Below are 111,038 nucleotides of genomic sequence, written 5' to 3' on the forward strand. Positions count from 1 at the left end.
GAAAACACCGGCCGAAGCCCTCAACCAACTACTGTCCAACCCACCAGCTGTTGCATCGACCGCTTGAAACCGCCGGGAGATAATGCGACATGGCAAACGGACGACCGAAGGTACTCATCATCGGTGGAGGATTCGGCGGTCTGTTCTGCGCCCGTCGCTTCAAACACGTGGACGTGGACGTCACGCTGCTCGACCGAGCCGCATGTCACGTCTTCCAACCGCTGCTCTACCAGTGCGCGACCGGCACATTGAGCATCGGCCAGATCAGCCGCTCGCTGCGCGAGGAGCTGGCTGAACACCGCAACGTCACCACCTTGCTCGGTGAAGCCGTGCGGCTCGACGCCGACGCCCGCCGCGTCACCGCGCGCCGGCCCGACGAGTCGACGTTCGACCTCGAGTACGACTACCTGGTGCTCGCGGCGGGTATGCGCCAGTCCTACTTCGGGAAGGAACATTTCGCCGCGTGGGCGCCCGGGATGAAGACGCTCGACGATGCGCTCAGCATCCGCCGCCGTGTCTTCGCCGCGTTCGAGATCGCCGAGACTCTGCCGCCCGGTCCCGAACGCGACCAGTGGCTGACGTTCGCCGTCACCGGCGCGGGTCCCACCGGTGTCGAGTTGGCCGGACAGATCCGCGAACTGGCAACAAGGGCGCTGGCCAACGAGTTTCACAGTATCGAACCGGAGGAGGCGCGGGTGCTGCTGTTCGACGGCGGCGACCGGGTGCTCAAGAGCTTCGCGCCCGGGCTCTCCCAACGGGCGTGTCGGACGCTGGAAGACCTGGGAGTGGAGCTGCACTTCGGTGTTCACGTCACCGACGTCCGGCGCGAGGGGATCACTGTGAGCGCCAAAAATGATGGCACACAGGTGGATTACGCCACCCGCACCGTGCTGTGGACCGCAGGCGTCGAGGCGGTGCCCTTCGCGCGGCATGCAGCGGAGGTGCTCGGCGCCGAGACCGACCGTTCGGGCCGCATCTCGGTGCATGCCGACCTCTCGGTGCCCGGCCATCCCGAGGTGTTCGTGATCGGTGACCTGGCGGGCCGTGACGGCCTCCCGGGGGTGGCGGAGAACGCCATGCAGGGCGGTCTGCACGCCGCGGCCTGCATCCGCCGCGACGTCGCCGGCAATCGCCGCAAGGACTTCCGGTACCGGGATCTCGGATCCGCGGCGTACATCAGCCGTGGGCATGCCCTGCTGCAGGCGGGGCCGGTGAAACTCACCGGCCTCGTCGGCTGGCTCGGTTGGGGTTTCATCCACATCGCGTTCCTCACCGGCGTGCGTAACCGCTTCAGCACGGTGGGAACGTGGTTGGCGACCATCGCCCGCGCCAATCGCAGCGACCGCACATTCATCCTCGGCGGTTCCGGTCATCCAGAAGAGCCCTACACCTGGGAATCGCCGGTGCATCAGAGCAACAACTCGGCGCGCGATGACGCACGGGACGATCAGACCGCGTGACTGCGTGACCGCGTCACCGGTCCACGGCTCAGAACAGTTCCGGCGTCACCGGCGCCACGTCGTCGAGGAACGCGCTCACCATCGGTACCAGCGTGTCACTCGCTCCTGAGACCCCGATGTGCGACATCGCCGGCAGCACCACCAATCGCGCGGACGGGACGTCCTGCAGGACACCCGTCGCCGCCGCCTGCTCGTCTCCCCCACCGCGCAGCTTGAACATCTGCACCGCGTGTTGGAGCGTCACTCCGTCCGCGTCCCCGACGATGACCATCGTCTTCGCCGGAATCGAGCGCATCTCCTCGTCGGTGATGTCCTGGTCGTCGATGTTCAACGCCTTCATCTTCTCCAGGTAGGCCTCGAACTTCGCGGAGTCCGGAGTGTGTTCCAAGAACATCCTCTCGACGGACGTACCGGCGAACGCGTCCGCGCCCAGTCCTGCGATGGATTCACCGACCACGGGATACCAACCGTCCCTGCGGAATGTCGCCGACATGGAGACCAACTTGTTCACAAGCGATCCGTGTCGGACGGCGAGTTGCAGCGCGACTCCCCCACCTTGCGAATAGCCCATCACGTCCGCGCGCTCGATCTGCAGGGCGCGTAACAACGCCGCCGCGTCGTCGCCGAACTGCTCGTAGGACATCCGGCGCGACGTGTCGGGGGTGCGGCCGTGTCCCTGTTGGTCGAACACGATCACGGCGCGCTCTCGGGCGAACGCCTCCGCCCACACCTTCATCGAGTCGGTGGCCATGAAGGCGCCGGGGATCAACAGCAGGGGTACCTTCCCGGCGCGAATCTCGCCGTACACCTCGTAATAGAGGTTCAGCCCGTTGATCGGAAGGTATGCACCGCGCGCAGACGTCGTCGCCATCACCACTCCATTCTCGTAGCCCACCTGATTTCGATGAACAGACTCGGTGGGCTGGGGAAAATCATCACCCGCCCCACAGGTGTTCGTGTCGCGGGAACGCCGAGCATCGACATCAGGCGTGGAGCGACACAGCGTCCTCCGTCCGAGACATCAGACGGTGCCGATGAACGGCCCCAGCGTGCACAGCGCCGCGGCCGCGTCGAGGTTGATTCGTTGACGGATGCGGGTCAACGCATCGTTGAGCAGCCGGGAGATCTGCACTTGCGAGACGTCGAGCCGACGGGCCACTTCGCGCTGGGTGAGGCAGTCGAAGAAGATCATTCCCACGATCGCCCGTCGGCGGGGGTCCAGGTCGGTGATGGCGTCTCGAAGCAGGATGATGTCTTCGACCTTGTCGTATCCGGGGTCGTCGGTTCCTTGTGTCGCGCCCACCGTCTCGCTGTCGGATTCCAGCGCACCTGGCAGGGGGGCGTCGAGCGACACGGGCCTGTAGGCGGTCGTGGCGGCTTCGGAGTCGCAGAGGCCACTGCGGTCGACTTCGAGCTCCTCGGCCAACTCGGCGGATGTCGGAGCGCGACTGAGTCGTTGCGAGAGCGAGCCGACCGCCTCGCGCACGCGCATCTGCGTTTCCTGAACTCGCCGGGGCACACGAACCGTCCACGTGTTGTCCCGGAAATGGCGTCGGATCTCTCCTCGTATCGTCGGAACGGCGAACGCGAGAAAGTGCCCCTTGTCCGGGTCATAACGATCCACGGTCTTGATCAAGCCGATTCGGGCCACCTGGATCACATCCTCCGACGGCTCGCCACGACCCATGAAACGGTGAGCGAGGTGATCGGCGACCGGTAGGCAGGCGGTGATGATGCGTCGCCGCCACCTTTCGCGCTCGCGGTCGTCGGCGCTGAGCGCGAGCCGATCGAAGAGGTCGTCGACATCGAGGACGTCGTCGTGCGGTGACGTGTCGGCCGTCGGGTCCCCGCTCGTGGGCGATGACACCGTTGACTTGGTGACCGGGGTGCTCGGTCGGCCGGTCGGCCGCTGCCAGTCGGTGGTGGCGGTCACGACTCCTCCTCGGTGAGCTCGTACGGTTTTGTGGACCGCCTACCCTCGGCTGCTCAACCGCACACGTTCTATGGCAATCGTTGCCAAAACGCAATTTATGCGAAGCAGACAGTGTTGCGCCGGGAGACGATTGCTGCGTAAGGGGGTTCAAGACGTCGCGACGGGGAACAGGCGGTGGTGATGAGTCTTCGACCCCACAGCCCTGGGTTTGGCGGTGCCGAACCTGGTCGGCGGCGACGGCTGACGCCGATGCTCAACAGTGGCGGCACGCCGTTGAGCCCGGGCGAACTCCGGGTCCGGCAGACGGGTGTCAGATCACCGGGTCGGTGGCCACAGAGCTGCTACCACGGGACCCTCGTCATCGGACTCCCCTGCTACTGCGGCGAACTCCGCCAACGCGCCCACCAGTCCCTCCCGCGTGGTGGCAGGCATACGACGCAGAACTTTCTCGATGGCCACCCGACGCTGACGAGTCACCTTCTGCACGAGCCGCCGCCCCGCCGGGGTCAAAGTCAAAACGATGTTGCGCCGGTCGACTTCGGACTCACGACGATCAAGCAGACCGGCCTTGGTCAGCCGGTCGCAGGTCCGACTGGCGTTCGACGGATTGACGGCCAACTCGGCCGCGACCGACGCCAGATTCAGCGGCCCCCGGGTGTAGACCAGGACGAGTACCCGCCACTGCGGCACGGTCACCACATCCTCGACGGCAGCCAACGAGGTCGCGGCGATACCCACCAAGGCGCGCGACGCGCGCAACACCGCGTCGATCTGTTCCGCGCTGGGGCGGTCGTCCACGGGGCGTGCCCTCGGCGGCGCGTTCATGTCTGCATCTTCACCGCCGCTCCGGTCCAAAGCAACTCACCGCTCCGGCGCCAATCTGATCAGTAGCGCACATGACCACACAGGAGGAGAGAACCATGCACTTGACATCGATCCACCGTCTCGGCAGCTACTTCGGATTGGTCGCCGCAGTGACCTTAGCCGGCACCGCCTGCGGCGGGGAGCCGGAAACAGGCTCGTCGAACCGCGGTTCAGGGTCGGACACCGAGAGCACCACCGTCGAGAATGCGTTCATCGTGCCGGCGTTTCTGCCTGGACGCTGCGCGATACAGGTGGACACCGGGGCGAAGATGCGCTTCACCGTCACCAACAACCACCCATCGGAGGATGAGCGGCTCGTCGGTCTGTCGACCAACGCAACGGTGAACGGCGAGATCGTCTCTGGAGTGGACATCCCACGCGAATCCAGCGTCGGGTTCGGGCAGCCCAGCGCACCGGCGGTGGACGCCGGCGGCGAGGTGCCGGCGGTGGAACTCGGCGAACTCGCGCCGACGGTTCGGCCGGGCATGTCGGCCAGCGTGACGTTCCGATTCGACCGAGCCGGGGACATCGAGATGCCCGTCCCAGTCGAGGCGTGCCCGACGCAGGACCGCTGAACGACGGAGAGGCGCAGCGCACTGACGATGCGTGACTGCGTCATCGCCGCTGGACGGGATCAGCGCTCAGGAGTGCACCGATCGCCAGTACGCCCAGCAGCATCGCCGGAACGGTCCACGCGGGGTAGTAGATCGTCCAGATCAGCATCAAGGTAGTCGTCGCCGTGGTCAGCGCCAGCGCGGTGGTCCGTGCCCACCTCGCGCCCGTCATCGCGGCGAACCCGATCAGCATCATCGCGGCGCCGAGGATGACATGGATCAGACCCCACCACGGTTCGTTCAGCTTGAAGACCCATCGAGGCCCATATCGCAGGAACTGGTCGTAGAAGAGCGTCGCGAGTCCCAGCGAGAGACTGAAAAGCCCTGACGCGACGACGAACAGGCCGCCCGCGAAAGACGCCCCCGCGCGCTTGCTTCCGACACGCTCCGTGTCATCGGGTGAACTGTCGTCCATGGTGGCCACTCCCCTCTTTGTTCAACAGTCGGTGCGAATCGCGAAGCGTGCGGTGGCGTCTTCCTTCGGCGCGTCGCTGTAATGGCCCTCTGCGGTACCGGTCAGCATCAGAGTCCCTTCGACGATCGACGCCGCGGCAGCGCCGACAGTGCCGTCCCAATAGCTGCCGGTGAAGCCCCCCAGGTCGTCGATCCGGACCGCGCGCGGTTCGACGGTGTCACCAGTGCGCACCTGCGCGCTGAAACCCGGTGCATCACGCAATGTCTGCACGTACCACACCCACTGGACCTGTTCGCAGCTGATGCGCGGTCGCTCCCCGATGTCAACGCCGTTGATGAGGATCTGGGCAGTGTGGGTACCGAGCGCGGAGTAGCCGCCTGAACACCCAGACGTGGCCAGGGCCACAGCCGACACCACGCCCCCGATGACGGTCAGCCGATGCCGCGTTGCCGCAGCAATACGGTTGTGCGCACTCATGCCGCTTGGTACCCGACACAAGGGCACTGATACCTGCACCGCCGCCGATTTCCGGGCGTATCAGGTTTCGGCCATGGGGTACGTCATGGTATGCGGTGGCCACGGTTTCCCTCAGGAATCATCACACCGGCGCTCGTCGCGGTTTCCGTCGTGCTCGCGACGGCAGCGTGTAGTTCGACGCCGTATCCGACCGGCGAGAACTTTACGACCACGGTGCAGTCACCACCCGACGGTGCCGCGAAGACGTCATCAGCGCCGACCCCGTCCGCGGTCCTGATCGACATCGACATCTCGAACGGCGCCGTCGAGCCGAGGAATGCCACTCTGACCGCCGCTGTCGGACAACGCGTCGAACTGCGTGTGGACAGCGATGCGGAAGGACGAATTCACATAGGGACGAATCCAGCTCAGACCTTCAACGTGGCGGCCCGGGACGATCAGGTGTTCGGCTTCACCGCCGACGAGCCCGGCGCCGTCACCGTCGTGCTGATCGAACCTGATCGGACGGTCGCGACCGTACAGGTGGGCCGGTGACATCCAGACGGAACCAACAGTCGGAAACCCGAAGGGACCGGTACGACGGGGCCTGAAGGTTTACTTCAGTTGCGCTGCGGCAACTATTTGAGTGATGCACGCATCAACATCTCGAGGATTGGTTTCTTCATGTTGACCACCACGGCCTCACAGGTCGAGATACTCGCCGACCATCCGATCTGGATCGCGGTCCCCGCGTTCGCCCCCGCGATCGTGGTCGCCGGTGTCGTCGTTTACATCGTGACCAAGAACCGCCGAAAGCGCCAAGACGACCAGTCCGCACACGGTGGGGCGTCGTGAGCGCGCCTGAACGTCGGCGCAGGCGAAAGTGACTGCGCTTCAGCCGGCGAGGGCTTGCAGTGACAACTCTTTGAGCATCGCGTTGGCCCAGCGCATCTGGCGCAACGCCTGAGGGTGGCAGCGTTGCGCCACGGCGAGCAGATCGGGATCCTTGACTGCCTGGCACCCTGAACGAGCAACTCCCAGCCCAGCGACACCCCGGCCGCCAGGCGGTGGATGCGACGCAGATCGGCGAGAAGCAGCAGCGCTGGTTCGGGGCGTGGCCCCAGACGGTCGCTCATCCAACGTTGCGCGAGTGCGGTGGGTGCCTTTGTGCGTGGATGCGCGCGCAGCTCGCCTCCATACCGATCGCGCCGGTGCGCGTGATCAGGTCGACGTGCTCACGCGACCACGTCGCCAGGTCGTTGGCGATGTGAAAGATGCCGTGGTCGTCGAGCCGGCGTACTGCAGACTCCATCGCAGGGCGGGCATCGGAAGCGCGTCCGTGCGGCTGTACCGTGACCACGGTGAACTCACTTCGTATGCCCTCTTCGGTTGCGGTCGTCGCGTGCGCCGCGTCGCTGGTCATGACGCTCGCAGCGTGCGGTTCCGACACGGAGACGTCGTCGACGAGTTCGTCGGCGAGCACATCCGCGATGGCTGACCTGCTTCCGCCTTCCGCGCCGGTCACTTCGGCGGCGGCCAGCACCTGCCCCACCGCGGCGCCCGCGGTCGGCGGCGCACCCGAGTGGACGTTCCCGGGCGCCACCGGCAGCGTCTCGGTCACTGGATCCACCGATGCGGCGGCCCCGTCGGTCGAGGTGCAACCCCCGTTCGGCGTGACCGAGACCCAGGTGCAGACACTGAAGGCCGGCGACGGTCCGGTCGTGGCGGACACGGCGGCGGTCACCGTCTGCTACATGGGAGTCAACGGACGCGACGGCTCGGTCTTCGACAACAGCTACGAGCGCGGGGAACCGGTGGACTTCCCGCTCGACGGTGTCGTTCCGGGCTTCCAGAAGGCCATCGCCGGACAGAAGGTGGGCTCCACCGTCGCGGTCGCCATGACGTCCGCCGACGGCTATCCCGAGGGCCAGCCCGCCGCGGGCATCCAGCCCGGCGACTCGCTGGTCTTCGCGATCAAGATCCTCGACGCCTCGGGATAGCCTGCGCTATTCCGCGTAGTCCATGCTCAACCAACGCGCCGGACGCATCCGGATGGCGATCGAGGTGGACGTGAGGTTCTCGTCGGTGAAGGTGTCACCGGCCTCCGCGCCCAGGTAGCGCACCGCGAGCCCGCGGACGTCCGCGTCCTCGGCGGGCCCGATGCTCGTGACGTCACCCTCGGCGGTGACGTACCGGTACGGCGGGTTCTCGTCCTGCACCGTGATCGCGAAGCGGCCGGCATCACGAATAAGCCTGTGCTTCAGCGACTCCGACTCCGTCCACAACAGCACCTCGCCGCCGGGCCGATAGTCGTACCAGATCGGCACCGCCAACGGCGCCCGGTCGGGCCGCTCGACGGCGATGACGCCGACATGGACATCGGCCAGGAACTTCTCACGGTCGTCGCTGCTCATCTTCGCCATGACTGGGCCAACCCGGATGGCCGCCGTCACATTCCCGCCGGGCGAAGGCGGCGTCAACCCACCTCGAGCGGTACGGCCATCTCCCGGCCACCGCCGCGGGCGGCGCCGATCCCGGCGGCGACCACCGCGGCGATGCCGAGAATGCCCGCGCCCCCCGGCTCCTGGTCGAGGAGAAGGAAGCCGACGACCATCGCGAACGCCGGCTCCAGACTCATCAATGTGCCGAACGCGGCCGTTGTCAATCTGCGCAGCGCCAACAACTCCAGGACGTAGGGCACCACCGGCAGCAACACCGCCATGCCGAGCCCGATCAGCAGCAGTTGCGGGGTCATCCGCTCGAAGACCGCGGTGCTCACGAACAGGCTCGACACCACCCCGGCAACGGGCATCGACACCGCGAGCCCGTTGACCCCGGCCACCTCGTCTCCGACCCGCTGGGTCAGCAGAATGTAGATCGCCCAGCAGATTCCGGCGGCGATCGCCAGCAGCGCACCCTTGGGATCGATACCGCCGTCGAACGGCTGGCACAGCAGCACCACCCCGACCGCGGCGAGACCGGGCCACACCACCCGATGGCGGCCTCTGCCGTGCATGACGGCGACGGCGAGCGGGCCGAGGAACTCCAGGGCCGTCGCCGTGCCGAGCGAGATGCGGTCCAGCGACGCCATGAACAACAGCGTGATCGCCGCGGTCACACACCCCAGCACGATGCACATGCCGAACGTCCGCCAGGTGAACGCCGAGGGTCGCGGGCGAACAACCACGAGGAGCAGCACGCCGGCCCACGCCAGCCGCAGCCATGCGGTGCCGTCCGAGCCGATCCGATCGATGAGACCGACGGCCACGGCCATTCCCATCTGGACCGAGACCTGTGCGGTGATGGCCATCAGGACGCCGCTGCGGGCCTGGTCTGCGGTCACCACTGCATCTAACTGATCATGGGGGACGCTGTCTGCCAGTTAACGATAGCGGGACAATCTGTAGCAGATTGCTACACTTGTAGCATCCTGCTACGAAAGGTGCGCCATGGCTGACGTCGCCGACCGGGTGACCCGCGTCGCCGCAGATCTGATCGACAGTGCGGCGGCCGAAGGCGCGCGCCAGAGCCGTTCGGCCAAACAACAACTCGACCACTGGGCCCGCGTCGGCCGGGCCGTCTCCAGCCACCACACCGCCGCGCGCCGCCGCGTCGAAGCGGCGCTGGCCGGAGAGGCCGATCTCAACACGCTCAATTACGAAGAGGGCGTGGTCTTCAACGCCGAGATCTCCGCGGCGATCGAGGAGCAACTCGCCGGCGCCGACTACGGCGGTCTGCTGGCCGCCCGCGGGATCACCACGGTCGCTCTCGACGACGCCGGCCGGATCGTCCAGTACCGTCCCGACGGCACGTCCGTTGTCCTCCCCGACACCTCGGCCTGACCCGGCCGGCCCAGGATGCGCCGACTCGACCTCGTGATCGGGCCGAACGGGGCCGGCAAGTCCACCTTCGTCGCGTTCACCCTGGCCCCGCTGCTGCCGGGCAGTCCGTTCGTCAACGCCGACGAGATCGCCAGACAGCGCTGGCCCGATGACGCGGAACGCCACTCCTACGAGGCCGCGCGGATCGCCGCCGCCACCCGAACGGCGCTGATCGATGCCGGGCGCTCATTCATCGCCGAGACGGTGTTCTCCCATCCCTCCAAACTGGAGCTCATCGCACAAGCGCACGACCGCGATTTCACGGTCGTCCTGCACGTCCTGCTGATCCCGGAGGATCTGGCGGTCGAACGCGTCAGACACCGGGTGCTCGCCGGCGGTCACCGCGTCGCCGAGGAGAAGATCCGCGAACGGCACCGCCGACTCTGGGATCACGCGGTGCAGGCCATCAGCTCCTGCGACAGCGCAACCGTCTACGACAACAGCCGCCGCAGAGGCCCGCGGATCGTCGCGCAGTTCGCCGGTGGCGAGTCGATCGGGTCTCCGGCGTGGCCGCAGTGGGCACCGGCGGTGCTGAAGCGAATCCGGTGAAGAGGTGGCCGGTCATTACGATTGCCGACATGGCCGACGACTTGCTCATCGGTGACGTGCCCTTCACCCACGACCCCTGGGTGGCGAAGCGGAACCGGTACGACACGATGCCCTACCGGCGGGTGGGTACCTCCGGGCTGCTACTGCCGGCGATCTCACTGGGCCTCTGGTACAACTTCGGCGACAACCGGCCCTTCGCCGTGCAGCGCGACGTGTTGCGGTACGCATTCGACCGCGGCATCACTCATTTCGACCTCGCCAACAACTACGGGCCGCCCTACGGTTCGGCCGAAGAGAACTTCGGTCGCATGCTGCGCCGGGACTTCAAGCCGTACCGCAACGAGCTCATCATCTCGACCAAGGCAGGCTGGGACATGTGGCCGGGACCGTACGGTCAGCTGGGCGGACGGGCCTATCTGCTCGCCAGCCTCGACGAATCGCTCGATCGCCTCGGCCTCGACCACGTCGACATCTTCTACTCCCACCGCATCGATCCGACGACACCGCTCGAAGAGACCGTCGGCGCACTCGACACCGCGGTGCGCGCCGGGAAGGCCCGCTATGTCGGCATCTCGTCGTACTCGGCCGCCAAGACCGCCGAGGCGGCCGCGATCGCGCAACGTCTCGGCACTCCCCTGGTGATCCACCAGCCGTCGTACTCGCTGCTGAACCGCTGGATCGAGGGTGGTCTGACCATCGAACTCCGGGAAGCCGGGATGGGGGCGATCGCGTTCACCGCGCTGGCGCAGGGTCTGCTCACCGACCGCTACCTGCAGGCGCCGCCCGCCGACATCGACCGCGCCACGAGCCGACCCTCCTTCGACGACGCGTTGGTCACCGACCAGGTGCGCGAGCAGTTGCGCGGCCTCGCCGCCATCGCCGAGCGCCGTGGACAGACCCTCGCCCAACTCGCGCTGGCGTGGGTGCTGCGCGAACCCACCGTCGCGTCGACACTCGTCGGCGCGTCGAGCGTCGCACAGTTGGAGGAGAACCTCGGCGCACTCGACAACCTCGACTTCACCGCGGACGAACTGTCCGAGATCGACCGCTACGCCACCGAATCCGGAATCGACCTGTGGCGTGAGAGCTCCGATGTCTAGAAATCTGCCATGGATTCCACCCGCATAGATCGCTGGCTCTGGGCGGTCCGGCTGACCAAGACGCGGCCGGACGCCGCAGCGGCGTGCCGGGGCGGGCACGTTCGGGTCAACGACCGGCCCGCGAAACCGTCGACGACGGTCGCCCCCGGCGACCAGGTGCGTGCGCTGGTCGGCGACCGGACGCGCATCGTCGAAGTCGTGCGGGTGATCCAGAAGCGGGTGGGAGCGGCCGATGCGGTGACCTGCTACCTCGACCGGACCCCGCCGACTCCGCGGACCACTGAGGTCCCCCTCGCGGTTCGCGACCGCGGCGCGGGACGGCCGACCAAACGGGACCGCCGCAGACTCGACAGGTGGCTCTCCGGACAGTGAGCGCGCGCCCGGCGAAACTAGGGTGCAGGCATGACCCTCGTCACCTATGACGTCGCCGACCACGTCGCCACCATCACTCTGAACCGGCCCGAGGCCCGCAACGCCATCAACGGAGCGCTGCGCGAAGACCTCAACGCCGCCTGGAACCGGTTCCGGGAGGACGAGGACGCCTGGGTCGGCATCCTCACCGCGAACGGGGACGTCTTCTGCGCCGGAGGTGACCTCAAGGACGGGGAGGGGTCAGTGGGCACCTTCGCCGGGACGTTCTGGGAGAAGCCGACCATCAACTCCTTCGAGAGCGGTATGGAGTTGTTCAAGCCGACGATCGCGGCCGTGCACGGGCCGTGCGTCGGCTACGGCGTGACCGGAGTGTTGTTCTGCGACTTCGTGATTGCGAGCACCGCCGCCACGTTCTCGTTTCCCGAGGTGTCGCTCGGAGTGCCCACCATCGTCGGTGCGATCCGGCTGCCCGAGCGGGTGCGCTGGGCCGATGCGATGGAGCTACTCCTCACCGGCAAGCCGATGACCGCCGAGCGGGCCAAGGAGGTCGGCCTGGTCTGGCGGCTGGTCGAGCCGGAGGACCTGCAGTCAGAGGCGCAGGCCTGGGCCCGCACCCTGACCGAGGCCGCGCCGCTGGCTCAGCGGGCGACCAAGGAGGTGGCGTGGCGCACCGCGAACATGGGTTGGATCGAAGCCGTCCGGTTCGGCGAGACCATGCGCAAGGTCGCCGCGGCCACCGAGGACGTCGGCGAAGGCATCCAGGCGTGGCGCGACAAGCGCAAGCCCCGGTGGAAGGCTCGCTGACGCCCCGGCTCAGAACGCGTAGCGGATCCGGCAGTCCGGCAGTCTGTCGCCGATCAGATCGGTGAGCTGCTGGACCCACTTGCCCTTCCACGGGCTCTTGTAGCGGACGTTCCACTGGCCGCTCTGGCTGCGTTTGAGCTGCTGGAGGTCGGGCCGCCACAGCAGCTCCTCCCCCTTCGGGTGCCAGCCGAGGTTGACGTCGTGCAATCCCTCGTTGTGCGTCAGGAAGATGATCTCGGCCGCCAACTGCCGTTTGGTGCGATCGTTGGTCTGATCGGCGATCTGGTCGAGCAGATCCGCCCAGTCGGCCAGCCAGTTCTCGTGCACGATCACCGGGCTGAAGTTGAGGTGCACCTCGTAGCCGGCCTCGACGAAGTCGTCGATCGCGGCGATGCGGTCGGCGATCTTCGAGGTGCGGACGTCGACCTGTCGTGACGTCTCGGCCGGCATCAGGCTGAAGCGCACCCGGGTTCCGCCGCGCGGCTCGTACGTCAGCAGGTCGCGGTTGACAAGTTTGGTCGCAAAACTGGCCTTGGCGTTGGGATTTCGTCCGAACAGGTCGACGAGGTCGCGCACGTTCTCGGACACCAGAGCGTCGGCAGAACAGTCGCTGTTCTCGCCGATGTCGTACACCCAGTCGAGCGGATCGCACTGGTTGGGTTCGGGTTTGACGCCCTGGCGGGCGGCGTGCCGCTCGAGGTAACCGGTGATCTTCTCGATGTTGGCGAACACGGTGATCGGGTTCGCGTAACCCTTGCGGCGCGGGACGTAGCAGTAGGAGCACGCCATCGCACAACCGTTGGCGGTCGACGGCGCGATCCAGTCGCTGGACCGTTCGTTGCGGCGGGCGCTGAGGCTCTTCTTCTCACCGAGGACCAGCACTTCGCGTTTGTTGCGGACCCAGTCCTCGACGTTGCCTTCGTTGCCGTACAGACCCGGGATCGCCTGATGGGAGAGCACCTCGATGCGCTCGGCGTCGGGGTAGCGGTCCAGCACGGCGCGCGCCCGAGGGAACCGCTCGATGTCGGGCTCGTGATAGATCCGCTTGATGTCGAGGAGCCGGTCGGACAGGTCCACCGGCGTCCGGTGGGCAGGCTCGCCGCTGCCCAAGAGGGACGTCATAGCCCCTTCAACGTGTGTGTCTCAGCAGCTGTTCCGATGCCGGGAGTGAGCTGGATCAACCCCCGACACGACCCCGCGGGATCCGCGGTGATCACGTCGGAGAAGATCGGCAGATGATCCCGCCGCGTCCCACGATTCCGGCTCTCCTGGCGCAGAGCGTCCGCGATTTCGGCGATCAGACCTACGTGGTCAGCCCGACCGGGCGACTCACGTACCGCGACGCCGACCAGCGCTCTGCGGAGATCGCCCGCTGGTTGCTCGGCCAGGGCATCGGCAAGGGCGCGCGGGTGGGCCTGTTCTTCCCGAACGGGGTGGACTGGATCGTCTGGTGGCTGGCGGTCTCGCGCATCGGGGCGCTGGCCGTGCCGCTGAGCACGATGTACACCCCGGCCGAACTGGCCAAGGTGGTGCGGTTGGCCGACGTCGCGCTCCTGGCTGGCCCGTCGGAGGTTCTCGGCATCGACGTCGCCGAACGCTTCGAGGCCGCGTTCCCGGCGCTGGCCGGTCAGCCGGCCGGCCGGCTCGCGCTGACCGAGGCGCCCTATCTGCGCACGGTCGTACTGACCGGTGGGGCCGACCGCCCGTGGGTGACCGCTGCGGGCGGCGCGCCGGAGGCGCTCGTCCCTCGTGATGTGCTGGCGGCCGTCGAGGACGAGGTATCCCCGGCGGACCTGGCGGTGATGGTGCACACCTCCGGATCGACGGCCGACCCGAAAGGTGTGCTGCACACCCACGGCACCCTGATCCGGCAGACGTCCGGGTGGCCGGCCGCGGTGCGCGCGGTCACCGGATCCACGGGTGCCGTGCGCATCCTGTGCGCCATGCCGTTCTTCTGGATCGGCGGCCTGCTGGCGGCGACGGGTGCGCTGCACGAACCGGTCACCGTGCTGGTGTTGCCGCGTCTCGACGCGGAGACCGCGCTCGATTTGATCGAGCGCGAACGGGCGACCGGACTGGTCGGCTGGCCGGCGTTCACGCAGCGGTTGCGCGACCACCCCACCTTCGCCGCCCGCGACCTCGGCAGCGCACCGATGCTGCGGGACGGCCCCCTCGACATCGCGATGATCGATGTCCCGGACGGCTACCCCGTCCACCGGACGATGTCGGAGACCGCAGGCGGTTTCGCGTTCACGGAAATGGCGATCGTCGACGACGAGGGACGGCCGGTCGCCGACGGCGCCGTCGGCGAACTCCTCGTCCGGGGCGTCGGCGTGATGGCCGGCTACAACAAACGCGAACGCGCGGAGACCTTCGACGCCGACGGTTGGTATCACACCGGCGACCGGGTCTACCGCAGACACGGAGACCCGCGCCTGTTCTACGTCGGCCGGACCAGTGAACTGATCAAGGCCGCGGGCGCGAACGTCTCACCCCTCGAAGTGGAGGCGGTCGTCGAGCAGTTCCCGGATGTGGCGCAGTGCGTCGTCGTCGGCGTCGAGGACCCCGAGCGGGGGGAACAGGTGTGCGCCGCCGTCGTCCCCGCGCGAGGTGACATCGATATCGCCGACCTGTCGGCGCGGGTGCGCGCCGAACTCTCGTCGTACAAGGTGCCCACCCGGTGGGCTGTCGTCACGGCCGACCAATTGCCTGTGCTGGCGAGCGGCAAACTCAACCGCAGGGCGGTCAAGGAGATGCTCACCGACGGCGTCCTGGCGTCGGTGACCCGGGGACCCGCCTAGCGCTCGTGCGAGGAGGGCGGAGCCGCTCCCCCGTCTTCGGGCTGGAACTCGGCGGACCCGTCGTCTTCGGCGGCGTCGACGTGATCTCCGGATTCGTGCATGTCAGGTGCGGTCACGGTGGCTGGCTACCCCATGCCCGGAGAGGTCAATCGCCCGCGGGTCCCGGCTTCGGTTCGGCGTGCGAACCGGCCCCGGACTCGGCGTGCGAGTCGGCGTGAGAATCTTTGCGGCCGAACGGCAGTACGTGGACGACGGCAACCACGACGGCGCCGACGATCAGGCCGATCACCGCCGACGCCGCGGTGTTGACCAGCCAGGCGAGCACACCGCCCACCGCACCGGTGGCATGGTGCACGGACTCCTCGGCGTGGTGCACCAGCCCGTACAGGGTGTGCCAGCCCAACTCGTCGGTGCCGACCAGCAGAATGTGGCCGCCGACCCACAGCATCGCGACCGTGCCGATCAGCGACAGCGCGGCGAGCAGTTTGGGCATCCCGACCACCAGACCGCGACCGACGCGCTGGGAGAACCGCGATGAGCGTTCCGTCAGCCGCAGGCCGATGTCGTCCATCTTCACGATGCCCGCCACCACGCCGTACACCGCGACGGTGATCACCAGAGCGACGACCACCAGGATGAGCAGCCGGGGCAGGAACGACTGGTCGGCAACCTCGTTGAGTGCGATCACCATGATCTCCGCCGACAGGATGAAGTCGGTGCGGATCGCGCCGGTGACCATGTACTTCTCGGCGTCCGGGCCCGCCTCGGCAGCCGGGACGGCATGGCTGTCATGGCCGCGGATGCGGCCCCACACCTTCTCGGCTCCCTCGAAGCACAGGTAGGTGGCGCCCAACATCAAGATCGGGGTGAGTAGCCACGGCAGGAATTGGCTGAGCAGCAGGGCCGCGGGCAGGATGAATACCAGCTTGTTGCGCAGCGAGCCGATCGCGATGCGCTTGATGATCGGCAGTTCCCGCTCGGCGGCGATGCCGTGCACGTACTGCGGGGTGACCGCGGTGTCGTCGATGACGACGCCGGCGGCCTTGGCGGTGGCCCGGCCGGCGGCGGCTCCGATGTCATCCACCGATGCCGCGGCCATCCGCGCGAGCACCGCGACGTCGTCGAGAAGTCCGAACAGACCCGCGCTCATCGCATCTCCTTCATGGCGCGAGGGTACCCGCAGAGGGTCTTTCGACTCCTGCGTGCTGTCACGTCATCCGGCGACGAAACGCCGGTGGTAATCGCTGAGCCGGGCGGAAACCTGATCGACGTCGAGCCCGAGGTCGGCCGGGCGGTGGAGGACGCCCCCGTACATGCCGCGTGGATGATCGGCTCGGAACCGGGCCATCGCGGCCCGGGCCCGATCGTCGAACGGCTGGCCGGCGCGTTCGTAGATCGCCGCCAGCGTGGCCTCCTCGTCGGCCATGAAGTCGTCGAACCTGATGTCGACGGACTGCTCGGCGGGCCGTGCGTCGCGGTCGCGCACACAGGCGGTGAGCAGGTCCGCCGACCGCTCGACCCAGTAGCGGGTGAGCGCCACCGGGTCCGGGTGCTCGCACGACATCCTGGCGGCGTAGCAGATCATGGTCGCCATCGACTGGATGACCTCGGCCGGATCACGATGTGTCAGAACGAAAGTCGCGTCGGGGAACGTCGCCGCCAACGTCGGGAACTGCTCGAGGTGTTGCGGGGACTTGAGCACCCACCGCCTCCCTCCGCCCTGCCACTGCAGGGCCTGCAGAGTGCGCTTGAGATAGGCGTAGGACAGCGACTGGTCGTGCGCCTTGTAGTGGTCGGCGAAGCGCGGGACGTGGAAGGTCGTCTCGAACAACATGCCGCCGATGTCGTTGGCGAGCAGTTGGATCTCTTCGTGGGCGTGGTCGACGGTCATATCGTGCATTCGTCTGAATTCCGGCATCACGGTGTGGACCAGGTCGAGGCCGGCCGCGCACCGCTCACGCCTGCCCTGCGAGCCCTCCTCCCCCGGCGGGGGCACGGGTTCGAGGCTCTCCCAGTAGGGCAGGTACCGCAGTGCCGGGTCGGCCGCGATCATGTTGTGCAGGTGGGTGGTCCCGGTGCGGGGCAACCCGCAGATGATGATCGGGCGCTCGATGCGGACGTCCAGGATGTCGGGGTTCCGCGTGATCAGATCCTGCAGCCGCAACCGGTTCACCAGGTGCTGCGTCAACTGTTCGAAGGCCACCGCCCGGCCGACGTCCGACAGCGACGCCTCGGAGTTCAGCGACGCGCACAGCACATCTAGTCGATCGCGGAAGCCTTGCGCCGACGACACGTCACCGAAGTCGGTCAGACCCGAGCGGTCGACGGCCGTCGCCTGCAAGGCCTCCGGAGAGAGGTCGAGGGTGGCGCCGTAGGCGGCCAGCCCCTCGCGCATCGGGCGCGCCGCCTCCGGGTAGACCGGGGCGGCGAGGTCGTCCAGGGCGATCGGCGCCGGACGAGCGACCCGCGCGGTCACCGCGAGATCTCCGCGAGGTCGACGACCCGGCACCGCGGCCGCGCCGGTGTCTCCTCGGGCAGGAACCAGCGCAGCCAGATCAGCCCTGTGCGCCGCCCCGCGGTCGACACCCAGTTCGGGTGTCCCGGATCGCGGTCGGCGATGACGATCTGCCACGATCCGTCCGGTTCGTAGGTCACCTGCGCGCCGTTGAGGGTGACCCGTTCGTAGGTGTAGTCGTAGGTGTGCAGAAACGGGTTCCACAGGCACAGATTCCAGAACACGCACTGCGGTGACGTGCCCTCCACGACGAGCGCCTGATCGGGTTGCAGCTCGTAGGCCCCCATCGCGTACGCCGCGTCGGCCGCCGACCAGCCGTAGGCGTTCTGCGGCACCGGGAACGGCTCGAGGATCTCGTTCGGCGGCTCGATCCGGGTGGGCAGGAACGAACACTGTTCCCGAATCCAGGTGCGGGCGGCGCGCATTCGGCGCGCCAGGTCTTCGGCGTCGTCATGGCGCCGGGCGGGCGGATCGACGCTCTGGATCGTCCACTGGGTGCGCCGACCGGTCTCCGGCGCGGTGAGATAGTCGCGGGTCAGCGCGATCACCGCGTCGTCGTCGAGTTTGAGCCAGGCGCCCGGCTGCGGCTCCGGGCCCATCGTGAACTCGAAGTCGCCGTCGGCGTCGAATTCCAGGTCGCGGTCGTTGAGCGTCCCGACGATCCGGTTGCTGTACCGACCGTCGTCCGGGCCGCCGTAGACGGTGATCGACAGGTACACGGCGTCACCGCGGTTGCCGCGCACCCGGTAGGTGCGGCGGGGGTCGAGGGGCGCGATCTGGTAGAACGCGTCGGAGTTGTCGCCGCCCCACTTGAGGTACGGCCCGATCACGTCGACGAAGCGGGGATTGTCCTTGTCGCCCCAGACGTAGGCGTCGACCGCCACCCGCAGGAGGCTGAAGGTGAGGCGGTACCCGTCGAGCAGGTCGGCGTCGTCGAGTGGTGGGTCCGCGGTGAGCAGCTTGTCCTCGACCAGACGCAGTTCGTCGAGCAGTTCGCCGAACGCCTTCGACAGTTCGGGATGGCGTCGATCAGCCTGGGTCATCTCGGTTCTCTTCTCTGTCGGCTGCTCCCCGTGTGACCAGGAAGCAGAGGTGGGCGACGAAAGCCTCGATGTCGGCGGGACCGGTGAGGTCCCGGACGTATACGGCGTAGAAGGTGCTGCCGATCACGGTGTCGTACAACGACTCTGCGTCCATGTCCGCGGCCACGACCCCCTGCCGGACCCCGTCACCGATCAGCGCGGTGAACCGGTCCTGGGTCTCTTCGTCGAGCAGCTGTTGGGCCCGGATGCGCAACTCGGGAGACCGGTGGCGCTCCGCGAGGATCCCCAGGGTGGCGGCGTACACCACCGGTTCGCGCCAGAACTCGATCACCGCCCGCAGGAATCGGCTGAGGTCGGCGGCGAAATCGCCGGTGCGGCCGAAGATGTCGTCCGACGCGTTGGCCTGGAACGCGGCATCGAAGACGATATGGGCTTTCGACGGCCAACGGCGGTAGACGGTGGGCCGGCTGACACCGGCTTCCCGCGCCACGGCGTCGACGGTCACCTGGTCGTAGCCGTCTCGCGCCAGGATCCGCCGGGTGGCCGAGAGGATGTCCTGCCGGGTACGCGGGTCACGGCGGCGCCCGCGCGACGAGGCGGCCGACGGAACGGCGCCGGCGTCGACGCCCCTGGGGACTCCCACGGCGCAAAGCGTTACACGCTGTCACGTATATGTGTCCGGAATGCCGAGACCGGTGCCCAAAAACTTTGATAAGTGAAACACTCCGGCGCGCGGCGGCGATGATCAGTCGATATCGAGGTCGCCGACGACAAGGGGAAATGGTCGATGAGATCCAAGACGAGCGCTGCCGCACACGTGGGCCGGATCGGCGCTCTCGCCGTGGCTCTGGGCGTCGGCGCCGCCGTGACCCTGGGCAACGGAGTCGCCGCGGCGGAGACGGGCGGGTCGTCCTCGTCGTCGGAATCCTCATCCTCCCCGGCGTCGGATTCTCCGTCCCCGGCGTCCGAGAGCGACCAGGAGACGGCCGCCCCCGACGACGAGGGCGAGGCGGCCGACGAGTCGGATGACGAGCCGGCACTCGACGAGGACGAGGTCGACGAGGACCTCGACAAGGACACGGCCGAGGACGAGCTCGATGCCGAGCCCACCGTCGACGACGAGCCCGTGACGCCCGCCGAGGAGGTCGAACTCGGTGACGTCGAACCCGTTGAGACCGAGGCCGAGACCGCAACCGGCACGCCGCAACAATCCCCACCGTCGGACGACGACGAGCGGACCGACGACACCACCGCCGAAGCCACCGTGGAGACCGAGATCGACGTCGTGGTCGAGGAGCCCCGGAGCGCCGAGACCCCGGTCGAACCGGCCGCGGAACCCGCGGAGATCGCGCCGCTCGACGGCGGTCGGGCCGACGACGCCGTGCGCACGGACTCGCCGATGCCCGCCGCCGCGCCGGTGTTGGCAAGGGCCGCCGCGCCGTCGACGCGGTCGCTGCCGTCGGTACCGCCGGAGCTTCCCAAGGCGTTCTCCGCGCTGCTCGCGGCCGTCGGTCTGGCACCCCTGATCGCCAACCTCCCGGCCGCGCCCGCGCCCCCGCCGGCGTTGTGGGCACTGCTGGCCTCGGCGCGCCGGGAGTTCGAGCACGCGTTCACCCGACCGGTCACCACCGCGCCCGCGCAGTCGAACATCGTCGCCGCCGCGGCGGTCACCCCCTACCCCACCACGCTGCCGTCCGTGAACAAGGGCTGGGTGACGGGCAAGGTGCCCAACAACTTCGGGATCGGCGGCACCGACCTCGGCATCATGTGGGACGGCGGTGTCCGCCTGGGTGAGCGCTTCGTGCACGTCGCCTTCGGTGACACCTTCGCCAACTCGAACATGACCGGTGACTGGCGGTCCAACGTCCTGCTGATCAGCACCGACCACAACCTGAGCAACGGCCTGCAACTGGTCCAGACCGGATACGCCGGACGGTTCATCGGCCCCTTCAAAGGCCGGCTCGGGCTCTTCGGCTCGGAGGTCACCCAGATCCCGACCTCCGGCATCCAGATCGACGGCAGGCAGTTCGTGAACTTCATGTCCGTGAAGTCCTGGGACACCCCGGGCCGCTGGACCACCAACTACTCGGCGATCTCGGTGTATGACCCGGCCACGGACAAGTGGGTGCTGGCGCCGTCGACGATCCGCTCCGCGGGATGGTTCCGGTCGACCACGCGGTACGTCCCGGGGAGTCAGAACTTCCAGCAGGCGGCCTACGTCCTGCAGCCCGAGGACCAGGTCGGCGAAGACGGCGTCCGCTACCTCTACGCGTTCGGCACTCCGTCGGGCCGGGCCGGCTCGGCCTACATCTCCCGCGTGGCCGAGGGTTCGGTGACCGATCTGTCGAAGTACGAGTACTGGGACGGTTCGACGTGGGTCCGCAACCGGCCGGCGGTCGCCGCGCCGATCATCGGTGACTCGAAGCGGTCGACGGGACTGTTCGGCTTCGTCGTCGACTGGGCCAACGATCCCAATGTGTTCGGCGGCTACCTCGGCGGGCTGTTCGGCGCCAAGACCGGCGGCAACGTCAGCGAGATGTCGGTCCAGTACAACGAATACCTCGGCAAGTACGTCGTGCTCTACGGCGACGGCAACAACAACATCCGCCTGCGGACCGCCGACACTCCGGAGGGTCCGTGGTCGGCGCCGGTCACCGTCGCGACCTCCAAGCAGTACCCGGGTCTGTACGCGCCGATGATCCATCCCTGGTCGGGGACCGGCGATCTCAAGGACGGGAACAACGAGCCGGACCTGAACAACCTGTACTGGAACATGTCGCTGTGGGGTGACTACAACGTGGTGCTCATGCAGACCGACCTGTCGCCGCTCAAGGCGGTGTACGTCTGAGCTCGCGAACGCTCAGTCGATGTAGCGCACCAGATACGGCGCCATGTTATTGGTGCGCACCGGCGAGACCTGCACGACGGGGCTGGTCGCCTCGACCATCTGCCCGCCGCCGATGAACATGGCGACGCTCTGGGTTCCGTTGGGGCCGTAGAAGATCAGATCGCCGGGCAGCGCCTGCGACGGCAGCACCTTGCGGCCGACCAGGTACTGGTCGCCGGAGGTCCGCGGGATCTTGAGTCCGGCGCCGGCGAAGGCGTACACCATCAGACCCGAGGCGTCGAAACCGGCGACCTGGGGCTTCGGCGGCTCGGGCAGCGTGAGGGCCGGCGCCGCACCGGGCAGGCCGGCGACCGGGATGGCGCCGGTGGTCCCGTCGACCGGGATCAGTCCCGGCGGCGGCGCGGCCGGCGCGGGAGCGCTGGGGCCTGCCGGGTTGCCCAGTGTCGGACCCGCGGTGTTGCCGCCGCCGTAGGCGAAGGGGACGCCACGCTGCGACAGCGCACGGGCGATCACCAGGTCGACGGCCTGTTGGTTACGCGTCGGAAGTGGGAAGAGCTCCGCGTTCGCGGTGCCCGCTGTCGCCAACGACAGCGCCAGACAGATGACGACGGCGTAGATGCGCCTCATCTCATTTCACCTCTCGACTGATCCGACCCGACGGTGGGCAATTCCCACCAGCATCACTTGTACCTCCAGTAACACGCCTCTTTCCATCTGCGAAGGCCTGCCGGGGCGAAGAGATGCAGGAGTGAGACACAACGGTGACCGAGCGGGGTGATGCGTGTGAGCCGGTGGGGACGGGGTACGCGGTGGCCGACACGAACCCGATGACCCGACACGAACCCGATGACGGAGGCCGACGCACCGATGACAGCAATACCGCCAGACCCAGATCCGGCGCAGACGCCGGACCTCGAACCCGGTGGCGGGGTGACGCCGGGAGCGACGCCGCCCGACTCGGATCAGGTGTCGGGCGTCGGGAAGGTCGAAGAGAATCCCCGGCACCGCATCACCGCGGGGTCCGTCACCACGATCGTGGCCGTCGCGGTGTTCGCGCTGATCTTCCTCGCCATCGCGGTCGTGATGGTGCTGAGGATGACCGGCGTCCTCGACTGATCCGAGCGGAATCGCAGCCCATCCGCAGGTGTTGCACCACAGACGATGACGTTGACCACCACTGACGCGAGCGCCCCGACCCCGACTCTGTGGACACCGGCCCGCGTGCTGGTCACCCGGTCGGCGGCAGACCTACCCCACGGCGCGGAGATCATCGCACGGTGCGAGGCCGCCGGCGTCGGGGACATCGCCGTGCTGCCGGGTGACCGCCTGCCCTCCCTCGGGGCCGACACCGACCGCGCCGCCTATGCGCTGGCCAAGCGGACTCTCGCGGTGGTGGTCGCCCCGCCGAGCAAGCGCCGCCTTCAGCCGATTCCGCCGAGCGCCGACTGGCGCATCGATCTGGCGCAGGGGTGTCCCGGGCACTGCCAGTACTGCTACCTCGCCGGTTCGCTGGCCGGTCCACCCATCACCCGGGTGTATGCGAACCTGCCCGACATCCTCGCCGAGATGGACGACCACGTCGGGCGCGGCACCATCACGTCGTCGTCGGCGGAACGGTCCGGCGAGGGCACCACGTTCGAGGCGTCCTGCTACACCGACCCGTTGGCGCTCGAACACCTGACCGGTTCGCTGTCCGCGACGATCGCGCATGTCGGCACCCACGAGTGGTCAGGGCCGGTCGGACTGCGCTTCACCACGAAGTACGACAACGTCGGTCCGGTACTCGACCTGCCGCACGCCCGCCGCACCCGGGTCCGGGCGTCGGTGAACGCCGACGAGATCGCCGGCCGCTTCGAGGGCGGGACGGCGCGACTGCCGCGACGGCTCGCCGCACTGCGGGCGCTGGCTCAGGCCGGATACCGCATCGGCCTCACGATCGCGCCGATCATGCCGATCCCGCAGTGGCGCGAGCAGTACGGCGCGCTGCTGCGCGACGTGGCGGACGCCGTCGGCGACGTCGACGATCTCGACCTCACCGTCGAGTGCATCACCCACCGGTTCACCGCGGGCAGCAAAGAGGTGCTGACCAGGTGGTATCCGCGCACCAAGCTCGACATGGACGAGGCGGCGCGGACCCGCAAGTTCGGCAAGTACGGTTCGGCGAAGTACGTCTACCCGAAGGACGTCATGGCCGAGCTGCGGTCCTGGTTCGAATCCGAGCTCGCCGAGACGCTGCCCGGCGCGCGGACGCTGTACTGGACCTGACCGGTTGGCTCGGCGGAACTGCCTGCCGCTCAACTCTTTTCATCGACCATCACGGTCGGCTCCCCGACCTTGACGAGCATCTTGCCGATGTTGGCCCCGGCGAACAGCCCGTTGAGCGCGTCCACGCATGAGCCGATCCCGTCGAGGATGTGCTCACGGTGGACGAGCAGCCCCTGCTCGTCCCACCTGTGCAGCGCGGCGAACGCCTCTTCGAACCGGCCCCACTGGTCGAGTGCGTTGAACCCCTGCATCAGCGCGGTCCGCGACAGCAGGTTGACGTAGTTGGCCGGACCGGGGTGCTCCCCGCTGAGGTAGCTCGAGATCACCCCGCACAGCACCACGCGGGCGTTCTGGGCGAGCCGGCCGAGCACCGCGTCGAGGACGGACCCGCCGACGTTGTCGAAGTACACGTCGACACCCTTGGGGCAGTGCTCCCGCAGCGCCGCCGCCAGGTCCTCGGACCGGTAGTCGATGCACGCGTCGAATCCGAAGTCCTCGACCACCGCGCGGCACTTCTGCGGACCCCCGGCGATGCCCACCACGCGCGCACCGGCGATCTTCGCGATCTGACCCGCCACCGAACCGGTCGCTCCGGCCGCCGCCGACACGACGACGGTCTCCCCCTGCCGCGGCCGCCCGATGTCGGTCATCCCGAAGTAGGCGGTCGCGCCGGTCGGCCCGTACACCGACATCACCGCCGGCTGGTCGACCTTCTCCCGCCCCGGGATCGGCGTACTGAAGAGATCGTCGCGGATGATCACGTACTCCTGGAATCCGGACAGCGTGGTGACGACGTCGCCGACGGTGAAGGCGTCACACCGGGACTTCACGACCTCCCCGATCCCCGCCGCACGGATGACCTCACCGAGCCCCACCGGGGGGAGGTAGCCGCGCTGGTCGTTGAGCCAGGTGCGGATCGCCGCGTCGATGCCCACGTACGTGGTGCGCAGCAGCGCCTCTCCGTCGGCGGGCTCCGGCGCCGGTGACTCGACGAGCTCCGTGTCCCCCGGCTCGACCAGGCCCACCGGGCGGCGGCGCAACACGATCTGGCGGTTCATCAGGTCCGGCACGTGCCCGAACCTACGGCACCGCAGCGGGTTTCGGGCCGAGACTCCGTACAATCGCGTCGGTGAACGTGGTCGCCCTGCACATCGCCAAAGGCCGTCGGCTGCCCGTCCGGCCGGTCGACGAGGTCGTCGCGGAGGCGGGCAAGGGACTGGTCGGTGACCGCTACCACGGCACCCGGCACCGGCATGTCTCACTCCAGTCCGCGGAACTCCTCGACCTCGCCGCCCGCGACCTCGGTCGCGACTTCGACTACGGGGCGACCCGGCGGAACATCACCGTCGACGCCGGCGACATCCCCACCCGGCCCGGTACCCGGGTGACCATCGGCGCGGTCGAACTCGAAGTGGTGCGCATCCTCGCGCCGTGCCGGCTGCTCGACGACGACATCGGGGCCGGCGCGGCCGCGGCGCTGCGCAGGCGCGCGGGTTCGGCGTGCCGGATCCTGCGCTCGGGCACGATCCGCATCGGCGATCCGGTGGTCATCGCCGACCCGCCTGCCGCGGACTGACGCCCGTTCAGCGGCGCCGTTCGCGCACCCGATAGGTCGCGGGCCACGACTGCCGGGACTCGTCACCAACCAGCGGGGTGCCCTTACCGCCGACGCGCACGTCGTAGGCCTCGTGTCCGGGCCCGACCTCGCGGTTGACGTGTTCCTGGGCCAGGTAATACAACTCGTCGATCGCCGCCTCGCTGTAGGCGACGAAGGTCGTCTTCCTCGTGATGTCGCCCGCGCCGGCCGTCATCCGCTCCGGCAGTACGCGCGAGGCGAGCGCGCCCGCGGCGACGAGGAGGAACGGGATGAGCCAGTAGAAGACGAACGTCACCGGGGTGTCGGTGTCGAGGATCGACGCGTCGCTGCGGATCAGCGGCGGAACGGCCGACGACACCGCCATCGCCGCGAACACGCCCACCCAGATCCAGGTGAGCCGGACGGTGATCTGTTCGAACAGGTCGGTGTCAACGATCTCCTTGGGCTGCCCCGCCGCGGCGAACTCGCGCACGAAGGGACGTTTGATCAGCACGCCGACGAGCGCGGTGACGAAGATCCCGGCGAAGCTCAGCGGCGCGAACCAGCGCTCGGCGAACGAATCGCTCGACACGAGCGTGAGCACGGTCAGGACGGCGAAGGTGGCCACCGCACCGATGTCGAGCGCTCGGCCGGGGGCGTGCCGCGCGGGGCCGAGCGTCAACGCGGCGACGGCGACCACCGATGCCGCCACGGCCGCGACGAGGAAGGGCACGTTGCCCATCAGGATCCAGTACACAACCCACGGCGCGAAACCCAAGACGATGCCCACGGGCGGTCAGTCTAGGGGCTTACCGTGAGACCGACGGCAACTCGTGGGGGCGAGTTGTCCTCGGCGGTGGTACAACGGCGGGTGATGAGGTATCTGCTCATCGCCCTCTACTTGGGCGGATGGTTGCTGACCACCGTGGTGCTGCTGCGGCGGCAATTCGGCGACGACGACCGGGGCCGGCGCGACCGCCTCGTCTTCAACACGGTGAGCGTGCTGTGCGCGGTCGCGCTCGCCGCGGTGTGGCCGCTGTCCGGGTGGTTCCTGCCGATGATCCGCGCGGCGCTCGGCCGACACGACGAGGAGTGACCCGGCACCCCGGTCAGGGTGTCGTGGCGGTCCCGTCGGAGGTTCCGGTATCTCCCGACGTGGTCCCCGACGTGGTCCCCGACGTGTCGCCGGTGGTGGTGTCGCCGACGGATGTGTCCGAGGTGGATTCCTCGGCCGTCGACGGTGCGCTGCTCGGCGACTCCGCCGCAGTGGTGGGCGCCGCCGAACTCGCCGTCGCCGACTGCGTCGCGGTCGGGCTCTGCACCGCCGTGGCCGCCGTCGAGGGTGCCGGTGCCGATGTGGTCCCGGACGTCGTCGGCGCGACCGCGGACGTCGTCGGGGCGACGGTCGTGGACGTCGCGACGCTCGTGCTCGTGGTCGGCGGCGTGGATGTGCTCGAGGTCGTCGGAATCGTTCCCGGCTGATCCTTCTCGACGATCGCCATGATGCGGGTCGTGTAGCCGTCGAGGCGCGCCTCGATCTGATCGGGAGGCACCTTGCCGGCCTCGATGTCCTTCTCGAACTGGGCCAGCTCCGCCCACACCGCGTCGAGTTCCTTCGTGGCCTTCTCCGACAGCGGTTCGTCGAGCGTGATGAACACCTGCCGGGCCAGGGCGTAGGTCAGACAGTTCGCGCACTCGTAGTTCAGCGCGCCGGCCAGGTTCTGGGGCGCCACCACGTTGTCGTCGCCAGCGTCGCTGTCGATGACGAACACGACCTGATAGGCCACCGCGACCGCGGCGCACGAATCGCACGAGGCGTACGCCTGCGCCTCGTTGACGTTCATCGCATCGCTGTTGTCGGTGACGTAGACCATCGCGAAAGCCGCTTCGTAGACGGCGGTTCCGTCCGTCGTGTTGACGGCGAGCGCCTGGTTGTCCCCCGGCTCCGGGGCGAGCGGCCGGTCGACCGGGAAGACCCAGCCGTCGTCGGGAGCCGTGGCGCTCCCCGCAGGCACGGTCCCGGCGCCCGAGACGCCCGCGCTGCCGCTGCTGCCGGTGAAGTCGGTCTCCTGGCGGGGCACCATGATCAGTGCCAGCTGCGGTGACTGCTGCGTCGGCATCGCGAAGTCGGTGTCCCAGACGGCCTGCAGCACACCCTGCTGGCCCGTGACGAACGTCGGCGCGGAGACGAGTTGCGGGTCGGCCTCGCGCCGGACGGGCCCGGACCCGGACAGGTCGTTGGACTTCAGCGCGTAGACGATGTCGCCGATCGTCCCGCGCTCCCACGGCTGGATCGGTCGGTAGGTCGCCTCGTCCGGCCACCACGCGTACGCGACACCGGCGCAGATCGCCGCACCGGCGACCGTCGCGAGCATCCGCATGAGCGGTTTACCGGCGGTGCCCTTCCACACGCCCGCCGCGGTGCGGCGCACGAAGCGCACCAGCATGTAGACCACGCCCGCGACCGGGATGACGATCGCGATCATCGCCAGCACCCGGGCGACGGCCTGGATCATGTCGCCGTCGGCCCACGCGGTGAGCAGCACGTCCTGTTGTTTGTTCAGGCTCGCCCACGCGGTGCCCACCAGGCGTGGCAGCGTCCACACCGCGAGCACCAGGGTGGCGAGCAGAAGCGGAACCACCAGGACCACCCAGAGGGTCACGACGATGCGTGCCCACGGCTTCAGGAGGCGGGCGTGCGGATCACCCCACCGCCACGGCAGCGCGCCCAGCAGGGTCGGCTTGATGCGGGAGTAGAGATCGGGCACCCCGGTCACGTCGGCGAGTACGTGGTAACCGTCGAAGCGCACCAGCGGCGCGAGCTGGCGCAGCATCTGCAGGATCTGCGTGGCCACGATGAGAAGCAGTGCGTCGTAACCGATCCACAGCCACAGCCCGGTGATCGCGACCGCGACGAGCGCGTTGAAGTACAGGCCGCCGAGGTCGGTGCGGATGCGGCCGGCGCGGCCCAGCCGGTAGGAATCGGTGACGTCGGTGTAGAACGCCGGCCAGACGAGGTAGACGCCGAAACCCATGACGCCCGGTGTCGCTCCGCCGTAGCGCGCGGCGGCGGCGTGACCGAATTCGTGGAAGCCCGCCGACACGATCGTGACGACGAAGACCAGGATCAGCAGACCCGGCCGCTCGAAGGCGTCGTGCGCCGCCGACGCGAGGCCCTTCTCGAAGAACACCCACCAGCACACGGCCGCGAACGCCGCGAGCGCCGGGACGACCACCCACGGTCTGAAGAGCGACCGGAACGGGTCCGTCACCCGGCGGGTGCGGTCGGGGTCGGTCACCGCATACCGAAATCGCAACCCCAGCAACGGATCTCGCTTCTTCAGCTCGGGCTGCGCGCCGTCCGCCCGCACCAGCAGACCGAGCGGCCGAAGCTGTTTGTCGACGAAGTGGTCGACGTTGTCCGCACTGACGGCTCGGCCGGTCGAGGACGAGACCTCCTGTGCCACCTCGGCCGCGGTCCGGTGGCCGTCGACGGCCCGCAGCACGGCGTAGAGCAGCGGCGTCAGCTGGACCGTCTGGCCGTCGGCGCGGCGGACCAGGGAGGGTGGGACCCGGTAGCCGGATCCCACCATCTCCCCGATCAGCTCGACACCGTCGGCGCGCTGCAGTCCAGCCTGTGTCGGCTCGGCGCCCATCGTGGTCACAGGAGTGCTTCCCCTCGCGTCTCAGGCGGCTCAGGCCGCGGTCGAACCCCCGCTGTCACCGCCGGATCCGCTGTCTCCGCCGGAGCCGGAGGTGCCCGAATCGCTCGAGCCGCCGGAGTCGGTGCCGGAGGTGCCGGCCGTGCCACTGGTGCTCGACTCGGTGCCGCTGTCGGCCGTACCGGTGTCGGTGCCGGTGTCGGTACCGTCGTCACCCTGCGAGATGGTCGAATCCTGGTTCGACGTCGCGGTCGCCTCTCCGACGAGCGTCTGATTGATGATTGCGTCCTGCTCCGCGATCGAGATCGCATCGGAGTCGATGGACCCGATGTTGGCGGCCACACCGGCGTTGATCGGCGCCGCGACGTTCGCGTTGGCGGCGACGGCGCCACTGATTGGAGCAGCCAGGTCCGCATCGAGGTCGACGTTGACATTGACGTTGAGCAGGTTGCCGTCGAGCAGGGCCGCCGGGCTGGTGTCCACCGTGGTGCCCGTGCCGCCGGTGCCGGTGCCGGTGTCGGTCCCCGTCCCGTCGGTCGGCACCTCGTCTCCGTCGGTGTCCATGCCGCCCTGGTCGATGCCGCTGACCTGGTTGGAGGTGGCGGTTGCGTCGGCGTCGAGATACTGGTTGAGCATCGCGCCCTGGTCGACGACGGCCTGCGCGCCCGAACCGTAGGAGAGCACGTTGGCGCCGGCGGCGGCATCGATCGGCGCGGCGACGTTGAGGTTCGCGGCCGCGGCGAGGTCGATCGGCGAGGCCGCGTCGATGGCGACGTCCACATCGGCGTTCAGGTCGAGAATCGACACCACTTCCTTGTCGGGCAGTGCGATGGCGCTCTCCGCGGAGAGCTCCTCGGGGGTCAGTCCTTCGGTGGTCATGTCGTTCACCTTCCGTCCGCTCGATTCGTCAGCATTGCTACCGAGCCGCAAACGCCCGGCTGTGGTGTCGAGCCGGGTACCCCGCCGACGCCATGATCAACACATAATTTTTCGCGGTACCGGCTTTGATCAGCGGAAACAGCCGAGGACTAATTAACTCCCACGTCGAATTATGGGCTGGATCACGCAGGTCAGCGGGGTTATGCCGGTCCGTGCCTACTCAAGCGACTTTGCTGTCTGGGTCCGCCGAAAATGAAGAAACGCGGGCTTATTCCGAGGGCGCGGGTGACCAGTGCACCACCTTCATCGCCGTCATCTCGTCGAGGAGTTCGGGTCCGAAGCCGAACCCGCTGCCGCTGGCGCGACGAGGCTCCGACGCACCGCCGGGCGCCCCACCGAAGGCGGCGTTGATCTTCACCGTGCCGACCGGCAGCGATCGCCAGGCGTGCTGGGCGTGCGCCATGTCGTTGGTCAGCACGGTCGCCGCCAGCCCGTACCGATCCGTGCCGGCCTCGTCGAGCGCGGTGTCGAAGTCGGGGACGACCCGCACCGGCGCCACCGGACCGAACGTCTCCTCCCGCATCACCAGCATGTCGGGGGTGCAGTCGGTGAGCACGGTCGGCGGGTAGAACGACCCGGGACCCGGCGCCGGTTCACCGCCGGTGCGGACCTGCGCGCCGGCTCCGACGGCGTCGGTGACGTGCTGGTGCACGGTGTCGCGCTGCCGCTCGTCGACGAGGGGGCCGATGCGGTCGGCCCAGTCGCGGGCCTCCTCGACCAGGGCGTCGACGAAGGCGTCCGCGACCGCGTCGACGACATAGATGCGCTCCACCGATACGCAGATCTGTCCGGCGTTGGCGAAGGCGCCCATCGCGGCCTGGTGCGCGGCCCACCGCGGCGGCACGTCGGCGTCGACGATCAGCGCGTCGTTGCCGCCGTTCTCGAGGATCACCTTCGCACCGCGGTCCGCGCAGGCCCGCGCGATGGCACGGCCCGTGGCACTGCTGCCCACGTGCGCGACGACGTCGACGTCTTCGGCCCCCGCCAGCAGGGCGCCGACTGATCCGTCGCCGTCGACGATCTCCAGGACGCCGTCGGGCAGGTGGGCGGTGAGCAGTTCGGCGAATCGCCTGCCGGTCCCGGGGCAGCGCTCACTGGGCTTGTGCACCACGGTGTTCCCGCTCACCAGCGCGGCGCCCAGCAGTCCGGCGGCGACCGCCACCGGATCGTTCCACGGGGTGAGGACCGCGACGACGCCGCGCGGTTCGGGGACCATCAGGTCGGTCGCCGTCCACTGGCCGTGCAGGCTGCGCCCGCGGTGTAGAGGTCCGAGTTCGGCGTACTGCACCAGCGTGCCCGCACCCGCCTCGACACCGCCGAGCGAATCGTCGCGCAGCTTCCCCGTTTCGCGTTCGTTGAGCCCGGCGAGTTCGTCGGCGGCCTCGCGAACGGCGGCGGCGGCCGCCGTCAGCGCCGCGGCCCGCTCCGCGGCGGGTGTGCGGGCCCAGGCGCCCCCTGCCGCCCGCGCCCGTTTGACGGCCTCGGCGCAGGCCGGGGCCTCGGTGACGGGCACCCGGCTGACGGTCTCGCCGGTGCGGGGATCGGTGACGATCAATTCGGTGGTCTGTGACACGGCGTTGGAGTTACCCCGCGCGGTGCCGGTCAACCACGATCGATCACCAGGTGTCGACGAACCGCCTCGGGAGCCGCTCGCGCGGCGCGGCCGACGCGGCGGCCAGCGTCCCGGCGATGACGCTGCGGGTCTGCGCCGGGTCGATCACGTCGTCGATCTCGAACACGGCGGCCGCGTTGAGCGCCTTCGCGTTGTCCTGTGCCGCGGCGGTGGCCCGACGCACCGCCTCCTCGCGTTCGGCCTCGTCGGCGATCGCCTCGAGTTCCTTGCGCAGACCAAGGCGCACAGCGCCTTCCAGCCCCATCGGACCCAGATGGGCGCCGGGCCACGCGACCGTCAGCAGCGGTTCGTGCAGCCCGCCGCCCGTCATCGCCTGCGCGCCCAGGCCGTATCCGCGGCGCAGTATCACCGCGATCAACGGCACCCGCAGCGCCGCACCGGCGACGAGGAGTCGAGAACCCCTGCGTACCAAGGCTTCTGCCTCGGCCGCCGGACCCACCATGTAACCCGGGCAGTCGACCAGTGAGAGCACCGGGATGTCGAAGGCGTCGCAGAGTTGCAGGAAGCGCGCCGCCTTGTCCGACGCCGCCGCGGTGATGGCGCCGGCCATGTGGCGGGTGTCGTTGGCCAGCACACCGACGGGCCGGCCCTCGATGCGGATCAGCGCAGTCACCATCTCCCTGGCGAAGCGTTCACGAAGGAACGTGGCCGAACCGTCGTCGGCCAGCGTCCGGATGATCGGCGCGACGTCGTAGGCCCGTCGCGCGCGCTCGGGCACCGCTGTGCGCAGGACACTCTGGTCGGGCGCTTCACCCGCTGCGGCCGGCCCCCGGAAGTAGCCGATCAGCGTCCTGGCCACGGCAACGGCCTGCGCCTCGTCGTCCACCACCACGTCGACCACGCCGTTGGGCGCCTGCGTGGAGATGGGGCCGACCGCGTCGGGAGGCACGTCCCCGAGCCCGCCGCCGGCGATCATGGCCGGACCACCCATGCCGATGGAGGTGTCCGACGTCGCGACGATCAGATCGGCGCAGCCCGCGATCACCGCGTTGCCCGCGAAGCACCGCCCCTTGACCACCGCGATCCGCGGGACGAGCCCCGACAGGCCCGCCCACAGCTTGAACGCGCGGACGTCGAGCGAGGACACCACGGGATGGTCGGTGTCTCCGGGGCGGCCGCCGCCGCCTTCGGCGAAGAACACCGTGGGCAGGCGCATCCGCTCGATCAGGTCGAAGAGCCGGTCCTTCTTGCGGTGCCCCAGCGCACCCTGGGTCCCGGCCAGCACGGTGTAGTCGTACGACAGGACCGCACAGGCGGCGCCGTCGATCCGCGCCGTCCCGGCGACCAGACCGTCTGCGGGCGTGCGGGCGATCAGGTCGTCGAGGTCGCGGCGCGCGCGCTGGGCGGCGATCGCGAACCGGCCGTACTCGATGAAGGAGCCCTCGTCGACCAGGTCGGCGATGTTCTCGCGCGCCGTGCGCCCACCCGCCTCGTGCCTGCGGGCGACCGCCTCCGGGCGCGCGGCGTCCTCGGTCAGCGCGCGGCGGCGCAACAGCTCGGCGTGGTCCGCCCGCGGCAGCGCGGACGGACCCTCAGACGTAGAGCTCCTCGAAGCGGCGGATGGACCGATCGATGTCGCCCTTGACCGCGCGAGCGGCCGCGGCGCCGATCGGGCCGAACAGCGGCGCCCCGCCGAGTTCGAGCGTGACGGTGAACGCGCAGCCCGACGATGTGGGGCGCACCGCCATCCTCATGCCGTACCTGGTGCCGCCGACGCCCTTGCCGTCGACCTCGAGCAGCCTGGGCGGATCGACATGCTTGATCGTCCAGGTCACCCGGTTGCGCATACCCTTGGCGCCGGCCACGCCGACGATGGTGGTGCCCACCACGAGATCGTCGGGCAGCTCGCTTCGCCAGCCCTCGTGCATGACGAGCCAGTCCCCCAGTTCTGTGAGGTTGGACGCGTGCGCCCAGGCGTCGTCCGGGTCGAGAGACAGCTCGCGGGTCAGCTCGAGTTTGGCCACCCCGCGATAGTAGTGGCGACCCGCCGCGGCCATCTGCCGAATGGAGTGAGGGATCGAACCGCGCAGCCCGTCCCCACGGATGTGCTTGGCGCAGTGACGAATCGGTGTACGTGCGCGAAACACCCGTGACCAACTCTTGACTTAATCCAAAAAAGGGGGTGATATGGCTGTCGTGCCGTCGCCGTCCGAGTACGTAGACCAGTTGCGGGGCGCCGATCTGCGCGTGACCCGGCCTCGGGTCGCTGTGCTCGAAGCGGTCCACGCCCACCCGCACGCAGACACCGAGACCATCTTCGCCACCGTCCGGTCCAGCCTGCCGGACGTCTCGCGGCAGGCGGTCTATGACGTCCTGCATGCCCTGACCGGCGCGCGCCTGATCCGGCGGATCCAACCGTCGGGCTCGGTCGCCCGCTACGAAACCCGCGTCGGAGACAACCACCACCACGTGGTGTGCCGCTCGTGCGGGACGATCACCGACGTGGACTGCGCGGTCGGCGAGGCGCCCTGCCTGACGCCGGCCGACCACGACGCTCTCGACGGTTTCGTCCTCGACGAGGCCGAAGTCATCTACTGGGGGCGGTGCCCCGACTGCGCTCCCGAGAGTTCGACCGCCAACAGTTCCTGATCACACCCGTGATCACAGCCCCATCACCCACATGATGTACGGAATATGAAGGGAAACACCGTGTCGTCAGATACCTCCGATGCCCGCCCCCCGCATTCAGACACCAAGACCGACAGCCACAGTGAGTCCGAGAACCCGATCATCGACTCACCCGAGCCGAAGGTTCACGCACCGCTGACCAACAAGGACTGGTGGCCCGAACAGGTCGACGTGTCCGTGCTGCACAAGCAGAACGAGAAGGGCAACCCCCTCGGCGAGGACTTCAACTACGCCGACGCGTTCGCGCAACTCGACGTCGAGGCCTTCAAGCGCGACGTCATCGCGCTCATCCAGAGCTCACAGGACTGGTGGCCCGCTGACTACGGCAACTACGCCGGTCTGTTCATCCGGATGAGCTGGCACGCGGCCGGCACCTACCGCATCTTCGACGGCCGCGGCGGCGCCGGGCAGGGCTCCCAGCGCTTCGCCCCGCTCAACAGCTGGCCCGACAACGCCAACCTGGACAAGGCCCGCCGGCTGCTGTGGCCCATCAAGCAGAAGTACGGCAACAAGATTTCCTGGGCCGACCTGATCGCCTTCGCCGGCAACGCCGCGCTCGAGCAGTCCGGGTTCAAGACCGCCGGCTTCGCGTTCGGCCGCGAGGACATCTGGGAGCCCGAGGAGATGCTCTGGGGCCAGGAGGACACCTGGCTGGGCACCGACAAGCGCTACGGCGGCACCAACGAGGACAAGCGTGAGCTCGCCGAACCGTTCGGCGCCACCACGATGGGCCTGATCTACGTCAATCCCGAAGGGCCCGAAGGCAAGCCGGATCCGCTGGCCGCCGCGCACGACATCCGCGAGACCTTCGGCCGGATGGCGATGAACGACGAGGAGACCGCGGCGCTGATCGTCGGTGGCCACACTCTGGGCAAGACCCACGGCGCCGCCGACGTGAACGTCGGACCCGAGCCGGAGGGTGCGCCGGTCGAGGATCAGGGGCTGGGCTGGAAGTGCCCGTTCGGCTCCGGCAACGGCAACGACACCGTCACCAGCGGTCTGGAGGTCATCTGGACCGGCTCGAACTCGAGGTGGAGCAACCGCTACTTGGAGATCCTGTACGGCAACGAGTGGGAGCTGACCAAGAGCCCCGCCGGCGCCTGGCAGTTCGAGGCCAAGGACGCCGAGGCGACCATCCCCGATCCGTTCGGCGGTCCGCCGCGCAAGCCCACGATGCTCGTCACCGACGTCTCGATGCGGGTCGACCCCATCTACGGCAAGATCACCCGCCGCTGGCTCGACCACCCCGAAGAGATGGACGCGGCGTTCGCCAAGGCCTGGTACAAGCTGATGCACCGCGACATGGGGCCGATCAGCCGGTACCTGGGTCCGTGGGTCGCCGAGCCCGAGATCTGGCAGGACCCCGTGCCGGCCGTCGACCACGAACTGGTCGACGATGCCGACATCGAGAACCTCAAGGCCAAGGTGCTCGATTCGGGTCTGTCCACCCAGCAGCTGATCAAGACGGCATGGGCTTCGGCGTCCAGTTTCCGCGGCACGGACAAGCGCGGCGGCGCCAACGGTGCCCGGGTGCGCCTCGAGCCGCAGCGCAACTGGGAGGCCAACGAGCCGGCCGAGCTGGCCAAGGTGCTGCCGGTGCTCGAGCAGATCCAGCAGGACTTCAACGCGTCGGCCTCCGGCGGCAAGAAGATCTCGCTGGCCGACCTGATCGTGCTCGCCGGGTCTGCCGCGGTCGAAAAGGCCGCCAGGGACGCCGGATACGAGATCGACGTGCACTTCGCGCCGGGTCGCACCGACGCCTCGCAGGAGCAGACCGACGTCGAGTCGTTCGCGGTGCTGGAGACCAAGGCCGACGGCTTCCGCAACTACTTCCGGACCGGTGAGAAGGGTCAGGTCGAGAAGCTGCTGGTGGAGAAGGCCTACCTCCTGGACCTCACGGCACCGGAGATGACCGCACTCCTCGGCGGTCTGCGGGTGCTCAACGTCAACCACGGCGGCACCAAGCACGGTGTGTTCACCGACTCGCCGGGTGTGCTGACGAACGACTTCTTCGTCAACCTGCTGGACATGAACACCGCGTGGAAGCCGTCGGAGAACACCGAGAACGTCTACGAGGGCCGCGACCGCGCCACCGGTGAGATCAAGTGGACCGCAACTGCGAACGATTTGGTCTTCGGCTCGAACTCGGTGCTGCGCGCCGTGGCCGAGGTGTACGCCCAGGACGACAGCAAGGGCAAGTTCGTCGAGGACTTCGTGGCGGCCTGGGTCAAGGTCATGAACAACGACCGGTTCGACCTCGAGAAGGCCTGACCGGCGGTCATCGCCTCACTTCGACAGGGACACCCCGCGAACCGCACCCCGGTTCGCGGGGTGTCCCGCGTCTGGTGACGTGATCGACCTGCCCGCCGCGGTACTGGCGATGGCGGACCGCGGACCGGAGTGGACGCACTGGGTCGAGACGCTGCCCGGTCAGGCGCAGACCCAGCTGCGGGAGTGGGAACTGCGCGTCGACGGTGCGCCGACGCACGGCACGACATCGCTTGTCCTGCCGGTCCGTACGCCGCGTGGGCGGCCCGCGGTGCTCAAGATGGGGTTCCCCGACGACGAGTCCGAACACGAGCACCTCGCGCTGCGCCGATGGGCCGGTCACGGCGCGGTGCGCCTGCTCAGCGCCCAGCCGCACCGCCGTGCGCTCCTGCTCGAACGGCTCGACGACCGAGACCTGGGCACCGTCTCCGACGTCGAGGCCTGCGCCGTCGTCTGCGACCTGTACCGCCGCATCCACGTCCCGGCCCTCCCCCAACTGCGAACGCTCACAACGTGGTTGGAGTCACGCACCGCTGAACTCGCGGTGCTGCCCCGCAACACCCCGCTGCCGCGCCGACTGGTCGAGCAGGCACTCACCCTGGGCCGGGACCTGATGATCGACCCCGCCAGTCGCGGCATCCTCGTCCACACCGATCTGCACTACGGGAACGTGCTGGCCGGCGGTGCGGATTCGTGGGTGGTCATCGACCCGAAACCGCTCGACGGCGACCCGCACTTCGAGGTCGCGCCGATGCTGTGGAACCGCTGGGACGAACTGGCCGGCGACGTCCGCGACGGGGTGCGCCGCCGCTTCCACGCCATCGTCGACGCCGCCGGTTTCGACGAGGACCGGGCGCGCGCCTGGATCGTCGTGCGGATGGTGCACAACGCGGTGTGGGAACTGCAGCGGGCGGCGCGTCCCGACCCCGCGTGGCTCACCGTGTGCGTCGCGGTGGCCAAGGCGGTGCAGGACTGAACGCCGGGCTCACACCCGTCGGGTCAACTGGGTGGCGATCAACGGCGCGATCTTGTCGGCCATGTACACGTGCCCCGCGTCGGTCGGGTGGACGCCGTCGGCGCCGATGAGCCCGGGGTCGTCGACGAACCACCGCTCCGCGATCGGGTCGACGAACGTCGCGTCGGCCAGGCCCGACTGGTACCGCAGGGTGTCGCGGATGCGAAGGATGGCCGGCGGCGGATCGGCGGTCGGCCAGGGCGGTCCGATCACCAGGAACCGGGCCTCGGGTGCGGTGCGGCGGGCGAGTTGGAAGACCCCGTAGACCATGATGGACAGCAGTGTGGGCTCGACGTTCTGGTCGTTGCGCGACCCGTAGAACACCACGAGGTGATCGTCGGCCTTGACCGCGCGGGCGGTGAGATCCTCGAAGACGCTGCCCCGGTTGCCGCGCGCCCCGTACCCGGCGCCCCCTTCGGCCGCCACGTCGGCGCGCACCGGCAGCCCCTGACCCGCCAGCAGCTGCCACGCCCGCGTCGTCCAGCCCCTCGGCCCCTCGCCGCCCTCGGTGCTGCCTGTGGTGTACGAGTCCCCGACGACCGCGACGCGGCTGCCGGCGAACTGCAACGTCACCATCTCGTCGCTGCGCTGCGGCAGCGGCCGGGCGACCACCAGTCCCACCAGCAGCGCAACGGACACCACCAGCGTGACCAGGCGACTCACCGTTTACCTCCACAGTCGACGGCACCGAGACGCCGCACCTCACGATGACTGAAAGGGTAAGTGTGGGCGAAGCCGCCGGCGTTCCGCGACGCGCTCGCCCGATTGTCACGAAATCGCGTCATCCGACCCGCACAGGCACGTGGTCGGCGCGCTCCTCGCGCTCGAGTTCCGGTGACGGCGCGGCCCGGCCGCCGACGGTGCTGCGTGTCGAGTCCCTGACGTCGACCATCCTGCGCATCCACAGCCGGGCCGGCTCCTCGACGCCGTGGTAGAGCGCGGCCGCGCCGAGGACCGCGACGCCGATGAGGCCCGCGACCACCGCACCGCCGGACCACCCCGGCGTGAGGGTGATCTCGAACTGGACCACCGCCCAGTTCCATGCGGTGTGCACCAACTCGTGGACCATGTACAACCCGAACGAGATGTGGCCGCAGTAGACCATGACGCGGGTGGACAGCAGCCGCGGCAGCGTCCCCGCCCCCACCGCCAGCGCCACCACCAGCGGGACGAACAGGACGTCCACCAGGCCGCCGGCGTCCCGGACGGACGCCGGTGGATGGGCGTCGAGGTAGTACAGGCCGGCGACGATCGCGGTCCCGATCAGCGCGGACAGCCAGCCGAACGCGCGACGCGTCCGGGCGGTGGGTCGCAGCTTGCGGACCGCGGCACAGGCGAGGGCGCCCGCGGCGAACTGCATCAGGATGCGCGGCAACCAACTCCAGGGTGTGTAGAACTCGCCGGTCGCGAGCAACAGCAGGGTCGGCGGCAGCGGCACCGCGATCGCCAGCCACACCAGGACGCGCGCCCGCGACACCCGTGCGACCCGGAAGATCACCAGGATCAGCACGCCGAACAGCAGATATGCCAACCACTCCGCGCTGATCGACCAGGCCGGACCGTCCCAGCTGGTGCCGTCGAAGTAGGGCTCGGACCACAACTGCACGAGCAGCAGCTGACGCAGATAGCTGGTGGCGGTGAGCTGGTCGACCGCAGGCGACGGAACGTGGCCGACGTTGCGGGTGAAGATGATCCACGCCGCGGCCAGGTGCATGGTGACCAGGTAGACCGGCCACACCCGGGCCAGCCGCAACCAGAGGAACCGCAAAGTGGTTCGGGTGGACCAGGACTGGCCCATGCGGTCGAGGTAGTTCCACGTCAGCACGAAACCGCTGAGGATGAAGAACAGGTCGACGCCCTGCGCGCCGGAGTCCAGCAGCGGCGACAGTGCGGCGGTGAAATCCGGTGCGGCCTGCGCCAACAGCGGCCGGAAGTGGAACAGGACGACCCATACCGCGGCGACGATGCGCAGACCCGAAAGGGCCCTGATCTCTCCGCTTCGCACAACACTCTTTTCGTGAGGGAGTCTGCTGTTTCGTCCTGGCTGGTTTCGTACGCCGCCCGTGCGTTCACCGGGCGGCGTTAGGCAGGGTAGCAGCGAGCCGGAGCGCTGTGCGCGTCCGAAACCCATGGCGCTGATGCCAACTCAGCGGACGGGATCCTTCACCGCTGTTCGAAGTGCTGGTAGTCCTTCGGCGTCTGCCAGTGCCCGCCCCAGCGCCAACCGCGGTCGGTGAAGGCGAGAACCGCCGGGTCACCGGCGTGCAGAATGCCCGGATCGGTCCGGTTGCGGTCGACGTAGGGCCCGGCGTTGGCGGGTTCCACCGCACCGCTGCGACCGATGTAGGGGTTGAGCAACGGGTTGAGGTCGATTGCCCGGCCGTAGGCGTGGTACGACCAGCTCTGCGACCCCGGTATGCCACGGCAGTTGAACGCCGAAGTGTTGTTGTCGGCCATCGACAACTCGTCGTCGGCGCCCGGGTACGCGTCGACGGTGCGCATCTTGTCGATCGGATAACCCATGCGGTACAGGACGTCGAAGACCTCGATGACCTGCGGCACCAGTTCGTCGTGGACGACGAGCGCGCCGCGGTGGGTGCGACCGTCGAAGCCGAGGTGGTTGAGCTCGACCCGCCGGAGCCGTTCCGGGCCCAGGGGGCAGCCCGGACGCCACGTCGTACCCAGATCGGCGGCGGTGACGGTGGTGACGGCCGGAGGGGGCGGCAGCGCGGACGTGGTCGTCGTCGTCGTGGAGGGCGTCGTCCTGGTCGTCATCGTGGTCGGGGGCGCGGCTGTGGGCGTCGAGGACGGTGGTGCGGGTTCGTCCTGCGTGGACGGGCCTGCGCCGCACCCGACGAGCGTCGCGGCGACAGCGGCGACGGCCAGCGACCTCGCCCGGCGCCGGCCGGCGCCGGGCCGGATTCGCAGGAATGACACCACCATCTCCGCGCCGACGCTACCCCGGTGTGAGCGCTCGCCCGGTTGTCGGAGGGCCGGGATGGACGCCGTCGACGGCGACCTTGGGTATTGTCAGGGGGCTATCACTGAAGAAGAGGTCAGCGCGGCCGCGGTGATGAATGTGAAGGACTTATTTGTCGATGCTCGCGCCGCATGACTCAGAACTGAGGCCTGTGCCTGATTCAGCCGTTGCTCCCATGACGCAGTTCGACACGTTGACGGTGCTCCTCGTGGAGGACGACCGTGGTGACGCGTTGCTCGTCGAGGAGTTGATCGTCGACGCGGTCGCCGACATCCGGCTGCGATGGGCCGAATCCATGGCGCACGCCGCCCGCGAGATCCGGGCCTCCCGCCCGGATTGTGTGCTGCTGGATCTCAACCTGCCCGACGCCAACGGCACCGACGCCGTGGACAGGATCTGCGACCTCGATCCCACCCTCCCGATCGTGGTCCTCACCGGCAACGTCGACGACCGCTACGGCGTGTCGGCGGTCGCGTCCGGCGCACAGGACTACCTCGTCAAGGGGCGTGTCGAATCGGAGATGCTGCGGCGTTCGCTGCTGTACGCGATCGAGCGGAAACGCTCCGAGCTCACCGCTGTCGACCTGCACGCCAGCCATCTGCGTGCGCAGGAGAACGCCCGGCTGGAACGCGGGCTGCTGCCGTCGCCGCTGCTGCTGGAGAATCCGGGTGTCGACATCGTCGCCAAGTACCGGCCGAGCCGGCCCAACGCGCTGCTCGGTGGCGACTTCTACGACTTCGTCCAGACCCCCGACCGGACCGTGCACGTCATGGTCGGCGACGTGTCCGGCCACGGACCCGATGAAGCCGCGCTCGGGGTGGCGCTGAGGATCGGATGGCGCGCGCTGACCTTCGCGGGCCTGCGCGGCAACCAGCGCATGCAGCAGCTCGAGCGGATCCTGCGTGCCGAGCGGCCGGGGCCCGGCATCTTCGCCACCGTGATGAGCCTGGCCTTCTCTCCCAGCGACCGCAGCTTCACCGCCGTCCGCGCCGGGCACCCGGGGATGCTCCTGCACGACCGCGCCGGCAACAGCGTGAACTGGCTGGAACCGCCCGCGGGACCCGCGCTCGGACTCGGCGGGTCGGCGTGGCCGCTGACCGAACTGGAACTGCCCGCCGGCCACGGCCTGCTGCTGCTCACCGACGGGCTGTTCGAGGGGCACTCCGGTGAGGGCAACGAGCGCCTCGGCGAGGAGGGGCTGCTGCGGCTGGCCCAGACGATGGCGGGGCTGGCTGGCCCCGACTTCGTCGAGACCCTGATCGACCGCGCCGAGGACCGCGCCCGGCCGCACGGCGGATTGACCGACGACATCGCGGTAGTCCGCGTGGAGCGCACCACGTGACGGCTCCCGCCCGCCGGCGGGGACGCCAGTTGACGGTGCAGGGCTGGTTGAACGTCGTGCTGGCCGTCATGGGCATGCTCGTGCTGGTCGGCGCGTTCGCCGGTGCGATCCTGATGAACCGCACCGACGCGGTGTCGCGCGAGCTGATCGAATCGATCCAGCCGTCACGGGTGGCGGCCTACCGGCTGCAGGCCGCCCTGCGCGATCAGGAGACCGCCGTGCGGGGTTTCGCGATCGCCGCCGACAAGCAGTTCCTCGAGCCCTACTTCGAGGGTCAGCAGACCGAACGCGAAGCGGCCGAGGAGATCCGCCGGCACGTCGGCGACCATCCCAATTTGATCGCCGATCTGGACGCGGTCGAGCAGGCCACCGCCGAATGGCGCGCGGAGTACGCCGAGCCGTTCATCCGCAGCGTCACCCCGGGCAGCCCCGGCGTGGTCGGCGAGGACCTCGTCCAGCGCGGCAAAGAGGGTTTCGACAACATCCGCGCGCTCTTCCACGTGCAGAACGTCGACCTCGCCGCCGCGCGCACCGCCGGGGTGAAGGAACTCGAGCAGGTGCGCGGGTGGCGCGACCGGGTGCTCGCCGGCATCATCATCACCTTCTTCGTGACCGCGCTGCTGCTGGCGATCCTGGCGCGCAGTGCTCTGGTTCGCCCGCTGTCGGCGCTGGCCGCCTCCTGCCGCCGCATCACCGAAGGTCACTTCGAGGAACGGATCGTCGCCGGCGGCCCCCGCGATATGCGGAGCATGGCCTCGGACGTCGAGGACATGCGACAGCGCATCGTGGAGGAACTCGAGGCGTCGCGGGCCGCGCGCGAACAACTCGACGAGCAGACCGTCGAGTTGCGGCGGTCGAACGCCGAACTCGAGCAGTTCGCCTACGTCGCGTCGCACGATCTGCAGGAGCCGCTGCGCAAGGTCGCCTCGTTCTGTCAGCTGCTCGAGAAGCGTTACGGCGACCAGCTCGACGAACGCGGCGTCGAGTACATCAAGTACGCCGTCGACGGCGCGAAACGCATGCAGGTGCTCATCAACGACCTGTTGACCTTCTCGCGTGTCGGACGCCTCAGCGCCGCGCACACCGACGTCGAACTCGACGAGGCGCTCGACACTGCGCTGTCGAACCTCGACACCGCGATCGAGGAGTCCGGCGCCGTGATCGTGCGCCCCGAGGAGCCGTTGCCCGAGGTGCTGGGCGATCCGACACTGCTGGCGATGCTCTGGCAGAACCTGATCGGTAACGCGGTGAAGTTCCGCAAACCCGACACCACACCCCGGATCGTGATCGAATGTGAGCGCGGGACCGACGACCGGGACGGACAGTGGCTGTTCACCGTGTCGGACAACGGCATCGGCATCGCCGAGGAGTTCTCCCAGAAGGTGTTCGTCATCTTCCAGCGACTGCACGGTCGCGACGCCTACAGCGGCACCGGCATCGGGCTGGCGTTGTGCAAGAAGATCGTCGAGTATCACGGCGGCACCATCTGGATCGACAACAGCTACACCGAAGGCACCCGGTTCCGCATGACCCTTCCGGTCGCCGTCCACGAACAACCCGAAGTGGTTCTGGAAGGAGCCCAATGATGACACCCTCCACGAGGCCGATCGACGTCCTGCTGATCGAGGACGACCCGGGCGACGAACTGATCACCCGCGAGGCGTTCGAACACAACAAGATCAGCAACACGCTGCACGTCGCCCACGACGGGCAGGAGGGTCTCGACTTCCTCTACCGCCGCAGCGGGTACGAGAACGCCCCGCGGCCCGATCTGATCCTGCTGGACCTGAACCTGCCGAAGTACGACGGCCGTCAGCTCCTCGAGACGGTGAAATCCGATCCCGACCTCAGTCACATCCCGGTCGTCGTGCTCACCACCTCCTCGGCCGAGGAGGACATCCTGCGCAGCTACAAGCTGCACGCCAACGCCTATGTCACCAAACCGGTGGACCTCGACCAGTTCATGAACGCGGTCCGGCAGATCGACGAGTTCTTCGTCCAGGTCGTCCGGTTGCCGCAGGGCTGAGGCGGTCCGTGGAGACCCTCGAATACGCCCCCGGCCGATCGCTCGACCTGTACGGCGAGGAGGACGCCCCGGTGGTGTTGCTCTGGCACGGTATGCAGACCGATTCCCGGGCGGCGGTGCGGCCGCTGGGTGAACGCGTCGCCGAGCTCGGCCTCGCGGTGGTGGCACCCGACTGGAATTCGCACGCCGACGACAGCGGCCGCTCGGATCTGCTCAACTCGGCCCGGTTCGCCGCGGGCCGGAGTGGCGCGGCGGACGGTCTGGTGGTCGTCGGCTGGTCACTGGGCGGCGCGGCCGCCGTCGGTCTCACGTTCCGGGCCGCCGAGTACGGGCTGCGCATCACGCGTACGGTCTGCCTGGCCGGCGCGTTCATGGCGCCCGATCCCCTGTCCGGCGAACCGTTGACCCCCCGTCCGGCAGCCGGCGCACGCGTGCCCGTCACCCTGGTCCACGGCGGCGCCGATGACGTCGTCCCGGCGAGCGTGAGCCGGGACTTCACCGCCGAGATGGGCGTCGCCGGTTGGCGCGTGCAGTACATCGAGCTGGCGGCCGACCACGCGAACATCGTGGGTGCCCGCTACGACGCCGGCGCCGACCGCTATGAGCCCTCCGACGATCCCGCGAGTCTGGCGGTCGCCGCGGAAGTCGCCAGGATCGTCGCCGAACCGGCCGCCTGAGCGCCTAGCGGTGCTCCAGCCCGCTCTTGAGATCGGCCAGCTTCCGTGGCCAGCTTCGGGAAATGTGCTGTCGCACAATGCTGTTCGGGAGGAAACCGTCGTGGACGACGGTGAGCTCCACCTGGTCGTCGATCGGGCGGATGTCGAACGCCACCCGTGAGTGGGGCTCGGACGCGACCGTTTCGGCCGGCGCGTCGGTCATCGACGGGACGGCGGCGGGAAACGTGAAGGCCAGCCGCTGGTAGGGGTCCGCCTCGAGGATCACCTGACCGGGGTCGTCGAGTTCGCGATCGCCGTCGACCCACGTGTAGATCGCACCCTTCTGCCAGGTCGACACCATGGCATGGCCCATGTAGTGCCCCGAGAACGACGGCCCCGTGATCGCCTGCCACAACCGCTCCGGTGTGGTCCGGATATAGGTGGTGTAGACGAACGCCTGGCCGTCGGGCGTCGGCGGGGCCTGCGGCGCCGTGTCGAACCTCGTCGGCGCCACGCGCGTGCGGTCGTACTGACGGATCCAGCGGTCGAAGAGCGCGTTGATCGGTTGGGCGTCGAGGTGGTGGAGTTTTTCCCGGCCCCGTCGCACCGCCGTGACGAGGCCGGCCGCCTCGAGGACGGCGAGATGCTTGGTCACCGACTGGCGCGTCATGTCCAGTCCCGCGGACAACTCCCGCAGCGTCTGCCCGTCGCGCAGGTTCAGGGCGTCGAGCAGACGGCGACGGCTCGGATCGGCGAGCGCCTTGAACACCTCGTCCATCGCCACGTCTCCGTCAGGCAACCGGGCGGTTGCATCAGCCACCATATGCAACCGGATGGTTGCCCGTCAACGGAATGAGTCGCGTTGCCTCGGTGACGCCTCGGTTGCTTGGCCGCGTGTTTTGCCGAAAGTGACGGCCTGTGCTGCGTTCGCCGAGTTCGGCGCAGGTATCGCCATGCCCTTCGGAGTTCGACGGTCACCGCCTCCGGCCCGCCTTCGCGCGCAAACGTGCACGTCGCGGTGCTGAGAATTTAGTGTCCTGGGCCATAGAAACCGTCAAACGTGAACGCGCCCACAGGTTTTGGGCGGCCCGAAGGGCTCTGCTACCGTCCGTCGGCATGTTTGCTCTAGTCACGTTGATGTCACTGGTCAACTCGGTTTCGGGCACGCCCTACGTCTCGGGCGGCGACAGCCCCGCGGGGACCGACTGCTCCGGTCTGGCCTCCTGGGTCAGCAATGCGGCGACCGGGCGACCCGTGTACGGCGATCGGTTCACCACCTCGAACATGGAAAGCGAACTGCTCGCCCGCGGCTTCCAGCACGGGTCGGAACCAGGCGCGCTGGTGATCGGCTGGAACAGCGGTCACGCGGCGGTCACGCTGCCCGACGGCACGCCGGTGTCCTCCGGTGAGGGTGGTGGCGTCAAGGTCGGGGGCGGCGGCGCGCACCAAGCGCAGTTCACCAACCGGATGTTCCTGCCCGCTCCGCCGGAGGCTCCGGTCCCGGCGCAGCCGCCGATCAACGTGCCGTTGCCTCCCCCGCCGCCCGGTGCTCCGCTGCCTCCGCCGCCGCCCGGCGCTTTGCTGCCTCCGCCGCCCGGTGCTCCGTTGCCTCCTCCGCCGCCGGGCGCTCCGCTGCCTCCTCCGCCGCCGGGCGCTCCGCCGATGGCCGTGTGACCGATCCCGGGGTGTGACACGCTGCAGGAATGCAGCTCCCACGGTCGGACCCGGACCTGCCTCACCTCGCCGACGTGGTCCCCTCGGTGCTCGCGGCGATGGAGGTGCCGGGCTTCGACGCGCGGATCGACCTGCCGACCGGGATCGGCTCGGCGTGCGTCCTGTTGATCGACGGACTCGGCGCGGAACTGCTCGACCGGCACGCCGACGATGCGCCGGTCCTCAGCGGTCTGCGCGGCGAGACCCTGCAGGTCGGGTTCCCGTCCACCACGGTCGCCAGCCTGGCCTCGGTCGGGACGGGGTGCCGCTCCGGGGCGCACGGAATGGTGGGCTACACGTTCCGCATACCCGGCGCAGGCGTCGTGAACCCGTTGCGGTGGCGTCCCCACCCCTGGGGTGAGGATCTGCGGGAGTCCATGCCGCCCGAGACGGTGCAGCCGATGCCGACGGCCTTCGAACGCGCGGCATCGGCCGGTGTCGCCGTGCACGTCGTGTCCAACGCCGAGTTCGCCGGCTCGGGGCTGACCCGCGCGGTGCTGCGCGGTGGGCGCTTCATCGGGGTACACGGCCTCGGTGACCTGGCCGCCTCGGTGCGCGGGGTGCTGGCCGACGGCGGATTCTGCTACGGCTACCACGGCGACCTCGACCTACTCGGGCACCTGTACGGGCCGGGGTCCACGGCCTGGCGCATGCAGTTGCGCCAGGTCGACCGGCTGGTCGAATCGGTGGTGACCGGTCTGCCGCCGGGCGCCTTGCTCGCCGTGGTCGCCGACCACGGCATGGTCGAGGTCGACGCGGAGCGCATCCTCGACCTCGACGAGTGCGCCCCGCTCTTCGACGGGGTCGAGGCGGTCGCCGGCGAGGCCCGCGCCCGCTACGTCTACGCCGCCGAGGGGGCGACGGCCGCGGTGCTGGCGGCCTGGCGGGAGACGCTGGGCGACCGGGCCTGGGTCACCACCCGCGACGAGGCCATCGAGGCCGGCTGGTTCGGCGCCCGTGTCGCCGACGACATGCGGCGCCGGATCGGCGATATCGTCGTCGCCGCGAAGGACTCCGCCGCGCTGGTGCGCCGCACCGTGGAGCCGATGGAGTCGGCGTTGCGCGGACAGCACGGCTCGCTCACCGATGCCGAACAGCGGATCCCCCTTCTGCTCGCGTACGGCTGAGTGCGGCCCGGGTGTGATCTCCACGCCCCGCGGGTACGTCCGCACCGATGCAGACCTTCCTGCCCTGCGAGGATTTCGACGCCAGCGCCGAGGTGCTCGACATGCGTCGCCTCGGTAAGCAGCGGGTGGAGGTGATCCAGGTCCTGCGGGCCCTGACGGTGCCCGGCTACGGGTGGCGTCACCACCCCGCCGCGGCGATGTGGGCGGGGTACGAGGAAGCGCTGGTGCGCTACGGGCTGCAGATCTGTGCGCACTGGTGTCGCAGCGGCCGGGCCGACACCTGTGCCACCACCCTGGTGACCGATCTCGGCGTGACGGTCGGGATCTCCGCGGTGCGTCCCCAGGCCGAACTCGGCGCCGCGGGCGAGCTGCCGCCGTGGCTGGGCGACGAGGCGTTTCACCGCAGCCATCAGGCGGCACTGGTGAAGAAGGACCCGGACCACTACCGGCCGCTGTTCCCGGACGTGCCCGACGACCTGCCGTACGTGTGGCCCGCTTCGGACCGCGACCGCCGAATACCGCTCTGAGCGCCCACGGCGATAACGTCTTCGCCGTGCTCGTGCTGCTTCCGCCATCGGAGACCAAACGCGACGGGGGCGACGGACCGCCGCTGCGCCTCGACCGGCTCTCCTTCCCCGACCTGGAACCCGTGCGCAAGGCGCTCCTCGACGAGATCGTCGAGCTGTCGGCCGACCGGGAAGCGAGCCGCAAGGCGCTCGGGCTCTCGCCGACACAGGATGCCGAGATCGCACGCAACGCGGTGCTGCACACGGCTCCGACGCTGCCCGCGATCGACCGGTACACCGGTGTGCTCTACGACGCCCTGGACATCGAATCCCTGCGCGGTGCGGCCGCGGCACGCGCGCGGCAGCGGCTGGCGGTCGGTTCGGCCCTGTTCGGGCTGCTGCGGGCCGGCGATCCGGTGCCGGCCTACCGGCTCTCGGCGACCGCGAAGCTACCCGGCAGCGCGCCGCTGACCGGCCGCTGGCGCCCGGTGCTCGAACCGGTGCTCGCCGACGTCGCCGCACAGGAGCTCGTCATCGACCTGCGGTCCGGCTCCTACGCGGCGCTCGGGCGCCTGCCGGCCGCGGTGCGTGTCGGCGTGCTGGCCGAGCACGCCGACGGCCGGCGCACCGTCGTCAGCCACTTCAACAAGGCGCACAAGGGACGGCTCGCCCGCGCGCTGGCCACCACCCGCTCCGAGCCGTCCGACGCCGCGGCGGTGGCGACGGTGGCGCGGCGCGCCGGGATGCGCGTCGAACGCAGCGGGGACCACCTGGTCGTCGTCGTCCCCGCCTGATCAGGCTGCCGTACGAGAGCGCTTCGGCGACAGCGATTTATCGCAGGACCGATTCGACCGCCGCGGCGGTGAGGGGGTCCACGATGCACGTGAAGTGATTGCTGTCGGGGGTGTCGACGACGCGGACCGCCGGGTTGGTGGCGCGCAGAGCGGCGACGGCGTCGTCGCCGATCAGCACGGCGCCGCCGAGCGGCCGCATCGCGCGGACCACCACGGTCGGCATGGTCAGGGCCCGCCAGTGGTCGGTCCAGTCGGTGGGCCAGCGCTGGTACAGATCCTCTTCGGCGGCCGCACGCGAGGTGCTCGGACGCCAGGTCCCGTCGGGCTGTTCGGCCAGTTCGTAGGTGTGGTGCTCATCCCAGAACGGGGTCCACGGATCGACGATGCCGGCGGCGCGGACGCTGTCGAGGTAGGCGCCCGGGCCGGAGACCACCGCGTCGAGCCGGGCGAACCCCTCGCGCACCGGCGCGAGCGCGGCACGCTGCGCCGGGCCGATGTGGTCGATCAGCGACAGGCTGCGCACCCGGGCGCCGTCGTCACGGGCGACGCGCATCGCGATCAGCGCACCCAGCGACCAGCCGGCGAGGTCGACCGCGTCGGCGCCGAGCGCGTCGGCCACCGCGAGCACGTCGCCGGCGTGGCTGTCCAGGCCGTAGCTGCCCGGCGGGGTGATCTCGCTGCGACCGCGACCGCGCAGGTCGAACGCGACGACTCGGCGGTCATGACCGGCCAGCCGTTCGGCGAGGTACGAGAACGCCGTCAGGTTGGCCGAGATGCCGTGTACGCACAACAGGATCGGCGCATCGTCGGCGCCCCAGGACCGGGTCCGCACCCGGCCGGAGGGGAGGTCGAGGTCGAAGTCCACCGGCCGGACTCTACGCGACCGCCGAACGTGCGCCGGTTGCGAGATTTCGGCCGCCGGTTTCTCGCAGTGAGCGCACGTTCGGCGGCTGTGGCGTCAGGCCTTGGCGAGTTGCTTCTGCTCGTAGAGGCGTGCCCATTCCTTGCGCGGCCGGATCGACACGTCGACGTCGGCGCCCTGGGCCCGCAGCGCTCGCACCGTCGCCTGATCCTTCGGCGTGTGCGCGAACGGATCCCATCCGAAGAACCGGCAGGAGTTCTCCCACGTGATCTTGTTGATGTCGGAGTCCGAGGCGCCCGCCGCGTTCAGCTCGGCCAGCACCTGCTCTGGCGCGTCCGGCCAGAAGCAGTCCGAGTGCGGGTAGTCGCACTCCCAGGCGATGATGTCGATGCCGATCTCGTGGCGCAGCTTGAGCGACGTCTTGTCGGTGACGTAGCAGGCCAGTGAGTGCTCGCGGAACACGTCGCTGGGCAGTTTGTCGCCGAAGTCGCGGCGCAGCCACTTCTGGTTCGTGTAGTGGCGGTCGCTGCGGTCGAGGTAGAACGGGATCCACCCGATCCCGCCCTCGGAGAACGCGAACTTCAGGTCGGGGTAGTTGCGCATCGCCGGGCCCCACAGGAGGTCCTGGGCGCACATCGCCGACACCTGGGTGGCCAGGATGATGAGGTTGTCGATCGGCGCGTTGGGCGCCATGCTGATCGCGCCGAAGCCGGTGCCGATGTGCAGGCACATCACCACGTTCTCCTCGGACAGCGTCCGGAACACCGGGCCCCAGTAGTCGTCGTCGTGGTAGCTGGGCAGCCCTTCGAGGTGCGGCAGTTCCGGCATGGTCACCGCGCGGCAGCCCTTGGCCGCCACACGGCGGATCTCGTCGCACATCGCCTCGGGATTCCAGGTCGGCATGATCGCGATCGGGATGAAGCGGCCCGGATAGGAGCCCGCCCACTCGTCGATGTGCCAGTCGTTGTAGGCCGAGACCATCACCAGCGTGGTCTCTTCGCGGTGCATGTTGAGGTGCCGCGCGGAGAACCCGGTGAACGTCGGGAAGCACATCGAGGCCAGGATGCCGTTGCGGTTCATGTCGCGGACGCGTTCGTGGACGTCGTAGACGCCGGGCCGCATCTCGGCGAAGCCGGCGGGGTCACGCCCCCACTCCTCGGCCGGCCAGGAGACGACGGCGTTGAGGCCGCTGACCCCCTGCGGACGGCCCTGGTACATCCATTGGTCGACGCCCTTGTCGTCGGTGACGACGATCGGCGCCTCCTCCTTGTACTTGGCCGGCACGTGCCGCAGGAACATGTCGGGTGGTTCCACCACGTGGTCGTCGATGCTCACCAGGATCAGGTCGTCGACATTCATAGGCGCTCCTCGTCGCGGTGCCGGCGTGGCCGGGGTCACAATTGGACTGGTTCCAGTTGTACCCTCCATAGGTGTGACCGTCTCTGCGCTATCGGCCAAGGGTTTAGCCCAACCGGCCAACCTCTCCGAGCGGGTGATCGATCTGCGCCGCGGCGGCCGCGCGCTGGCCGGCAGCTACCTGTACCAGGGCGACGGGCTGATCACCGGATGGCATTCGCACGACGTCCACCAGATCGAGTACGCGATCGGCGGGGTGGTCGAGGTCGAGACCGCCTCGGGGCACTACCTCGTCCCGCCCCAGCAGGCCGCGTGGCTGCCCAAGGGGCTCGAGCACCAGGCGACGATGAACGCCGACGTGCGCACGGTCGCGGTGATGTTCGACAGTGCCCTGATCCCCGACGGGGGCAACCGTGCCCGGATCCTGGCCGTGTCGCCACTGATCCGGGAGATGATGATCTACGCGCTGCGCTGGCCGATCGACCGTGCGGCCAGCGATCCGGTTTCGGACGCGTTCTTCCAGACCCTGGGCAACATCGTGATCGAGGCGCTCGATCACGAGGCGCCGCTGAACTTGCCGAGTTCCGAACATTCCATCGTGGCCGCGGCGCTGGCGTACACGAAGGAGCACCTGCAGGCCGTGACCGCCGACGACGTCAGCCGCGCGGTGTCGGTGTCCGAGCGCACGTTGCGGCGACTGTTCGCCGAAGAACTGGGGCTGTCGTGGCGGACCTACCTGCTGCATGCCCGGATGTTGCGCGCGATGGCCCTGCTCGCGGCCCCGGGACAGTCGGTGCAGGAGACGGCGGCGGCGGTCGGTTTCGACAGCCTCAGTTCGTTTACCCGCGCCTTCACCCAGTTCTGCGGGGAGACGCCGTCGGCGTACCGGCGCAAGGCGGCGGCCGACGCGGTGTGAGGCCCGTCCTCAGAAGGGAAAGCCCAACCGCGCGGGAACGGCGGTCGCGAAAGCCCTGTCGATCAGTGCGACGAGATCGGAGTCGTTGCCCCGCAATCGATTCGCCGCGGCGAATGCGGTCGCCCGATGGCCGCCGAGGTACAGCGACCCGAGGACGTCGATGTCGAGCACCACGTCGGGCGCGGCCTCCGTCGGCGCGCACACGGCACGGCCGTCGCGGACGTCCAGCGCGAATCGGCCTCCGTCGCAACGGAACCCGTCGTGGACCTCGAGAACGACCGAGAGGTCGCAGTCGTAGGTGCGGGCCTGCAGCGCGGCCGGGATGTCCATCAACCGCAACCACAGATCGTCGGCGACGGCGGTGGTGCGCACGCGGCGGGCGTCGGTGAGCAGATAGGGCAACGGGTCGGCCGGGTGGGTGGCGACCTCGATGCGTTCCATCAGATCCAGCCCGCACAGTGCCCGCCACAGCGCGGCGTGCGCCGCCGCGGTCACGGCCGTCAACTCAACCACGCGGATGTGCCGGGGTCCCGGACCGTGCACCCGGTAGAGCACGTAGCCGTCGGCGTGCAGGAACGCGAACAGGGCGCTGCCACCGGCGCGGTCGTCGTCGCGGTCGGCCAGCAGGTCGTCCCACAACGCTCGTGGGCGGACGAGTCCGCCGGGGGTGCCGACCCGCCAGCGGTCGTAGACGGCAACTAAGTCGTCGAGGTGCTCACTCGGCGTCACGATCCGGACGCCGCCGGGATCCGATGCGTCAGAACGGAACTGCGCCGTGCGCCGGTCGACGGACCACTCGTTCACCGTCGTCGCCGGGCCGTAACCGAACCGACCGTAGATGCCACCCTCACTGGCCGTCAGCCCGGCGATCGGATGTCCCGCCGCGGCGATCCGGTCGTGAAGTTCGGTGAACATCGACCGCAGCACACCGCGACGGCGGTGCGTCGGCGCCACCGAGACCCACGTGATGCCGGCGACGGGCAGCACGGCGCCACCGGGCACCGTCAATTGCAGATCGACGTACAAGGCCTGGCCCACCACGTCGGCGCCGTCGGCCACGACCAGTGCCGCATTCTCGGGTATCAGCGATCGCCAGACCGTCACCGCCGACTCGTCTACGACGTGGCCGAAGTTGGTGGCGTCCAGGCGCACCATGCGCGGCCAGTCGCGCTCGGTGACCGGCCGCAGGTGCAGTCCTTCCACAGGGTGCGACAGTGCCACACCGGGACCGCGAAGCGCATCCGAATTACCGCCGCACGGGAGTCCTAGGCTCGATGCATGTCTGATCGCACCGCCGGCCTGCACGCCGCCGTCCGGCATGCCGAGAGCTACCTCGCCGGGCTCGACGACCGACCGGTCGCCGCCCCGGCCACGGCCGCCGAGATCCGCGAACGGCTGGGCGGTCCGCTGCCCGAACACCCGACCGATCCGGCGGAGGTGATCGAGGCGCTGGCGACCGGCGCCGAGCCCGGCCTGGTCGCCAGCGCCGGACCCCGCCACTTCGGCTTCGTCGTCGGCGGCGCGCTGCCCGCGGCGCTCGCGGCCGACTGGCTGGTGTCGGCGTGGGACCAGTGCGCGGCCTTCCATGCCCTGTCCCCCGCCGGGTCGGCGATCGAGGAGGTCGCCGCCGGATGGGTGCTGGACCTGCTCGGGCTGCCCGCGACCGCCAGCGTCGGGTTCGTCACCGGCGGTCAGGGCGCCAACACGACCTGCCTGGCCGCAGCGCGCCACGCCGTCCTCGCCGCCGCCGGATGGGACGTCGAACGCGATGGGCTCATCGGGGCTCCGCCGCTGCGGGTGCTCTGCGGTGAGCAGGCCCACGCCACGATCCACACCGCGCTGCGGTTGCTCGGCCTCGGCGCGGACACCGCGGTCCGCATCCCCGCCGACGCGCAGGGCCGGATGGACCCCGGGGCGCTGCGCCACGCCCTCGGCGAGGCCACCGGACCCGCCATCGTGTGCGCCCAGGCCGGCAACGTGGCCACCGGGGCGTTCGACGCGTTCGAGCCGGTCGCCGACGCGTGCGCGGCGCACGGCGCGTGGCTGCACGTCGACGGCGCCTTCGGGCTCTGGGCCGCCGCCGCGCCCGCGACCCGGCACCTCACGCGGGCCGTCGAACGCGCCGACTCGTGGGCGGTCGACGCGCACAAGTGGCTCAACGTTCCCTACGACTGCGCAGCGGCGATCGTCGCCCATCCCACCGCTCACCGGGCGGCCATGAGCCTGTCGGGTCCCTACCTCGTCGCCGACCCCGGACAGCGCGACAACACCACCTACGTGCCCGAGAGTTCACGGCGGGCCAGGTCGGTGCCGGTGTACGCCGCGATCCGCTCACTCGGCCGGACCGGCATCGCCGAGTTGGTCGAACGCAACTGCGCCCACGCGCGCCGGATGGCCGACCACCTCAGCGCCATCCCCGGCGCCACCGTGCTCAACGACGTGGTGCTCAACCAGGTGCTCGTCGCGCTCCCGGGCGGTGACGAGGCCAACCGCGCCGCGGTGGCCGCCGTCCAGCGCGACGGCACCTGCTGGCTGGGCGGCACGACGTGGCGGGGCGCCCACGTCCTGCGGGTCAGCGTGTCGAACTGGGCGACCACCGACGACGACATCGACCGCTCGGCGGCCGCGATCGCCGCGGCGGCCGCCGCAGTTAGATCGCGACGATGAAATCGGTGGTGTAGAACTCCGCGGGCAACTGCGAATGCGGTTGCGGGCGTTCGATGGCCAGCCAAGAGCCGGTCGCGCCGGACATCAACGGACTCGACAACGTGACCGCACCCGCGCCGACCCCGTCGGTGTGCAGCGCGCCGACCGCGGTGCCGGGCGCACCGGCGTGACAGCCGGCCGACGACTCCCTCGGCACCTGGATCAGCCGCACCTCGTAGTACGAGTTGGGCTTGGCCAGAAGCAACTGCACGTCCGCGCTGACTTGCGAGCCGGCGGTGCGCACCGTTGCGGTGGCCCTGCCGTTGCCTGCCGAGTCGTAGTAGGAGCGGGCGCTGTAGTCGCACCGTCGCAGAGTCGGGCTGAACGGCAGGAAGGTCCCGCCGGACTCCGCGGCGGCGAGCGGTGCGGACACGACGCCCACGCCGACCGGGGCGAGAGGTGCGGCGATCAGCGCCATCGCGGCGACCGAGGCGAACGGGGTCAGAGCGGACATGGAGCTCCCTTTGAGCCGTGGTGAGCGGGCGCCGGCGGGTACGGACCGGCGTCCTTCTAGCCAAGCACGGCACCTGCCGGAACGGGCGCATAAGCGCCGAATATCCTCACAGGGGAACCGGGCTCGGCGGGCCGACCTCGAATCCGTCAGCGACAACCGTCTTCAAAGGAGTGGACTGCACCGATGGCGAACCAACAGCAAACGGACAAGCTGGCGGCGGGCAAGGGCTTCATCGCCGCGCTCGACCAGAGTGGCGGCTCGACGCCGAAAGCGTTGCGCCTCTACGGCGTCGAGGAGAACGAGTACTCGACCGAGACCGAGATGTTCGACCTGATCCACAAGATGCGGTCGCGGATCATCACCTCTCCGGTGTTCACCGGTGACCGGGTGCTCGGTGCGATCCTGTTCGAGCAGACCATGGACCGCCAGATCGAGGGCAAGTCGTCGGCGGCGTACCTGTGGGAGGACAAGGGCGTCGTCCCGTTCCTCAAGATCGACAAGGGTCTGGCCGACGCGTCCGACGACGTCCAGCTGATGAAGCCGATGCCGCAGCTCGACGACCTGCTCAAGCGGGGTGTCGACAACGGCATCTTCGGCACCAAGGAGCGGTCGGTGATCGGCGGCGCCAACGCCAAGGGCATCGCGGCGGTGGTGGCCCAGCAGTTCGAGGTGGCCCAGCAGGTGCTCTCGCACGGCCTGGTCCCGATCATCGAGCCCGAGGTCACGATCTCGATCGAGGACAAGGCGGCAGCCGAGGACATCCTGCGCGACGAGATCGCCAAGAACCTCGACGCCATCGGAAGCGGCCAGCAGGTGATGCTCAAGCTCACGCTGCCGTCGACGGCGAATCACTACAAGCCTCTGGTGAACCACGACAAGGTGCTGCGCGTGGTGGCCCTGTCGGGCGGCTACCCCCGCGACGAGGCCAACAAGCTGCTCGCCCAGAACAGCGGTGTCATCGCCAGCTTCAGCCGCGCCCTCACCGAGGGGCTCTCGGCGCAGCAGTCCGACGACGAGTTCAACGCCACACTCGACGCCGCGATCCAGGGCATCTATGAGGCGTCCATCGCCGGCTGATGACGAGCTGCGGTGCGTCGGGTTGCCAGCCGGCCCGGCGCACTGCAGGATCGCCGGGCTATGGATGCAATGGACACCGACTCGGCTTTCGACCTGGCCGGCCTCGACGCGATCGGACAGGCGCGGCTGGTCGCCTCCGGTGAACTGACGGCCACCGAACTCCTCGACGCCGCGCTCATCCGCCTGGAGGCCGCGCGGGGACTCAACGCCGTCGTCCACGAACTGTTCGACCGCGGCCGCGAGCAGGCCGCCGCACTCGACGCCTCGGGACGGCTGCGCGGCGGCGGCGCCGGACCGCTCGCGGGCGTCCCGTTCCTACTCAAGGACCTCGGCGCGTCGGTGGGCGGGGCGCCGGAGTCCATGGGGTCCCGCGCACTGCGCACCCGCATCGCTCCGCAGAACGCGTGGATCGTCGACCGCTACCTGTCCAACGGTCTGGTCGTGTTCGGCAAGACCAACACCCCGGAGTGGGGCAACCACTGCACGACCGAACCGTCGCTGTCCGGCCCGACAGTGAACCCGTGGTCCCCGGACGTGACGCCGGGCGGGTCCAGCGGTGGCTCGGCCGCCGCGGTCGCCGCCGGGGTGGTGCCCGCGGCGTCGGGTGGTGACGGCACCGGGTCGATCCGGGTGCCCGCCTCGTGCTGCGGCCTGGTCGGTCTCAAACCGCGACGGGCCCGCACGTCGTTCGCGCCGGCCGGGCACCTGCTCGAGGGTCTGGCGGTCGAGCACGCGCTGACCCGGACGGTGCGCGACAGCGCGGCGCTGCTGGACGCCGTCACCGGACCCGATCCGGGTGACCCGTACAGCGCGGCGCCGCCGCCGACGCCGTACCTGCAGGCGATAGCGCAGCCCCCGGCGCCGCAGCGCATCGCGCTGTCCACCGGCTCACCGTTCCCCGGCCCCGCCACCGACCCCGAGGTCGTCGCCGCGGTCGAGGCCGCCGCCCGCCTCCTCGCCGATCTCGGCCACCGGGTCGAACCCGCCGTCACCTCGGTGGACGCCGGCGCCATCGCCGACGCGATCGCCGTCCTGCACAACGTCAGCAACGCCCAGCTGCACGAGCTCGCCACCGCGCACCTCGGGCGGCCGCCCGCCGAGGACGAGTTCGAGGCCAGCACCTGGGTGATGGTGCGCGAAGGTTTCACCACCACCGGGGTGCAGTACGCCGGCGCGATCGAGACCGTGCACGCCGAGACCCGCCGCTTCGTCGCGGGCATGGCGGAGCACGACGTGCTGCTGGTGCCGACCCTGCTGACTGCCCCACCGCCGTACGCCCTGCTCGATCAATCGCGCGGCACCACCCGGGCGTTCTTCGACGTCGAGTTCGCGACCACGGGGTGGACGCCGCTCGCCAACGTCACCGGCTGGGCGGCGATCTCCCTGCCGCTGGGCATGACCTCGACCGGACTGCCGATCGGCGTGCAGCTGATAGCGCCCGAGGAGACGGTGCTGCTGCAGTTGGCCGCGCAACTGGAGGTGGCCTCGCCGTGGGCGGACCGCCGCCCGGCCCGGTGGGTCGCGCGCCCGGCACGGTGATCGGGACCCGTCGGGCCCTCGTCGGTGACATGCGACACTGCTGGGCATGACGCCGCCCATCGCCCGCCCGAAACTCGAAGGCAACATCGCCGTCGCCGCCGACCGGCAGATCGGCTTCGCGGAGTTCGGCCACCCGCAGGGCCGGGCGGTGTTCTGGTTGCACGGGACGCCGGGGGCGCGCAGGCAGATCCCCGCCGAGGCGCGCGCGTTCGCCGAGGAGCAGAAGATCCGGCTGATCGGCATCGATCGTCCCGGCATCGGCTCGTCCACCCCTCACCAGTACGACAACGTGCTGGCCTTCGCCGACGACCTCGCCGTCATCGCCGAGACACTGGGCATCGACCGCATGGCGGTGGTGGGCCTGTCCGGCGGTGGCCCCTATGCGCTCGCCTGCGCGGCCAAGATGCCCGAGCGGGTGGTCGGCACCGGGGTGCTGGGCGGGGTGGCGCCGACGGTCGGTCCGGATGCGATCAGGGGCGGGCTGATGACGCTGGGAACCCGCGTCGCCCCGTTGCTCGAGATCGCGGGCGGCCCGATCCGGCTGGCGGCCGGCACGCTCATCCGGTTCGTGCGCCCGGTGGCCGATCCCGCGCTGTACCTGTACGCGGCGGTCTCCCCCGCGCCCGACCGCCGGATGCTGGTGCGCCCGGAGTTCCGGGCGATGTTCCTCGACGACCTGCTCAACGGCAGCCGTAAACAACTCGCCGCGCCGTTCGCCGACGTGGTCGTCTTCGCCCGTGACTGGGGGTTCCGCCTCGAGGACGTGAAGGTGACGGTGCGCTGGTGGCACGGCGACGTCGACCACATCATCCCGTTCGCGCACGGACAGCACTGCGTGTCACGGCTGCCCGACGCGCACCTGTACCACCTGCCCGGCGAGAGTCACCTCGGCGGACTGGGTCAGGCGCAGGCCATCCTGACGTCCATGCTCGAACTCTGGGAGCGCGCCGACCGCACCTGACTCAGTCCTGCAGCGCGCGGCGCAGCAGGTGCATGGCGACGGTGGTCGACCGCTCGCGCACATCGCTGCGGTCGCCGGGAAGCCGGGTCGTGCGGGTCAGCGTGTGGCCGTCGGCGCGGCGCACGCAGAAGCACACCGTGCCGACGGGTTTGAGCTCGGTGCCGCCGCCGGGTCCGGCGATCCCGGTGACCGCGACGGCGATGTCGGCGCCGAACCGGCGGAGCGCACCGTCGGACATGGCTTCGGCCACCGGCTCGGATACCGCGCCGTGGGCGGCGATCAGGTCCGCGGACACGCCGAGCAGATCGACCTTGGCGTCGTTCGAGTAGCACACCGCCCCGCCCGCCACGTACGCCGACGATCCGGCACGGTCGGTCAGGCGTGCGGAAAGCATTCCGCCGGTGCAGGATTCGGCTGTGGCGATGGTGCGTCCAGCGAGTAGCACAGCGACCTGATCGTCGACGAGGGAACCGTCCTCGGAGAAGATGGCCGAACCGTGCCGCTCCCGCAGCAGCGTGAGCAGTTTGCCGTACACCGGTGCCGCGTCGGGTTCGTAGCGGGTGACGATCTCCAGCTCACCGCGGCGAAGGCAGGTGGTGATCTCGAGGCGGTCGAAGCCGGTGAGGTCGCGCTCGGCGTCGCGCAGGGTCTCGGCAAGTCCGGATTCGGGCAGGCCGAACATGCGCACCATGTCCTGCCGGTACTCGGTGCGCCCCGCGATGGCCTGCTGGACGGCGGTGGTCTGCACAGCCGTGCGCCACATCGGCTGCAGTTCGCGCGGCGGCCCGGGCAGCACCAACACCAGCGGAGAGCCGGGGACGACCACCCCGGGCGCGGTGCCGACCGGTTCCAGCACCGTCGCGCCTTCGGGCACCATCGCCTGTTTGCGGTTCGCGGCCCGCACCGATTCGAAGTCGACGTCGGTGCGGCGCCCCATCAGCCGGCGCAGGATGTCGGCGATGCGCTCCTCGAGACCGGCGTCCAGGACCAGCTCACGACCACAGAACCGGGCGACCGTGGCGACGGTCAGGTCGTCGGCGGTCGGTCCGAGCCCCCCGCTGGTGACGACGAGGTCGACGCCCTCGTCGGCGAGGAAGCGCAGCTGCGCCTCGATGTCGGCGGGGCGGTCACCGCAGATCGTGATGTGGGCCAACTCCACGCCCAGTTCCAGCAGCCGGTCGGCGATCCACGGGCCGTTGCGGTCCTGGACCCGGCCGGTCAGCACCTCGGTTCCGGTGACGACGATGCCTGCGCGTGCGCTCACGGAGTCAAACCTACGCGGTGCCGTCGTCGGGTCTTGACCTGAACTATGGTTGAGGTCCGACACTGAATCCCATGACCACCACACTCACCCGGATACGACCCGATCTGTTCCAGACCCGTACCGACTCGCCCTTCCCCGGGCTGACCACACACGCGTTCCTGTGGACCGGCGGGGCGAACGGCAACGTGCTGTTCTACAGCCTCGCAAGCGATTCCGACTTCGACGCGATCGCCGACCTCGGCGGTGTGGCCGACCAGTACCTGTCGCACCTCGACGAGGCCGGACCGATGCTGGGCGCGATCGCCAGGCGGTTCGGATCGCGTCTGCATGCGCCGGCGGCCGACGCAGCCCACATCACCCGCCACGCCACCATCGACGTCCTCCTGTCCGCGCGCGGGGTGGACCGCAACGGCGTCGAGGTGATCCCCACACCCGGGCACTCACCGGGAAGCATGTGCTACCTGGTACGCGGCGCCGCGGGCGAGACCTACCTGTTCACCGGCGACACGATCTTCCCCACCGGACAGGGCAGCTGGTCGACGTTCCTGCCGCCCGGCCGCGGTGACGCCGAGGCGTTGCGGGCGAGTATCGGTCTGCTCGGGACTCTCGAGCCCGATCTGGTGATCGCGAGCGCCTTCGGCGGACCGGCGGCGTTGCAGGAGGTCGACCGTGACTCGTGGTCGCGGATCGTGGCTCAGGCGCTGGACAGCGTCCCGCCGGTCAGCGCTTCAACCAACCGTTGACGGTCGGCAGCTCGCGCGTGTAGGTCATCATGACGTCGTCCTGCATCAGCGTCGCGCCGCTGATGGCGTCGGTGCCCCGCCAGATGACCCGCACGCGGGTGTCGCCCCGCAGGTACAGGTCGGTCCGGCCGAGATCGTTGCGCCGCCATCCGGCCTGTTCGGCGAGCTGCTGCAGCTCGCGACGCTCATCGACTGAGGTCATGGCTCGCTCCTTGTCCGCTGGTGGGCGTACGCGTTGACGCGACGAGCCTACGGGACCGGTCAGGGCGCGAATGTCACCACCAGCACGTCCCGGTGCGCGGGCCGGGCAGGGTCCACGGGGTGGATCGGGCTGACCCCATGGCGGGTCCGACGGTCGTCGCCGACCAGCAGCGTCCCGGGCTCGGCCAGCGTGGTCGCGAGTACACGGGCGCCCCCGCTGTCGTAGACCGAACTCTCCCCGCCGGAGGCGTTGCACCGGTGGATCATCAGCGACGACACCAGCGTCACGCCGTCCCGATGCACCCCTTCGGGGGTCGGGTCGCCGTGGGCGCCCGGGCGGGCGATCACCCGGAACGGCGTCACCTTGACGTGCCATCGCGGTACTTCGTCGAGGGCCTGCGCCAGCCCGCCGAGCAGGCCGATCACGCCCCGCAGCACCGGGTCGGCGGCGAACGATTCGGTGAGCGGTGCGAAGCGCCTTCCGCGGTCGAGGTAGAGCCGGTTCGACTGCGCCGGCTGCACGAACTCGCCGTGGGGCAGCCGTTCGAGCGCGCCGTCGGCGCTGCGGAAGCGGAAGTGGCCGTAGCGGCGCTGCCGTTCGGTGCCCAACTCGGCGGCGTAGTCGTCACGCCGCAGGTCGTCCCAGTGCCCGCCGAACGCGGCCCACGCCTCGGCCGTGACGCCGAGGGCACGGATCAGGTCCGCCGCGGGGACGACGCAGGCGCCGAGGACGGCCAGTGCGCGCGCGACATCGTCGAGCGGGGTGGTGGCGCGGCGGCTCACACCGTGGTGATTGCCCCCTCAGGGCGCCTCAATCGCGCCGAGATCGACGAAAAGGCGACATTCACTCGCACTTTTGCGCCCGTGTGTTCGTTTGGGCGACTACATCTTGTGCGGGACGTCGTTGACCAGGCCGCCGTCCATGACGAACTCCGCACCGGTGGCGTAGCGCGACTCGTCGCTGGCCAGGAACACCACGAAGGTGGCCACCTCGTCGGACTGCCCCGGCCGGCCGAGCGGGATGGTCAGCATGTTGTCGGGGAAATGTTTGGTCATCGGGGTGCGGATGAACCCGGGATGGATCGAGTTCACCCGGATCTGATGCGATCCCAGTTCCAGCGCCGCCGATTTCGTCAGGCCGCGCACCGCCCACTTCGACGCCACGTACGGGTGCACCATCACGGCCCCGCGCATCCCCTCGATCGAGGAGACGTTGATGATCGATCCGCCGCCGGCGGCCTTCATCGCCTCGACGCTGGCCTGCATTCCCAGGAACGTGCCGGTGAGGTTGACGTCGATGACCTTCTGCCACTTGGCCATGTCGAACTTGCCGATCTGGCCGAGCGCGACGATGCCCGCGTTGTTCACCAGGACGTTGAGCAGGCCGAAGTCGTCGACGGCGGTCGCCACGGCCGCATCCCACTGATCGGCCTGCGTGACGTCGAGCGTGACGTAGCGCGCCGCCTCGCCGAGCTCGTCGGCGAGTGCCTTGCCCTCGTCGTCGAGGATGTCGCCGATCACCACCTTGGCGCCTTCGGCGACCAGAGCGCGTGCGTGTTCGGCGCCCATACCTCGGGCCCCACCGCTGATCAGTGCAACTTTTCCGTCTACCCGTCCCATGACGGGCCAGGCTACCTTAGGCTGTCGCGAACTAGAACCTGTTCCAGTTTGACCTCGGTGCGGAGGAGTCGGCAATGGTGATTCGCGTGGCCCACGTCGGGACCGGCAACGTCGGACGGCTGGCCCTGGCGGCGCTGCTGGGCAACCCGGCGTACGAACTCACCGCCGTGGGCGTCTCCACGGACGCCAAGGTCGGCCGTGACGCCGGTGAACTGGCCGGGCTCGACGTGGTCACGGGGATCACCGCCACCAAAGGGCTCGACGAGGTGCTCGCGACCGCGCCGGACTGCCTCGTGTACTGCGCGATGGGCGACACCCGGCTGCCCGAGGCGATGGCCGACTGCCGGCGCATCCTCGAGGCGGGCGTGAACGTGGTCGGTTCGGCGCCGGGGGTGCTGCAGTACCCGTGGGGCGTGATCCCCGACAAGTACATCGAGCGGGTTGAGGATTCCGCGCGCCAGGGCGGCGTGAGCATCTTCATCAACGGCGTGGATCCCGGCTTCGCCAACGATCTGATCCCGTTCGCGTTCGCGAGCACGTGCAGCAGCATCGAGCAGGTGCGGTGCATGGAGATCGCCGATTACGCCACCTACGACGGCGCCGAGGTCATGTTCGACGTGATGGGGTTCGGCAAGGAGATCGGTGACCTGCCGATCCTGTTCCAGCCCGGCGTCCTGAGCATCGCGTGGGGAACCGCGATCCGTCAGCTGGCGGCCGGCCTGGGCGTCGAGGTGAGTGAGATCCGGGATTCGGTGGAGCAGGAACCGGCCCCGGAGGATTTCGAGGTGGCGGTGGGGCGGATCGGCAAGGGCACCGTCGCGGCGCTGCGGTTCCTGATCGAGGGCTTCGTCGAGGGCGGCGACCGGCCCGCGATCGTGATCGAACACATCACCCGGCTGCGCGACGATCTGCGCCCCGACTGGGCGCGACCCGCGCAGCCCGGCGGGTCCTACCGGGTGGAGATCACCGGCGAGCCGTCCTACACCGTCGACATCTGCCCCACCAGCCGCAAGGGCGACCACAACCACGCGGCGATCGTGGCCGCGGCCGGACGCATCGTGAACGCGATCCCCGCGGTGGTGAACGCCGAGCCGGGCATCCGGACACCGCTCGACCTGCCCCTGATCACCGGCAGCGGACTGTTCGCCGAGCGCGGGTGAGGTCGCCGCGCGGCGGGATCACTCCGCGGCGGTGTGCGACCGTGCGCGGCGCCCGGCGATACCGGTCCACTGCAGCAGGACGCGGGTGCCGTTCTGAGAACGGTCGATCGACGTCGAGTCGGTGAGCGCTTCCATCAGCGGTATGCCTCGGCCGCGTGCCTTGTTGGGCGGGACGGTGGCGCGGTCACGCCAGGTGCCCTGGTCGGCGATGGTGACACTGAGGACACCGGCCCCCGCGTCGAACTGGGCTTCGACGTCCATGGTGCCGGGCCGGTCGGCGTTGACGTAGGCGAACTCCGCCGCGTTGGCCAGCGCCTCGTTGGTCGCCAGGATCAGGTCGCTCGAGCGGACGGGGTCAAGGGCGAAGTGTGTGTCAAGCCAGCGACCGAACTCTTCGCGCACCCGCGAGGCGGCCTCCCCGTCGGCGGCGATGCCGATGCGCGTGAAACGCTCGGCATCGGAAACGTGTGCCGCAGAGACGGAATCGATCATGGCTGGACGTGGATACCCGTTAACCCCTCAACTAAGCACTCAGTGCTGCGAGCGCCTCGTCGACCGATGCATAGAGCGGAATGATGTCCGCGATTCCGAGAAGCTTCAAGGGACGGCTGGTAGCGGGACCCTCCGCGACGACGCAGAACTTCACGCCGGACGGGATCTCGTCGTGGATGGCGACCAGAATGCCCATGCCCGCCGATGCGAGGAATTCCACGGCGGAGAAGTCCACGACCAGCCCGGCCGGCTCCTTCGCCAGACCCGCTCGGATGGCCTGCTCCAGCTGCGGTGCCGTGAGCATGTCGACGACGCCGGCCACCGAGACCACGACGGTGCGATCAACCCAGCGTTCGTTGATCTCGCAGTTCGTCGAGTCCGCGGCGGAGGTCGCCCCTGCTGCGGCTTCGCGCTGTTCCTCCAATGGTCCACCTCCCGCGTGGTCGCTCGTCGAGCGGAGCGCGCCACGCCATTCATGCTCCCCAGGCTGCGGACTGAACCTGGCAAGACATCCAGCGACACCGGAATGATCCGATGTCGGGTGCGCTCCCGATCGGCGAGCGCGACCGGAATCAGATTAAACCAGGTCTGAGCGGCTCAGTGGTCAGCGGTCAGGGCGAGCAGTGGCGATGTCCTCGTCCGGGCGAAGCGTGGGCACCAGTGCGGCCGGGCCGTCGACCAGCCCTGACGCGGGCTTCCCGACCCGTGGGTTCAGGTATCGGCGCAGGCAGCCTGGCCGTAGCGCCGAATACCCGTCGGCCTCGCCTCGACGATGCCGTCGGTGCACAGCAACAGACTCTCGCCCGGATGTCACGTCAGCGAGCTCATCGAAGGCCGTGTCCGGGACCGCGCCGACGAACACGCCGCGGCGCGGCCAGACCATGTACCCGGCCGGCCGGCGGGGTCGCTGCGGTGCGGTGTCGACCAGACGGCTCAGACGGCGCGGCCACGCCGGACGCCGACGACCGCCGCGCCCACCGCGATGAGCGCGCCGATGACCGCCACCGGGATGGCCCAGGCCCGCCTGCTGCCCACCGCCGAGTCGCACAGGGCGACGTAGTCGGTGTGCGGAACGATCTGGTTCAGCACGGGGACGTTCGCGACGCCTTGGTTGTTGGCCGCTTCTGCGCCGGACGTGTCCGACACCAGGGCGTTGCCGCATCCCACGCTCTTGCCGTCGTCCCCGGACACCGAGACCGGGACGAGCAATCCGGCGATCCCCACCACGAGGATGATCGCGCCCACCACCATGGCCAACCGTCGCGCCGTCACACAACACTCCCCTCGTCCGGGTTCGTCCTGAACCAGGCGGAGGTCTACCCGCCGGCCGTTCGATTTAAACCGGGCCGAAATCCATTGCCGGACAACGTGTTATCGCTCATTGTCGGCGACGCGTTCTGGCGATCTGCAGGGTCGGCCAGTCACGCGCCGCCGCGGTGGCCGCCAGTCGGGGGCGCGGATTGACCGGCCGCGGCGAACCCACCAGCTCCATCAGCGAGACGTCCTCGTCGCCGTCGGCGTAGAACCAACTGCCGCTCAGCGGGATGTCGTTGGCGCCACAGAACTGTCCGACCGCGACGGCCTTCTGCGGCCCCCAGATGACCGGCCGCACGATGTCCCCCGTCAGCCGGCCCGCGTCGTCCACCGCGAAGTGGTTGCACAGGACGTGGTCGATGCCGAGGAAGCGGGCGACGGGTTCGGCGTGGATGGTCAGCGCCGACGAACTGAGGACGACGGTGTGCCCCCGGCCCTGGTGCGCTTCGACGATCCGCCGCATATGGGGGTAGACGCGCGCGGCGACCCGCTCGGTGAACAACCGCTCCCCGAGTTCGTCGAGTTCGGCGAGCGACTCACCGCGCAGATATCCGGCCGCTCGCCGGACCAGCCGCTCGAACTGCATACGGCCGAGCCGGTACCGCACCGAGGCCTCGAGGACGCCGAGCACCTCGCCGAGGCTGGCCTGGCGGCGCCTGATCCGGTCGCCGGCGTGTGCGGTGGCGGTGAACCCGTCGACCAGCGTGCCGTCGAGGTCGAAAAAGGCGCCGACCCGCCGCCCGCCGGGGCCTCCGGCGATCTCGTCGACCGACTCGGCGAGCGTGAGCGACCGGGGCACCGATCCATCATCGCGTCCGGGGCGGACCCGCCGCGAGCCGGGGCGGGCCGGCCTCGGAGACCCCGTCGTACCCGGCGGGACCCGCCGCGGGCACGTCCCCTCCCGCGACGGGGCATCGTCGTACTAAACTAGAACACGTTTCAATTCGCCGACCGCCTCATTCAAGGAGCGCGCATGCACACCGCCATCTGTGACGAGCTCGGCATCGAGTTCCCGATCTTCGCCTTCACGCACTGCCGCGACGTCGTGGTCGCGGTGAGCAAGGCCGGCGGCTTCGGCGTGCTCGGCGCGGTCGGCTTCACCCCGGAGCAGCTCGAGATCGAACTCAACTGGATCGACGAGCACATCGGCGACCACCCCTACGGCGTCGACATCGTCATCCCGAACAAGTACGAGGGCATGGACGCGAACATGTCCGCCGACGAGCTCAAGGGCATGCTGCAGTCGCTCGTTCCGCAGGAGCACCTGGACTTCGCCAAGCGCATCCTCAAGGACCACGGTGTGCCGACCGATGACAGCGACGACAATGCGCTGCAGCTGCTGGGCTGGACCGAGGCGACCGCCACCCCCCAGGTGGAGATCGCGCTGCGGCACCCGAAGATGACGCTGATCGCCAACGCGCTCGGCACGCCGCCCGCCGACATGATCAAGAACATCCACGAGGCCGGCCGCAAGGTCGCGGCCTTGTGCGGATCGCCCTCGCAGGCGCGCAAACACGCCGATGCCGGCGTGGACATCATCATCGCCCAGGGCGGGGAAGCCGGCGGTCACAGCGGCGAGGTCGGCTCCATCGTCCTGTGGCCGCAGGTCGTCAAGGAGGTCGCGCCGGTGCCGGTGCTGGCCGCCGGCGGTATCGGCAGCGGTCAGCAGATCGCGGCCGCCCTGGCGCTGGGCGCCGCGGGGGCGTGGACGGGTTCGCAGTGGCTGATGGTGGAGGAAGCCGAGAACACCCCCGTGCAGCAGGCCGCGTACGCGAAGGCGAGCAGCCGCGACACCGTCCGCAGCCGCTCGTTCACCGGGAAGCCGGCACGCATGCTGCGCAATGACTGGACCGAGGCGTGGGAACAGCCGGAGAACCCCAAGCCGCTCGGAATGCCGTTGCAGTACATGGTGTCCGGGATGGCGGTCGCCGCCACGCACAAGTACCCCAACGAGACCGTCGACGTGGCGTTCAACCCCGTCGGTCAGGTCGTCGGCCAGTTCGACAAGGTCGAGAAGACCTCCGCGGTGATCGAGCGGTGGGTGCAGGAGTATCTGGACGCGACGACCACGCTCAACACCCTCAACGAAGCCGCGGGCGTCTGATTCCGCGCGACACGACACCGATGTACCCGCCGCGGCGCCGTGCGCGGGTTAGCGTTCGGCATGGCCGTTTCGCCGACGTCAGCACGGGTTCGGCGGCGTAGTTCCATGGCCCGGGCGGCGGTCGCATCCGCCGCCCTCGCCGGAGCGCTCACCGGCGCACCGGTCGCGGCGGCGGATCCGTCGGCGGACTTCCCGACCGACGACCGCGGGTACGTCGGCACCGCGGCCTACTGCCAGGGCGCCGCGGTGGCAACGGCATTCGGCCGGACGCAGGATGCGCTGGTGGCGATCTGCTCGAGTCCGGACGGCCAACTGCAGTATCGCGGCGTTCGGCTCAGCAATGACGCGGCGTTGATGCTGACCGCAGAGGCCGGCGCAGCGGGTGGGTTCACCGCCGAGAACGACGGCGTGGTCTACACCGTCACGCCGACGGATCTTGTTGTCTCGTCCGGTGATACGACGCTGCACCGGCAGGCGATGGTCGAGTACCGCCGGCCGTAGTCAGCTCTCGCGCGGCAGGTTCGCCACGAGCGGGGTGTCCACTCCCAGGCGGCCGAGGACGGCCGCTCCCCCGGGTGTGCCGAGCGGTGTGTCGCGGCCCGGCAGCACCTCGGTGAAGAACGCGGCGTTGTCGGCGAGGTGGCGCTGTTGGTCCTCGGGCAGATCGGTCTCGTAGAAGATCGCGTCCATCTTGCAGATCACGCGGCACGCGCCGCAGTCCACGCACTCCTCCGGGTTGATGTACATCACCCGGTCCCCCTCGTAGATGCAGTCGACGGGGCATTCGGGCACGCACGACTTGTCGACGACATCCACACACGCACTACCGATCACATGCGTCATACGGCGAGCCTAGGGAGCCCGGGCGGCCGGGCGCTGGGGCCGAAAGTCCTCAGTTCTTGCGTCCGCACACACGCCCGGATCGGAGCGCTACCACCGCTCGGCCTTCCGCTAGCCAGCTCTTCTATGTAAGGTGACATACATAATCGGCGGAAGGACGACCGGTATGGCCACCCCTCGCGAACGCATGGTGCGGTCCGCCGCGGTACTCATCCGGGAACGCGGCGCCCATTCGACCGCGATCGCCGACGTCTTGAAACACAGCGGCGCGCCACGTGGGTCGGCCTATCACCACTTTCCGGGCGGTCGCACCCAATTACTCTGTGAAGCAGTCGATTACGCGGGTGAGCGGGTGGCCGAGCAGATCAGGCAGGCGCCCGATTCGCTGACCCTGCTCGACGGTCTGTTCGCCGGCTACCGAGATCTGATGACCCGCACCGACCACCGGGCGGGCTGCCCCGTCGTCGCCGTCGCCGTCGAGGCGGGCGATCCCGACAAGCCGGAGCAGTCCGCCCCCGTCATCGAGCGGGCGGCAGCCGCATTCGCCGGCTGGACCGAACTGATCGCCGACCGCATGACGGCCGACGGGATCGGCGCCGAACGGGCCGCGGAACTCGCCATGTTGCTGCTGACCAGCTTCGAGGGAGCGATCGTCGTGGCACGCGCCGCCCGCGACGTCGGTCCACTCGACACCGTCCACCGCCAACTGCGCGCTCTGCTGCGGGAAGCCCTCGGAAAGGACCGCTCATGACGACCACACCGCTGGAGAAGACATGGCAGCCGACCGCGTGCATCCTGTGCGAGTGCAACTGCGGCATCGTCGTCCAGGTCGCCGACCGGTCGCTGGCCCGCATCCGCGGGGACAAGGACCATCCGGCCTCGCAGGGCTACACCTGTAACAAGGCGCTGCGCCTCGACCACTACCAGAACAACCGCGGCCGTCTGACCTCCCCGATGCGCCGCCGCTCCGACGGCGGCTACGAGGAGATCGACTGGGACACCGCGATCTCCGAGATCGCGGCGGGATTGCGCCGCATCGCCGACACCCACGGCGGCGACAAGATCTTCTACTACGGTGGCGGCGGGCAGGGCAATCACCTCGGCGGCGCGTACAGCGGCGCATTCCTCAAAGCGCTCGGCTCCTACTACCGGTCCAATGCCCTGGCGCAGGAGAAGACCGGTGAGCACTGGGTGGACGCCCATCTCTACGGCGGCCACACCCGCGGCGAGTTCGAGCACGCCGAGGTGTCGGTGTTCGTCGGGAAGAACCCGTGGATGTCGCAGAGCTTCCCCCGCGCCCGCGTCGTGCTCAACGAGATCGCCAAGGACCCGTCGCGGTCGATGATCGTCATCGACCCGGTCATCACCGACACCGCCGAGATGGCCGACTTCCACCTGCGGGTCCGCCCGGGCACCGATGCGTGGTGCCTGGCGGCGATGGCCGCCGTGCTCGTGCAGGAGGGTCTCTGCGACGAGGCGTTCCTGGCCGACCACGTCAACGGGGCCGACGCCGTGCGCGAGGTGCTGCGCGACGTGCCGGTGACCGAGTTCGCGCGCCGCTGTGGCGTCGCCGAAGACCTGCTGCGCTCCGCCGTGCGGCGCATCGCGTCCGCGGCGAGCGTCTCGGTGTTCGAGGACCTCGGCATCCAGCAGTCACCCAACAGCACCGTGTGCTCGTATCTGAACAAGCTGCTGTGGATCCTCACCGGCAACTTCGCCAAACGCGGTACCCAGCATCTTCATTCGTCGTTTGCGCCACTTCTGCGCGCCGGCGGGGTCGGCCGCACCCCCGTGACGGGCGCCCCGGTGATCGGGGGCCTGGTGCCCAGCAACGTGGTGCCGCAGGAGATCCTGACCGACCACCCGGACCGGTTCCGGGCCATGGTCGTGGAGAGCAGCAATCCGGCCCACTCCCTCGCCGACTCGGCCGCGTGTCGCGAAGCGTTCTCGGCGCTCGACCTGCTGGTGGTCGTCGATGTCGCGATGACCGAGACCGCACGGCTGGCACACTACGTGCTGCCCGCGGCGACCCAGTTCGAGAAGGCCGAGGCGACGTTCTTCAATCTCGAGTTCCCGCACAACACCTTTCACCTGCGGCACCGGCTGTTCGAGCCGCTCGAGGGCACACTGCCCGAGCCCGAGATCTGGGCCCGCCTCACCCGTGCGCTCGGCGTGGTCGATGACGCCGAACTCGCGCCGCTGCGCGCGGCCGCCCGCGACGGTCTGGCCGCCTACACCACGGCGTTCCTCACCGCCATGGGTGCCAATCCCGGCTTGAACAAGGTGCTTCCCTACGTGTTGTACGAAACGCTCGGTCCGGCCCTGCCGGAGGGCCTGTCCGGGGCCGCGGCACTGTGGGGCCTGGCGCAGAAGACCGCGATGGCGTATCCGGACGCGGTGCGACGGGCCGGGCACGCCGACGGCAACGCGCTGTTCGAGGCGATCCTCGACCATCGCTCGGGGGTCACGTTCACCGTCCACGAATATCCGGACGACTTCGCCCTGATCACCCATGACGACCACCGCATCGCGCTCCAGATGCCCGACATGCTCCGGGAGATCCGGTCACTCACCGCCGACCGGCCTGCCTTCACGTCGGCCGAGTTCCCGATCGTGTTGTCGGCCGGCGAGCGCCGCGCGTACACGGCCAACGACATCCTGCGGGATCCGGAATGGCGCAAACGCGACGTCGACGGCGCGCTGCGGATCAGTGTCGAGGACGCCGGCGCGCTGAACCTGCGGTCCGGTGACCGGGCCCGCGTCACCACCGCGGCGGGTAGCGCGGAGGCCACCGTGGAGGTCAGCGGCGCGATGCTGCCGGGTCACGCCTCGCTGCCCAACGGCTTCGGGCTGGACCACGTCGGCGCCGACGGCATCACCCGCGTTCCCGGTGTGGCACCGAATTCGCTCACGTCCAGCGACTGGCGTGACGCCTACGCGGGCACGCCGTGGCACAAGCACGTGCCTGCGCGCATCGAGGCGGTGACGTCCGCCGGTACCGAGTGACCGCCGCTACGGCGCCGGTGCGGGTGCCGGAGCCGGTTCGGGTGCCGGAGCGGGAGCGGGTGCCGGGGCCGGTTCGGGCGCCGGTGCGGGTGCCAACGGTGGCTGCGGTCCGGCCGGCAGTCCCGGCGGCGGAGTGGCGGCCGGGTCGAGCGGACGCTGCGTCAGCAGGAAGATCGCGTCGCTGCCGCTGACCTCCTGTGTCTGCACGGCATGCCACAGGTCACGCAGGTAGGACAGCCCGCGGCTGCCCGTGGGCGCGGTCGGGGTGGTCGTGGTTCCGGGCGGCGGGTTGTCCGGGCTGTACAGATGTGGGACACCCTCGTCGGCAGGGGCGGGCGCGGCGAGCGGCGCGACATCGGCCGGTGCCGCCGAGGCGGCCGCGACGGGCGCGGGCCCGGGAGCGGGAGGCGCGGGAGCCGGAGCGGGCAGCGGGCCGGGAGCCGGGGCGGGAACGGGCTCCGCACCTGCGACAGGCGCCGCCATGAACATGCCGAGACCGATGCCGAGCCCCAGTGCTGCACAGGCGACGGTGCGCCGTATATCGATCGCCACTGCGGTCTCCCTCCACGTCGCGTGACCTGGCTACACGGGATTGTTCTCCGTCGGCGCGCGCTTTGTTACAGAAGTGGCCAACGTTTCTGCGGCGATCTGGTCGCGTCCGCGCGATAACACGTTCCACTTCGGACTTTCCGCAACCCCGCCCGGCCGCCCCAACAGTGGTGTAGCAATGCGGTTAGGCACGAGAAGACGTCGTCTTAGGAGATGCCCGTGGTCATGAGCAGCGATCGGCTCCGCCCCAACCTGCCGCCTGGGTTCGACTTCACCGATCCGGACATCTACGCCGAGCGGCTTCCCGTCGAGGAACTGGCCGAGATGCGCCGGGTGGCCCCGATCTGGTGGAACGAACAACCCGTCGGCGCGGGCGGCTTCGACGACGGCGGGTTCTGGGTCGTCACCAAACACCGCGACGTCAAAGAGGTTTCCCGGCGCAGCGACGTGTTCTCCAGCCTCGAGAAGACCGCGCTCCCGCGCTACCGGGACGGCACCGTCGGCGAACAGATCGAACGCGGGAAGTACGTTCTGCTCAATCAGGACGCCCCGCACCACACCCACCTTCGCCAGATCGTGTCCCGGGCGTTCACCCCGCGGGCGGTCGAGCGGCTGCGGGCCGAACTCGACGCCCGCGCACAGCACATCGCGCGCACGGCGCTGGAGCAGGGCGCAGGTGACTTCGTCGAACAGGTGTCGTGTGAGCTGCCACTGCAGGCGATCGCCGGGCTCATGGGCGTGCCGCAGGAGGACCGCAGAAAGCTCTTCGACTGGTCGAACCAGATGGTCGGCGATCAGGACCCGGAATTCGCGGGCAACGACGCGATCGGCGCCTCGGTCGAACTGATCATGTACGGCATGCAGATGGCCGCCGACCGGGTCGCCAACCCCGGCGACGATCTGGTCACCAAACTCGTCCAGGCCGACGTCGAGGGACACAAACTCTCCGACGACGAGTTCGGGTTCTTCGTCATCCTGCTGGCGGTGGCGGGCAACGAGACGACCCGTAACTCGATCACCCAAGGGATGATGGCGTTCACCGAGTTCCCCGATCAGTGGGAGTTGTTCAAGCGGGAACGGCCCGCGACCGCCGCCGACGAGATCGTGCGCTGGGCGACCCCGGTCACGTCGTTCCAGCGCACCGCGCTGTGGGACACCGAACTGTCCGGTGTGACCATCAAGAAGGGCCAGCGCGTGGTGATGTTCTACCGCTCGGCCAACTTCGACGAGGACGTCTTCGAGGATCCGTATTCGTTCGACATCCTGCGCGACCCCAACCCGCATGTCGGGTTCGGCGGCACCGGCGCCCACTACTGCATCGGTGCGAACCTGGCGCGCATGACGATCGACCTGATGTTCAACGCCATCGCCGACCACATGCCCGACCTCACCCCGCTGGGCAAGCCGGAGCGGTTACGGTCGGGCTGGCTCAACGGCATCAAACACTGGCCGGTCGACTACACCGGCGCTGGCGCGAAACCCCCTGCTGCGCAGTAGGTGTCGCCGGGTAGTCGATGATCGAGCGCCAATAGTCCTCGGGGATCTCGGTGTTCGAGCGAAGCACGATCGCGAGTCCGGTCGCCATCGCGATGCCGAGGAGGCCGAGCCACAGGCCGGCCAGGCCGATCACCACCCACAGCGCCGTGGTCAGGGTCGGCCAGGGCGACGCGAAGGCCAGCGCGGGCGCGAAGAAGAACCCCGCACCGATGTACCAGGCCGAACCGGCGCGGTCCGACGCCATGACGAAACGCAGCCAACGCGGGATCTTCTGCTCGGACGTCTCCATCGGGTTCTCCCTCTCGCGGTGGACGACTCCACCGTCGCGCGGGCGCGTCATCGGATCAATTACCTCCGAAGTAATGGCGGCGCCACCCCGGACGGGCGAGACTGAACCCGTGACCGCCACCCACACCGCCGCGACGTTCGGGGACGTGTTGCGGACCTGGCGGCAGCGCCGCAGGCTCAGCCAGCTGGATCTGGCGATCGAGGCCGACGTCTCGGCCCGGCACCTGAGCTTCATGGAGACGGGCCGCTCCGCCCCGAGCCGGGCGATGGTGCTGCGGTTGGCCGAAGTGCTCGACGTACCGTTGCGCGAACGTAACCACCTGCTGACGGCGGCCGGGCTCGCGCCGGTCTACCCGGAACGCGGCCTCGACCATCCGGAGATGGCCGCTGTGCGTGAGGGTGTGCAGCGCGTGTTGGCGGCCTACGACCCCTACCCGTGTGTGGCGGTCGACCGGCACTGGAACATCCTGAGCGCCAACGCCGCAACCGCCGTGCTGCTCGACGGGGTCGCGGCCTCGTTGCTGGAGCGGCCCAACGCCCTGCGTCTGACACTGCACCCTGACGGGCTCGCGCCGCGGATCAAGAACCTCGGCCAGTGGCGCCACCATCTGATCGACCGGCTGCGCCGGGAAGTCGCGGCGAGCGGATCCGGTGAGCTCGCCGCACTGCTGGCCGAACTCGAGACGTACCCCGGGCCGTCGGCGACCTCGCCCGATCCGGCGGCGGTGGCCGTGCCGCTCGAATTAGGAACCGACAGTGGCGATATGCTGACGTTCATCAGTACCGTGACGACGTTCGGCACCGCACTCGATCTCACCGCGGCCGAGCTGAGCATCGAGGCGTTCCTGCCCGCCGACGCGGCGACGGCCGCAGCGCTGGTTTGCCGGTCCGCATCGCAGGGAAGTCCGCAGTGAGCGAGGTCGGGACACCGAGTCAACGAAAACAGAGGTGGCGCGTGAACAACCGAATCGTCATGGTGCTGAGTGCGGCTTCGGTCGTCGTGCTCTCCGCGTGCGGCGGGTCGGAGCCCGCACTGGGCACCCGGACCGCGCAGGTGTCGGTCAACGGTGCGGAGACGGCCAAGATCCCGGTGGAGTGCAGTCAAGCCGGCTGGACATGGCTCATCTCCGACTTCGGCGAGGAGACGCCCGGCTTCTCCGCCTCCGTCTCCACCGGTGAGAAAGTCGCCGCGCACTCCGTCGAGATCCGTGACCTCGAGGGGTTCACGGGAGCGTACTGGGAGGGCACCGTGGGTGACGGGAAGGCCACCATCGACAACTCCGTCATCACGATCACCGGAACCGCCAAGGGCTCGTTCGCCGACAACCCCACCGCTGCCGCCGAAGCCAAGTACGAGATCACGACAAAATGCTAACTGGTCAGACCACTTGACCTCTGGCCACTAGGCCTGCCATCCTGGGCGGCATGGCACTACAACCCGTCAACCGCCGCTCGGTGCCGGAAGACGTCTTCGATCAGATCGTCTCCGAGGTGCTCAGCGGGCAGATGCAGCCCGGCCAGACGCTGCCGAGTGAGCGGCGGCTCGCCGAAGTGCTCGGGGTGTCGCGGCCGGCGATTCGCGAAGCCCTCAAGCGTCTCGCGGGTACCGGCCTGATCGAGGTGCGCCAGGGCGATGCGACCACGGTGCGCGACTTCCGGCGCACCGCGGGCCTCGACCTGCTCCCCCGGTTGCTCATGCGAGGCGGGGAACTCGACCTGTCCGTGGTCCGGAGCATCCTCGAAACCCGGTTGCACAACGGGCCGAAGATCGCCGAACTGGCGGCCGAGCGCGCCGGGGCCGGCCTCGCCGACCGGCTGGGCGACACCGTGGACGCCCTCGAGACGGAGACCGATCCCGTTGCCGCGCAACGGCTTGCGCTGACCTTCTGGGACCACGTCGTGGACGGGGCGGATTCCATCGCGTTCCGCTTGATGTACAACACCCTGCGGGCCACCTACGAACCGGCCCTGCCCGCGCTGGCCACCATGATGGCCGGGGAGGTCGGCCGCCCCGACGCCTACCGCGCCGTCACCGCCGCCATCGTGGCGGGCGATCCGGCGGGGGCCGCCGACGCCGCCAGGCGCCTGCTCGAACCCGCGACCACCGCACTCCTCGACGCACTCGGCGAACTGGAGGGCCGATGACCACCGAGCACGCACCCCGTCCCGCCCGCCGGGCTGTCACGCTGGCCGACGCCGCGCGCGAGTTCTGGCGGCACCCCTCCCCCCGGCTGATCACCGCGACCCTGGTCGCCGCCGTCGGCGCACGCCTTCTCGCCGGCGACTGGCAGCCCACCGATGCGATCGTCCCGGTGGCGATGGTCGCGGTGTTCCCGTTCGTGGAGTGGGTCGTGCACGTGTGCGTCCTGCATTGGCGGCCCCGACGGTTCGGCCGCCTGCGGCTCGACCCGCTGCTGGCGCGCAAGCACCGTGAACACCATGTCGACCCCCGGGTGGTCCCGTTGATCTTCATCCCGTGGCAGGCGCTGACGTGGGTGCTGCCGGTCGCGCTGGGGGTCGCCCTGCTCGCCTTCCCGCGCCTCGGCATGGGCCTGACGTTCCTGGTGTCGCTGACGGTGCTCGGCCTGGCGTACGAGTGGTGCCACTACCTGATCCACAGCGACTACAAGCCGAAGACCGCCGCGTACCGCGCCGTGTGGCGCAACCACCGGCAGCACCACTTCAAGAACGAGCACTACTGGTTCACGGTGACCAGCGCCGGCACCGCCGACCGGGTGCTCGGCACCTGTCCCGATCCCGCCACGGTCGCCACGTCACCGACCGCGAAGAACCTGCACGCTACGACTGGACGATGACCGGATCGCCCATGCCGACGGTGTTGAAGTACCAGTCGGCGTTGTCCGGGCTGAGGTTGATGCAGCCGTGGCTGACGTTGGCGTAGCCCTGTGAGCCGGTGGACCAGGGAGCGCCGTGGATGTAGACACCACCCCAGGTGATGCGGACCGCGTCGTAGACGGTGAGCTTGTAGCCCTCGGGGTCGTCGAGCGGTATGCCGATGGTCCGCGAGTCCATCACGACGACGGACTCCTTGCCCAGGACGCGGAAGGTGCCGACCGGTGTCGGGAACTTCGGCTTGCCCATGGACGCCGGCATCTCGCGGATCACCTCATCGTCGATGCTGACGGTGAAGGTGTGCGCATCGATGTCGGCGACACCCATCACCGACGCGCCGGTCTGGAACTCGGTCGCGAAGTCGCCCGCGCCCACCGAGATCGGCGAATGTGCGGGCCAGAAGCCCGTCGGGGTCCACTGCATCACCGAATCGCTGAGCCAGCTGAACTCGCCCTCAGGCGTCTTCGGTGACGTGATCCGCAACGACCGCTCCGCCGCCGTCCGGTTGTCGACCGGCGCGGCGAACCGCACGGTCAGTGGCATGGCCACCCCGACGACGTCGCCGGTCCCGGGTTCGATGGCGGTGACGGCGGGCGGTGTGCTGATCGCAGCGGAGCCCGTCGCGACGGAACCGCTCACCGCGAGAGCGACGGATCCGGCGATGACCAGCAACGATCGCATGAACAGGCGCAGCATGTCGCCAGTGTAGGTGGGCCGACGGATCGGACCTCCTGACCGCGTGCGCCCTCGCGCCTCGGCGGCGCCTTTCCTGATTCGGCTTGTCCCCACGTCAAGGTCATCGTCGGCGCGTGCCCCAGCGTTTCACCCGCCTACGCCGGGCCCTCGCCCCGCCGGGTGCGGCCGAACGCCGTCAGCACGTAGCCGAGCGCCAGGAACATCGCCCCGAGCAGGGCGATGTTGACCCCGACGGTGAGCGTGCCGACACTGCCCGCATCGAGGAAGTAGTACGGCGCGCGCCGCCCGGCGTGGTTGAGGACGGCCAGTGCGAGCACCACGTAGCAGCCCGGGTACGCCAGCCACGCCCACGGATGCCACCACCGCAGACCCGAACCGCCGGCGGTGGCCAACCCCCACTCGGCGATCGCCAGCACCGGCACGACGACGTGGAGCAGGAAGTTCGCCGGGGTGTACCCCATGCTGTAGTCGGTCAGGAACAGGTTCCACACCAGCCCCGCGATCACGACGTACACGACGACGGCGCCCCGCAGCGCCGAACGGGTGTCGGCGCGCGGCCATACGAGCGTCGACACGTAGAAGAGAGCCGCCAGCAGATTCGCCTGATACGTGAAGGTCACCAACCGCCACAGCACACCCGACCGAGACGTCAACTCGACCAGGATGACGGCCGCCACCACAGCCGCGACGATCGACAACCGAAGGACGGTCCGCAGTGTCGGCAGCGCCCGGGAGGCGTCGGTCGCGGTCACCCCCGCGAGGATAGCCGCGCCGGCCGGCCCGCTCAGCCCGCGAGGATCTCCCTCAGCAGCGCCACCTCGATGTTCCCGCCCGACACCACCGCCACGGTGCGGCCCGTGGGTGCCACCCTGCGGTAGCCGGCCAGTGCCACCGCCCCGCTGGGCTCGCTGACCAGATGTGCGCGAAGCGCGAGGTCGCGCACTGCCGACCGGATCTCGTCCTCGGTGACGGTGACGGAGTGGTCGAGTACTCGCTGCAGGTGCGCGAACGTCAGGTCCGACGGCTGTGAGCGCAACCCGTCGGCGATGGTGCGGTTGCGGTCTTCGATCGACCAGTCCACCCGGCGCCCGCGCCGCAGACCCTCGGTCGTATCGGCGGCCAGCTCCGGTTCGACGCCGTAAACCGTCGCGGCCGGGCACAACGCCTTGATCGCCGTGCCGATCCCGGAGGCCAGACCACCGCCGCTGACCGGGATGAAGACGTGCTCGACCCCGGGCAGGTCCTCGGCGATCTCCAGACCCGCGGTGCCCTGGCCGGCGATGATGTCGGGATGGTCGAACGGCGGGACCAGCACCGCGCCGGTGCGCTCGACGACCTCGGCGGCCACCGCCTCCCGACGGCCGGCAGCGCACAGCACCACCTCGGCGCCGTGCGCGCGGGTCGCCTCGACCTTGACCCGCGGTGTCTCCTCGGGCATCACGATGTGCGCCGAGATCCCGTACCGCGCCGCGGCGTACGCGACGGCTTGAGCGTGGTTGCCGCTCGAGTACGCCACCACTCCGCGGGCCCGGACATCCGAATCCAGTCGGGCGATCGCGTTGAACGCACCGCGCACCTTGAACGCGCCGATGGCCTGCAGGTTCTCGGGTTTGAGCCACAGCGTCCCGGCCCACGCCGCGGGAATCAGCGGGGTCCGCAGCACGTCGTCGCGGGTGCGTGCGGCCGCGGCGCGGACGTCGTCGATCGTGACCAGGTGCACCCGCCCAGTCTGCCCGCCGCCACAGCCGACGCGGCCTACGGGGTCACACGATCGCAGGCTCCTGGCGGCTATGCTCGACCGGTCGCAGGCTCCTCGCGTGGCTCGTTCTCCGGTCGCCGTCTGCGATGCTCGGAAACTGACGGGAGCGTCTTCATGACGCCCGACGATTCGGCCTCACCCTTGTGAGCGCGTTCACCGACACGATGTTCGCCAACGCGCTGACGAGTACCAACGGCATGGTCACCGGTGAACCGCACCACCCGGTCCGGCGGTCGTGGCGTGAGGTGCACGAACGGGCCAGGCGCATCGCCGGTGGTCTGGCCGCTGCGGGGGTCGGACCGGGCGACGCCGTCGCGGTGCTCGCGGGCGCCCCGGAGGAGATCGCCCCGACGGCGCAGGCGCTGTGGATGCGCGGAGCGAGCCTCACGATGCTGCACCAACCCACTCCGCGCAGCGATCTGGCCGTGTGGGCCGACGAGACGGCGAGTGTGATCACCCTGATCGAGGCCCGGGCGGTGGTGCTGTCCGACCCGTTCATGGTGGCCGCCCCGGCGCTGGAACAACTGGGAGTCACCGTGCTGACGGTGGGCCGCCTCCTGGAGGCCGCCCCGATCGACCCGGTGCCCACCGGCGAGGACGACGTCGCGCTGATGCAGCTGACATCGGGATCGACCGGATCACCGAAAGCCGTCCACATCACCCATCGCAACGTCGTGTCGAACGCCGAGGCGATGTTCAGCGCCGCGGACTACCGCCTGGACTCCGATGTCATCGTGAGCTGGTTGCCCCTGTTCCACGACATGGGGATGACCGGATTCCTCACCGTCCCGATGTATTTCGGCGCCGAACTGGTCAAAGTGACGCCGATGGACTTCCTCGGCGACATTCTCCTGTGGGCCGAACTCATCGACAAGTACCGGGGCACCATGACCGCGGCGCCGAACTTCGCGTGGGCACTGCTCGCGAAAAGGCTTCGCCGTCAGGCGGTCCCGGGGCAGTTCGACCTGTCCAGCCTGCGCTTCGCGCTGTCCGGCGCCGAACAGGTCGACCCCGTCGCGGTCGAGGATCTGTGTGACGCGGGGGCGCCGTTCGGGCTCGACCCCGGCGCCATCCTGCCCGCATACGGAATGGCCGAAACCACTGTCGCCGTGTCGTTCTCGGCTCTCGGCGCCGGGCTGAGCACCGACGTGATCGACGCCGACCTGCTCGCCGCGTTCGACCGTGCGGTTCCCGCCGCCTCCGGCCGCACCAGGCGACTGACCTGCCTGGGCCCACCGCTCGGCGACATGGAGGCCCGTGTCGTGGACGCGGACGCCGCCGTCCTGCCCGCCCGCGCGGTCGGGGTGATCCAGGTTCGCGGATCATCGCTGAGTCCCGGCTACACCACCATGGCCGGTTTCCGTCCCGCCTCCGACGAATCCGGCTGGTACGACACCGGAGACCTGGGCTACCTCACCGAGGACGGCCGGATTGTGCTGTGCGGCAGGGCCAAAGAGGTCATCATCATGGCCGGCCGCAACATCTACCCCACCGACGTCGAACGCGCGGCCGCCCGGGTCGACGGTATCCGGCCCGGCTGCGTGGTCGCCGTGCGCCTCGACGCGGGCCACCCGCGCGAGACGTTCGCTGTCGTCGTCGAAGCCGCCGGCTGGGAGAACCACGCCGAGGTGCGGCGGATCGAGCACGAGGTGGCCCACGCGGTGGTCGCCGAGGTCGACCTGCGTCCGCGCAAGGTGTCGGTGGTCTCGCCGGGCACCATTCCGAAGACGCCGTCGGGCAAACCCCGCCGGGGAATGGCGACCGAGCTGGTCGCCTGACCGGTCGGCGTTAGGGTGTGCCGGTGACGGGCGATGCGACAGCGGGATTCTCGATGCCGATCGTGCCGCGCTACGCCGAGATCGACCAGCAGGGCGTGGTGTTCAACGGTCACTACCTCACCTGGTTCGACGAGGCGTGCACGGCGTTCTTCGACCACATCGGAGTCGCGTATCCGGAGCTGATCGCCGCCGGCCTCGACTTCCAGGTCGTGCACAGCGAAATCGACTATGCCGCATCGGTTCGCTGGCGCGACGACGTGCGGGTGGCGGTGCGGTGCGAACGCGTGGGCTCGACCAGTTTCACGCTCGGCTTCGCGGTGAAGCGCCAGGGCGCGGCCGTCGCACCGCAGACCGCGGTGACGGGCCGCAACGTCTACGTGGTGGTGTCGACATCCGACTGGGCCAAACGGGCGATCCCGGACCGGCTGCGCAGCGCGCTGACCGCCTGCTGATCACCGTACGGTCGGTCGCACCGGACGGTACCGTCTGCCCATGGGGCATGCGCATGCGGACGAGCCGCAACGAGACCTTCCGCCCGGACTGGCCGAGCAGCTGGACCTACCCTATGCGGGGATGGCGTCGTTCGGTCATCGGCCCTTCCTCACCGAGACCGCGCAGCTGGAATCGTGGCGGCCCGACGTGGCGATCGTCGGTGCGCCGTTCGACGTCGGCACCACCAACCGCCCCGGCGCCCGGTTCGGGCCGCGCGCCATCCGGGCGACGGCGTACGAACCCGGCACCTACCACATGGACCTGGGGTTGGAGATCTTCGACTGGCTGGAGGTGGTCGACTTCGGCGACGCCTACTGTCCGCACGGGCAGACCGAGGTGTCGCACAACAACATCCGCGAGCGGGTGGCCGCCCTCGCCTCACGCGGGATCGTGCCGGTCGTCCTCGGCGGTGACCACTCGATTACCTGGCCCGCGGCCACCGCGGTGGCCGATGTGCACGGCTACGGCAACGTCGGCATCGTCCACTTCGACGCCCACGCCGACACCGCGGACACCATCGAGGGCAACCTGGCCAGCCACGGCACCCCCATGCGGCGGCTCATCGAATCCGGCGCGGTGCCCGGCACCCATTTCGTGCAGGTCGGCCTGCGCGGCTATTGGCCGCCGCAGGACACCTTCGAGTGGATGCTCGAACAGGGCATGACCTGGCACACCATGCAGGAGATCTGGGAGCGCGGCTTCAAGGAGGTGATGCGCGACGCGGTCGCCGAAGCTCTGGCCAAGGCCGACAAGCTCTACGTCTCTGTGGACATCGACGTCCTCGATCCCGCGCACGCGCCCGGCACCGGGACGCCGGAACCGGGCGGCATCACCAGCGCGGATCTGCTCCGTATGGTCCGCCACCTGTGTCGCGAACACGACGTGGCCGGCGTGGACGTCGTCGAGGTCGCGCCCGCCTACGACCATGCCGAACTGACCGTCAACGCCGCCCACCGGGTGGTGTTCGAGGCGCTGGCCGGCATGGCGGCCCGCAGGCGCGACGCCGCGGGCGCGCGGCCAGGCCCGCCCTGGCGGTGACTCAGCCCTTGGTCAGGGTGAACTGGGCGACGTCGGTGTAGCCCTCGCGGAAGAGGTCGGCGCAACCGGTCAGGTACTTCATGTACCGGTCGTAGACCACCTGCCCCTGCAGCGCGAGCGCCTCGTCCTTGCGGGCCTCGAGCGCGGCCGACCAGATGTCGAGGGTCTTGGCGTAGTGCAGGCGCAGCGGCTGCACCAGCTTGACCTCGAAGCCGGCCTTGGTCGCGTGGTCGGTGACCGCGCGGGCCTGGGGCAGGTCACCGCCCGGGAAGATCTCGTCCATGATGAATTTGAAGAAGCGCAGCTTCTGCATCGTGATGGGCAGCCCGCGCTCGGCGAACTCCTCGTCACTCGGCTTGATGATGGTGTGCAGCATCATCACGCCGTCGTCCGGCAGCGCGTCGTAGGCCATCTTGAAGAAGTCGGTGTAGCGGTCGCGGCCGAAGTGCTCGAAGGCGCCGATCGACACGATGCGGTCGACCTTCTCGTCGAACTGCTCCCAGCCCTGCAGGAGCACCCGCTTGCTGCGCGAGCTGCCCTGCTTGTCGAGGAGTTGCTGCACATAGGCCTGCTGGTTCTTGCTCAGGGTCAGGCCGACGACGTTGACGTCGTACTTGTCGAGCGCACGGTTGATCGTCGCGCCCCAGCCGCAGCCCACGTCGAGCAGGGTCATGCCGGGCTGCAGCCCGAGCTTGCCCAGCGACAGGTCGATCTTGGCGAGCTGCGCCTCTTCCAGCGTCATGTCGTCGCGTTCGAAGTAGGCGCAGCTGTAGGTCTGCGTCGGGTCGAGGAACAGCCGGAAGAATTCGTCGGACAGGTCGTAATGCGCCTGGACATCCTCGAAGTGGGGCGTCAAGCCCTGGGCATCACTGCTTGTTTCTGGCACGGTACAGCCTCTGACGTCGTTGTTCGTGGTTCGGTTCGGAGCTCCTCAATTTTCGAGAGCCGCCCCCGTCGACTGCGCACACTACCCGAACGGACACCGTCCGAAGACCGTGGTGGGCAGGTCAGTGACCCGAGTGCCCGGCACACCGCGAACCGGACCCACCCTCGTGCGCCGACATCACTACTGTGGTGACACGGCCGGTGTCCGGCTGATGTCAACGCCTGGGAGGGAGACTGCTCGTGAGTACTCCGGATGAACCGGTGTTCGGTGACGACGCCCCGGAAGCCGACGTCGTCGAACAGCTGATCCCCGTCGACGTGGACGACGAGGAGGAGGGCGGCCTGGACCCGGCGCGGGTGTCGGTGTCGCGCAACTGGGAAGCCGACGAGGCCGATCTCATCGAACAGTCGATCGCGGTACCGCTGTCGGACGACGAGCCGGACTTCGACCGCTGAGCGGCCGGCCCGTACTGCGCCGCCTGCTGGCCGGCCTGATGGTCCTCGGCGCCTTCGCGGGCGTCGCGCCGGCGCAGGCCGACACCGACAGCCCGCTGTCGGCGTTGGTGGACGCCGCCGCCGAGCGGCTGCGCACCGCCGAACCGGTGGCCGCCAGCAAGTGGAACACCAAGGCCCCCATCGAGGATCCGGCCCGGGTCGAGCAGGTGCTCGATGCGGTGGCCACCGACGCGTCCGCCCGGGGCGTGGACGCCGACCGGGTGCGGCGCATCTTCCGCGACCAGATCTCCGCCACGGAGTCGATCCAGTACACCCGTTTCGCGCAGTGGAAGCTCGATCCCGCCGTCGCCCCTGCGACGGCCCCGGATCTGGCCTCCTCACGCGGTGTGATCGACGGACTCAACCGGACGATGGTCGATCAGATGGCCGCCCACTGGCCGCTGTTCCGGTCACCGGAGTGCCCGCAACGCGTGCGGGAGGCGACCGATCAGGTCGCGGCCACCCGCAACCTCGACGAGCTCTACCGCCGCGCGCTCTGGTTCGCGACACGGTCGTACTGCGGCTGAGCATGCCAAGATGACCCGATGACGCCGAAGTCCATCTTCATCACCGGTGCGGGGAGCGGGATGGGACGGGCGGGCGCGCTGCTGTTCCACGACCGGGGCTGGCGGGTCGCCGCCGTCGACCGGAACGAGGCCGCTCTGACCGCACTGTCCGCCGAACGCGGTGGCGACCGGCTGTGGACCCGCCAGGTCGACGTGACGGACAAGGGACAGCTCGAGGCCGCCCTCGCCGACTTCTGCGGCGCCGACGGCCTGGACATGATGTGGAACAACGCGGGCATCGGCGAATCCGGCTGGTTCGAGGACGTGCCGTACGAATCGGCCATGCGGGTGGTCGACGTCAACTTCAAGGCCGTGCTGACCGGCGCGTACGCGGCGCTGCCGTACCTCAAGCGAGCGCCGGGCAGCCTGATGTTCTCGACGTCGTCCTCCTCGGCGACCTACGGAATGCCGCAGATCGCGGTGTACTCGGCGACCAAACACGCCGTCAAGGGCCTCACCGAGGCGCTCAGCGTGGAGTGGCGGCGGCACGGCGTGCGGGTCGCCGACGTGCTGCCCGGCCTGATCGACACGGCCATTCTGCGCGAAACACCCAACCACTCCGCGGGTGCCCGCCCGGCCGATGCCACCCGCCCCGACGCGGACGTCACCGCATCGGCGCCGAAGCGGGGTCCATTCCGGTTGATGCCGGCCGTCAGCGTTGCCGAAGCGGCGTGGGCGGCCTACCGCCATCCGAGCCGGTTGCACTGGTACGTGCCGAACAGCATCCGTTGGCTCGACCGGCTGAAGGCCGTCAGCCCGGAGTTCGTGCGCGCCCAGATCCTCAAGGCGTTGCCTCGGCTGACCGAGCGCTGACCGACGGCGTTTCGGGCGATGCGCCCCGGGTACCTCGCAGGCATGAGCAGCGATCCCGCGGAGTCCGGCCAGGACCCGGACGCCGATCCCGAGATGAAGCAGAGTTCCGTGCAGCCCCAGCCCGATCAGGCCGAGGGTGAGGACGACGCGTCGGAGACGTCGTAGGTGAGACGGTCCCGTCGCCCTCAGTTCTCCCGCGGCAGCAATTCGGCGACGAACCGGTCGATGAAGACGTCCATCGGTGTCGGCCCGGCCGGGCGGATGACGAACTTGGTCAGGCCGGCCTCCAGATAGGCGTCGAGTTGGCGGTGCAGTGCCTGCCAGTCCGCGGCGATGAGCGCCGCCGGGTCGACCTCCGGCCGACGCGCGCGCACCACGTCGACCAATTCGGGGCTGAGTTCGCCGTCGGCCACCGCCAGCGAGATGCCGAAGTGGTCGGCCTCGATGTGTCGGCCCGCCTCCTGCGCGGCGCGCTCGATCTGCTCGCGGCCGCGCCGGGCCTCGTCCGGGGTGAGAAAGCTGCCGAGCCAGCCGTCGCCATATCGGCCGATCCGGCGCAGCGCCGCGGGCGCCGACCCGCCGAGCCAGATGTCCAGGGGTGGTTGCGGACGCGGGGCGAGCGCGATGTCGTGTGCCGGGAAGAACTCCCCGTCGAAGTCCACCTTCGGTTCGGCGAGCACCGCCCGGAGCATGTCGAGCGATTCGTCGAAGACCGCGGCACGCCTGCCGGCGGGCACCGCGAAGACCGCCCGTTCGGCGGGGATCGCCGACTGCAGACCGAACACGGGCAGCACCCGCTTCGGCGCGACGGCGGCCAGCGACGCCAGTTGTTTGGCGACGAGCACGGGGTGGCGCCCCGGCAGAATCGCCACGGAGGTGCCGACTTTGAGACGCGCGGTGCGGCCGAGCGCGTAGGCCATGCCGACGAAGGGGTCGATCGCCTCGGTGTAGACCAGTTCGGAGAACCACAGGGAGTCCACCCCGCTGTTCTCCAGGTGGTCGACGATGGCCGCCAACCCGGCTGCGGGTGTCTCCGCGCCGATGCCGACGCCGAACCGGATCTTCACACCTGCCGAGTCAACCTGATCGCCGATCCGGCGGCCGTGGCGGGTGGACGTCTGGCAGGCTGCCGGCAGGGGGCGCGCCGGTCGGCCCTATCGCAGAAAGGAATCCCGCGTGCAGGGTTCGGTCAGTGTGACGATGAAGGCTCCGGCCGACGAGGTCTGGAACCTGGTCGCCGACGTGCGCAACACGGGCCGGTTCTCGCCCGAGGTGATGGAGGCCGAATGGCTCGACGGCGCCACCGGACCCGTGGTGGGAGCGAGGTTCCGCGGTCACGTCCGGCGTAACGAGATCGGCCCGGTGTACTGGACGACCTGCCGGGTCACCGCCTGCGAGCCCGGCCGCGAGTTCGGCTTCGAGGTACTGGTGGGTGACCGGGCGGTCAACAACTGGCACTACCGGTTCACCCCCGTCGACGGCGGCACCGAGGTCACCGAGTCGTTCCGGCTCAACGACTCCGCGCTGATGCGCGTCTTCTCGGTCGCAGGTGGTCAGTTGCGCCGGCGTCGCAACATCCGCGACATGCGAAAGACGTTGGAGCGCATCCGCGCCGTGGTGGAGACCCCGCAGGGCTAGCCGAATTCGAAGTCCCCCGGTTCCGGGCGGCGGGTCCACGTCCAGTAGTCGACGAGCCGCCACGGGCTGAGCGCGTAGATCTCCCCGTGGGAGTTCTTGTAGAACGAGTGCTCGACCGACGGCTGCGACCACACCAGCTTGCCGATCTCCTCCTGGCTGCGGCTGCACCATTCCCGCGCACACTCCTCCCGGGGCTGCAGCCATCGGTGGCCACCGTCGATCAGGATCTCCAGACACTGGGCGATGTACCGCATCTGGCATTCCGAGTGGAAGATCAGGCTGCCACCGTGCGCGAGGTTGGTCCCGGGTCCGTACATGCAGAAGAAGTTGGGGAACTGCGGCACCGTGATCCCCAGGTACGCCGACGGCCGCTCACCCCACACCTCGCTGAGCACCGCGGCATCGCGCCCGACGACGCGCATCGGCCACAACATCCGGTTCGCGTGGAATCCGGTGGCGTAGATCAGGACGTCGGCGCGATGGCGTGTCCCGTCGTCGGTCACGACGGCGTCCGCTTCGACACGCGAGATGCCCGTACGGACGAGGTCGACGTTGTCACGCGTCAGCGTGCGCAACCAACTGCCGTTGTCCTGCAACGTGCGTTTGCCGGTCGCCGGATAGTCGGGCAGCACCTTGGCCAGCAGGTCGGTGTCGTCGCCCACCTGGCTGGTGATCCACTCCGTGAACATCATCCGCGCCATGTCGTTCACCTCGCTGACCGCCCGCTGCGGGTCGGGGTAGTCCGGATCGACCCTGGCCGCCTCCAGCCCCTTGTCGCAGCCGGGCCAGAAGAGCAGGAAGCGGTACCAGCGGCCGTAGAACGGCAGATGCCGCAGCGCCCAGCGCACCCCGTCACCGACCGGCGCATGGTAGTGGGGGTTGGGGAACATCCACTGGGCCGTTCTCTGAAACACGGTGAGGCGGTTGACATCCGGCGCGATGGCCGGGGCGATCTGGAAGCCGCTGGCCCCCGCCCCGATCATCGCGACATCGCGCCCGCGCAGGTCCACCGAATGGTCCCATTCGGCGGAGTGGAACGCCGGTCCGGCGAAGTCGTGCCTGCCGTCGATCTCCGGGATGTGCGGACGGTTGAGCTGACCCACGGCGCTGATCACCGCGCGCGCCCGCACGCTGGTCATGGCGCCCGCCCGGTCGAGCAGGTGGGCGGTCCAGGTGGCGGTCTCCTCGTCCCACACCACCTCGGTGACCTCGGTGCCGAACCGCACGTGCGGTGCGAGTCCGTGGCGGTCGAACACGCCCTGGAAGTAGGCCTGCAGTTCGGGTTGCTCGGCGAAGAAGTGGGTCCACCCGTCGGAGGGTTCGAAGCTGTAGCAGTAGAAGTGATTACCGACGTCCACCCGCGCACCCGGATAGGTGTTCTGCCACCAGGTGCCGCCCACCCCGGCGTTGCGCTCGACGATCGTGAACGGGATGCCGGCCTCCTTGAGGCGGATCCCCGCCAGCAGTCCGGACTCACCGCAGCCGATCACCAGCACGGGGAAGTCGGCGCGGGCCGGATCGGTGGGTGGCGGCACCGCCCGGTCGTCGAGGCCGTCGAGTTCCATTTCCTCGAGCAGCATCGGCACGTACTCGGCGGGCACCTGTTCACAGACCAGCCACTGCATCATCTCGTGAAGGAGTTCCGGTCCGATCGGTTCCGGTTCGGGACATCCACGGTCGCGGTAGTCGGCGATGATCGGCAGTGCGAGCGCACGCACCGCCGCCTTGTCCTCCTCGGACATGAACCCCTGGACCTCGTTGAGGAACAACCCCGCCGGCCGCAGCACACCGCGGATCAGCTCCGCATCGCCGGACATGTGGACCAGCGACATCATCAGCGTCGGGACACTGACGTCGAGCAACGCCTGCGCGATGCGTTCGTCCGGGTCGGTGAAAGGTTGTCCGGCGTGAGGGTTGCGCACCGTCCGGTGCTATCACGTTTTCCGCCGATCGGGGCGGGTATCTGGGTCCGGTGAACGAACCTTCAGACAAGCCGGCCGACTACGACCGCCAGCTGCCCGACGACATCTCCGACGACACCGTGGAGGCGGTGGGCTCGGTGTCTGAGGCGCTCGAATGGGTCGAACGCGCGCGCGGCCACCTGTACAGCTTCCACCAGTTGATGGGGCGGGCGGACCTGTTGCTCGGCGAGGCGTGCGACAAATTGCGTGACGCCGGCCACGGCGAGGTCGCCGACCGGTTGGCCGGCGAACTGGTCGGACGCAATGTGCTCTACGGCCGGTGGACCTTCCAGATCGTCGAGGACTTCGACGACAACTACTGGTCGGTGTTCCGCGACCACGAGCGCCGCGTCCGCGACGAACTGCAGCAGGGCCACCGGCACGTCTTCGAGGCGCGGATGAAGGAAGACCGGCGCACCAAGGGCCGATCCGGGCACGAGGGCCGACCGGAGGGCTAGGCTCGTCGGCGTGGGCATTGCGGCTCGGGAGAACGGGGCGGCGCCACCTGACGTGCCGCTGGCCGACATCGATCTGGGGACCTGGGAGTTCTGGGCGCTCGACGACGACATCCGCGAGGGTGCGTTCGCCACCCTGCGCCGTGAGGCCCCGATCCGCCACTTCTCCGAGTTCGTCGCGGAGGGGATGGAGGCCGGTCGCGGCCACTGGGCGGTGACCCGGTACGACGAGGTGTTCTACGCCAGCCGGCACCCGGAGATCTTCAGCTCCGCCTCGGGCATCACGATCGGCGATCAGACTCCCGAACTCAACGAGTACTTCGGGTCGATGATCGCGATGGACGACCCCCGGCACAGCAGGCTGCGCAACATCGTGCGCAGCGCCTTCACCCCGCGGGTGCTCGCGCGCGTCGAGGATTCGGTGCGTGACCGGGCCCGGCGCCTGGTCGCCGAGATGGTGGCCGCCAACCCGGACGGCTCCGGGGAACTCGTCAACGATTTCGCCGGCCCCCTGCCGCTGCAGATCATCTGCGACATGATGGGCATCCCCGAAGAAGACCACCAGCGCGTGTTTCACTGGACCAACGTCATCCTCGGTTTCGGTGATCCCGACCTGACCACCGACTTCGACGAATTCGTCGGCGTGGCAATGGAGATCGGCTCGTATGCGAGCCAATTGGCCGACGACCGGCGCGCACGTCCCGGTGACGATCTGACCACCAGCCTCGTCGAGGCCGAGGTGGACGGGCAGCGTCTGACCTCCGCTGAGGTCGCATCCTTCTTCATCCTGCTGGTGGTCGCGGGCAACGAGACCACCCGCAACGCGATCAGCCACGGGCTGCTCGCGCTGAGCCGCTATCCCGAACAACGCCGGATCTGGTTCGACGCCTACGACGAGGTGGCGCCGACGGCGGTCGAGGAGATCGTCAGGTGGGGGTCGCCGGTGAGCTACATGCGGCGCACCCTGACCCGTGACGCAGAACTGGGTGGGGTCAAACTTGCTGCGGGCGACAAGATCTCACTGTGGTACGGCTCCGCCAATCGGGACGAGGCGAAGTTCGACGATCCCTGGACGTTCGATGTGCGCCGTCACCCCAACCCGCACGTCGGGTTCGGCGGCGGTGGGGCGCACTTCTGTCTCGGTGCGAACCTGGCCCGTCGTGAGATCACCGTGGCGTTCGAGGAACTGCACCGGCAGATCCCCGACATCGCCGCCTCGGAAGAGCCCAGCCGACTCCAGTCGGCGTTCATCCACGGGATCAAACGGCTGCCGGTGACCTGGACACCGCCCCGGTGACGGCGGCGGCCGGCCGGTCGCCACAGAGGTCGGCGAGGCCGGCGCGGGTGGGCCCCGGCGGCGCGGCCGGACGCCAACCGCCCGCGAAGATCTCCCGTGCCCGGGGCTCGGCGGCCGCCAGGCTGGCGGGCAACGCGGCCATCGTCGCATAGGGCTCGACCAGCGGGCGCAGGCCCGGATCCGCATCGGCCGCGGCGACGATCAAATCGGACGGCAACGGGCGGGTCAGGTCCACCGCACCACCGGCCCAGCGGCGCACCCGGTCACCGTCGACGCGGCGGTGGTCGTCGAACCACGGCCGCACGTTGCGCTCGCACCAGTCGTCGAACAGCCCTGTGGCGAAGCCGATGTCGGGTTCGGTGTCGAGGATGGCCAGCAGCGCCCGGGACTGCATGAGGCCGAGCGTCACGCCGCGGCCCGCGAGGGGCGTCGTGGTACACACCGCGTCGCCGACCGAGATGAGCCCGGGCAGGTAGGGTGCGCCGTCCGGGCCCACCTGTGAGCGGTAGCTGTTGTACAACCGCCCGCCGGAAAACACCGACGCCAGCGGCCGGGACCGCCGCGGGTCGATCCAGTCGGCCAACTGCGGGATGGCGCCGACGGCCGTCTCGAACACCGAATCCTCCCGCAGACGGCGCAGCCGCAGGTCGCCGCCGTCGTGGGTGATGGTCACCGAGAACGTGCCGCTGTCGTGAAGGAACGCGATGGCGGCGTAACCGGACATGCTCAGCGACAGGCCGATCGGCGAGTTGACAGGCCCGGCCGCTGCGCCGGGGTGCAGCCGGTACTGCCGGGTCGCGTACACGGCGCCGCAGTCACCGCCCACCGCGTCGGGCCGCAGATCCCGCAGGTACCGGGCCGACCGGCCGGAGGCGTCGACGACGAGATCGGCTGCCAGCACGCCGTGAACGGTGACGACGCCGGCGACCCGGCCGTTCGCGCGATGCGGACGGTCCACCGTCGCGACGTGACGGGTGATCCCGTTCTGCCGCAGGGCGATGCGATGCAGCACCCGCTCGAGGGTCGACCGACGGCACAGCAGCGCGGCCATCTCGCCGGTCCGGTCCGTGGCGAAGCCTGCGCCCGCGACGGTCAGCGCATCGACGACGTCGGGCATCTCGGCGCGCAGCGCATCGACGACCGGTGCCCGGAAGGTGTGAGCGTGATCGAACTGCATCACTCCCCTGCGCCGCCACCGGCCCGACGCCGGCGGACCGGCATCGCGGTCGACCACCGCGACGGTGTGACCACGGCGGGCCAGCGCGATGGCGCAGAACAGCCCGACCGGACCCGCTCCGACCACGACCACGCGCATGCGGTCCTCCATTGGGGTATCTTGTAGTGTAATGAATGTATTGAGAGTGTCGTGAAATGGCCGAGGATGTCAAGAGGCCGTACCGATCGGGCCTTCGCGCCGCACAGGCGCAGGAGACCCGCCGCAGAGTCGTCGCCGCCGCCGCGCGGCTCTTCGTCGCGAACGGGTACGGCGCCACGACCATCGACGCGATCGCCGCAGCCGCGGATGTCAGCCGCAAGACGGTCTTCACGTCGGTGGGCGGCAAGATCGACCTCCTCCGCCTCGCCATGGCGTGGGCGGTGGCCGGCGACGACGCCGACGTGGCCGTCGCCGATCGCGACGAGATGCGACGGGTGCTGGCCGTCGACGACCCGGCCGACCTGCTCCGCGGCTGCGCGGCGGTGATGACCGCGATCAACGGTCGGGTCGCCGATCTGTTCCGCACACTCGAGGTGGCCGCCGGCGTCGAACCGGAGGCGCAGATCCTGGTGGAGGCCGCCCGCGAACAACGCCTGACCGACGCCCGCACGGTTGCGCGCCGGCTGCGGTCGCTGGGCGCGCTCACCGGCCGAAAGGCGTACCAGGACGCGGTCGACCTGATCTTCCTCGCCACCGATCCGCATCCGTTCGACGTCCTGGTGCGACAGCGCGGGTGGTCGCCGGACCGGTATGCGCGCTGGCTCGGCGACTCCCTGGTCGGTCAGTTGTCGACGGGTTGAGCCGTTTGTCCGTCGGGTCTGCGGGCACTCAATGTCGGTCGCACCCCATCAGGACGGAGGACCATGCAATCCGAACGCTTCCGAACGCTGGCGGAGTCGAAAGGCCCGTACGCATCGGTGTACTTCGACGACTCGCACGACACCGAGGATGCCGCTGCCCAGCGGGAACTCAAGTGGCGGGCGATCCGCGACGAACTCGAGCAGCAGGACGCGCCGGCCGGAATCGTCGAGGCGTTGCAGCACGCCGTGCTCGACGCATCACCCGCCGTCGGCCGCAGCGGGCGGGGTCTGGTCGCCGGAACGGACGGTGTGCTGCTCAACGAGCATCTGATCCGCCCGATCGAGACACCCGTCGTCCGCGTCTCGTCACTGCCCTACCTGGTACCGGTGGTGGAGCACGGCGATCAGCACTCGACCTACGTGGTCGCCGCGGTCGACCATGCCGGCGCCGACATCACGGTGCACCGCGACCGGTCGGTCGAATCGGACACCGTCGACGGGGGTGGCTACCCGATCCACAAGGCCGACAGCGCGGAGACGCCCGGGTACGGCGATCCGCAGCGGCGCAGCATGGAGGCCGGGCGCAAGAACCTGCGGGCCGTGGCGGATCGATTGGCCACGCTGGTCGACGAGGTCTCCCCCGAGGTGATCTTCGTCGTCGGCGAAGTGCAGTCCCGCTCCGACCTCGCGCCCACCCTGGAGGAGCGAGTGGCCGAGCGGGTGGTCGAACTCGACGTCGGCGCCCGGCACAGCGGCTTCGCCGACGCCGATCTGCAGCACGCCATCGACCAGGAGTTCCTCAAACGCCGGCTCACGGCGATAGAGCATGCGGCCGAACAGTTCTCGCAGGCGACCGGTCAGGGTTCCGGGCTGGCGGCCCAGGGCCTGCACGGGGTCTGCGCCGCGCTGCGGGCAGGCGCCGTCGAAACGCTCATCATCGGCGACGTCGGCGATGCGACCGTCGTCGCCGGCGACGACCTCCTGATGGTCGCGCCGAACGAGAACGTGCTCTCGGAGCTGGGGGCCGCGCCGGCCCAGACTCTGCGGGCCGACGAGGCGCTTCCGGTGGTGGCGGTACGCACGGGTGCGGCCCTGGTCCGCACCGACGAGCGCATCTCCCCGGACGACGGAATCGCCGCGGTGCTGCGTTACGCGTTGCCCTGATCGCTCGGGCCGAGACGGCTCAGTAAGCCGGCGACAGGGCTTTCGTCGAGGTGCGCGCGCAGGTCTTCGGCATTCTCGAAGACCGCGCGCGCACCCGCCTCGGTGAGCTCGCCGCGCGACACCCCGCCGCTGAGCACGCCGATCGACATCAGCCCCGCTCGTTCGCAGGCCTCGATGTCCCACACGGCGTCACCGACGAACACCGCGCGTGCGGCGTCCACACCGGCGCGTTCCAGCGCGATGTTGACGATGTCGGGCTGGGGTTTGGCGGTGTCGACGTCCCCGCCCGAGGTCATCGCGGAGTAGACGTCGTCGCTGTCGAGGACCTCGCGGAGCACCTCGAGCTCATCCTCGGGCGCCGAGGTGGCCAGCACCACCTGCAGGCCGAGCTCGTTGATCCGAGCGAGCAGTTCGCGCGCGCCCGGAAGCAGGCGCAGCAGCCCCTTGGCGTCGAGGTAGTAGCGAGAATGGCCGTCCTTCAGCCGCTTTCGCGTGTCGTCATCGGCATGGGGAACCAGGTTGTCCAACAGCGTCGAACCGTCCATGCCGATACACCGGTGCACACGCCAGGATTCGACCGTCAGCCCCTGGTCCGCGAAGGACCGGTGCCAGGCGTGGACGTGGAGGTAGTTCGAATCGACCAGCGTGCCGTCGATGTCGAACAGCACGGCCGGTGCGGAACCGGCCGTGCTGTCAGCGTCCGTCATCGGGTGCGGGGGTCGTTCGTACGACCATTGCCCGCGTTGAAATTCGGGTTCTGGGCACCCTGGTCCTGGCCGAAGCCGCGACGGCCCCCGGGGACGTCCCCGTGCAGATCGCCCTGGGGCGCACCCTGAGGCACACCCTGCTGCGGGGCGCCCTGCACGGGGGTTCCCTGCACAGGGGTGTCGTGGCGCCCACCGCGGACGTGGTCGTGCCTGCCGCCACCGGCGTCGGGCTGCATGTCCTCGGCCTTCGGCGTGTGGGGATCCAGCTTGTCGGCGAGCTTGCGGCGCTCGTCGAGCTCCTGGCGCGAGGAGTCCACGGCGTCGCGATGCGTGGAGGCGACACCGCGCAGTCGGGCGGCCTCGGCGGCCTTGGCTTCCGCTTCGGCCTCGGCGGCTTTCGCCTTGGCCTCGGTCTGCTGCGCCATGAGATCGCGCTTCTCGACGTGCTGGTGGTGCTCCTGGACTTCTTCGCGGATTCGCTGTGCTTCGAGATGACGTTGCTGGTTGCGGCGTTTGCGCGCCATCATCGCGAGCGCGGCGATGATCAGCAGCGCCACGACCACTGCGACGACGATCCAGACGATCGTGCTGGTAGCCACATCGGCTCCTTCGGTCGGTCGGGCACGTCAGGGTATTGACTGTCCCGCTGATTACGGGTTGCCCGCCCGCGCCGCAGGCTAAACGGTTCGGGGTTCCTCGCCGCACTGCCCCGCGCCGAGTGCGTCGAGCATGCCCTCAGCGGCGCGCGGCCAGGTGAACTGTTCGGCCCGCCGACGGGCATCGCTGCGCCGCAACGACTCCGGTTTCCGGATCACGGTGCTGACGGCGTGTGCGATCGCTTCCGGATCGTTGTCGGCCGACGCTCCGCTGTCCGCGGTGAGGATCTCCGCGAGCGCCGAGGTGCGGGACACGACGGCGGGTGTGCCGCAGGCCAACGCCTCGAGCGCGGCGAGGCCGAACGTCTCGTGCGGTCCCGGAGCGAGCGCCACGTCGGCGGACGCGAGGATGGCGGCCACCGTGTCGCGGCAGCCGATGAAACCCGTGAAGTCGACCGGAAGACCGGCGGCCTGGCGCTCGAGGCGCTGGCGCAGCGGACCCTCCCCCACGACGACCAGACGCGCGTCGACACCCGAATGCCGCAACGCCGCAACGGCGTCGATGCTGCGGTGCGCATGCTTCTCGACCGAGAGCCGACCGCAGTGCACGAGAAGTGTCTGATCGGCCGCCGCCCACCGGCGTCGCACACGATCTGACCGTCGGCGCGGGTGGAACTGGTCGAGGTCGACCCCTAGCGGAACGGTGACGACGTTCGTGGCGTCGATCCGGTCGAATTCCCTACGAGCGAAGGCCGTCGTGCAGACGACGGTGTCGTAATTGCTTGCGGTGCGGCGGTTGGCGACATCGGCGACCGCACGGGCGATGCGGCCCGGAAGCACCTGGCCGACGAGGCGGTCGAGGCGTTCGTGGGAGATCATCACCGTCACCGCACCGTGGCGACGGCCCCAGCCTCCGAGTGATCGCAGGGTCAGTCGGTCCGACACTTCGACGGCGTCGGGCTGCAGTTCCTGCAGCAGCGCGGTGACCGGACCCGGCAGGACAGCGCGGTATCCGCCGGTGAACGGAATGAGACGGGCGGACAGGGTGATCCGGGTGACGCCGGTGGGCAGTCGCTGTTGCGCTGCGCGATGTCCGGGGACGACGACGTAGACCTCGTGTCCGGCCGCGCAGTACTCGGCGCCGAGCCGGTCCACCGCGGTGCGCAAGCCCCCCGAGCGTGGGCCGTAGAAGTTGGCGACCTGCACCACCCGCATGCCTCGATGAAACCCGCCGCGTGTGTGCGTTGCGCGGCGATGCGACGGCCGGCGCCTGAACGAGCCGTGAACATCCCCGCTCTCGCGCCCCACTGCCCCCTCTCCGCGCGAGGGTGCGTGTCTGTACCCGACGCGCCGCGGAGTTCACAGCAGTCTGCGCACGCTCGCGGACCGCGGTCACCGAGCTGCAGACCGACCTCACCCTGGCCTGCCAACCCCGCACCAACCACTTCCACCCCCACCGCAACCTCACCGACCACGACGGCACGGGTGGTGACGATGACGGCGTCCGGGACAGTCAGTCGACGTAGCGGGAGAACCACTCCTGCAGGCGTTTCCACGCGTCGGCGGCGGCGGTGGCGTTGTACCGCTCACCGGTGTCGTTGAAGAAGGCGTGGTTGGCGTCGGGCTCGGTGACGAGTTCGAAGACCATGCCGGCCCTCTCGAGGGCAGCGCGCGCGACAGGTTCACTCGCGTTCACCCGCTGATCCTGGGCGGCGTAGATCCCCAGGACTGCAACGTCTTTCGAGCCCGAGAAGTCCGGGTTCTCCGGAGTGGGCCCGTAGAACGGCACCGCGGCGGCCAACCGTGGCTCACCGGCCGCCAGAAGGCGCCACACCATGCCTCCGCCCATGCAGAAGCCCACCGCCGCGATCTTGCGATCCGGTACCCGGCGCGCCACCTCGTCGATGCCGGACTTCACGTCGGCGATCGCCTCCTCCGGTGGCAGCTTGCTCAGCGCCGCGGTGGCCTCGGCGGGATCGGCGAATCTCGCGGTGCCGCCCTGTCCGGAGAGCAGATCGATCGCCAGCGCGGAGTAGCCGATTCCCCCGAACCGGCCGGCCACCGACCGGATGTAGTCGTTGAGCCCCTTGTTCTCGTGGATCACCAGCACGGCGCCGCGCGGCCGGTCCGCGGCCGCCCACGCGCCCTGCAACTCACCGCGGGGTCCGGCCCAGGTGACCGGCTCGGTCGGCACCGCGTTCTCCGATCCCGGAGGTGGCGCACTGCGCGTCGCGGCGCCGCTGGACGTCACCGGCACCTCGGCTTCCTGCTGCTTGTTCTCACTGCACGCGGTGAACAGCGCCGTCGCACCCGCGGTGCCGATGCCGAGGAGGGAGAGCCTGCGCAACGCTTCCCGGCGCGACAGCAATCCGTCGACATGGTCGGTGGCGATCTCCTCGGCGATGTAGCGCTGCAACGGTGTCACGTTCGCGAGTATGCGCTCCTCCCCGAACCGGCGGAACCGATTGCCCCAGCGCGCCATACTCAATTGATGACATGGCGTCCCGATCCGGACGTGTTGCGCGGCCGCATCGCCGTGGTGGCGGGAGCCACTCGGGGCGCAGGTCGCGTAATCGCCACAGCACTCGGCGAGGCGGGTGCGACCGTCATCTGTACGGGCCGCAGCAGTCGGACGGCCCGCGGCGGCTCCGATTACGACCGGCCGGAGACCATCGAAGAGATCGCGGAGATGGTCACTGCTCTCGGCGGCCGAGGTACCGCCCACCGTGTCGACCACCTCGACATCGAGCAGGTACGCGCACTGGCCGGCCGATTGCGCACCGAACACGGCCACATCGACATCGTGGTCAACGACATCTGGGGTGCCGAGCTGCTCAAGGGCCCGCCGTCGAGCTGGGACCGGCCGATGTGGCAGCACGATCTGGACGACGGGTTGCGCATCGTCCGGTTGGGTGTGGACACGCATCTCATCACCGCGCACTGCCTGCTTCCGCTCCTGGTGGCCCGGCCTGGCGGCCTGCTCGTCGAAATCACCGACGGCACTGCCGATTACAACGCCGACAATTACCGGATCTCGGTGTTCTACGACTTGGTCAAGTGCGCCGTCAACCGACTGGCGTTCAGCCATGGCCACGAGCTCGCACCGTTCGGCGCCACCGCTGTCGCCGTCACCCCGGGCTGGCTGCGGTCGGAGATGATGCTCGACAACTACGGCGTGACCGAAGCCGACTGGCGCTCGGCGCTCCAGCCGGATCGCCCCGGCGGTCATCCGACGGCCCCGCCCGGTTTCGCCGAGTCCGAGACGCCGCGCTACGTCGGCCGGGCCGTGGCCGCAATCGCCGCCGACACGCGCAGGCACCGGTGGAATCAACGCTCGGCGACCTCCGCCCAACTCGCCCGCGAGTACGGGTTCACCGACATCGACCACCGCCAGCCCGACGGATGGGCCGACTGAAGGCGCAGGTCAACGCCTCAGTAGACAAATCAGCGAATCTGTTCACTGGAAGCGTTGACACCCGCCGCACCGGGACTGTTCTATGACATCGTGACCTACGACACGATCATCGCCAACGGACGCTGGTTCGACGGCACCGGCGCACCCTCGGCGATCCGCAACATCGGTATCCGCGACGGCCACGTCGTCACCATCACGCCCGACGAACTCGACGCCGCCGGATGCCCCCAGGTCATCGACGCCACCGGCAAATGGGTGATCCCGGGCATGCTCGACATCCACACCCACTACGACGTCGAGGTGCTCGAGGGGCCGGCCCTCACGGAATCGCTGCGCCACGGCGTGACGACGGTGATGCTCGGCTCGTGCTCCCTGTCGACCATCCACGTCGACGGCAACGACGCGGGCGACCTGTTCGGCAGGGTCGAGGCCATCCCCCGCGAGCACGTCATCGCCGCGGTGGACCGGCACAAGACCTGGACGACGTGCGACGAGTACGTCACGGCACTGGAGTCGCGACCGCTCGGCCCGAACGTGTGTGCGTTCATCGGGCACAGCGACATGCGGACTGCCGTCATGGGCCTCGACCGCGCCACCCGTGGGACCGAGCGCCCGACCCGCGGCGAACAGGCCCGCATGGAGGAGATGCTCGAGGAAGCGCTGTCGGCCGGATTCGTCGGCATGTCCTCCCAGCAGCTGCTGTTCGACAAGCTCGACGGCGACACGTGCCGCTCACGCACGCTGCCGTCGACCTACGCCAAACCGCGCGAACTGCGCCGTCTGAAGTCGATGCTGCGGCGCAGTGGGCGGGTGTTGCAATCCGGACCCGACATCGCCAACCCGCTGAACCTGGGATCGCAACTGGCGCAGTCCCTCGGCCTCTTCCGCAACCCGCTCAAGACCAGCCTGCTCTCGGCCGCCGACGTGAAGTCGAACCCGTACGCGATCAAGATCCTCGGGCCGGTGGCCCGCGCGGTCAACCGGCTAGGCGGTAACTTCCGGTGGCAGCATCTGCCCGTGCCGTTCGAGGTGTACGCCGACGGTATCGATCTGGTGGTGTTCGAGGAGTTCGGCGCGGGCGCGGCCGCACTGCACCTGCGCGACGAGGTCGAACGCAACGCCTTGATGCGCGACGAGGACTACCGGCGGCGCTTCCGCAAGGACTACGAGAACAAGATGGGCGTGCGGGTGTGGCAGCGCGACTTCTTCGACGCCGAGATCGTCGACAGTCCCGACGCGTCGATCGTCGGCAAGTCGTTCGGCCAGGTCGGCGTCGAGCGGGGGCTGCACCCCGTCGACGCCTTCCTCGACCTGGTTCTCGAGCACGGTCGCGAACTCCGTTGGCGCACCACGATTTCCAATCACCGACCCGATGTCCTGAAGAAGTTGGCCCGCGACTCCGGCATTCAGATGGGCTTCTCCGACGCCGGCGCACATCTGCGCAACATGGCGTTCTACAACATGGGTCTGCGGCTGCTGTGCCACGTGTACGACGCGCAGAAGGACGGCCGGCCGTTCATGAGCGTCGAGCAGGCGGTGCACCGGCTCACCGGTGAACTCGCCGACTGGTACCGCATCGACGCCGGCCACCTGCGTGTCGGCGACCGGGCGGACCTCGTGGTGATCGACCCGGCACACCTCGACGCGAGCCTCGACGAGTACGCCGAGGACCGCGTCGACTTCTACGGCGGGCTCGAGCGCATGGTCAACCGCAACGACAGCACGGTGAATCTGGTCATGGTCAGCGGGCACGCGGTGTTCCGCGACGGCGCGCCAACCGGCCTCGTGGGCAGGAAGCGCACCGGGCGGTTCCTGCGCGCCGCCCACCGGGCGCCTGCCGTGCCCACCTCGGCCACGGAGTTCGCCGGTGTCCGTTGACGATACGGTGCTCGGCATGTGGAAGTCGCTGTCCGCCAGGGACTGGGAAGCGGTGAAGGCCCATCTGTCCGACGACTGCATCTACGCCGACATGCCCGTCGGTCCCGCGCTGGCCGCCCGCGGTCCCGAGGACATCGTCAAGCGGCTCAAGGTCGGGCTCGAACCGCTCGCCGGCTACGAGAACCACGACGGCCTGCTCGTGACCAACGGCGCCGACGTGATGTACGAGCACTCCGAGACGTGGCGGTGGCCGACCGGCGAGACCGCGGTGCTGCGGTTCGTCACCGTCCACCGGGTCGAAGACGGCAGGATCACGCTGTGGAAGGACTACTGGGACATGTCCGGGCTGACGGCCACCGCACCGCCTACCTGGCTCGAGGATCTGGCCACTGCCGACACCTCCTGGGTGTTCGACGCGACCGGCTTGATCTGAGTGTCACCCGCGCGGGGTCAGACACTCCACGCCATCCGGAACCTGTCGGCCTGCTCCTCCGGCGCCAGGGCGCCGAAATGCTCTGCCTCGTAACGCCGTACCGCGACCACGGCGTCGACGACCGCGTCCCCGAGGATGCGGCGCATCGACGCGGAACCCTCTAGGGCGCGTAACGCGTCGAGCTGCCGGGCGGGTAGCAGGACCGTACCCGCCTGTGCCCGTTGGGCTTCCGTGAGCGACGCCGGATCCACGCCGGTCTCCGGCGGCAGCGTCGATTCATGCTCGATCCCGTCAAGCGCCAGGCCGAGGATGGCCGCCGAGGCGAGGTATGGGTTCGCCGATGGGTCGATGACCTTGACCTCGACATTGCCGCCGTGCACGTTGCCCGGACCGCCCTGCAGGAACCGCACCGCGGCTTCGCGGTTCTCGGTGCCCCAGCAGATGTAGGCCCCCGACCAGTGGCCCGGCTGGATGCGCAGACCGGACAGCAGCGAACCGCACAACACCCCCTGCGCTTCCGGCAGTCCGGCGACCAAGCCGGCGACGGCGGACTCGCCCTCGGCCGTCATACCGTGGGCCCCCGAACCGTCGGAGAACAACGGGACACCGTGGCGCCGCAACGAGAAGTGCTGGTGCGCACCGTTACCGACGCTGCCTGCGAACGGGACGGGCGACAGGCTGACCCGCATCCCGTACCGGCGGGCGACCCGGCCGATGAGGATCCGCATCAACACCAGCGAGTCGGCAGCCGCGACCGGCGGCAGCGGCGACAGTGAGATCTCGAACTGGTTGGCCCCGTACTCGGGATGGAACTGCTCGATCGGCACCCCCGAACTCGTCGCCGCATCGGTGACGTCACGGACGAAACCCTCGTATTCGAGCACCCCGGCCAGGCCGTACTGCGCCCACAGCGTCGACGGCAACCGGCCGCCGTCCGGACCGACCAGGACGAACTCCATCTCGTGGCCCACCGAGGCGGTCAGTCCCGCCGCCGACAGCCGGCGCTCCACCCGGCGCAGCGCACCCCGGCTGCAGAACGGATCGGGCCCGCCGTCCTGATCGAAGAATCCGCCCGGGGCCCATGCCAACCCGTCACCGAGGATGTGCAGCGCACCGAGGTCGATCCGGATCCGCTGATCGCCGACCACGCTGATGGAGTCACCGAACACGATGCCGGACTGGTCGATGGTGAACGCGTGCCAGACCGGGCTGGCCCCGAGGCCGGGATCGGCGAAGGCGCCCATCCGGCGCAGGGGAACCGTCTTGGCGTGCGTGAGTCCCGCCGGGTTGACGACCGTCCCGATCAGGGTGGCGACGCCGTCGGACTCCAGTTGCGCGATGGCGGCTGCGGCGAGGGGTTTGGCTGCCATGACGACCATTGTTCACCGAGTGGCCGCCCGGCGGCGCCCGGAATCTACAGAGTGATCTTGCAGCTCTGCCCGATGTCGAGCGTCCGCAGCACCCGGCCCATCCCGACCCACATGGCGCAGGACAGCGCGAGGTCGGTGATCAGGTCGGCGTCGAAGTGCTCGCCCGCCCTGGCCCAGAAGTCGTCGTCCTCGCGCAGGCCGGTGTGGTCGGTGGCGAACCGGTGGGCGAACTCCGCGGCGACGCGTTCGGCGGGGCTGTATCCCGGCCACGTGCGCCACTGGTCGCTGTACCGGTAGAGGTCCTCGTCGACGCCGGCCGCCTCACCGTCGGAGTCGCGGGTGTTCTGGCACACCACACACTCGTTCGCGTTCGCGATGACGACCCGGGCCAGTTCCCGTACCCGCAACGGCAGGCGGCCCTTGGTGTAGACGGCCTGGCTGAAGGTGGCCATCGCCGCCCCGAGATCGGGTGAGCGGACAGCGAAGGCCGTCACGTCGTCATCGGCGAAGTCACGGGAGGCGTCCCCGATTCGGCTCATGGCCGCATGCTACGCGCAGACCGGGGTCACTGAGTCCGTTCGAGTTCGTCGTCCCACTCCCATTCGCGTTGCACGAGCATGCGGTGGGTGATCCGCTCGAGCGCCGCCTCCACCTGCAACCGGTCGGGCCGTCCCTCGAACGTGGGTGACGTGGCGAGCTTGTCGACGATCATGCCGACGAAGGCCGACGACACGGCGTCGACCTGTCGGGCCCCGGACTGGCTGAGCCACAACAGGTCTCCGGTCCGGACGGCGTATCCGGTGGCCACCAGATCGTCGAAGACCGGTTCGACCACCTCGCAGGGGATGCGCAGCCGGTCGGCGATCTCGCTCAACCTGGCCGAACCGAAGACCTGGTTGTGGCGGTAGATCTGCAGGAGCGCCCACAGCCGCGCGACGTCGAGTTCGCACCCAGGCCGTCCGGCCAACGACCGCAACCGGATGTCGGGTGAGTTGCGCAGCAACCGGCCCACCGCGGATTCGAGCATCTGCTCGGAGGATTCGGCACCGGGCATCGCGAAACCCTCGCCCAGGTCGACGGCGGCGCCGGTCTCCATCTCCCGCAACGGCACCTCTTTGAGCAGCAGGGCCACCAGGAAGCCGACTGCCGCGACCGGGGCGGCGCAGAGGAACACCAGGCCGAGCGAATCGGCGTACGCGTCGACGATCGGCGCCGCGACATCGGGTGCCAGCCGATGCAGCGCCTGCGGTGATTCGGCGGCGACCGGCGGCGCGCCGCTGCGCAGCAGGGCGGCCCCGATCCGGTCGTCGAGGAAGTTGGCGAACAGCGATCCGAAGATGGCCGCACCGAACGAACTGCCGATGGTGCGGAAGAACGTCACCCCGGAGGTGGCGACGCCGAGGTCGTCGAAGGTGGCGGTGTTCTGCACGGTGAGCACGAGCACCTGCATGCACAACCCGATGCCGGTGCCGAGGACGAACAGGTACAGGGACTGCTGCAGCAGGTGTGTGGTGGCGTCCATCCGGGACAGCAGCAGGAATCCCACCGTCATGATCGCGGTGCCCAGGACGGGGAAGATCTTGTACCGCCCGGTGCGGCCGACGATGACACCGCTGCCCATCGAGGTGATGAGCAGTCCCGCCACCATCGGCAGTGTGCGCAGGCCCGATTCGGTGGCCGAGACGCCGTCGACGAACTGCATGAAGGTGGGCAGGAAGGTCAGCGCTCCGAGCATCGCGAAGCCGACGATGAACGACAGGATGCAGCAGACCGTGAACACCGGGCTGGCGAACAGCCGCATCGGCAGGATCGGTTCGGCGGCGCGCCGCTCCACCTGGATGAACACCGCCAGCGCCACCGCGGAGGCGACGAACAGGCCGATGATGACCGGCGACGTCCACGCGTATTCGGCTCCGCCCCAGCTGGTTGCGAGCGTCAGGCCGGACGCGCCGAGACCGACGAACACGATGCCCGCGTAGTCGATGTTGGGCCGGCCGGACCTGCTCAGCGCCGGGATCGCCGCGGCGGCGACGAAGAACACCACGACGCCCACCGGCACGTTGATCCAGAATGCCCAGCGCCAGGTGAGGTGATCGGTGAAGAAGCCTCCGAGCAGCGGTCCGATGACGGTCGTGACGCCGAAGACGGCACCCAGCGCGCCCTGGTAGCGGCCGCGCTCCCGCAGCGGGATGACCTCCCCGATGAGCGCCATGGCCGTCACCATCAGCGCACCGCCGCCGACACCTTGCAGCGCCCGCGCGGCCACCAGCATGCTCATCGAGTTCGCGAGCCCGCACAGCACCGATCCGGCGAGGAAGAACAGCACCGCCGCCTGGAAGACCGTCTTGCGACCGAACAGGTCGCCGAGCTTGCCGACGATCGCGGTGACGATCGTCGAGGCCAGCAGGTAGCTCGTCACCACCCAGCTCTGGTGGCCGGCGCCGCCGAGATCGGCCACGACGGTCGGCAGCGCCGTCGCGACGATCGTCTGGTCCAGCGCGGCGAGGAGCATGCCCAGGAGGACGGCGACGAAGACCAGATTGCGCCGCTGCGGGCTGATCAACGCGCCGCCCGGCTCGGGTGGTGCTGAGGTGGGTGCGGGTGAACTCGCCATACGTGCCTTCCATGGAAATGCCGACCGCTATATCGTTAGCTTGTCTATAAAAGTTACGGCGGCCCGGTTCATTCCAGGTGTGACCCTTGACACGAACCGACCCGCGCCTCCGGTTACCCCGGAACGGCGCGGGTCAGTCAGTGGGTACGGCGGCGCGGCGCTACTGCGGCGGACGCGACACGCACTGCGCCGCGTAGAGCTGCTCGCCGAGCTTGTCCATCAGCTCGAGTTGCGTCTCGAGGTAGTCGATGTGCTTCTCCTCGTCGGCGAGGATGGTCTCGAACAGGTTGGCGCTGGTCGCATCGCCCTTCTCCCGGCACATGACGATGCCGGGCTTGAGCCGGCCGACCACCTCGTATTCGATGGCGAGATCGGCCTCGAATTGCTCGCGCAGGGTCTGGCCGACCCGCAGCGAGAAAAGTCTCTGATAATTCGGCAGACCGTCCAGGAGAAGAATCCGGTCGGTGATGGCCTCCGCGTGGCGCATTTCATCGAACGATTCCTCGCGGGTGTGACTCGCCAATTCGGTGAAGCCCCAGCTTTCCTGCATTTTCGAATGGAGGAAATACTGGTTTATCGCCGTCAATTCGCTTGTTAACTGCTCGTTGAGCAATTTCAGGACGTCGGGATCGCCTTGCATGGACCTCTCCTACTGACTGTGGTGGCCGCTCGGTCTCACTGTTTGCCGTACCACTGCAATCTAGCCCCAACGAGAAGCGGAAGCGACCCGTTTAGCTTGTTAGCGGCGTGTTTTGGGCGCGCCTGCGGACCCGGGGCCGTTGCTGGCCGCATCGCGCACCGGGTTCTCTGGACTGGCTGTCCTAAGTAAGGTTAGACTGCACTAACATGCGGGCGCGTACCTCTGACAGGCGGGAAACAATGGGTGAGTATGACCTCCACTCACTCATTCTCGCGTGCGATTTTCGCGTCGACGATCCCGAGCGAATGTGGGCCTGGCTGGAGACGAAGAAAGCCGGTTTGAGTGCGATTGGCGCACACCATGTGGTGGTGTACAAATCGATCTGGGAGCCCGGACGTGTATTGACGACGATCGGCATTCGCCATCCGAAATCCGTTCGGGAGGTCCTGCGATCGCCCGCGATATTCGAATTGTTCGACATCTCCGGGGTCGACGACATCCCGCCCGTGTTCGGCGGGGAGGTGGTCGAGAAGATCGACCTGGACGGTCCGTCCTCGCAGCGCCACGTCGCCGGGGTCATCGTCGGCGCGATGGCCGCGGTCGACGACGTGGAGGCGCTGATGGTCAAGGTGCACGACGGTCTCGACCGGTTCCGCGAGGCCGGTGTCTGCAAGGTGTGGGTGTATCAGGCCCTCGACGACGGGCAGGAAGTCATGATCCTGCAGGAGGTCGACGACGAGCGCAGTGCCCGGCAGTGGATCGACCACCCGGACGCCTCCGCCGAATGGATGTCGAGGGCCGGCCTCGGCGCCTACCCGACGCTGTTCGTCGGCAAGCTGGCCCACGTCATGGCCGTGGACGACGAGGAATAGCGGGGTCCGCAGTGTTCGTCTGCCTGTGCATGGGAGTCACCAGCCACGTCGTCAACGACGTCATCGCCGCCGGCGCCTCGACGTCCAAGGAGATCGCCGAGGCCTGCGGCGCGGGCAGCGAGTGCGGCCGGTGCCGGCGCACACTGCGGGCGATCATCGAGGCCCACAGCGTCGACGGCTGCCCGGCGCACTACAACGGATGCCCGTCGCGGATGCGGGCGAACTAGTCCTGCTGTCCTGTCGCGTCGCTCGCCCCGCGGCCGGCGAAGGCGGCGAGCGCATCGGTGTTGGCCGCCTGGCCGAGCAGCACCTCGAATTTGGCGTATTCACGGGCGAGGGCGGCCTTCACCTCGGCCCGCGTCGGCTCGACGATGGTCTCCTTGACTGCCATCAGGCTCGGGATCGGCCGGGACGCCAGGACCGCGGCGTGCCTGCGGGCCTCGTCGAGCAGATCGTCCGGCTCGCAGACCTGCCAGGCGATGCCCATGCGCTGCGCATCGGCGGCCGACACCCAGTCCGAGGACATCAGCAGCCAGGCCGCGTTCTGGCGCCCCATCAACTGCGGCAGCAGATAGCTCGACGCCGCCTCCGGCGCCACGCCGAGGCTGGTGAACGGACACTTCAACCGCGCCGTCGTCGCCATGAACACCAGGTCCGCGTAGCCGAGGATCGTGGTGCCGATGCCCACAGCGAGCCCGTTCACCGCACACACCAACGGTTTACGGAGGTCGAGCAACGCCTCCATGAGTCCGGGGAAGCCGTGCTCCCCCGGCTGGAAGTCCGGATCGGTGACGCGGGCGGCCATCTCGTGGAGGTCGTTACCGGCGCTGAAAGCCCGACCCGCCCCGGTGAGCAGCACGACGGCCACCGAAGGGTCGGCGTCGGCCGCCCGTAACGCCACCGTGGTCGCGTCGTAGAGCGCCTCGTTGAACGCGTTGAGCGCCTCCGGCCGGTCGAGCGTGACGGTGCGCACCCCGTCGGCATCGTTGATCTGCAGGGTCACCGCAGCAGCGTAACGTCAGCCCGCCACGAAGGGGCTGCGCATCACGTACCGACTGGTGGGCACCGTGTCGATGTCGCGGTTGGCGCCGAACGCCTCCGTGCTCGCCAGCATCCTCTGCATCCGGTCGGCCAGGTCGGCGTCGTCGGCCGCACCGAAGAAGGCGTGCAGATCCGACACGGCCGCAAGGGGAAACAGCTCCTCGACGATCGCGGCGATCTCCGGTGCGTCGTCGGTCAGCGCGCGCACGACGGTGTTCTGGACGTAGCCGAACGTGGCCTGGGTGGCGATCGCGACCGGTGTGTGGTCCCGCTGCCAGCGGTCCCGCCATGTCGGCTCGTCGAGGTCGGCCGGCCGGCGCAGCAGCGCGATGTTGGCCAGCCCCTCGGTGCGCTCCCCCGGTTCCGTGGCCGGGGCGGGCATCGGCGCCGACTCGGTGACCAGATAGGCCGCCACCGCATCGCATTCGGGCCTCACCGCGTCGAGGGCGCCGCGGACGTCGTCGCCGTAGGACTGTTGCGTCCACAGGCTCACCACCGCCACCACCGGCGGGTCGAGCGTGGTGAGCGTCATCAGGGAGTCCCGTACCGGTGCGTCGCGGACGTTCACCGTGAGTCCGGGCACGCCGAGGTCGAGCAGTCGCGGCGCCACGTCGGTGCGCAACCGGGTACACCAGGCCTCGTCGGCGTCCGAGGACTGCAACGTGATCATCACCTTCTCCACGCCTGCAACCTACTGACACCACCGCCCGCGCGAGTCACGACAGGCTGGCGGCGCCTCGGGGGGAGAATGATCGCGTGCACGTCGACAGCCGGATGATGGACACGGTTCGGCTGACCACGCCGGGAGTCGGTGCGGTCGTCCGCAGCCTCGTGGGCGTACTGGCGCTGACAGCGCTGGCGCTGTACGCGATTTCGCCGACGGCGGCGATGTGGACCGCCGGGGCCGGCATCATCGCCGGCGCGATCGCACTGCAGGACACGCCCGGGCGGCGGCTGCCCATCGTGCTCATCGCGTCGGTCGAGGTGGGCGCGGCCGCCCTGCTGGGCTCGTCGAGCACCGGCCACGACGCCGTGTTTGTCGTCGTGGTCGCGTGCTGGTGCTTCATGGCGGGAATGCAGTGGGCCCTGGGGGCGAACGCCGGGTTCGTCGCCGCGGCCGCGGCCGGCCTGCTGGTGATCACCCCGCCCGAGGCGATGTCGCTGCCCGACGTGCTGGCCACCGTGGCGCTCACGCTGGCCACCGGTCTGGTGCAGGCGCTGCTGGTCTGGCTGCGCCCGCCGCAGCGGTGGCGTGCGCAGCAGCACGCCCTCACCCGTGCGCACAGGTCGCTCGCGCAGGACGCCAGGAGACTGGCTTCGGACACCGGGGCACCGCTCGACCCGGCACAGCTGACGTGGCTGCGGGAGGTGTTCACCACCATTCCGCAACACCAGCGCCCCAAGGCCTACCAACTCGGCTACCAACTGCCCGAGAGGATCGCCGCGACGCTGGTCGCGCTGCGCCGCACCGACGCCGATCTCACGGAACTGTCCTCGGCCGCCGGCGAGTTCCTCGACGCGATCGCCGAGCACGGGGTGGCCGCGCACCGCGGAGCCGATCGTGCCCTGCATCGCGTCGACGCCGCGGCCGCGGCCGTCACCGGTCCGGGCGCCGCTGCCGCCCAACGTTTCTCCGAACAGTTGCACGAGGCGGCGGTGTTGCGTTTCGGCCGGCTACGGGGATCGGATCTGAGGGGTTCGCTGTCCGGGTCGGCGAGTGTGTTGCGCCGTCATCTGACGTCGACGTCGCCGGTGCTGCGGCATGCGATCCGCCTCGCCGCGGCCACCGCAGTCGCCGTGGCGGTGGCGCGCTTCACCGATCTCCGTGAGCCCTACTGGATGGCGCTGACCGTCCTGTTGATCCTGCGGCCCGAGACCGCGCACACGTACACCCGGTGCGCCGGGCGACTGGCCGGAATCGCCGGGGGCATCCTGGTCGCGTCCGCGATCAGCCTGCTGTGGCCGCCGACGGGCATCGTCGCGGCGATCAGCGCGGCGGCGTTCGTCGGAGTCGCGTACGCGGTGTGGGGTTTCGGGTACATCGCGGTCAGTGCGGCGCTGGCCGCGTCGGTGGTGTTCCTGCTCGGGATCGTCGATCCGGTGCAGGGCACCGCGGCGGTCCACCGCCTGGTGGCGGTCGCGATCGGCGGCGGACTCGCGCTGATCGCCCACGTTTCGCTGCCCGACGACGCCATGATCAGGCTGCGTCAGCGCGCGGGGGAACTGCTGATGACCGAGATCGACTACGCCGCAATGGTGGTCCGGGCCTTCGTCCACGAACTCGACCGGCCGGCGGACGCGCTGGCCGCGGCGTGGCAGCGGGCCTACCGCGCCCGGGCGGCGTTCGAGGCCGCCTCGGGCGCCACGCGGCTGCAAGATCCGATGCAGCGGCAGTGGCTGCGGTCCCTGCGGACGGCGCTCAACGCGATCACCGGCGCCTGCACCACGATGGAGAGCAATCTGCCCGCCCAACCGGTGGCACTGAGCCCGGAGTTCGTCGCGGCGGTCGACGACTACGTCGACGCGTTGCGCGGGGCCCCGCCCAACCCGGCCGCGCTGTGGACCGTGGACCTGCCCGAGCTGATGGCGGCCGACCGCCGGGTCCGCGAGTTGGCGGACACCGTCGCGGCCAGCAGCGGTGCCCGTGTGCTCGTCACCGAGCTGGCGGCGATCACCCGAAGCCTCGGGGCGATCACGCCTATCCCCGCGCCCACCTGGGCTTGATGAACACTCCCTCGGCCTCGACGGTCACCCCGTCGTCGTCGGCGAGATGGCCGACGACGAAGGCCTTGATCCCCTCGACCCGCGCGATCTGCGCCTCCGCGTGCAGTCGGCCGAGGCGCGTGGTGCGCAGGTAGCGCATCGTGATCGTGCCGGTGAGTCGCGGCTGGCGCTGGTCACTGGCGGCCTCACCCAGCACGTGGTCGAGCACCAGTGCGGCCACCCCGCCGTGGACGTGGCCGGGCGGACCCTCGTAGGCCGCGCCCAGGTCGAAGTCGGTCGACACGCGGCCGTTCTCGTCGCGGTGGAGCACCAGCGGGGGCGCGACCGGGTTACGCACCCCGATGACGGGGTTGCCCCAGGGCATCTGGTCGCCGTCGGAGGTGAACTGCACCCCGAAGGCGCCGTCGAGCTGTCTGCTGCGCAGGCGCGCGGTGGCCGCGTCGATCTCGGCTTTGGCGGCGGCGACGGTCTCGGCGTCGACCTGGGTGCGGATGGTGGCGTCGATCAGCGCGCGCACCGACTCCGTCAGCGGTTCGTAGGTCTCCCGCAACCGGGCGACGTCCGCCGAGCTCAGACCCTCGATGTGGGTGTACTCCAGCACCTCTGCACTAGAACACGTTCCAGCAGCCGGTGTCGAATCGCATGTCAGGCCGCGACGAACGCCACGTCGACGTCGTCGGCGAGCACCACGTACATCCGCCGCCAGGGATCGGTTCCCTCCAACCGCCACTTGTGTCCCGACCCCGCGGTGTCCTCCGCCAGCAGCACGTCGCCCGGTCCGAGTTCGAACTCCTCACCGTCGCGGGTGGAGAACACCAGCGACCCCGCCAGGGTCACCACGAGTTGGCGTACCGGTGCGGTGTGCCACGCGAGGGCTCGTCCGGCCGCGGTCTCCTCGACGGTCACATGGGTGGACGGCATCACCGCGGAGACGAGGTCGTCGTTGCGGCCGGGGCGCATGTCGAGGCGCCCGATCTCGAAGTGCGACGCGTCGTCCGCCCCGGTCCACAGCCGCACACACCGGATCATGAGTCTCTCCTATGTCAAGCCGCTGCCATTTGGCAAGGCTTTTGACGGTGGTTGTGGTCTGTCTGCAAATGGCCGAAGA

Annotated in this window: 119 protein-coding genes and 1 pseudogene; 61 read left to right on the forward strand and 59 right to left on the reverse strand. The window is 69.4% G+C overall.

Going from position 1 to position 111,038, the window contains the following annotated elements; translation table 11 throughout:
* Positions 1-89: 89 nt before the first annotated feature.
* Complete coding sequence (locus tag AU195_RS04820; RefSeq protein ID WP_059157935.1) at positions 90-1,460, forward strand: NAD(P)/FAD-dependent oxidoreductase; 1,371 nt, start codon at positions 90-92, stop codon at positions 1,458-1,460.
* Between the two features lie 28 nt (positions 1,461-1,488).
* On the opposite strand, the gene AU195_RS04825 is transcribed toward AU195_RS04820, so the two are convergent.
* The 3 genes from AU195_RS04825 to AU195_RS04835 all read right to left on the reverse strand — a co-directional run bounded on the left by AU195_RS04825 (position 1,489) and on the right by AU195_RS04835 (position 4,218).
* Positions 1,489-2,331 carry an alpha/beta fold hydrolase gene (locus AU195_RS04825; RefSeq protein WP_059158028.1) on the reverse strand — a complete coding sequence of 281 codons (843 nt, stop codon included), beginning with the start codon at positions 2,329-2,331 and terminating at the stop codon, positions 1,489-1,491.
* A 150-nt stretch (positions 2,332-2,481) separates the two neighbouring features.
* Positions 2,482-3,393 (reverse strand): SigB/SigF/SigG family RNA polymerase sigma factor, encoded by a 912-nt coding sequence (locus AU195_RS04830; RefSeq protein WP_286149132.1) that lies wholly within the window; start codon positions 3,391-3,393, stop codon positions 2,482-2,484.
* 315 nt (positions 3,394-3,708) lie between these two features.
* Complete coding sequence (locus tag AU195_RS04835) at positions 3,709-4,218, reverse strand: MarR family winged helix-turn-helix transcriptional regulator (protein WP_059157936.1); 510 nt, start codon at positions 4,216-4,218, stop codon at positions 3,709-3,711.
* 71 nt (positions 4,219-4,289) lie between these two features.
* Between AU195_RS04835 and AU195_RS04840 the strand changes: the two genes are divergently transcribed.
* Entirely contained in the window at positions 4,290-4,832 is a 543-nt protein-coding gene (locus AU195_RS04840; RefSeq protein ID WP_286149133.1) for a copper chaperone PCu(A)C domain-containing protein, read from the forward strand.
* A 40-nt stretch (positions 4,833-4,872) separates the two neighbouring features.
* Here the strand turns inward: AU195_RS04840 and AU195_RS04845 are convergent, their stop codons facing one another.
* Positions 4,873-5,286 (reverse strand): DUF7144 family membrane protein, encoded by a 414-nt coding sequence (locus AU195_RS04845; protein ID WP_059157937.1) that lies wholly within the window; start codon positions 5,284-5,286, stop codon positions 4,873-4,875.
* A 21-nt stretch (positions 5,287-5,307) separates the two neighbouring features.
* Positions 5,308-5,763 carry a lipoprotein LpqH gene (locus tag AU195_RS04850; RefSeq protein ID WP_059157938.1) on the reverse strand — a complete coding sequence of 152 codons (456 nt, stop codon included), beginning with the start codon at positions 5,761-5,763 and terminating at the stop codon, positions 5,308-5,310.
* 150 nt (positions 5,764-5,913) lie between these two features.
* Between AU195_RS04850 and AU195_RS04855 the strand changes: the two genes are divergently transcribed.
* Positions 5,914-6,297: a hypothetical protein gene (locus AU195_RS04855; protein ID WP_286149134.1), complete on the forward strand. Its 384-nt coding sequence runs from the start codon at positions 5,914-5,916 to the stop codon at positions 6,295-6,297.
* A 129-nt stretch (positions 6,298-6,426) separates the two neighbouring features.
* Positions 6,427-6,597: a hypothetical protein gene (locus tag AU195_RS25905; RefSeq protein ID WP_172800473.1), complete on the forward strand. Its 171-nt coding sequence runs from the start codon at positions 6,427-6,429 to the stop codon at positions 6,595-6,597.
* A gap of 39 nt (positions 6,598-6,636) precedes the next feature.
* Here the strand turns inward: AU195_RS25905 and AU195_RS26345 are convergent.
* Positions 6,637-7,165, reverse strand: a pseudogene (locus AU195_RS26345) (hypothetical protein).
* On the opposite strand from AU195_RS26345, the gene AU195_RS04865 reads away from it, so the two are divergent.
* On the forward strand, positions 7,104-7,742 hold the full coding sequence (locus AU195_RS04865; RefSeq protein WP_172800474.1) for an FKBP-type peptidyl-prolyl cis-trans isomerase: 639 nt from the start codon (positions 7,104-7,106) through the stop codon (positions 7,740-7,742). The pseudogene AU195_RS26345 and the gene AU195_RS04865 overlap by 62 nt on opposite strands.
* 6 nt (positions 7,743-7,748) lie before the next feature.
* On the opposite strand, the gene AU195_RS04870 is transcribed toward AU195_RS04865, so the two are convergent.
* Positions 7,749-8,165 carry a pyridoxamine 5'-phosphate oxidase family protein gene (locus AU195_RS04870; protein ID WP_172800475.1) on the reverse strand — a complete coding sequence of 139 codons (417 nt, stop codon included), beginning with the start codon at positions 8,163-8,165 and terminating at the stop codon, positions 7,749-7,751.
* A 53-nt stretch (positions 8,166-8,218) separates the two neighbouring features.
* Entirely contained in the window at positions 8,219-9,085 is an 867-nt protein-coding gene (locus AU195_RS04875; RefSeq protein WP_172800476.1) for an EamA family transporter, read from the reverse strand.
* Positions 9,086-9,191: 106 nt separating this feature from the next.
* On the opposite strand from AU195_RS04875, the gene AU195_RS04880 reads away from it, so the two are divergent.
* Genes AU195_RS04880 through AU195_RS04900 form a run of 5 tightly spaced genes read left to right on the forward strand, consistent with a single transcriptional unit; the run spans position 9,192 to position 12,448 of the window.
* Positions 9,192-9,584, forward strand: coding sequence for a TA system antitoxin ParD family protein (locus AU195_RS04880; protein WP_059157942.1), 393 nt, complete (start codon positions 9,192-9,194; stop codon positions 9,582-9,584).
* 15 nt (positions 9,585-9,599) lie between these two features.
* Positions 9,600-10,172, forward strand: a complete 573-nt coding sequence (locus AU195_RS04885; RefSeq protein ID WP_059157943.1) for an ATPase — start codon at positions 9,600-9,602, stop codon at positions 10,170-10,172.
* 29 nt (positions 10,173-10,201) lie between these two features.
* Positions 10,202-11,272 (forward strand): aldo/keto reductase, encoded by a 1,071-nt coding sequence (locus AU195_RS04890; RefSeq protein ID WP_059157944.1) that lies wholly within the window; start codon positions 10,202-10,204, stop codon positions 11,270-11,272.
* Positions 11,273-11,281: 9 nt separating this feature from the next.
* Complete coding sequence (locus AU195_RS04895; RefSeq protein ID WP_059157945.1) at positions 11,282-11,644, forward strand: RNA-binding S4 domain-containing protein; 363 nt, start codon at positions 11,282-11,284, stop codon at positions 11,642-11,644.
* Between the two features lie 30 nt (positions 11,645-11,674).
* Positions 11,675-12,448 (forward strand): enoyl-CoA hydratase/isomerase family protein, encoded by a 774-nt coding sequence (locus AU195_RS04900; protein ID WP_059157946.1) that lies wholly within the window; start codon positions 11,675-11,677, stop codon positions 12,446-12,448.
* Between the two features lie 9 nt (positions 12,449-12,457).
* Here the strand turns inward: AU195_RS04900 and AU195_RS04905 are convergent, their stop codons facing one another.
* A complete protein-coding gene (locus AU195_RS04905) occupies positions 12,458-13,570 on the reverse strand; it encodes a spore photoproduct lyase family protein (RefSeq protein WP_059157947.1) in 1,113 nt (370 codons plus the stop codon).
* A gap of 113 nt (positions 13,571-13,683) precedes the next feature.
* Here AU195_RS04905 and AU195_RS04910 point away from each other — a divergent pair, with 113 nt between their 5' ends.
* Entirely contained in the window at positions 13,684-15,249 is a 1,566-nt protein-coding gene (locus AU195_RS04910) for a class I adenylate-forming enzyme family protein (protein WP_216636377.1), read from the forward strand.
* A 145-nt stretch (positions 15,250-15,394) separates the two neighbouring features.
* Here the strand turns inward: AU195_RS04910 and AU195_RS04915 are convergent, their stop codons facing one another.
* From AU195_RS04915 to AU195_RS04930, 4 genes are all read right to left on the reverse strand, one after another.
* Positions 15,395-16,399: a DUF808 domain-containing protein gene (locus AU195_RS04915; RefSeq protein ID WP_059157948.1), complete on the reverse strand. Its 1,005-nt coding sequence runs from the start codon at positions 16,397-16,399 to the stop codon at positions 15,395-15,397.
* A gap of 63 nt (positions 16,400-16,462) precedes the next feature.
* Positions 16,463-17,725, reverse strand: coding sequence for a sulfotransferase family protein (locus AU195_RS04920; protein WP_059157949.1), 1,263 nt, complete (start codon positions 17,723-17,725; stop codon positions 16,463-16,465).
* Positions 17,722-18,807 (reverse strand): DUF1214 domain-containing protein, encoded by a 1,086-nt coding sequence (locus AU195_RS04925; protein WP_059157950.1) that lies wholly within the window; start codon positions 18,805-18,807, stop codon positions 17,722-17,724. The genes AU195_RS04920 and AU195_RS04925 overlap by 4 nt, the downstream gene beginning before the upstream one ends.
* Complete coding sequence (locus AU195_RS04930) at positions 18,794-19,450, reverse strand: TetR/AcrR family transcriptional regulator (RefSeq protein WP_059157951.1); 657 nt, start codon at positions 19,448-19,450, stop codon at positions 18,794-18,796. The genes AU195_RS04925 and AU195_RS04930 overlap by 14 nt, the downstream gene beginning before the upstream one ends.
* A 144-nt stretch (positions 19,451-19,594) precedes the next feature.
* On the opposite strand from AU195_RS04930, the gene AU195_RS04935 reads away from it, so the two are divergent.
* Positions 19,595-21,655, forward strand: coding sequence for a glycoside hydrolase family 183 protein (locus AU195_RS04935; RefSeq protein WP_059157952.1), 2,061 nt, complete (start codon positions 19,595-19,597; stop codon positions 21,653-21,655).
* A 12-nt stretch (positions 21,656-21,667) separates the two neighbouring features.
* On the opposite strand, the gene ripD is transcribed toward AU195_RS04935, so the two are convergent.
* On the reverse strand, positions 21,668-22,282 hold the full coding sequence (ripD, locus tag AU195_RS04940; protein WP_059157953.1) for an NlpC/P60 family peptidoglycan-binding protein RipD: 615 nt from the start codon (positions 22,280-22,282) through the stop codon (positions 21,668-21,670).
* A 240-nt stretch (positions 22,283-22,522) separates the two neighbouring features.
* Between ripD and AU195_RS04945 the strand changes: the two genes are divergently transcribed.
* Positions 22,523-22,771, forward strand: a complete 249-nt coding sequence (locus AU195_RS04945) for a DUF6480 family protein (RefSeq protein ID WP_059158034.1) — start codon at positions 22,523-22,525, stop codon at positions 22,769-22,771.
* Positions 22,772-22,822: 51 nt separating this feature from the next.
* Positions 22,823-23,920 carry a spore photoproduct lyase family protein gene (locus tag AU195_RS04950; protein WP_216636378.1) on the forward strand — a complete coding sequence of 366 codons (1,098 nt, stop codon included), beginning with the start codon at positions 22,823-22,825 and terminating at the stop codon, positions 23,918-23,920.
* A 29-nt stretch (positions 23,921-23,949) separates the two neighbouring features.
* Here the strand turns inward: AU195_RS04950 and AU195_RS04955 are convergent, their stop codons facing one another.
* Complete coding sequence (locus AU195_RS04955) at positions 23,950-24,990, reverse strand: NADP-dependent oxidoreductase (RefSeq protein WP_059157955.1); 1,041 nt, start codon at positions 24,988-24,990, stop codon at positions 23,950-23,952.
* A 59-nt stretch (positions 24,991-25,049) separates the two neighbouring features.
* Between AU195_RS04955 and AU195_RS04960 the strand changes: the two genes are divergently transcribed.
* On the forward strand, positions 25,050-25,496 hold the full coding sequence (locus tag AU195_RS04960; RefSeq protein WP_059157956.1) for an MOSC domain-containing protein: 447 nt from the start codon (positions 25,050-25,052) through the stop codon (positions 25,494-25,496).
* Positions 25,497-25,503: 7 nt separating this feature from the next.
* Here the strand turns inward: AU195_RS04960 and AU195_RS04965 are convergent, their stop codons facing one another.
* A complete protein-coding gene (locus tag AU195_RS04965; protein ID WP_059157957.1) occupies positions 25,504-26,286 on the reverse strand; it encodes a hypothetical protein in 783 nt (260 codons plus the stop codon).
* Between the two features lie 84 nt (positions 26,287-26,370).
* On the opposite strand from AU195_RS04965, the gene AU195_RS04970 reads away from it, so the two are divergent.
* A complete protein-coding gene (locus tag AU195_RS04970; protein WP_059157958.1) occupies positions 26,371-26,592 on the forward strand; it encodes a hypothetical protein in 222 nt (73 codons plus the stop codon).
* A 13-nt stretch (positions 26,593-26,605) separates the two neighbouring features.
* Here the strand turns inward: AU195_RS04970 and AU195_RS04975 are convergent, their stop codons facing one another.
* The 5 genes from AU195_RS04975 to AU195_RS04995 all read right to left on the reverse strand — a co-directional run bounded on the left by AU195_RS04975 (position 26,606) and on the right by AU195_RS04995 (position 33,694).
* Positions 26,606-29,152 carry a M50 family metallopeptidase gene (locus tag AU195_RS04975; RefSeq protein WP_286149143.1) on the reverse strand — a complete coding sequence of 849 codons (2,547 nt, stop codon included), beginning with the start codon at positions 29,150-29,152 and terminating at the stop codon, positions 26,606-26,608.
* A gap of 39 nt (positions 29,153-29,191) precedes the next feature.
* Positions 29,192-30,037, reverse strand: a complete 846-nt coding sequence (locus AU195_RS04980; RefSeq protein ID WP_059158035.1) for a hypothetical protein — start codon at positions 30,035-30,037, stop codon at positions 29,192-29,194.
* 268 nt (positions 30,038-30,305) lie between these two features.
* Entirely contained in the window at positions 30,306-31,670 is a 1,365-nt protein-coding gene (locus tag AU195_RS04985; protein WP_286149136.1) for an aldehyde dehydrogenase family protein, read from the reverse strand.
* 43 nt (positions 31,671-31,713) lie between these two features.
* Positions 31,714-33,249 carry an acyl-CoA carboxylase subunit beta gene (locus tag AU195_RS04990; RefSeq protein WP_172800478.1) on the reverse strand — a complete coding sequence of 512 codons (1,536 nt, stop codon included), beginning with the start codon at positions 33,247-33,249 and terminating at the stop codon, positions 31,714-31,716.
* Positions 33,250-33,262: 13 nt separating this feature from the next.
* Positions 33,263-33,694 (reverse strand): type II toxin-antitoxin system Rv0910 family toxin, encoded by a 432-nt coding sequence (locus AU195_RS04995; RefSeq protein WP_059158037.1) that lies wholly within the window; start codon positions 33,692-33,694, stop codon positions 33,263-33,265.
* Positions 33,695-33,857: 163 nt separating this feature from the next.
* Between AU195_RS04995 and AU195_RS05000 the strand changes: the two genes are divergently transcribed.
* The 3 genes from AU195_RS05000 to AU195_RS05010 all read left to right on the forward strand — a co-directional run bounded on the left by AU195_RS05000 (position 33,858) and on the right by AU195_RS05010 (position 37,602).
* Positions 33,858-34,319 (forward strand): Fur family transcriptional regulator, encoded by a 462-nt coding sequence (locus AU195_RS05000; RefSeq protein WP_082702966.1) that lies wholly within the window; start codon positions 33,858-33,860, stop codon positions 34,317-34,319.
* Between the two features lie 60 nt (positions 34,320-34,379).
* Positions 34,380-36,629 carry a catalase/peroxidase HPI gene (gene katG, locus AU195_RS05005; protein WP_059158039.1) on the forward strand — a complete coding sequence of 750 codons (2,250 nt, stop codon included), beginning with the start codon at positions 34,380-34,382 and terminating at the stop codon, positions 36,627-36,629.
* Positions 36,630-36,708: 79 nt separating this feature from the next.
* Complete coding sequence (locus tag AU195_RS05010) at positions 36,709-37,602, forward strand: aminoglycoside phosphotransferase family protein (protein WP_059157961.1); 894 nt, start codon at positions 36,709-36,711, stop codon at positions 37,600-37,602.
* A 9-nt stretch (positions 37,603-37,611) separates the two neighbouring features.
* Here AU195_RS05010 and AU195_RS05015 read toward each other — a convergent pair whose 3' ends face one another.
* From AU195_RS05015 to AU195_RS05025, 3 genes are all read right to left on the reverse strand, one after another.
* Positions 37,612-38,304 (reverse strand): Rv0518 family GDSL lipase, encoded by a 693-nt coding sequence (locus AU195_RS05015; RefSeq protein ID WP_059157962.1) that lies wholly within the window; start codon positions 38,302-38,304, stop codon positions 37,612-37,614.
* A 118-nt stretch (positions 38,305-38,422) separates the two neighbouring features.
* Entirely contained in the window at positions 38,423-39,646 is a 1,224-nt protein-coding gene (locus tag AU195_RS05020) for an acyltransferase family protein (RefSeq protein ID WP_059157963.1), read from the reverse strand.
* Positions 39,647-39,804: 158 nt separating this feature from the next.
* Positions 39,805-40,584 carry a M15 family metallopeptidase gene (locus tag AU195_RS05025; protein WP_059157964.1) on the reverse strand — a complete coding sequence of 260 codons (780 nt, stop codon included), beginning with the start codon at positions 40,582-40,584 and terminating at the stop codon, positions 39,805-39,807.
* A 155-nt stretch (positions 40,585-40,739) separates the two neighbouring features.
* Here AU195_RS05025 and AU195_RS05030 point away from each other — a divergent pair, with 155 nt between their 5' ends.
* The 4 genes from AU195_RS05030 to AU195_RS05045 are packed head-to-tail and all read left to right on the forward strand — an operon-like array spanning position 40,740 to position 44,666.
* Entirely contained in the window at positions 40,740-41,963 is a 1,224-nt protein-coding gene (locus tag AU195_RS05030) for a fused response regulator/phosphatase (RefSeq protein WP_082702967.1), read from the forward strand.
* Positions 41,960-43,549 carry a sensor histidine kinase gene (locus tag AU195_RS05035; protein ID WP_059157966.1) on the forward strand — a complete coding sequence of 530 codons (1,590 nt, stop codon included), beginning with the start codon at positions 41,960-41,962 and terminating at the stop codon, positions 43,547-43,549. Before AU195_RS05030 ends, AU195_RS05035 begins: the two co-directional genes overlap by 4 nt.
* Positions 43,549-43,989 carry a response regulator gene (locus AU195_RS05040; protein WP_059158040.1) on the forward strand — a complete coding sequence of 147 codons (441 nt, stop codon included), beginning with the start codon at positions 43,549-43,551 and terminating at the stop codon, positions 43,987-43,989. Before AU195_RS05035 ends, AU195_RS05040 begins: the two co-directional genes overlap by 1 nt.
* Positions 43,990-43,997: 8 nt before the next feature.
* Entirely contained in the window at positions 43,998-44,666 is a 669-nt protein-coding gene (locus AU195_RS05045; protein WP_059157967.1) for an alpha/beta hydrolase family protein, read from the forward strand.
* 4 nt (positions 44,667-44,670) lie between these two features.
* Here the strand turns inward: AU195_RS05045 and AU195_RS05050 are convergent, their stop codons facing one another.
* Positions 44,671-45,423, reverse strand: a complete 753-nt coding sequence (locus AU195_RS05050) for an ArsR/SmtB family transcription factor (protein WP_059157968.1) — start codon at positions 45,421-45,423, stop codon at positions 44,671-44,673.
* Positions 45,424-45,761: 338 nt separating this feature from the next.
* On the opposite strand from AU195_RS05050, the gene AU195_RS05055 reads away from it, so the two are divergent.
* The 4 genes from AU195_RS05055 to yaaA are packed head-to-tail and all read left to right on the forward strand — an operon-like array spanning position 45,762 to position 48,785.
* On the forward strand, positions 45,762-46,319 hold the full coding sequence (locus tag AU195_RS05055) for a hypothetical protein (protein ID WP_059157969.1): 558 nt from the start codon (positions 45,762-45,764) through the stop codon (positions 46,317-46,319).
* A 29-nt stretch (positions 46,320-46,348) separates the two neighbouring features.
* Entirely contained in the window at positions 46,349-47,485 is a 1,137-nt protein-coding gene (locus AU195_RS05060) for an alkaline phosphatase family protein (RefSeq protein ID WP_059157970.1), read from the forward strand.
* Between the two features lie 47 nt (positions 47,486-47,532).
* Complete coding sequence (locus AU195_RS05065) at positions 47,533-48,012, forward strand: MSMEG_6728 family protein (protein WP_059157971.1); 480 nt, start codon at positions 47,533-47,535, stop codon at positions 48,010-48,012.
* Between the two features lie 26 nt (positions 48,013-48,038).
* Entirely contained in the window at positions 48,039-48,785 is a 747-nt protein-coding gene (yaaA, locus tag AU195_RS05070; RefSeq protein WP_059158041.1) for a peroxide stress protein YaaA, read from the forward strand.
* Positions 48,786-48,822: 37 nt separating this feature from the next.
* Here the strand turns inward: yaaA and AU195_RS05075 are convergent, their stop codons facing one another.
* Both AU195_RS05075 and AU195_RS05080 read right to left on the reverse strand, forming a co-directional pair.
* Positions 48,823-49,650: an alpha/beta fold hydrolase gene (locus tag AU195_RS05075; RefSeq protein ID WP_286149137.1), complete on the reverse strand. Its 828-nt coding sequence runs from the start codon at positions 49,648-49,650 to the stop codon at positions 48,823-48,825.
* 93 nt (positions 49,651-49,743) lie between these two features.
* Complete coding sequence (locus tag AU195_RS05080; protein ID WP_059157972.1) at positions 49,744-51,006, reverse strand: amidohydrolase family protein; 1,263 nt, start codon at positions 51,004-51,006, stop codon at positions 49,744-49,746.
* A gap of 73 nt (positions 51,007-51,079) precedes the next feature.
* Between AU195_RS05080 and AU195_RS05085 the strand changes: the two genes are divergently transcribed.
* Entirely contained in the window at positions 51,080-51,919 is an 840-nt protein-coding gene (locus tag AU195_RS05085) for an AraC family transcriptional regulator (RefSeq protein WP_059157973.1), read from the forward strand.
* Positions 51,920-51,928: 9 nt separating this feature from the next.
* On the opposite strand, the gene AU195_RS05090 is transcribed toward AU195_RS05085, so the two are convergent.
* Positions 51,929-53,113 carry an enhanced intracellular survival protein Eis gene (locus AU195_RS05090; RefSeq protein WP_502687316.1) on the reverse strand — a complete coding sequence of 395 codons (1,185 nt, stop codon included), beginning with the start codon at positions 53,111-53,113 and terminating at the stop codon, positions 51,929-51,931.
* A gap of 84 nt (positions 53,114-53,197) precedes the next feature.
* On the opposite strand from AU195_RS05090, the gene AU195_RS05095 reads away from it, so the two are divergent.
* Entirely contained in the window at positions 53,198-54,586 is a 1,389-nt protein-coding gene (locus AU195_RS05095) for a pyridoxal phosphate-dependent decarboxylase family protein (RefSeq protein WP_059157974.1), read from the forward strand.
* Here AU195_RS05095 and AU195_RS05100 read toward each other — a convergent pair.
* Positions 54,570-55,079 carry a hypothetical protein gene (locus tag AU195_RS05100; protein WP_059157975.1) on the reverse strand — a complete coding sequence of 170 codons (510 nt, stop codon included), beginning with the start codon at positions 55,077-55,079 and terminating at the stop codon, positions 54,570-54,572. The genes AU195_RS05095 and AU195_RS05100 overlap by 17 nt on opposite strands.
* A gap of 183 nt (positions 55,080-55,262) precedes the next feature.
* Between AU195_RS05100 and AU195_RS05105 the strand changes: the two genes are divergently transcribed.
* The 3 genes from AU195_RS05105 to AU195_RS05115 all read left to right on the forward strand — a co-directional run bounded on the left by AU195_RS05105 (position 55,263) and on the right by AU195_RS05115 (position 58,656).
* Positions 55,263-56,156 (forward strand): fructose bisphosphate aldolase, encoded by an 894-nt coding sequence (locus AU195_RS05105; protein ID WP_059157976.1) that lies wholly within the window; start codon positions 55,263-55,265, stop codon positions 56,154-56,156.
* Between the two features lie 69 nt (positions 56,157-56,225).
* Complete coding sequence (locus AU195_RS05110; protein ID WP_172800479.1) at positions 56,226-57,695, forward strand: amidase; 1,470 nt, start codon at positions 56,226-56,228, stop codon at positions 57,693-57,695.
* 46 nt (positions 57,696-57,741) lie between these two features.
* On the forward strand, positions 57,742-58,656 hold the full coding sequence (locus tag AU195_RS05115; protein WP_059157978.1) for an alpha/beta fold hydrolase: 915 nt from the start codon (positions 57,742-57,744) through the stop codon (positions 58,654-58,656).
* A 1-nt stretch (position 58,657) separates the two neighbouring features.
* Here AU195_RS05115 and AU195_RS05120 read toward each other — a convergent pair whose 3' ends face one another.
* Complete coding sequence (locus AU195_RS05120) at positions 58,658-59,920, reverse strand: competence/damage-inducible protein A (RefSeq protein ID WP_059157979.1); 1,263 nt, start codon at positions 59,918-59,920, stop codon at positions 58,658-58,660.
* Between the two features lie 71 nt (positions 59,921-59,991).
* Here AU195_RS05120 and AU195_RS05125 point away from each other — a divergent pair, with 71 nt between their 5' ends.
* Positions 59,992-60,663: an MBL fold metallo-hydrolase gene (locus tag AU195_RS05125; RefSeq protein ID WP_059157980.1), complete on the forward strand. Its 672-nt coding sequence runs from the start codon at positions 59,992-59,994 to the stop codon at positions 60,661-60,663.
* On the opposite strand, the gene AU195_RS05130 is transcribed toward AU195_RS05125, so the two are convergent.
* From AU195_RS05130 to AU195_RS05140, 3 genes are all read right to left on the reverse strand, one after another.
* The gene (locus tag AU195_RS05130; RefSeq protein ID WP_059157981.1) at positions 60,641-60,865 is read right to left on the reverse strand and encodes a hypothetical protein; all 225 of its coding nucleotides are present in this window, start codon (positions 60,863-60,865) and stop codon (positions 60,641-60,643) included. The two genes, AU195_RS05125 and AU195_RS05130, sit on opposite strands and share 23 nt — an antisense overlap.
* Before the next feature lie 59 nt (positions 60,866-60,924).
* A complete protein-coding gene (locus AU195_RS05135) occupies positions 60,925-61,647 on the reverse strand; it encodes a 2OG-Fe dioxygenase family protein (protein ID WP_059157982.1) in 723 nt (240 codons plus the stop codon).
* A gap of 99 nt (positions 61,648-61,746) precedes the next feature.
* Complete coding sequence (locus AU195_RS05140) at positions 61,747-62,484, reverse strand: glucose 1-dehydrogenase (RefSeq protein ID WP_059157983.1); 738 nt, start codon at positions 62,482-62,484, stop codon at positions 61,747-61,749.
* 74 nt (positions 62,485-62,558) lie between these two features.
* Between AU195_RS05140 and AU195_RS05145 the strand changes: the two genes are divergently transcribed.
* Positions 62,559-63,644 carry an NAD(P)H-dependent amine dehydrogenase family protein gene (locus AU195_RS05145; protein WP_059157984.1) on the forward strand — a complete coding sequence of 362 codons (1,086 nt, stop codon included), beginning with the start codon at positions 62,559-62,561 and terminating at the stop codon, positions 63,642-63,644.
* Between the two features lie 18 nt (positions 63,645-63,662).
* Here the strand turns inward: AU195_RS05145 and AU195_RS05150 are convergent, their stop codons facing one another.
* The 4 genes from AU195_RS05150 to AU195_RS05165 form a co-directional block, all read right to left on the reverse strand.
* On the reverse strand, positions 63,663-64,136 hold the full coding sequence (locus tag AU195_RS05150) for an ATP-binding protein (RefSeq protein ID WP_059157985.1): 474 nt from the start codon (positions 64,134-64,136) through the stop codon (positions 63,663-63,665).
* A 31-nt stretch (positions 64,137-64,167) separates the two neighbouring features.
* Complete coding sequence (locus AU195_RS05155; RefSeq protein ID WP_059096238.1) at positions 64,168-64,560, reverse strand: STAS domain-containing protein; 393 nt, start codon at positions 64,558-64,560, stop codon at positions 64,168-64,170.
* Between the two features lie 509 nt (positions 64,561-65,069).
* Positions 65,070-65,408, reverse strand: coding sequence for a hypothetical protein (locus AU195_RS05160; protein ID WP_059157986.1), 339 nt, complete (start codon positions 65,406-65,408; stop codon positions 65,070-65,072).
* 106 nt (positions 65,409-65,514) lie between these two features.
* Positions 65,515-66,249: an HAD family hydrolase gene (locus tag AU195_RS05165; protein ID WP_059157987.1), complete on the reverse strand. Its 735-nt coding sequence runs from the start codon at positions 66,247-66,249 to the stop codon at positions 65,515-65,517.
* A 174-nt stretch (positions 66,250-66,423) separates the two neighbouring features.
* On the opposite strand from AU195_RS05165, the gene AU195_RS05170 reads away from it, so the two are divergent.
* Together AU195_RS05170 and AU195_RS05175 are read left to right on the forward strand one after the other, a co-directional pair.
* Positions 66,424-67,554: a nitronate monooxygenase gene (locus AU195_RS05170; protein WP_059157988.1), complete on the forward strand. Its 1,131-nt coding sequence runs from the start codon at positions 66,424-66,426 to the stop codon at positions 67,552-67,554.
* A gap of 105 nt (positions 67,555-67,659) precedes the next feature.
* On the forward strand, positions 67,660-68,055 hold the full coding sequence (locus AU195_RS05175; protein ID WP_157531032.1) for a hypothetical protein: 396 nt from the start codon (positions 67,660-67,662) through the stop codon (positions 68,053-68,055).
* On the opposite strand, the gene fdxA is transcribed toward AU195_RS05175, so the two are convergent.
* Positions 68,056-68,397, reverse strand: coding sequence for a ferredoxin (fdxA, locus tag AU195_RS05180; RefSeq protein ID WP_059157990.1), 342 nt, complete (start codon positions 68,395-68,397; stop codon positions 68,056-68,058).
* A 163-nt stretch (positions 68,398-68,560) separates the two neighbouring features.
* Between fdxA and AU195_RS05185 the strand changes: the two genes are divergently transcribed.
* Positions 68,561-69,145, forward strand: coding sequence for a TetR/AcrR family transcriptional regulator (locus AU195_RS05185; RefSeq protein WP_059157991.1), 585 nt, complete (start codon positions 68,561-68,563; stop codon positions 69,143-69,145).
* Positions 69,142-71,400: a molybdopterin-dependent oxidoreductase gene (locus AU195_RS05190; protein WP_059157992.1), complete on the forward strand. Its 2,259-nt coding sequence runs from the start codon at positions 69,142-69,144 to the stop codon at positions 71,398-71,400. Before AU195_RS05185 ends, AU195_RS05190 begins: the two co-directional genes overlap by 4 nt.
* Before the next feature lie 6 nt (positions 71,401-71,406).
* Here the strand turns inward: AU195_RS05190 and AU195_RS05195 are convergent, their stop codons facing one another.
* Positions 71,407-71,952: a hypothetical protein gene (locus AU195_RS05195; RefSeq protein ID WP_059157993.1), complete on the reverse strand. Its 546-nt coding sequence runs from the start codon at positions 71,950-71,952 to the stop codon at positions 71,407-71,409.
* 222 nt (positions 71,953-72,174) lie between these two features.
* On the opposite strand from AU195_RS05195, the gene AU195_RS05200 reads away from it, so the two are divergent.
* On the forward strand, positions 72,175-73,446 hold the full coding sequence (locus AU195_RS05200) for a cytochrome P450 (RefSeq protein ID WP_172800477.1): 1,272 nt from the start codon (positions 72,175-72,177) through the stop codon (positions 73,444-73,446).
* Here the strand turns inward: AU195_RS05200 and AU195_RS05205 are convergent.
* Positions 73,388-73,735, reverse strand: a complete 348-nt coding sequence (locus AU195_RS05205) for a hypothetical protein (protein ID WP_059158043.1) — start codon at positions 73,733-73,735, stop codon at positions 73,388-73,390. The genes AU195_RS05200 and AU195_RS05205 overlap by 59 nt on opposite strands.
* A 73-nt stretch (positions 73,736-73,808) precedes the next feature.
* Between AU195_RS05205 and AU195_RS05210 the strand changes: the two genes are divergently transcribed.
* From AU195_RS05210 to AU195_RS05225, 4 genes are read left to right on the forward strand one after another with little or no spacing between them, the layout of a single operon-like run.
* Positions 73,809-74,648 carry a helix-turn-helix domain-containing protein gene (locus AU195_RS05210; protein ID WP_082702970.1) on the forward strand — a complete coding sequence of 280 codons (840 nt, stop codon included), beginning with the start codon at positions 73,809-73,811 and terminating at the stop codon, positions 74,646-74,648.
* A 41-nt stretch (positions 74,649-74,689) separates the two neighbouring features.
* Complete coding sequence (locus AU195_RS05215; protein WP_059157996.1) at positions 74,690-75,109, forward strand: lipoprotein LpqH; 420 nt, start codon at positions 74,690-74,692, stop codon at positions 75,107-75,109.
* 50 nt (positions 75,110-75,159) lie between these two features.
* Positions 75,160-75,879, forward strand: a complete 720-nt coding sequence (locus AU195_RS05220) for a FadR/GntR family transcriptional regulator (protein ID WP_059157997.1) — start codon at positions 75,160-75,162, stop codon at positions 75,877-75,879.
* Positions 75,876-76,550 carry a sterol desaturase family protein gene (locus AU195_RS05225; RefSeq protein ID WP_059157998.1) on the forward strand — a complete coding sequence of 225 codons (675 nt, stop codon included), beginning with the start codon at positions 75,876-75,878 and terminating at the stop codon, positions 76,548-76,550. Before AU195_RS05220 ends, AU195_RS05225 begins: the two co-directional genes overlap by 4 nt.
* On the opposite strand, the gene AU195_RS05230 is transcribed toward AU195_RS05225, so the two are convergent.
* From AU195_RS05230 to AU195_RS05240, 3 genes are all read right to left on the reverse strand, one after another.
* Positions 76,534-77,283, reverse strand: a complete 750-nt coding sequence (locus tag AU195_RS05230) for a L,D-transpeptidase (protein ID WP_059157999.1) — start codon at positions 77,281-77,283, stop codon at positions 76,534-76,536. The two genes, AU195_RS05225 and AU195_RS05230, sit on opposite strands and share 17 nt — an antisense overlap.
* A 134-nt stretch (positions 77,284-77,417) precedes the next feature.
* Complete coding sequence (locus AU195_RS05235) at positions 77,418-78,035, reverse strand: Pr6Pr family membrane protein (RefSeq protein WP_286149139.1); 618 nt, start codon at positions 78,033-78,035, stop codon at positions 77,418-77,420.
* A 32-nt stretch (positions 78,036-78,067) separates the two neighbouring features.
* On the reverse strand, positions 78,068-79,003 hold the full coding sequence (locus tag AU195_RS05240) for a threonine ammonia-lyase (RefSeq protein WP_059158000.1): 936 nt from the start codon (positions 79,001-79,003) through the stop codon (positions 78,068-78,070).
* A gap of 182 nt (positions 79,004-79,185) precedes the next feature.
* Between AU195_RS05240 and AU195_RS05245 the strand changes: the two genes are divergently transcribed.
* The 3 genes from AU195_RS05245 to speB are packed head-to-tail and all read left to right on the forward strand — an operon-like array spanning position 79,186 to position 82,350.
* Entirely contained in the window at positions 79,186-80,820 is a 1,635-nt protein-coding gene (locus AU195_RS05245; RefSeq protein WP_059158001.1) for a fatty acyl-AMP ligase, read from the forward strand.
* A gap of 53 nt (positions 80,821-80,873) precedes the next feature.
* Positions 80,874-81,272: an acyl-CoA thioesterase gene (locus AU195_RS05250; protein ID WP_059158045.1), complete on the forward strand. Its 399-nt coding sequence runs from the start codon at positions 80,874-80,876 to the stop codon at positions 81,270-81,272.
* Positions 81,273-81,312: 40 nt separating this feature from the next.
* Positions 81,313-82,350 (forward strand): agmatinase, encoded by a 1,038-nt coding sequence (gene speB, locus AU195_RS05255; protein WP_059158002.1) that lies wholly within the window; start codon positions 81,313-81,315, stop codon positions 82,348-82,350.
* Position 82,351: 1 nt separating this feature from the next.
* On the opposite strand, the gene AU195_RS05260 is transcribed toward speB, so the two are convergent.
* Complete coding sequence (locus tag AU195_RS05260; protein ID WP_059158003.1) at positions 82,352-83,236, reverse strand: cyclopropane mycolic acid synthase family methyltransferase; 885 nt, start codon at positions 83,234-83,236, stop codon at positions 82,352-82,354.
* A gap of 239 nt (positions 83,237-83,475) precedes the next feature.
* Between AU195_RS05260 and AU195_RS05265 the strand changes: the two genes are divergently transcribed.
* From AU195_RS05265 to AU195_RS26125, 4 genes are read left to right on the forward strand one after another with little or no spacing between them, the layout of a single operon-like run.
* On the forward strand, positions 83,476-83,691 hold the full coding sequence (locus AU195_RS05265) for an Rv3202a family protein (RefSeq protein ID WP_059158004.1): 216 nt from the start codon (positions 83,476-83,478) through the stop codon (positions 83,689-83,691).
* A 38-nt stretch (positions 83,692-83,729) separates the two neighbouring features.
* Positions 83,730-84,257, forward strand: a complete 528-nt coding sequence (locus tag AU195_RS05270) for a chorismate mutase (RefSeq protein WP_059158005.1) — start codon at positions 83,730-83,732, stop codon at positions 84,255-84,257.
* An 18-nt stretch (positions 84,258-84,275) separates the two neighbouring features.
* The gene (locus tag AU195_RS05275) at positions 84,276-85,109 is read left to right on the forward strand and encodes an SDR family oxidoreductase (RefSeq protein WP_059158006.1); all 834 of its coding nucleotides are present in this window, start codon (positions 84,276-84,278) and stop codon (positions 85,107-85,109) included.
* A gap of 42 nt (positions 85,110-85,151) precedes the next feature.
* Positions 85,152-85,274: a hypothetical protein gene (locus tag AU195_RS26125; RefSeq protein ID WP_286149140.1), complete on the forward strand. Its 123-nt coding sequence runs from the start codon at positions 85,152-85,154 to the stop codon at positions 85,272-85,274.
* 20 nt (positions 85,275-85,294) lie between these two features.
* Here AU195_RS26125 and AU195_RS05280 read toward each other — a convergent pair whose 3' ends face one another.
* The gene (locus AU195_RS05280) at positions 85,295-86,176 is read right to left on the reverse strand and encodes a TIGR03854 family LLM class F420-dependent oxidoreductase (protein ID WP_059158007.1); all 882 of its coding nucleotides are present in this window, start codon (positions 86,174-86,176) and stop codon (positions 85,295-85,297) included.
* 109 nt (positions 86,177-86,285) lie between these two features.
* On the opposite strand from AU195_RS05280, the gene AU195_RS05285 reads away from it, so the two are divergent.
* The gene (locus tag AU195_RS05285) at positions 86,286-86,747 is read left to right on the forward strand and encodes an SRPBCC family protein (RefSeq protein WP_059158008.1); all 462 of its coding nucleotides are present in this window, start codon (positions 86,286-86,288) and stop codon (positions 86,745-86,747) included.
* Here AU195_RS05285 and AU195_RS05290 read toward each other — a convergent pair.
* Complete coding sequence (locus AU195_RS05290) at positions 86,744-88,669, reverse strand: flavin-containing monooxygenase (protein WP_059158009.1); 1,926 nt, start codon at positions 88,667-88,669, stop codon at positions 86,744-86,746. The genes AU195_RS05285 and AU195_RS05290 overlap by 4 nt on opposite strands.
* Before the next feature lie 50 nt (positions 88,670-88,719).
* Between AU195_RS05290 and AU195_RS05295 the strand changes: the two genes are divergently transcribed.
* Together AU195_RS05295 and AU195_RS05300 are read left to right on the forward strand one after the other, a co-directional pair.
* Positions 88,720-89,166, forward strand: a complete 447-nt coding sequence (locus AU195_RS05295; RefSeq protein WP_059158010.1) for a hypothetical protein — start codon at positions 88,720-88,722, stop codon at positions 89,164-89,166.
* A 10-nt stretch (positions 89,167-89,176) separates the two neighbouring features.
* Entirely contained in the window at positions 89,177-90,460 is a 1,284-nt protein-coding gene (locus AU195_RS05300) for a cytochrome P450 (RefSeq protein ID WP_059158011.1), read from the forward strand.
* Here AU195_RS05300 and AU195_RS05305 read toward each other — a convergent pair.
* Entirely contained in the window at positions 90,423-91,775 is a 1,353-nt protein-coding gene (locus AU195_RS05305) for an FAD-dependent oxidoreductase (RefSeq protein ID WP_059158046.1), read from the reverse strand. The two genes, AU195_RS05300 and AU195_RS05305, sit on opposite strands and share 38 nt — an antisense overlap.
* A 56-nt stretch (positions 91,776-91,831) precedes the next feature.
* Here AU195_RS05305 and AU195_RS05310 point away from each other — a divergent pair, with 56 nt between their 5' ends.
* Entirely contained in the window at positions 91,832-92,476 is a 645-nt protein-coding gene (locus AU195_RS05310) for a TetR family transcriptional regulator (RefSeq protein ID WP_059158012.1), read from the forward strand.
* Positions 92,477-92,539: 63 nt separating this feature from the next.
* The gene (locus AU195_RS05315) at positions 92,540-93,640 is read left to right on the forward strand and encodes an Rv2629 family ribosome hibernation factor (protein ID WP_059158013.1); all 1,101 of its coding nucleotides are present in this window, start codon (positions 92,540-92,542) and stop codon (positions 93,638-93,640) included.
* On the opposite strand, the gene AU195_RS05320 is transcribed toward AU195_RS05315, so the two are convergent.
* The 4 genes from AU195_RS05320 to AU195_RS05340 form a co-directional block, all read right to left on the reverse strand.
* Positions 93,625-94,347: an HAD family hydrolase gene (locus AU195_RS05320; RefSeq protein ID WP_059158014.1), complete on the reverse strand. Its 723-nt coding sequence runs from the start codon at positions 94,345-94,347 to the stop codon at positions 93,625-93,627. The genes AU195_RS05315 and AU195_RS05320 overlap by 16 nt on opposite strands.
* Entirely contained in the window at positions 94,344-94,946 is a 603-nt protein-coding gene (locus AU195_RS26130; protein WP_286149141.1) for a hypothetical protein, read from the reverse strand. The genes AU195_RS05320 and AU195_RS26130 overlap by 4 nt, the downstream gene beginning before the upstream one ends.
* Before the next feature lie 78 nt (positions 94,947-95,024).
* A complete protein-coding gene (locus AU195_RS05330; protein WP_059158015.1) occupies positions 95,025-96,158 on the reverse strand; it encodes a glycosyltransferase in 1,134 nt (377 codons plus the stop codon).
* 298 nt (positions 96,159-96,456) lie between these two features.
* Positions 96,457-97,368, reverse strand: coding sequence for a dienelactone hydrolase family protein (locus AU195_RS05340; RefSeq protein WP_059158047.1), 912 nt, complete (start codon positions 97,366-97,368; stop codon positions 96,457-96,459).
* 66 nt (positions 97,369-97,434) lie between these two features.
* On the opposite strand from AU195_RS05340, the gene AU195_RS05345 reads away from it, so the two are divergent.
* The 3 genes from AU195_RS05345 (at position 97,435) to AU195_RS05355 (ending at position 100,669) form a co-directional block, all read left to right on the forward strand.
* Complete coding sequence (locus tag AU195_RS05345; protein WP_059158017.1) at positions 97,435-98,358, forward strand: SDR family oxidoreductase; 924 nt, start codon at positions 97,435-97,437, stop codon at positions 98,356-98,358.
* Between the two features lie 90 nt (positions 98,359-98,448).
* Positions 98,449-100,236, forward strand: a complete 1,788-nt coding sequence (locus AU195_RS05350; RefSeq protein ID WP_172800481.1) for an N-acyl-D-amino-acid deacylase family protein — start codon at positions 98,449-98,451, stop codon at positions 100,234-100,236.
* Complete coding sequence (locus tag AU195_RS05355; protein WP_059158018.1) at positions 100,226-100,669, forward strand: nuclear transport factor 2 family protein; 444 nt, start codon at positions 100,226-100,228, stop codon at positions 100,667-100,669. The genes AU195_RS05350 and AU195_RS05355 overlap by 11 nt, the downstream gene beginning before the upstream one ends.
* Before the next feature lie 17 nt (positions 100,670-100,686).
* Here AU195_RS05355 and AU195_RS05360 read toward each other — a convergent pair whose 3' ends face one another.
* From AU195_RS05360 to bfr, 4 genes are all read right to left on the reverse strand, one after another.
* The gene (locus AU195_RS05360) at positions 100,687-102,039 is read right to left on the reverse strand and encodes a glutamine synthetase family protein (RefSeq protein WP_082702972.1); all 1,353 of its coding nucleotides are present in this window, start codon (positions 102,037-102,039) and stop codon (positions 100,687-100,689) included.
* Between the two features lie 44 nt (positions 102,040-102,083).
* On the reverse strand, positions 102,084-102,578 hold the full coding sequence (locus AU195_RS05365) for a carboxymuconolactone decarboxylase family protein (protein WP_059158020.1): 495 nt from the start codon (positions 102,576-102,578) through the stop codon (positions 102,084-102,086).
* 26 nt (positions 102,579-102,604) lie between these two features.
* On the reverse strand, positions 102,605-104,653 hold the full coding sequence (locus tag AU195_RS05370) for an MDR family MFS transporter (RefSeq protein WP_059158021.1): 2,049 nt from the start codon (positions 104,651-104,653) through the stop codon (positions 102,605-102,607).
* A gap of 160 nt (positions 104,654-104,813) precedes the next feature.
* Positions 104,814-105,293, reverse strand: a complete 480-nt coding sequence (gene bfr, locus AU195_RS05375; protein ID WP_059096198.1) for a bacterioferritin — start codon at positions 105,291-105,293, stop codon at positions 104,814-104,816.
* A 239-nt stretch (positions 105,294-105,532) separates the two neighbouring features.
* Between bfr and AU195_RS05380 the strand changes: the two genes are divergently transcribed.
* Together AU195_RS05380 and AU195_RS05385 are read left to right on the forward strand one after the other, a co-directional pair.
* Entirely contained in the window at positions 105,533-106,165 is a 633-nt protein-coding gene (locus AU195_RS05380; RefSeq protein WP_059158022.1) for a hypothetical protein, read from the forward strand.
* An 11-nt stretch (positions 106,166-106,176) separates the two neighbouring features.
* The gene (locus AU195_RS05385; RefSeq protein ID WP_059158023.1) at positions 106,177-106,392 is read left to right on the forward strand and encodes a (2Fe-2S)-binding protein; all 216 of its coding nucleotides are present in this window, start codon (positions 106,177-106,179) and stop codon (positions 106,390-106,392) included.
* Here AU195_RS05385 and AU195_RS05390 read toward each other — a convergent pair.
* Both AU195_RS05390 and AU195_RS05395 read right to left on the reverse strand, forming a co-directional pair.
* Positions 106,389-107,168 (reverse strand): enoyl-CoA hydratase/isomerase family protein, encoded by a 780-nt coding sequence (locus AU195_RS05390; RefSeq protein ID WP_059158024.1) that lies wholly within the window; start codon positions 107,166-107,168, stop codon positions 106,389-106,391. The two genes, AU195_RS05385 and AU195_RS05390, sit on opposite strands and share 4 nt — an antisense overlap.
* Before the next feature lie 15 nt (positions 107,169-107,183).
* Entirely contained in the window at positions 107,184-107,888 is a 705-nt protein-coding gene (locus AU195_RS05395) for an EthD domain-containing protein (protein WP_059158025.1), read from the reverse strand.
* A gap of 92 nt (positions 107,889-107,980) precedes the next feature.
* Here AU195_RS05395 and AU195_RS05400 point away from each other — a divergent pair, with 92 nt between their 5' ends.
* Positions 107,981-109,930: an FUSC family protein gene (locus tag AU195_RS05400; protein ID WP_059158049.1), complete on the forward strand. Its 1,950-nt coding sequence runs from the start codon at positions 107,981-107,983 to the stop codon at positions 109,928-109,930.
* On the opposite strand, the gene AU195_RS05405 is transcribed toward AU195_RS05400, so the two are convergent.
* Both AU195_RS05405 and AU195_RS05410 read right to left on the reverse strand, forming a co-directional pair.
* The gene (locus tag AU195_RS05405) at positions 109,905-110,531 is read right to left on the reverse strand and encodes a PaaI family thioesterase (protein ID WP_059158026.1); all 627 of its coding nucleotides are present in this window, start codon (positions 110,529-110,531) and stop codon (positions 109,905-109,907) included. The genes AU195_RS05400 and AU195_RS05405 overlap by 26 nt on opposite strands.
* Before the next feature lie 44 nt (positions 110,532-110,575).
* Positions 110,576-110,959 carry a cupin domain-containing protein gene (locus AU195_RS05410; RefSeq protein ID WP_059158027.1) on the reverse strand — a complete coding sequence of 128 codons (384 nt, stop codon included), beginning with the start codon at positions 110,957-110,959 and terminating at the stop codon, positions 110,576-110,578.
* Between the last annotated feature and the right edge of the window lie 79 nt (positions 110,960-111,038).

This window comes from Mycobacterium sp. IS-1496, assembly GCF_001499995.1.
GTDB lineage: Bacteria > Actinomycetota > Actinomycetes > Mycobacteriales > Mycobacteriaceae > Mycobacterium.

Excerpts from the sequence above, each read along its gene's own strand:
- AU195_RS04970 (WP_059157958.1), top strand. The coding sequence starts at position 26,371 with ATGAGGTATCTGCTCATCGCCCTCTACTTGGGCGGATGGTTGCTGACC.
- AU195_RS04880 (WP_059157942.1), top strand. The coding sequence starts at position 9,192 with ATGGCTGACGTCGCCGACCGGGTGACCCGCGTCGCCGCAGATCTGATC.
- speB (WP_059158002.1), top strand. The coding sequence starts at position 81,313 with ATGGGGCATGCGCATGCGGACGAGCCGCAACGAGACCTTCCGCCCGGA.
- AU195_RS05175 (WP_157531032.1), top strand. The coding sequence starts at position 67,660 with ATGGCCCGGGCGGCGGTCGCATCCGCCGCCCTCGCCGGAGCGCTCACC.
- AU195_RS05040 (WP_059158040.1), top strand. The coding sequence starts at position 43,549 with ATGACACCCTCCACGAGGCCGATCGACGTCCTGCTGATCGAGGACGAC.
- AU195_RS05060 (WP_059157970.1), top strand. The coding sequence starts at position 46,349 with ATGCAGCTCCCACGGTCGGACCCGGACCTGCCTCACCTCGCCGACGTG.
- AU195_RS04885 (WP_059157943.1), top strand. The coding sequence starts at position 9,600 with ATGCGCCGACTCGACCTCGTGATCGGGCCGAACGGGGCCGGCAAGTCC.
- fdxA (WP_059157990.1), bottom strand. The coding sequence starts at position 68,397 with ATGACGCATGTGATCGGTAGTGCGTGTGTGGATGTCGTCGACAAGTCG.
- AU195_RS05130 (WP_059157981.1), bottom strand. The coding sequence starts at position 60,865 with ATGACCTCAGTCGATGAGCGTCGCGAGCTGCAGCAGCTCGCCGAACAG.
- AU195_RS05345 (WP_059158017.1), top strand. The coding sequence starts at position 97,435 with ATGACATGGCGTCCCGATCCGGACGTGTTGCGCGGCCGCATCGCCGTG.
- AU195_RS05410 (WP_059158027.1), bottom strand. The coding sequence starts at position 110,959 with ATGATCCGGTGTGTGCGGCTGTGGACCGGGGCGGACGACGCGTCGCAC.
- AU195_RS05150 (WP_059157985.1), bottom strand. The coding sequence starts at position 64,136 with ATGATCGATTCCGTCTCTGCGGCACACGTTTCCGATGCCGAGCGTTTC.
- AU195_RS04835 (WP_059157936.1), bottom strand. The coding sequence starts at position 4,218 with ATGAACGCGCCGCCGAGGGCACGCCCCGTGGACGACCGCCCCAGCGCG.
- AU195_RS05310 (WP_059158012.1), top strand. The coding sequence starts at position 91,832 with ATGGCCGAGGATGTCAAGAGGCCGTACCGATCGGGCCTTCGCGCCGCA.
- AU195_RS05025 (WP_059157964.1), bottom strand. The coding sequence starts at position 40,584 with ATGGTGGTGTCATTCCTGCGAATCCGGCCCGGCGCCGGCCGGCGCCGG.
- AU195_RS05030 (WP_082702967.1), top strand. The coding sequence starts at position 40,740 with ATGCTCGCGCCGCATGACTCAGAACTGAGGCCTGTGCCTGATTCAGCC.
- AU195_RS05100 (WP_059157975.1), bottom strand. The coding sequence starts at position 55,079 with ATGTCCGCTCTGACCCCGTTCGCCTCGGTCGCCGCGATGGCGCTGATC.
- AU195_RS05305 (WP_059158046.1), bottom strand. The coding sequence starts at position 91,775 with ATGCGCGTGGTCGTGGTCGGAGCGGGTCCGGTCGGGCTGTTCTGCGCC.
- AU195_RS05080 (WP_059157972.1), bottom strand. The coding sequence starts at position 51,006 with ATGAATGTCGACGACCTGATCCTGGTGAGCATCGACGACCACGTGGTG.
- AU195_RS05250 (WP_059158045.1), top strand. The coding sequence starts at position 80,874 with ATGCCGATCGTGCCGCGCTACGCCGAGATCGACCAGCAGGGCGTGGTG.
- bfr (WP_059096198.1), bottom strand. The coding sequence starts at position 105,293 with ATGCAAGGCGATCCCGACGTCCTGAAATTGCTCAACGAGCAGTTAACA.
- AU195_RS05330 (WP_059158015.1), bottom strand. The coding sequence starts at position 96,158 with ATGCGGGTGGTGCAGGTCGCCAACTTCTACGGCCCACGCTCGGGGGGC.
- AU195_RS04825 (WP_059158028.1), bottom strand. The coding sequence starts at position 2,331 with ATGGCGACGACGTCTGCGCGCGGTGCATACCTTCCGATCAACGGGCTG.
- AU195_RS04910 (WP_216636377.1), top strand. The coding sequence starts at position 13,684 with ATGATCCCGCCGCGTCCCACGATTCCGGCTCTCCTGGCGCAGAGCGTC.
- AU195_RS05065 (WP_059157971.1), top strand. The coding sequence starts at position 47,533 with ATGCAGACCTTCCTGCCCTGCGAGGATTTCGACGCCAGCGCCGAGGTG.
- AU195_RS05320 (WP_059158014.1), bottom strand. The coding sequence starts at position 94,347 with ATGACGGACGCTGACAGCACGGCCGGTTCCGCACCGGCCGTGCTGTTC.
- AU195_RS04850 (WP_059157938.1), bottom strand. The coding sequence starts at position 5,763 with ATGAGTGCGCACAACCGTATTGCTGCGGCAACGCGGCATCGGCTGACC.
- AU195_RS05050 (WP_059157968.1), bottom strand. The coding sequence starts at position 45,423 with ATGGACGAGGTGTTCAAGGCGCTCGCCGATCCGAGCCGTCGCCGTCTG.
- AU195_RS04820 (WP_059157935.1), top strand. The coding sequence starts at position 90 with ATGGCAAACGGACGACCGAAGGTACTCATCATCGGTGGAGGATTCGGC.
- AU195_RS05110 (WP_172800479.1), top strand. The coding sequence starts at position 56,226 with ATGGACACCGACTCGGCTTTCGACCTGGCCGGCCTCGACGCGATCGGA.
- AU195_RS05125 (WP_059157980.1), top strand. The coding sequence starts at position 59,992 with ATGACCACCACACTCACCCGGATACGACCCGATCTGTTCCAGACCCGT.
- AU195_RS05170 (WP_059157988.1), top strand. The coding sequence starts at position 66,424 with ATGCACACCGCCATCTGTGACGAGCTCGGCATCGAGTTCCCGATCTTC.
- AU195_RS05370 (WP_059158021.1), bottom strand. The coding sequence starts at position 104,653 with ATGGCGAGTTCACCCGCACCCACCTCAGCACCACCCGAGCCGGGCGGC.
- AU195_RS04845 (WP_059157937.1), bottom strand. The coding sequence starts at position 5,286 with ATGGACGACAGTTCACCCGATGACACGGAGCGTGTCGGAAGCAAGCGC.
- AU195_RS04925 (WP_059157950.1), bottom strand. The coding sequence starts at position 18,807 with ATGACCCAGGCTGATCGACGCCATCCCGAACTGTCGAAGGCGTTCGGC.
- AU195_RS04915 (WP_059157948.1), bottom strand. The coding sequence starts at position 16,399 with ATGAGCGCGGGTCTGTTCGGACTTCTCGACGACGTCGCGGTGCTCGCG.
- AU195_RS05205 (WP_059158043.1), bottom strand. The coding sequence starts at position 73,735 with ATGGAGACGTCCGAGCAGAAGATCCCGCGTTGGCTGCGTTTCGTCATG.
- AU195_RS05365 (WP_059158020.1), bottom strand. The coding sequence starts at position 102,578 with ATGAGCCGAATCGGGGACGCCTCCCGTGACTTCGCCGATGACGACGTG.
- AU195_RS05230 (WP_059157999.1), bottom strand. The coding sequence starts at position 77,283 with ATGCTGCGCCTGTTCATGCGATCGTTGCTGGTCATCGCCGGATCCGTC.
- AU195_RS05095 (WP_059157974.1), top strand. The coding sequence starts at position 53,198 with ATGTCTGATCGCACCGCCGGCCTGCACGCCGCCGTCCGGCATGCCGAG.
- AU195_RS05185 (WP_059157991.1), top strand. The coding sequence starts at position 68,561 with ATGGCCACCCCTCGCGAACGCATGGTGCGGTCCGCCGCGGTACTCATC.
- AU195_RS05115 (WP_059157978.1), top strand. The coding sequence starts at position 57,742 with ATGACGCCGCCCATCGCCCGCCCGAAACTCGAAGGCAACATCGCCGTC.
- AU195_RS05140 (WP_059157983.1), bottom strand. The coding sequence starts at position 62,484 with ATGGGACGGGTAGACGGAAAAGTTGCACTGATCAGCGGTGGGGCCCGA.
- AU195_RS04840 (WP_286149133.1), top strand. The coding sequence starts at position 4,290 with ATGACCACACAGGAGGAGAGAACCATGCACTTGACATCGATCCACCGT.
- AU195_RS04890 (WP_059157944.1), top strand. The coding sequence starts at position 10,202 with ATGGCCGACGACTTGCTCATCGGTGACGTGCCCTTCACCCACGACCCC.
- AU195_RS04945 (WP_059158034.1), top strand. The coding sequence starts at position 22,523 with ATGACAGCAATACCGCCAGACCCAGATCCGGCGCAGACGCCGGACCTC.
- AU195_RS04975 (WP_286149143.1), bottom strand. The coding sequence starts at position 29,152 with ATGGGCGCCGAGCCGACACAGGCTGGACTGCAGCGCGCCGACGGTGTC.
- AU195_RS05145 (WP_059157984.1), top strand. The coding sequence starts at position 62,559 with ATGGTGATTCGCGTGGCCCACGTCGGGACCGGCAACGTCGGACGGCTG.
- AU195_RS26125 (WP_286149140.1), top strand. The coding sequence starts at position 85,152 with ATGAGCAGCGATCCCGCGGAGTCCGGCCAGGACCCGGACGCCGATCCC.
- AU195_RS05315 (WP_059158013.1), top strand. The coding sequence starts at position 92,540 with ATGCAATCCGAACGCTTCCGAACGCTGGCGGAGTCGAAAGGCCCGTAC.
- AU195_RS05105 (WP_059157976.1), top strand. The coding sequence starts at position 55,263 with ATGGCGAACCAACAGCAAACGGACAAGCTGGCGGCGGGCAAGGGCTTC.
- AU195_RS05380 (WP_059158022.1), top strand. The coding sequence starts at position 105,533 with ATGGGTGAGTATGACCTCCACTCACTCATTCTCGCGTGCGATTTTCGC.
- AU195_RS04900 (WP_059157946.1), top strand. The coding sequence starts at position 11,675 with ATGACCCTCGTCACCTATGACGTCGCCGACCACGTCGCCACCATCACT.
- AU195_RS05225 (WP_059157998.1), top strand. The coding sequence starts at position 75,876 with ATGACCACCGAGCACGCACCCCGTCCCGCCCGCCGGGCTGTCACGCTG.
- AU195_RS05055 (WP_059157969.1), top strand. The coding sequence starts at position 45,762 with ATGTTTGCTCTAGTCACGTTGATGTCACTGGTCAACTCGGTTTCGGGC.
- AU195_RS05000 (WP_082702966.1), top strand. The coding sequence starts at position 33,858 with ATGGCTGTCGTGCCGTCGCCGTCCGAGTACGTAGACCAGTTGCGGGGC.
- AU195_RS04935 (WP_059157952.1), top strand. The coding sequence starts at position 19,595 with ATGAGATCCAAGACGAGCGCTGCCGCACACGTGGGCCGGATCGGCGCT.
- AU195_RS25905 (WP_172800473.1), top strand. The coding sequence starts at position 6,427 with ATGTTGACCACCACGGCCTCACAGGTCGAGATACTCGCCGACCATCCG.
- AU195_RS05220 (WP_059157997.1), top strand. The coding sequence starts at position 75,160 with ATGGCACTACAACCCGTCAACCGCCGCTCGGTGCCGGAAGACGTCTTC.
- AU195_RS05275 (WP_059158006.1), top strand. The coding sequence starts at position 84,276 with ATGACGCCGAAGTCCATCTTCATCACCGGTGCGGGGAGCGGGATGGGA.
- AU195_RS04980 (WP_059158035.1), bottom strand. The coding sequence starts at position 30,037 with ATGACCACCGAAGGACTGACCCCCGAGGAGCTCTCCGCGGAGAGCGCC.
- AU195_RS04905 (WP_059157947.1), bottom strand. The coding sequence starts at position 13,570 with ATGACGTCCCTCTTGGGCAGCGGCGAGCCTGCCCACCGGACGCCGGTG.
- AU195_RS05400 (WP_059158049.1), top strand. The coding sequence starts at position 107,981 with ATGATGGACACGGTTCGGCTGACCACGCCGGGAGTCGGTGCGGTCGTC.
- AU195_RS05210 (WP_082702970.1), top strand. The coding sequence starts at position 73,809 with ATGGCGGCGCCACCCCGGACGGGCGAGACTGAACCCGTGACCGCCACC.
- AU195_RS05270 (WP_059158005.1), top strand. The coding sequence starts at position 83,730 with ATGGTCCTCGGCGCCTTCGCGGGCGTCGCGCCGGCGCAGGCCGACACC.
- AU195_RS05360 (WP_082702972.1), bottom strand. The coding sequence starts at position 102,039 with ATGGCAGCCAAACCCCTCGCCGCAGCCGCCATCGCGCAACTGGAGTCC.
- AU195_RS05190 (WP_059157992.1), top strand. The coding sequence starts at position 69,142 with ATGACGACCACACCGCTGGAGAAGACATGGCAGCCGACCGCGTGCATC.
- AU195_RS04870 (WP_172800475.1), bottom strand. The coding sequence starts at position 8,165 with ATGGCGAAGATGAGCAGCGACGACCGTGAGAAGTTCCTGGCCGATGTC.
- ripD (WP_059157953.1), bottom strand. The coding sequence starts at position 22,282 with ATGAGGCGCATCTACGCCGTCGTCATCTGTCTGGCGCTGTCGTTGGCG.
- AU195_RS05200 (WP_172800477.1), top strand. The coding sequence starts at position 72,175 with ATGAGCAGCGATCGGCTCCGCCCCAACCTGCCGCCTGGGTTCGACTTC.
- AU195_RS04895 (WP_059157945.1), top strand. The coding sequence starts at position 11,282 with ATGGATTCCACCCGCATAGATCGCTGGCTCTGGGCGGTCCGGCTGACC.